Origin of the sequence: Aeromonas popoffii, assembly GCF_037818705.1 — a bacterium.
Lineage (GTDB): Bacteria > Pseudomonadota > Gammaproteobacteria > Enterobacterales > Aeromonadaceae > Aeromonas > Aeromonas popoffii.
Genome location: NZ_CP149129.1, coordinates 3752887 through 3866209 on the forward strand (window position 1 = coordinate 3752887; position 113323 = coordinate 3866209).

General features: G+C 58.3%; 107 protein-coding genes, 12 tRNA genes and 5 pseudogenes (2 of these 124 running past the window's edge). 38 read left to right on the forward strand and 86 right to left on the reverse strand.

The genetic code is table 11. The annotated features are described in order from the left end of the window. The 6 genes from WJM78_RS17155 to WJM78_RS17180 all read left to right on the forward strand — a co-directional run. A protein-coding gene (locus WJM78_RS17155) for an alpha/beta hydrolase family protein (protein ID WP_339010782.1) crosses the window boundary here: on the forward strand, window positions 1-505 show its 3' portion. Its footprint begins 500 nt before the window's first position; only the last 505 of its 1005 coding nucleotides appear in the window; its start codon lies beyond the left edge, outside the window; it ends in the stop codon at window positions 503-505. A gap of 104 nt (window positions 506-609) precedes the next feature. After that, window positions 610-1137 carry a hypothetical protein gene (locus WJM78_RS17160; protein ID WP_339010783.1) on the forward strand — a complete coding sequence of 176 codons (528 nt, stop codon included), beginning with the start codon at window positions 610-612 and terminating at the stop codon, window positions 1135-1137. Window positions 1138-1414: 277 nt separating this feature from the next. Next, complete coding sequence (locus tag WJM78_RS17165; RefSeq protein WP_339010785.1) at window positions 1415-1873, forward strand: hypothetical protein; 459 nt, start codon at window positions 1415-1417, stop codon at window positions 1871-1873. 111 nt (window positions 1874-1984) lie between these two features. After that, a complete protein-coding gene (locus WJM78_RS17170; protein ID WP_339010787.1) occupies window positions 1985-2347 on the forward strand; it encodes a MerR family transcriptional regulator in 363 nt (120 codons plus the stop codon). A gap of 44 nt (window positions 2348-2391) precedes the next feature. Continuing rightward, complete coding sequence (locus tag WJM78_RS17175) at window positions 2392-2682, forward strand: putative quinol monooxygenase (protein WP_339010788.1); 291 nt, start codon at window positions 2392-2394, stop codon at window positions 2680-2682. A 335-nt stretch (window positions 2683-3017) separates the two neighbouring features. After that, window positions 3018-3839 (forward strand): alpha/beta hydrolase, encoded by an 822-nt coding sequence (locus WJM78_RS17180; RefSeq protein WP_339010790.1) that lies wholly within the window; start codon window positions 3018-3020, stop codon window positions 3837-3839. Window positions 3840-3965: 126 nt separating this feature from the next. Here the strand turns inward: WJM78_RS17180 and putP are convergent, their stop codons facing one another. The 10 genes from putP to WJM78_RS17230 all read right to left on the reverse strand — a co-directional run bounded on the left by putP (window position 3966) and on the right by WJM78_RS17230 (window position 15612). Beyond that, window positions 3966-5486 (reverse strand): sodium/proline symporter PutP, encoded by a 1521-nt coding sequence (gene putP, locus WJM78_RS17185; RefSeq protein WP_339010792.1) that lies wholly within the window; start codon window positions 5484-5486, stop codon window positions 3966-3968. A 287-nt stretch (window positions 5487-5773) separates the two neighbouring features. Further along, complete coding sequence (locus WJM78_RS17190; RefSeq protein WP_339010794.1) at window positions 5774-6700, reverse strand: L,D-transpeptidase family protein; 927 nt, start codon at window positions 6698-6700, stop codon at window positions 5774-5776. Between the two features lie 177 nt (window positions 6701-6877). Further along, the gene (locus WJM78_RS17195; RefSeq protein WP_339010795.1) at window positions 6878-8131 is read right to left on the reverse strand and encodes a mechanosensitive ion channel family protein; all 1254 of its coding nucleotides are present in this window, start codon (window positions 8129-8131) and stop codon (window positions 6878-6880) included. Window positions 8132-8266: 135 nt separating this feature from the next. Then, the gene (locus WJM78_RS17200; RefSeq protein ID WP_212512797.1) at window positions 8267-9466 is read right to left on the reverse strand and encodes an acetate kinase; all 1200 of its coding nucleotides are present in this window, start codon (window positions 9464-9466) and stop codon (window positions 8267-8269) included. Window positions 9467-9641: 175 nt separating this feature from the next. Beyond that, window positions 9642-10112, reverse strand: a complete 471-nt coding sequence (locus tag WJM78_RS17205; protein ID WP_108537196.1) for a YhcH/YjgK/YiaL family protein — start codon at window positions 10110-10112, stop codon at window positions 9642-9644. Between the two features lie 303 nt (window positions 10113-10415). Then, window positions 10416-11522, reverse strand: a complete 1107-nt coding sequence (locus tag WJM78_RS17210; RefSeq protein WP_042038528.1) for a 1-acyl-sn-glycerol-3-phosphate acyltransferase — start codon at window positions 11520-11522, stop codon at window positions 10416-10418. Between the two features lie 157 nt (window positions 11523-11679). Then, window positions 11680-13362: a multicopper oxidase CueO gene (gene cueO, locus WJM78_RS17215; RefSeq protein WP_339010796.1), complete on the reverse strand. Its 1683-nt coding sequence runs from the start codon at window positions 13360-13362 to the stop codon at window positions 11680-11682. Window positions 13363-13490: 128 nt separating this feature from the next. Further along, window positions 13491-14183, reverse strand: coding sequence for an aspartate/glutamate racemase family protein (locus WJM78_RS17220; protein WP_042038531.1), 693 nt, complete (start codon window positions 14181-14183; stop codon window positions 13491-13493). Between the two features lie 126 nt (window positions 14184-14309). Then, window positions 14310-14900, reverse strand: coding sequence for a LysE family translocator (locus WJM78_RS17225; RefSeq protein ID WP_042038532.1), 591 nt, complete (start codon window positions 14898-14900; stop codon window positions 14310-14312). 115 nt (window positions 14901-15015) lie between these two features. Then, window positions 15016-15612 carry a LysE family translocator gene (locus WJM78_RS17230; RefSeq protein WP_042038533.1) on the reverse strand — a complete coding sequence of 199 codons (597 nt, stop codon included), beginning with the start codon at window positions 15610-15612 and terminating at the stop codon, window positions 15016-15018. A 115-nt stretch (window positions 15613-15727) separates the two neighbouring features. On the opposite strand from WJM78_RS17230, the gene WJM78_RS17235 reads away from it, so the two are divergent. The 3 genes from WJM78_RS17235 (at window position 15728) to WJM78_RS17245 (ending at window position 19190) form a co-directional block, all read left to right on the forward strand. Continuing rightward, window positions 15728-17104 carry a PLP-dependent aminotransferase family protein gene (locus WJM78_RS17235; protein ID WP_339010797.1) on the forward strand — a complete coding sequence of 459 codons (1377 nt, stop codon included), beginning with the start codon at window positions 15728-15730 and terminating at the stop codon, window positions 17102-17104. A gap of 30 nt (window positions 17105-17134) precedes the next feature. Continuing rightward, window positions 17135-17452 (forward strand): hypothetical protein, encoded by a 318-nt coding sequence (locus WJM78_RS17240; protein ID WP_339010798.1) that lies wholly within the window; start codon window positions 17135-17137, stop codon window positions 17450-17452. A gap of 112 nt (window positions 17453-17564) precedes the next feature. Continuing rightward, the gene (locus WJM78_RS17245; protein WP_339010799.1) at window positions 17565-19190 is read left to right on the forward strand and encodes a hypothetical protein; all 1626 of its coding nucleotides are present in this window, start codon (window positions 17565-17567) and stop codon (window positions 19188-19190) included. Between the two features lie 49 nt (window positions 19191-19239). Here the strand turns inward: WJM78_RS17245 and WJM78_RS17250 are convergent, their stop codons facing one another. After that, window positions 19240-20553 carry a sodium-dependent transporter gene (locus WJM78_RS17250; RefSeq protein ID WP_287146358.1) on the reverse strand — a complete coding sequence of 438 codons (1314 nt, stop codon included), beginning with the start codon at window positions 20551-20553 and terminating at the stop codon, window positions 19240-19242. A 434-nt stretch (window positions 20554-20987) separates the two neighbouring features. Between WJM78_RS17250 and WJM78_RS17255 the strand changes: the two genes are divergently transcribed. Then, entirely contained in the window at window positions 20988-21827 is an 840-nt protein-coding gene (locus WJM78_RS17255; protein WP_339010800.1) for a transporter substrate-binding domain-containing protein, read from the forward strand. On the opposite strand, the gene WJM78_RS17260 is transcribed toward WJM78_RS17255, so the two are convergent. Next, window positions 21713-23026, reverse strand: coding sequence for a sodium-dependent transporter (locus WJM78_RS17260; RefSeq protein WP_339010801.1), 1314 nt, complete (start codon window positions 23024-23026; stop codon window positions 21713-21715). The two genes, WJM78_RS17255 and WJM78_RS17260, sit on opposite strands and share 115 nt — an antisense overlap. A 213-nt stretch (window positions 23027-23239) precedes the next feature. After that, complete coding sequence (locus WJM78_RS17265; protein ID WP_339010802.1) at window positions 23240-24079, reverse strand: isopenicillin N synthase family dioxygenase; 840 nt, start codon at window positions 24077-24079, stop codon at window positions 23240-23242. Between the two features lie 193 nt (window positions 24080-24272). On the opposite strand from WJM78_RS17265, the gene WJM78_RS17270 reads away from it, so the two are divergent. After that, entirely contained in the window at window positions 24273-24836 is a 564-nt protein-coding gene (locus tag WJM78_RS17270) for a DUF2799 domain-containing protein (protein ID WP_042038543.1), read from the forward strand. A 47-nt stretch (window positions 24837-24883) separates the two neighbouring features. Here the strand turns inward: WJM78_RS17270 and WJM78_RS17275 are convergent, their stop codons facing one another. Both WJM78_RS17275 and WJM78_RS17280 read right to left on the reverse strand, forming a co-directional pair. Then, the gene (locus tag WJM78_RS17275) at window positions 24884-25705 is read right to left on the reverse strand and encodes a Cof-type HAD-IIB family hydrolase (RefSeq protein ID WP_287146361.1); all 822 of its coding nucleotides are present in this window, start codon (window positions 25703-25705) and stop codon (window positions 24884-24886) included. A 140-nt stretch (window positions 25706-25845) separates the two neighbouring features. Then, a complete protein-coding gene (locus WJM78_RS17280; RefSeq protein ID WP_339010804.1) occupies window positions 25846-27084 on the reverse strand; it encodes an MFS transporter in 1239 nt (412 codons plus the stop codon). A gap of 183 nt (window positions 27085-27267) precedes the next feature. Between WJM78_RS17280 and WJM78_RS17285 the strand changes: the two genes are divergently transcribed. Further along, entirely contained in the window at window positions 27268-27891 is a 624-nt protein-coding gene (locus tag WJM78_RS17285) for a helix-turn-helix transcriptional regulator (RefSeq protein ID WP_042038547.1), read from the forward strand. A 309-nt stretch (window positions 27892-28200) separates the two neighbouring features. After that, a complete protein-coding gene (locus tag WJM78_RS17290) occupies window positions 28201-28677 on the forward strand; it encodes an Lrp/AsnC family transcriptional regulator (protein WP_005318665.1) in 477 nt (158 codons plus the stop codon). Window positions 28678-28798: 121 nt separating this feature from the next. Here WJM78_RS17290 and WJM78_RS17295 read toward each other — a convergent pair whose 3' ends face one another. From WJM78_RS17295 to WJM78_RS17305, 3 genes are all read right to left on the reverse strand, one after another. Continuing rightward, complete coding sequence (locus WJM78_RS17295) at window positions 28799-29116, reverse strand: hypothetical protein (protein WP_042038548.1); 318 nt, start codon at window positions 29114-29116, stop codon at window positions 28799-28801. Between the two features lie 121 nt (window positions 29117-29237). Beyond that, the gene (locus WJM78_RS17300) at window positions 29238-29486 is read right to left on the reverse strand and encodes a hypothetical protein (protein WP_108535377.1); all 249 of its coding nucleotides are present in this window, start codon (window positions 29484-29486) and stop codon (window positions 29238-29240) included. Window positions 29487-29521: 35 nt separating this feature from the next. Then, a complete protein-coding gene (locus tag WJM78_RS17305; protein ID WP_042038551.1) occupies window positions 29522-29947 on the reverse strand; it encodes a MarR family winged helix-turn-helix transcriptional regulator in 426 nt (141 codons plus the stop codon). Window positions 29948-30051: 104 nt separating this feature from the next. On the opposite strand from WJM78_RS17305, the pseudogene WJM78_RS17310 reads away from it, so the two are divergent. The 3 genes and pseudogenes from WJM78_RS17310 to chrA form a co-directional block, all read left to right on the forward strand. Then, a pseudogene (locus WJM78_RS17310) lies at window positions 30052-30267 on the forward strand (NADP-dependent oxidoreductase); the annotation flags it as partial. 204 nt (window positions 30268-30471) lie between these two features. Beyond that, entirely contained in the window at window positions 30472-30915 is a 444-nt protein-coding gene (locus WJM78_RS17315; RefSeq protein WP_339010807.1) for an NUDIX hydrolase, read from the forward strand. A gap of 121 nt (window positions 30916-31036) precedes the next feature. Further along, window positions 31037-32191, forward strand: a complete 1155-nt coding sequence (chrA, locus tag WJM78_RS17320; protein ID WP_339010808.1) for a chromate efflux transporter — start codon at window positions 31037-31039, stop codon at window positions 32189-32191. Between the two features lie 78 nt (window positions 32192-32269). Here chrA and msrB read toward each other — a convergent pair whose 3' ends face one another. From msrB to malQ, 4 genes are all read right to left on the reverse strand, one after another. Then, entirely contained in the window at window positions 32270-32656 is a 387-nt protein-coding gene (gene msrB, locus WJM78_RS17325) for a peptide-methionine (R)-S-oxide reductase MsrB (RefSeq protein ID WP_339010809.1), read from the reverse strand. 68 nt (window positions 32657-32724) lie between these two features. Then, entirely contained in the window at window positions 32725-34881 is a 2157-nt protein-coding gene (glgX, locus tag WJM78_RS17330; RefSeq protein WP_339010811.1) for a glycogen debranching protein GlgX, read from the reverse strand. Further along, complete coding sequence (gene glgB, locus WJM78_RS17335) at window positions 34881-37058, reverse strand: 1,4-alpha-glucan branching protein GlgB (RefSeq protein WP_339010812.1); 2178 nt, start codon at window positions 37056-37058, stop codon at window positions 34881-34883. The genes glgX and glgB overlap by 1 nt, the downstream gene beginning before the upstream one ends. Before the next feature lie 82 nt (window positions 37059-37140). Further along, window positions 37141-39330 (reverse strand): 4-alpha-glucanotransferase, encoded by a 2190-nt coding sequence (gene malQ / locus WJM78_RS17340; RefSeq protein WP_339010813.1) that lies wholly within the window; start codon window positions 39328-39330, stop codon window positions 37141-37143. A 346-nt stretch (window positions 39331-39676) separates the two neighbouring features. Between malQ and gap the strand changes: the two genes are divergently transcribed. Next, the gene (gene gap, locus WJM78_RS17345; protein WP_042038563.1) at window positions 39677-40672 is read left to right on the forward strand and encodes a type I glyceraldehyde-3-phosphate dehydrogenase; all 996 of its coding nucleotides are present in this window, start codon (window positions 39677-39679) and stop codon (window positions 40670-40672) included. Between the two features lie 115 nt (window positions 40673-40787). Next, window positions 40788-41654, forward strand: coding sequence for a D-hexose-6-phosphate mutarotase (locus WJM78_RS17350; RefSeq protein ID WP_042038564.1), 867 nt, complete (start codon window positions 40788-40790; stop codon window positions 41652-41654). Window positions 41655-41721: 67 nt separating this feature from the next. On the opposite strand, the gene nadA is transcribed toward WJM78_RS17350, so the two are convergent. After that, window positions 41722-42795 (reverse strand): quinolinate synthase NadA, encoded by a 1074-nt coding sequence (nadA, locus tag WJM78_RS17355; RefSeq protein ID WP_212512777.1) that lies wholly within the window; start codon window positions 42793-42795, stop codon window positions 41722-41724. 233 nt (window positions 42796-43028) lie between these two features. On the opposite strand from nadA, the gene WJM78_RS17360 reads away from it, so the two are divergent. After that, window positions 43029-43310, forward strand: a complete 282-nt coding sequence (locus tag WJM78_RS17360; RefSeq protein ID WP_339010816.1) for a hypothetical protein — start codon at window positions 43029-43031, stop codon at window positions 43308-43310. Window positions 43311-43358: 48 nt separating this feature from the next. On the opposite strand, the gene WJM78_RS17365 is transcribed toward WJM78_RS17360, so the two are convergent. From WJM78_RS17365 to ruvA, 25 genes are all read right to left on the reverse strand, one after another. Further along, window positions 43359-43434 (reverse strand) — tRNA-Val (locus tag WJM78_RS17365). 17 nt (window positions 43435-43451) lie between these two features. Continuing rightward, a tRNA-Lys gene (locus WJM78_RS17370) sits at window positions 43452-43527 on the reverse strand. 22 nt (window positions 43528-43549) lie between these two features. Next, window positions 43550-43625: transfer RNA gene (locus WJM78_RS17375), tRNA-Val, on the reverse strand. A 17-nt stretch (window positions 43626-43642) separates the two neighbouring features. After that, a tRNA-Lys gene (locus WJM78_RS17380) sits at window positions 43643-43718 on the reverse strand. A 22-nt stretch (window positions 43719-43740) separates the two neighbouring features. Further along, window positions 43741-43816: transfer RNA gene (locus WJM78_RS17385), tRNA-Val, on the reverse strand. A 17-nt stretch (window positions 43817-43833) separates the two neighbouring features. After that, a tRNA-Lys gene (locus WJM78_RS17390) sits at window positions 43834-43909 on the reverse strand. A 35-nt stretch (window positions 43910-43944) separates the two neighbouring features. Further along, window positions 43945-44020 (reverse strand) — tRNA-Val (locus WJM78_RS17395). Between the two features lie 17 nt (window positions 44021-44037). Then, window positions 44038-44113 (reverse strand) — tRNA-Lys (locus WJM78_RS17400). A 22-nt stretch (window positions 44114-44135) separates the two neighbouring features. Continuing rightward, a tRNA-Val gene (locus WJM78_RS17405) sits at window positions 44136-44211 on the reverse strand. 17 nt (window positions 44212-44228) lie between these two features. Beyond that, window positions 44229-44304: transfer RNA gene (locus WJM78_RS17410), tRNA-Lys, on the reverse strand. A 23-nt stretch (window positions 44305-44327) separates the two neighbouring features. Then, a tRNA-Val gene (locus tag WJM78_RS17415) sits at window positions 44328-44403 on the reverse strand. A 30-nt stretch (window positions 44404-44433) separates the two neighbouring features. Next, window positions 44434-44509: transfer RNA gene (locus tag WJM78_RS17420), tRNA-Lys, on the reverse strand. Between the two features lie 174 nt (window positions 44510-44683). Further along, a complete protein-coding gene (gene ybgF / locus WJM78_RS17425) occupies window positions 44684-45478 on the reverse strand; it encodes a tol-pal system protein YbgF (protein ID WP_339010818.1) in 795 nt (264 codons plus the stop codon). Window positions 45479-45564: 86 nt separating this feature from the next. Next, on the reverse strand, window positions 45565-46089 hold the full coding sequence (gene pal / locus WJM78_RS17430) for a peptidoglycan-associated lipoprotein Pal (RefSeq protein WP_339010820.1): 525 nt from the start codon (window positions 46087-46089) through the stop codon (window positions 45565-45567). A gap of 49 nt (window positions 46090-46138) precedes the next feature. Next, window positions 46139-47464: a Tol-Pal system beta propeller repeat protein TolB gene (gene tolB / locus WJM78_RS17435; protein WP_339010822.1), complete on the reverse strand. Its 1326-nt coding sequence runs from the start codon at window positions 47462-47464 to the stop codon at window positions 46139-46141. An 82-nt stretch (window positions 47465-47546) separates the two neighbouring features. After that, complete coding sequence (tolA, locus tag WJM78_RS17440; protein ID WP_339010823.1) at window positions 47547-48713, reverse strand: cell envelope integrity protein TolA; 1167 nt, start codon at window positions 48711-48713, stop codon at window positions 47547-47549. A gap of 5 nt (window positions 48714-48718) precedes the next feature. Next, entirely contained in the window at window positions 48719-49165 is a 447-nt protein-coding gene (gene tolR, locus WJM78_RS17445; RefSeq protein ID WP_042036135.1) for a protein TolR, read from the reverse strand. Beyond that, the gene (gene tolQ / locus WJM78_RS17450; RefSeq protein WP_212512812.1) at window positions 49165-49842 is read right to left on the reverse strand and encodes a protein TolQ; all 678 of its coding nucleotides are present in this window, start codon (window positions 49840-49842) and stop codon (window positions 49165-49167) included. Before tolQ ends, tolR begins: the two co-directional genes overlap by 1 nt. A 1-nt stretch (window position 49843) precedes the next feature. Beyond that, window positions 49844-50251, reverse strand: a complete 408-nt coding sequence (gene ybgC / locus WJM78_RS17455) for a tol-pal system-associated acyl-CoA thioesterase (protein ID WP_042036138.1) — start codon at window positions 50249-50251, stop codon at window positions 49844-49846. A 105-nt stretch (window positions 50252-50356) separates the two neighbouring features. Continuing rightward, on the reverse strand, window positions 50357-50668 hold the full coding sequence (locus WJM78_RS17460; RefSeq protein ID WP_042036139.1) for a cyd operon YbgE family protein: 312 nt from the start codon (window positions 50666-50668) through the stop codon (window positions 50357-50359). Then, complete coding sequence (gene cydX / locus WJM78_RS17465; protein WP_042036140.1) at window positions 50655-50771, reverse strand: cytochrome bd-I oxidase subunit CydX; 117 nt, start codon at window positions 50769-50771, stop codon at window positions 50655-50657. Before cydX ends, WJM78_RS17460 begins: the two co-directional genes overlap by 14 nt. 14 nt (window positions 50772-50785) lie before the next feature. Then, complete coding sequence (gene cydB / locus WJM78_RS17470) at window positions 50786-51922, reverse strand: cytochrome d ubiquinol oxidase subunit II (protein WP_339010824.1); 1137 nt, start codon at window positions 51920-51922, stop codon at window positions 50786-50788. A gap of 11 nt (window positions 51923-51933) precedes the next feature. Continuing rightward, complete coding sequence (locus tag WJM78_RS17475; protein ID WP_042036142.1) at window positions 51934-53490, reverse strand: cytochrome ubiquinol oxidase subunit I; 1557 nt, start codon at window positions 53488-53490, stop codon at window positions 51934-51936. Between the two features lie 931 nt (window positions 53491-54421). Next, window positions 54422-55432, reverse strand: coding sequence for a Holliday junction branch migration DNA helicase RuvB (ruvB, locus tag WJM78_RS17480; RefSeq protein WP_042036143.1), 1011 nt, complete (start codon window positions 55430-55432; stop codon window positions 54422-54424). Between the two features lie 8 nt (window positions 55433-55440). Further along, a complete protein-coding gene (gene ruvA / locus WJM78_RS17485; protein WP_108536100.1) occupies window positions 55441-56055 on the reverse strand; it encodes a Holliday junction branch migration protein RuvA in 615 nt (204 codons plus the stop codon). Window positions 56056-56294: 239 nt separating this feature from the next. Between ruvA and WJM78_RS17490 the strand changes: the two genes are divergently transcribed. Then, window positions 56295-58304, forward strand: coding sequence for a methyl-accepting chemotaxis protein (locus tag WJM78_RS17490; RefSeq protein WP_339010825.1), 2010 nt, complete (start codon window positions 56295-56297; stop codon window positions 58302-58304). 136 nt (window positions 58305-58440) lie between these two features. Then, entirely contained in the window at window positions 58441-60165 is a 1725-nt protein-coding gene (locus WJM78_RS17495; protein WP_339010826.1) for a proline--tRNA ligase, read from the forward strand. Between the two features lie 83 nt (window positions 60166-60248). On the opposite strand, the gene WJM78_RS17500 is transcribed toward WJM78_RS17495, so the two are convergent. The 3 genes from WJM78_RS17500 to WJM78_RS17510 form a co-directional block, all read right to left on the reverse strand. Next, complete coding sequence (locus tag WJM78_RS17500; RefSeq protein WP_108537593.1) at window positions 60249-60929, reverse strand: SDR family oxidoreductase; 681 nt, start codon at window positions 60927-60929, stop codon at window positions 60249-60251. A gap of 31 nt (window positions 60930-60960) precedes the next feature. After that, window positions 60961-61590: a TIGR04219 family outer membrane beta-barrel protein gene (locus tag WJM78_RS17505; RefSeq protein ID WP_339015906.1), complete on the reverse strand. Its 630-nt coding sequence runs from the start codon at window positions 61588-61590 to the stop codon at window positions 60961-60963. A 92-nt stretch (window positions 61591-61682) separates the two neighbouring features. Continuing rightward, window positions 61683-62123: a copper chaperone PCu(A)C gene (locus WJM78_RS17510; protein ID WP_339010827.1), complete on the reverse strand. Its 441-nt coding sequence runs from the start codon at window positions 62121-62123 to the stop codon at window positions 61683-61685. 89 nt (window positions 62124-62212) lie between these two features. Between WJM78_RS17510 and WJM78_RS17515 the strand changes: the two genes are divergently transcribed. Further along, window positions 62213-62962: an enoyl-CoA hydratase-related protein gene (locus tag WJM78_RS17515; RefSeq protein ID WP_339010828.1), complete on the forward strand. Its 750-nt coding sequence runs from the start codon at window positions 62213-62215 to the stop codon at window positions 62960-62962. Here WJM78_RS17515 and WJM78_RS17520 read toward each other — a convergent pair. After that, window positions 62959-63072 (reverse strand): annotated as a pseudogene (locus WJM78_RS17520) (DUF2753 family protein); the annotation flags it as partial. The gene WJM78_RS17515 and the pseudogene WJM78_RS17520 overlap by 4 nt on opposite strands. A gap of 62 nt (window positions 63073-63134) precedes the next feature. Between WJM78_RS17520 and WJM78_RS22845 the strand changes: the two are divergent. Next, window positions 63135-63264 (forward strand): annotated as a pseudogene (locus WJM78_RS22845) (antibiotic acetyltransferase); the annotation flags it as partial. Between the two features lie 212 nt (window positions 63265-63476). Here WJM78_RS22845 and WJM78_RS17530 read toward each other — a convergent pair. Beyond that, complete coding sequence (locus WJM78_RS17530) at window positions 63477-64184, reverse strand: ParB-like protein (RefSeq protein WP_287145802.1); 708 nt, start codon at window positions 64182-64184, stop codon at window positions 63477-63479. Between the two features lie 173 nt (window positions 64185-64357). Here WJM78_RS17530 and WJM78_RS17535 point away from each other — a divergent pair, with 173 nt between their 5' ends. Both WJM78_RS17535 and WJM78_RS17540 read left to right on the forward strand, forming a co-directional pair. Next, window positions 64358-65962 (forward strand): peptide ABC transporter substrate-binding protein, encoded by a 1605-nt coding sequence (locus tag WJM78_RS17535; protein ID WP_339010829.1) that lies wholly within the window; start codon window positions 64358-64360, stop codon window positions 65960-65962. A gap of 113 nt (window positions 65963-66075) precedes the next feature. Next, window positions 66076-66375: a hypothetical protein gene (locus WJM78_RS17540; RefSeq protein ID WP_042036155.1), complete on the forward strand. Its 300-nt coding sequence runs from the start codon at window positions 66076-66078 to the stop codon at window positions 66373-66375. A gap of 70 nt (window positions 66376-66445) precedes the next feature. On the opposite strand, the gene WJM78_RS17545 is transcribed toward WJM78_RS17540, so the two are convergent. From WJM78_RS17545 to WJM78_RS17565, 5 genes are all read right to left on the reverse strand, one after another. Next, complete coding sequence (locus WJM78_RS17545) at window positions 66446-66865, reverse strand: DUF4426 domain-containing protein (RefSeq protein ID WP_212512767.1); 420 nt, start codon at window positions 66863-66865, stop codon at window positions 66446-66448. A gap of 18 nt (window positions 66866-66883) precedes the next feature. Beyond that, window positions 66884-67183 (reverse strand): DUF167 family protein YggU, encoded by a 300-nt coding sequence (gene yggU, locus WJM78_RS17550; RefSeq protein WP_042036158.1) that lies wholly within the window; start codon window positions 67181-67183, stop codon window positions 66884-66886. After that, entirely contained in the window at window positions 67183-67734 is a 552-nt protein-coding gene (locus tag WJM78_RS17555) for a YggT family protein (RefSeq protein WP_108536333.1), read from the reverse strand. The genes yggU and WJM78_RS17555 overlap by 1 nt, the downstream gene beginning before the upstream one ends. Window positions 67735-67762: 28 nt before the next feature. Then, window positions 67763-68587 (reverse strand): pyrroline-5-carboxylate reductase, encoded by an 825-nt coding sequence (gene proC, locus WJM78_RS17560; protein WP_275930702.1) that lies wholly within the window; start codon window positions 68585-68587, stop codon window positions 67763-67765. Window positions 68588-68677: 90 nt separating this feature from the next. Further along, window positions 68678-69379 carry a YggS family pyridoxal phosphate-dependent enzyme gene (locus WJM78_RS17565; protein WP_275930701.1) on the reverse strand — a complete coding sequence of 234 codons (702 nt, stop codon included), beginning with the start codon at window positions 69377-69379 and terminating at the stop codon, window positions 68678-68680. Between the two features lie 39 nt (window positions 69380-69418). On the opposite strand from WJM78_RS17565, the gene tapT reads away from it, so the two are divergent. The 3 genes from tapT to yaaA are packed head-to-tail and all read left to right on the forward strand — an operon-like array spanning window position 69419 to window position 72396. After that, a complete protein-coding gene (gene tapT / locus WJM78_RS17570; RefSeq protein ID WP_005320466.1) occupies window positions 69419-70453 on the forward strand; it encodes a type IVa pilus ATPase TapT in 1035 nt (344 codons plus the stop codon). A gap of 28 nt (window positions 70454-70481) precedes the next feature. Then, a complete protein-coding gene (gene tapU / locus WJM78_RS17575) occupies window positions 70482-71591 on the forward strand; it encodes a type IVa pilus ATPase TapU (RefSeq protein WP_339015908.1) in 1110 nt (369 codons plus the stop codon). 31 nt (window positions 71592-71622) lie between these two features. Continuing rightward, window positions 71623-72396 (forward strand): peroxide stress protein YaaA, encoded by a 774-nt coding sequence (gene yaaA, locus WJM78_RS17580; protein WP_042036165.1) that lies wholly within the window; start codon window positions 71623-71625, stop codon window positions 72394-72396. Between the two features lie 189 nt (window positions 72397-72585). Here the strand turns inward: yaaA and srmB are convergent, their stop codons facing one another. Beyond that, window positions 72586-73809, reverse strand: a complete 1224-nt coding sequence (srmB, locus tag WJM78_RS17585; RefSeq protein ID WP_339010830.1) for an ATP-dependent RNA helicase SrmB — start codon at window positions 73807-73809, stop codon at window positions 72586-72588. Between the two features lie 128 nt (window positions 73810-73937). On the opposite strand from srmB, the gene WJM78_RS17590 reads away from it, so the two are divergent. Then, window positions 73938-74648: a tRNA1(Val) (adenine(37)-N6)-methyltransferase gene (locus tag WJM78_RS17590; RefSeq protein ID WP_275930699.1), complete on the forward strand. Its 711-nt coding sequence runs from the start codon at window positions 73938-73940 to the stop codon at window positions 74646-74648. A gap of 235 nt (window positions 74649-74883) precedes the next feature. Beyond that, window positions 74884-76146 carry a branched-chain amino acid transport system II carrier protein gene (gene brnQ / locus WJM78_RS17595; RefSeq protein WP_275930698.1) on the forward strand — a complete coding sequence of 421 codons (1263 nt, stop codon included), beginning with the start codon at window positions 74884-74886 and terminating at the stop codon, window positions 76144-76146. 71 nt (window positions 76147-76217) lie between these two features. On the opposite strand, the gene WJM78_RS17600 is transcribed toward brnQ, so the two are convergent. The 3 genes from WJM78_RS17600 to zur are packed head-to-tail and all read right to left on the reverse strand — an operon-like array spanning window position 76218 to window position 77362. After that, window positions 76218-76448, reverse strand: a complete 231-nt coding sequence (locus WJM78_RS17600; RefSeq protein ID WP_042036171.1) for a hypothetical protein — start codon at window positions 76446-76448, stop codon at window positions 76218-76220. 4 nt (window positions 76449-76452) lie between these two features. After that, window positions 76453-76914, reverse strand: a complete 462-nt coding sequence (locus WJM78_RS17605) for a chemotaxis protein CheX (protein ID WP_108537021.1) — start codon at window positions 76912-76914, stop codon at window positions 76453-76455. Continuing rightward, window positions 76904-77362 carry a zinc uptake transcriptional repressor Zur gene (zur, locus tag WJM78_RS17610; protein WP_084204620.1) on the reverse strand — a complete coding sequence of 153 codons (459 nt, stop codon included), beginning with the start codon at window positions 77360-77362 and terminating at the stop codon, window positions 76904-76906. Before zur ends, WJM78_RS17605 begins: the two co-directional genes overlap by 11 nt. 140 nt (window positions 77363-77502) lie before the next feature. Here zur and dusA point away from each other — a divergent pair, with 140 nt between their 5' ends. Then, window positions 77503-78489, forward strand: a complete 987-nt coding sequence (gene dusA / locus WJM78_RS17615; protein ID WP_339010831.1) for a tRNA dihydrouridine(20/20a) synthase DusA — start codon at window positions 77503-77505, stop codon at window positions 78487-78489. 137 nt (window positions 78490-78626) lie between these two features. Here dusA and WJM78_RS17620 read toward each other — a convergent pair whose 3' ends face one another. Together WJM78_RS17620 and hupA are read right to left on the reverse strand one after the other, a co-directional pair. Beyond that, window positions 78627-79052 (reverse strand): hypothetical protein, encoded by a 426-nt coding sequence (locus WJM78_RS17620; protein ID WP_042036178.1) that lies wholly within the window; start codon window positions 79050-79052, stop codon window positions 78627-78629. A gap of 101 nt (window positions 79053-79153) precedes the next feature. Then, window positions 79154-79426, reverse strand: a complete 273-nt coding sequence (gene hupA, locus WJM78_RS17625) for a nucleoid-associated protein HU-alpha (RefSeq protein WP_005305063.1) — start codon at window positions 79424-79426, stop codon at window positions 79154-79156. A gap of 341 nt (window positions 79427-79767) precedes the next feature. Here hupA and rsd point away from each other — a divergent pair, with 341 nt between their 5' ends. Further along, complete coding sequence (gene rsd / locus WJM78_RS17630) at window positions 79768-80250, forward strand: sigma D regulator (protein ID WP_108536200.1); 483 nt, start codon at window positions 79768-79770, stop codon at window positions 80248-80250. Window positions 80251-80349: 99 nt separating this feature from the next. Next, window positions 80350-80730 carry a PilZ domain-containing protein gene (locus WJM78_RS17635; protein ID WP_275930542.1) on the forward strand — a complete coding sequence of 127 codons (381 nt, stop codon included), beginning with the start codon at window positions 80350-80352 and terminating at the stop codon, window positions 80728-80730. Between the two features lie 112 nt (window positions 80731-80842). On the opposite strand, the gene radA is transcribed toward WJM78_RS17635, so the two are convergent. After that, complete coding sequence (gene radA, locus WJM78_RS17640) at window positions 80843-82207, reverse strand: DNA repair protein RadA (protein ID WP_108536201.1); 1365 nt, start codon at window positions 82205-82207, stop codon at window positions 80843-80845. 100 nt (window positions 82208-82307) lie between these two features. Between radA and WJM78_RS17645 the strand changes: the two genes are divergently transcribed. Then, a complete protein-coding gene (locus WJM78_RS17645) occupies window positions 82308-84686 on the forward strand; it encodes a PilZ domain-containing protein (RefSeq protein ID WP_339010832.1) in 2379 nt (792 codons plus the stop codon). Between the two features lie 69 nt (window positions 84687-84755). Here WJM78_RS17645 and WJM78_RS17650 read toward each other — a convergent pair whose 3' ends face one another. Further along, entirely contained in the window at window positions 84756-85661 is a 906-nt protein-coding gene (locus tag WJM78_RS17650; RefSeq protein WP_339015912.1) for an alpha/beta fold hydrolase, read from the reverse strand. 37 nt (window positions 85662-85698) lie between these two features. Beyond that, on the reverse strand, window positions 85699-86715 hold the full coding sequence (gene serB / locus WJM78_RS17655) for a phosphoserine phosphatase SerB (RefSeq protein ID WP_287145810.1): 1017 nt from the start codon (window positions 86713-86715) through the stop codon (window positions 85699-85701). A 120-nt stretch (window positions 86716-86835) separates the two neighbouring features. On the opposite strand from serB, the gene WJM78_RS17660 reads away from it, so the two are divergent. After that, the gene (locus tag WJM78_RS17660; protein ID WP_212512757.1) at window positions 86836-87447 is read left to right on the forward strand and encodes an AhpA/YtjB family protein; all 612 of its coding nucleotides are present in this window, start codon (window positions 86836-86838) and stop codon (window positions 87445-87447) included. A gap of 86 nt (window positions 87448-87533) precedes the next feature. On the opposite strand, the gene deoD is transcribed toward WJM78_RS17660, so the two are convergent. The 7 genes from deoD to WJM78_RS17695 all read right to left on the reverse strand — a co-directional run bounded on the left by deoD (window position 87534) and on the right by WJM78_RS17695 (window position 94726). Further along, window positions 87534-88247 (reverse strand): purine-nucleoside phosphorylase, encoded by a 714-nt coding sequence (gene deoD / locus WJM78_RS17665; protein ID WP_042036191.1) that lies wholly within the window; start codon window positions 88245-88247, stop codon window positions 87534-87536. A gap of 77 nt (window positions 88248-88324) precedes the next feature. Further along, window positions 88325-89533, reverse strand: a complete 1209-nt coding sequence (locus WJM78_RS17670; RefSeq protein WP_339010833.1) for a phosphopentomutase — start codon at window positions 89531-89533, stop codon at window positions 88325-88327. 14 nt (window positions 89534-89547) lie between these two features. Continuing rightward, window positions 89548-90879, reverse strand: coding sequence for a thymidine phosphorylase (gene deoA / locus WJM78_RS17675; RefSeq protein ID WP_339010834.1), 1332 nt, complete (start codon window positions 90877-90879; stop codon window positions 89548-89550). A gap of 109 nt (window positions 90880-90988) precedes the next feature. Continuing rightward, entirely contained in the window at window positions 90989-91762 is a 774-nt protein-coding gene (gene deoC / locus WJM78_RS17680; protein ID WP_042036196.1) for a deoxyribose-phosphate aldolase, read from the reverse strand. Between the two features lie 391 nt (window positions 91763-92153). Further along, complete coding sequence (locus WJM78_RS17685) at window positions 92154-92324, reverse strand: XapX domain-containing protein (protein WP_042036197.1); 171 nt, start codon at window positions 92322-92324, stop codon at window positions 92154-92156. A gap of 125 nt (window positions 92325-92449) precedes the next feature. Next, entirely contained in the window at window positions 92450-93724 is a 1275-nt protein-coding gene (locus WJM78_RS17690; RefSeq protein WP_042036199.1) for a NupC/NupG family nucleoside CNT transporter, read from the reverse strand. A 225-nt stretch (window positions 93725-93949) separates the two neighbouring features. Further along, window positions 93950-94726: a TatD family hydrolase gene (locus WJM78_RS17695; RefSeq protein WP_339010835.1), complete on the reverse strand. Its 777-nt coding sequence runs from the start codon at window positions 94724-94726 to the stop codon at window positions 93950-93952. A gap of 40 nt (window positions 94727-94766) precedes the next feature. On the opposite strand from WJM78_RS17695, the gene tppF reads away from it, so the two are divergent. Beyond that, window positions 94767-95384, forward strand: a complete 618-nt coding sequence (gene tppF, locus WJM78_RS17700) for a type IVa pilus pseudopilin TppF (protein ID WP_339015914.1) — start codon at window positions 94767-94769, stop codon at window positions 95382-95384. Window positions 95385-95611: 227 nt separating this feature from the next. Here the strand turns inward: tppF and WJM78_RS17705 are convergent, their stop codons facing one another. The 5 genes from WJM78_RS17705 to betB all read right to left on the reverse strand — a co-directional run bounded on the left by WJM78_RS17705 (window position 95612) and on the right by betB (window position 103501). Continuing rightward, the gene (locus tag WJM78_RS17705; RefSeq protein ID WP_108536932.1) at window positions 95612-96166 is read right to left on the reverse strand and encodes a GNAT family N-acetyltransferase; all 555 of its coding nucleotides are present in this window, start codon (window positions 96164-96166) and stop codon (window positions 95612-95614) included. Between the two features lie 140 nt (window positions 96167-96306). Continuing rightward, window positions 96307-97659, reverse strand: coding sequence for a 23S rRNA (uracil(1939)-C(5))-methyltransferase RlmD (rlmD, locus tag WJM78_RS17710; RefSeq protein ID WP_339010836.1), 1353 nt, complete (start codon window positions 97657-97659; stop codon window positions 96307-96309). A gap of 190 nt (window positions 97660-97849) precedes the next feature. Further along, window positions 97850-99292, reverse strand: a complete 1443-nt coding sequence (amt, locus tag WJM78_RS17715) for an ammonium transporter (RefSeq protein ID WP_339010837.1) — start codon at window positions 99290-99292, stop codon at window positions 97850-97852. A 922-nt stretch (window positions 99293-100214) separates the two neighbouring features. Next, the gene (betA, locus tag WJM78_RS17720; protein WP_339010838.1) at window positions 100215-101903 is read right to left on the reverse strand and encodes a choline dehydrogenase; all 1689 of its coding nucleotides are present in this window, start codon (window positions 101901-101903) and stop codon (window positions 100215-100217) included. 125 nt (window positions 101904-102028) lie between these two features. Further along, window positions 102029-103501 (reverse strand): betaine-aldehyde dehydrogenase, encoded by a 1473-nt coding sequence (betB, locus tag WJM78_RS17725; RefSeq protein WP_275930530.1) that lies wholly within the window; start codon window positions 103499-103501, stop codon window positions 102029-102031. Between the two features lie 296 nt (window positions 103502-103797). Between betB and WJM78_RS17730 the strand changes: the two are divergent. Then, a pseudogene (locus WJM78_RS17730) lies at window positions 103798-105369 on the forward strand (BCCT family transporter); the annotation flags it as partial. Window positions 105370-105425: 56 nt separating this feature from the next. Here the strand turns inward: WJM78_RS17730 and betI are convergent. Further along, window positions 105426-106016 (reverse strand): transcriptional regulator BetI, encoded by a 591-nt coding sequence (gene betI / locus WJM78_RS17735; protein ID WP_108536936.1) that lies wholly within the window; start codon window positions 106014-106016, stop codon window positions 105426-105428. A gap of 56 nt (window positions 106017-106072) precedes the next feature. Here betI and WJM78_RS17740 point away from each other — a divergent pair. After that, window positions 106073-106438, forward strand: a pseudogene (locus tag WJM78_RS17740) (IS1 family transposase); the annotation flags it as partial. A 991-nt stretch (window positions 106439-107429) separates the two neighbouring features. Here the strand turns inward: WJM78_RS17740 and WJM78_RS17745 are convergent. The 6 genes from WJM78_RS17745 to WJM78_RS17770 all read right to left on the reverse strand — a co-directional run. After that, the gene (locus WJM78_RS17745; RefSeq protein ID WP_287146754.1) at window positions 107430-108212 is read right to left on the reverse strand and encodes a hypothetical protein; all 783 of its coding nucleotides are present in this window, start codon (window positions 108210-108212) and stop codon (window positions 107430-107432) included. Window positions 108213-108262: 50 nt separating this feature from the next. Beyond that, complete coding sequence (locus tag WJM78_RS17750; protein WP_339010839.1) at window positions 108263-110098, reverse strand: hypothetical protein; 1836 nt, start codon at window positions 110096-110098, stop codon at window positions 108263-108265. An 11-nt stretch (window positions 110099-110109) separates the two neighbouring features. Further along, complete coding sequence (locus WJM78_RS17755) at window positions 110110-111657, reverse strand: OmpA family protein (protein WP_339010840.1); 1548 nt, start codon at window positions 111655-111657, stop codon at window positions 110110-110112. Window positions 111658-112356: 699 nt separating this feature from the next. After that, on the reverse strand, window positions 112357-112578 hold the full coding sequence (locus WJM78_RS17760) for a hypothetical protein (protein ID WP_339010841.1): 222 nt from the start codon (window positions 112576-112578) through the stop codon (window positions 112357-112359). Next, complete coding sequence (locus WJM78_RS17765; RefSeq protein ID WP_339010842.1) at window positions 112575-112859, reverse strand: hypothetical protein; 285 nt, start codon at window positions 112857-112859, stop codon at window positions 112575-112577. The genes WJM78_RS17760 and WJM78_RS17765 overlap by 4 nt, the downstream gene beginning before the upstream one ends. Next, window positions 112856-113323: the 3' portion of a type I restriction enzyme subunit R domain-containing protein gene (locus WJM78_RS17770; RefSeq protein ID WP_339010843.1), read on the reverse strand. 1158 nt of this gene lie beyond the right edge of the window; only the last 468 of its 1626 coding nucleotides appear in the window; its start codon lies beyond the right edge, outside the window; it ends in the stop codon at window positions 112856-112858. The genes WJM78_RS17765 and WJM78_RS17770 overlap by 4 nt, the downstream gene beginning before the upstream one ends.

Consider the following 113323-nt stretch of genomic DNA (forward strand, 5'->3'; position numbering starts at 1 on the left):
TGCGCTCGCAGCCGCAGGCGGCATTGCAAACACAGGCGATTTAATCTCATTATGCCGCAGTAAACCATCGTTATCAGACCCATATTGTGGCCCGGTACGTGAGGGCACTATAACGCAAGAAATTATAAACAACACCAAAGACAATCGAATTAAAGCCCTGATATTAATGGCTCCAGTAGGTGCCCTGTTTACGGCTAAAGACTCTCTCACTGAGATCGACATTCCAATCTTATTGCTGAGGGCTGAAAAAGATGAAGAATTGACAGAGCCATATAATTGCAAGCTAATCGAGAAGAACATTGTAGATCAAGGTAAACTAACCAGCATCACAATTGCCAATGCCGGGCATTACTCATTTTTAACACCATTCCCTGAATCTCTTAAATCAGAACTCGGCGCGATAGCACAAGATCCCACAGGATTCGACCGAGAAGAATTTCAAAACACACTTGGCTTGCTCATTATTGATTATCTCAACTCAACACTGGGACAACCAAGGAGATAAGGAGTGGAGAAATTTCTGCTGTGCTCCAAATTTTCCGCAGAGCACGGAGTTATAAGGCCAGACTCTAAACTTACTCTAGATATATAAAAGTACACGAGGTAGTTATGTCTCTATATGATAGTAAGTATGAAGAATTTCTGTTTCAGAAAATTGATAATTCAGATTTGTTGTCCGGCTTTCTAATTGGACATCTTGTCATAGAGCATCTTCTCGAAGAAATAATAGCATCCTATGATCCAAAGCTTAAAATGCACTTTTCATCCTTAAGCCATAGCAGAAAGATTAACCTAATTAACTCACTTGGCCTAATACCAAACGGGGCGTCTAGCTGTCTTCAAGACATCAATAAAATGCGTAACAAATTTGCTCATGAGCTTGGCTACGAGCCAAATAAAGGTGAAATTAAAAATTTAATACAAAAATGCAAAGACAATTTTTCTGATTTCACTGATGGCTTAGAACAGCTCCTTGGGGCTTTGGAAAACTGCGATAATCTCCAAGATACTTATAACGACTATGGTTGTGGGTTAGCTGACCTTTTTATTCAGATAGTTTATGACTTAGAAGATTATGTACATGCTCCATTAGAAAAAAAACTGCCCCCCCCTCTCGATAGCAGACTAGTCTGGTAAGGAGTGTGTCCTCTATCAGTCATGTCAGAAATACGAAGGTCGCATGTCGGAAATTGAGAATGGAACTTCGTGGGATACAGTTAAAGTAATGCATAAAAAGTAACTGGAGCAAGAGCCAATTATTAGCTCGCATATAACCAATGGCTCAAGACAGACTCTCAATACGTCACGTTTCAGTTCTAATATTCCATAGTGACGACTATTTTATATGTATTGGTGATAGCACCTTGTCAGCTTGGTATCTGGGCAGCATACCTCAATCTAGTAGGAAAAAGTCATGAAGTATTCTTTGAACTGGCAATGCCCATTGCTCTCCATGAGCAAGCGGTTCTTTATATTTATTACATTGATGTTTGCAGGGGGCGTTGCGCTCAGCACATACAACACTCAACTAAATATGGAGCTGGGTGTCTGGCTCTTTTACCAATATCTTAAAATACTGCTAGCAGCCTTCGTTGTATTGTTCGTGATGGCTCAAGCGTCCAGATTGCTTTCAGTCGAATTGAAAAGTGAAGACGTTGTAGGTAGAAACCGCTTTTTCTGGAAAGTATCCATACCATATACCGAGATGATCGGTGTGAGTATGGGAAAATTACTCATAGTGGATTGCATGGTCATTCGTACTAACAGTCGCAAGAAGATTTACGTCCCTTTTGACTTGAACGGCTTCTCAGATTTTTCGGATAAAATAGATGTAAAGTTACTGAATAACAAAACATTCAAGAATGATGCGTAACCGGTCCCACTTTTCTATCTACCGTTATTTGTGTTAGAGATGATTTGCAGAGGTATTGGTATTTCGTTCTTCCCCCCTTTAACACTGCGTTAAAAGTTTCATGGAGGTATCGTGAAAATTTCTGAAGTAGCGAATAAAACAAATATATCTATTCATGCGCTGCGATATTATGAGAAAGAGGGATTGTTGCTTGATATCCGCAGAAATGAATCCGGACAACGCATCTTTGATAAAACAGATATTGAATGGTTGACCTGGATTAAACGCTTAAAGTCTACAGGAATGCCGCTAGCGGAAATTAAATTATTTGCCAAGCTACGCCAAGCTGGCTCCAAAACCTTGGCTGAAAGGAAATCGTTGCTTTTAACTCATAAAATTAATCTTGAACAAGAGATAGCTAGACTACATGGTGAGTTGGATATTGTGATCTATAAGGTAGACGCCTATGAGAAAAAAATTCTTGACCTAGAGTGAACTCTAGGGCTTAGCGTACAGACTCCACTAGAAAGGAGTCATTTATGTTTAATTCCGGTTATTACATTACAGCTGAGCTGAAGGTCAAAGAACCTGCAAACATAGGTAAAGCGTGTCAGTACCTGAAAAAACTTTGCGAAGAGACATTAAAGGAACCCGGTTGCTCGATTTTTACACTTCACCAATGTGTCGATGATGAGCGCCGCTTCTTGCTGTGGGAAAGATTTGACAGTGAAGATGATTTCAAATTTCACTTTGAGCAACCTCACACGCAAGAGTATCTGAAACATGATTTGACAGAAGTGGTGCAATATTTTGTCAGTGATGTGTCTTAAATGTTCAACCAACTGTATGTACAGCACTGGTTATCACCAGCCCGCAAACGCTCATTCCACCGCGATCGCCTGATTACACGTCGCTAATCAGGCCTACAAAAGAGAGTGACTCGCCACAGTCAGGGTCGGGCTCCTCTTGGGGAGCCCGTATTGGCAGCTTAAAGGTAGTCACCCACATATTCGGCTCACTATAAGTTTTATTTATGAATTTCCCCAAAATGGCACTTATATCGTGTAGACCCATGCCAATCAGAGTGCAACGGTAGCCTCTCCCCCGCAGTAAGGCGGTTGTAATATACTCCCCCGATCCTATGACACGCCGGGGAGGCGTTGATATGCAGTCACAGACTCACACTTTTCTTATCAATGGCAGCCCGCTGCCCTGCCTGCGAGCCGGTTCCGGTGAGCCGCTGCTGCTGATCCACGGCGCGCTGGCCAACCATACCCTCTGGCTCGAACATATCGAGCAACTCTCACCCCACTACACCGTCTATACCCCGACCCTGCGTCACTTTGGCGAGGCGGGCAAAGAGGGTCCTTTCGGTCTTGAGACCCACGCCAACGATCTGCTGGCGCTCTTGGCACAGCTGGCGTGTGGCCCTGTCCATCTGGTCGGCTGGTCTTATGGCGCGGATGTGGCCCTGACCGCCGCCTTGATGGCACCGGATCGATTCCAAAGCCTCTATCTGGTGGAGCCGGGTTGCCCGGGAACGCTGGATGAGCATGCCATGGCTGCCTTTATGGCCGATGCCGGAGCCATGTTTGGCCCCGTGTTTGGTCAGGTTGGGGAAGGGTTGCTGCAAGAGGCCGTGGCGACCCTGATCGATGGCTCGGGCGGTCATGCAGGCTATTTTGCAGCGCAGCCGCTCAAGTGGCAGCAGGCGCAACTGGCAGAGGCCGCCAGCCTGCCCAAGCAACTGAGCCAGCGCGAGCGGCCGGATTGGTCGCCAGAGCGCCTTGCCGCGCTCAGCGTGCCCACCTGCATCGTGCAGGGCGCAGATACCAGAGCACTGTATGCGCTGGTCTGCGAGGCGCTTGGCAACGCCATTCCCGCCTGCACACGCCTGCTGGTGCCACACGCAGGCCACCTCTACCCTATCGAGCAGCCCACGCTGTTTGTGCAGCATCTGCAACACTGGCTCACTACGCAGCGGTAAGCCGGGATCCTGCCCGCCCAGCCGGGATTATCTGCACGCCAGCCGCGCTGGGTGCAGGCCGAACCAGCCAGGCTGCCATGAAAAAGCCCCGCATCGCGGGGCTGCTTGTTATCGGCAGTAGCCAACTCAGTTGACGGCGACCGGCTCGCTCATGCTGGCGGGTAGCGGAGTCTGAAACTCGCGCTCGGCCTCGTCGAAGCGATCCACCATGGCCTGGGAGGGGGCCTTGTCCAGCAGGCTGAACACCAGGATCGCCAACCCGGAGAAGAAGAAGCCCGGGATGATTTCATACAGCCCCAGCCAGCCAAACTGCTTCCAGATGATGACGGTCAGGGCACCGACCAACATGCCCGCCAGGGCGCCATTGCGGGTCATGCGCGACCAGAGCACGGAGAGCAGCACCACGGGACCGAAGGCGGCACCGAAGCCGGCCCAGGCGTAGCTCACCAGCCCCAGCACCCGGTTCTCCGGGTTCATGGCAACACCGATGGCGACCACGGCGATGGCCAGCACCATCAGGCGGCCGACCCACACCAGCTCTTTCTGGGAGGCATTCTTGCGCAGGAACGGCTTGTAGAGATCTTCGGTGATGGCGCTGGAGCAGACCAGCAGCTGACAGCTGAGGGTGCTCATCACGGCCGCCAGAATGGCGGAGAGCAGCACGCCGGCAATCCAGGGGTTGAACAGGATCTTGGAGAGCTCGATAAAGACCCGCTCCGGGTTGCCGGTGACACCGGCTGCGTGCTCGGTGAAGGTGGCAAAGTAGGAGAGGCCAAAGAAGCCGATGGCCACGGCGCCGCCAAGGCAAAGCACCATCCAGGTCATGCTGATACGACGGGCATTGGCCATGGAGTGGTGAGAGTCCGCCGCCATGAAGCGCGCCAGTATGTGGGGCTGGCCGAAGTAGCCCAGACCCCAGGCCATCAGCGAGATGATGGCGATGAAGTCCAGGTTCTTGAACATGTCGAGGTTGCTGGCGTTCTGCGCCGCCACCTGCACCATGGCGGTGTCGATGCCGCCGACGGCGATAATGACGAATACCGGCGTCAGGATCAGGGCGAAGATCATCAGGGTGGCCTGCACCGTATCGGTCCAGCTCACCGCGAGGAAGCCGCCGAAGAAGGTGTAGGTGATGGTCGCCGCGGCACCGACCCAGAGGGCCGTCTCATAGTTCATGCCGAAGGTGCTCTCGAACAGGCGGGCACCGGCCACCACGCCGGAGGCGCAGTAGATGGTGAAGAACAGCAGGATCACCAGGGCGGAGAGGATGCGCAGCACCCGGCTCTTGTCCTCGAAGCGGTAAGTGAAGTAGTCCGGCAGGGTCAGGGCGTTGCGGTTCTTCTCGGTGTGAACCCGCAGCCGTCCGGCGACCCAGCGCCAGTTGAGATAGGCCCCCAGGGTGAGGCCGATGGCGATCCAGCTCTCGGAGATGCCGCCGATGAAGACGGCGCCAGGCAGGCCCATCAGGAGCCATCCGCTCATGTCGGAGGCCCCGGCAGAGAGGGCGGTGACCCAGCTCCCCATACGGCGGCCGCCGAGAATATAGTCGTCAAAGTTGCGGGTGGCGCGATAGGCGATAAACCCTATCAGGACCATCCCGAGGATATACACCAAAAAGGTGATAAGCATTGGGGTGCTGGCTGTCATTCAAAACTCCATTAGGTAACGTGTGTACCCGTTCTGACGACGGGCTCTTCCTTAAAAAACCGCCCTAGCTTAATCAGCAGATCCCATGACCTCAATCACTTTTAACAAATAAAAAACACAATATAAACGTTTCATCTTTAACTAACGAACCACTCAAGGAGCTGTCAGCCAGATTTTATCCTGATGCAGCAAACGCTTATCGGGTCGCCCTGCCCCATGCTCCTACCGGCATGGCGGTAAAAAAAGCCCCGACCAACGATCGGGGCTTGAGACGATGAACGACAGGATCAGCGATTGATGGCAATCGGCATGCCGCTGCGCTGCTCCAGCGCCTGCTTGACCAGCCGGGAGTCGCTGTCGGCATGGGCGATAAAGCGGGTCGCGACCTGGTTCATGGGCAGCGGAGCAGGCAGGCTGGAGTTGAACTCCTCCTGGCTGCGGGAGAGCGGCTGATGCACTTCCAGATAACGGCGACCATCCGGCTCGACGGTGGCCTTGATGGGCTGGTTGACGAACTGCACCCGCGCGCCAACCGGTATCTTCCTGAACAGGTATTCGATGTCTTCGTTACGCAGACGCACGCAACCGTGGCTCACCCGCAGGCCGATGCCGAACTGGGCATTGGTGCCGTGAATGGCGTACATCTTGCCGATGTAGAGCGCAAACAGCCCCATGGGGTTGTCCGGACCGGCGGGCCAGACTGCCGGCAGGCTCTCGCCACGGGCGGCATACTCGGCGTGCATCTTGGCCGTCGGGGTCCAGGTCGGGCCCGCCTTCTTGCGCTGCACGCTGGTCACCCAGTTTTCCGGGGTGTCGGTGCCGAGCTGGCCGATGCCGATGGGCAGCACTTCCACCACCTTCTTGCCTTTCGGGTAGTAGTAGAGGCGCATCTCGGCCACGTTCAGCACTATGCCCTCGCGCGGGGCATCCGGCAGGATCAGCTGATGCGGTACTATCAGCGTCTCACCGGTCTGCAGCAGCAGGGGATCCACCTTGGGGTTGGCCTCAAGCATGTTGGTCAGACCCAGCTGGAATTTGGCGGCAACGGCTTCCAGCGGCTGGCCATTTTCCTCTGCCAGCACCACGTATTCCAGATTTTCACCCACCAGACGGCTGTTGGCCGCAGGCAGGGCATATTCAACAGCAAGCACTGGCGCGGCGGCCAGAACAAGGCTGCAGCACAGAGCAGCCGCACGATTGCGAAGGAGCTTCATAACTTTCCCATGATGATGACTTGATTGACGTCTCAGGGCTGACAGCTGATTCAAGAGGGATCAGGGGCGCGAAGAGAAGGCCGCCATTTTTCTCCTCTGCACACCAAATTTCAACTGGCAACTGGATACGGGTCGATGATTAATATGGCGTTTCCCCTGCCACCTCGACCCGTTTCCTCACTCCGTTTGTCCCCTCTGCCAGGTGCGCATATCGTAACCTGTGGGAGATTGGTGCAACCGCAGATGAAATTGATCAATGATGGCGAAGATATGGTCGAAAACATCGGACTGGATCCCTTCGTAATCGGCCCAGGCGGTGGTCGCGGTAAAGCAATAGATCTCCAGCGGCAGACCGTCAGGGGTCGGTGCCAGCTGGCGCACTATCAGCGTCATGTCCTTACGAATACAGGTATGGGCCCGCAAGTAGGCATCCAGATAGGCGCGCAGCGTACCCAGGTTGGTGAGGTGACGCCCGTTGATGGGGCAGCTCAAGGCATCGCTCAGCTGCTGGTTATAGGTGCTCAGCTCCTGCTCCTTGCGGCTGAGATAGGGCGCCAGCAGCTGGGCCTGCTTGAGCTGCATCTGCTCATCCACGGTCAGGAAACGCACGCTGGTCATGTCGATATTGACGCTGCGCTTGATGCGACGGCCACCGGATTCTGTCATCCCCTGCCAGTTCTTGAAGGAGTCGGAGATGAGCGCATAGGTAGGAATAGTGGTGATGGTCTTGTCCCAGTTCGACACCTTGACGGTGGTGAGGCCGATATCGGTCACCTCGCCGTCGGCACCGTACTTGTCCATCTGCAGCCAGTCGCCAACGGTCAGCATGCGGTTGGCGGAGAGCTGGATCCCCGCGACCAGGCCGAGGATGGGATCCTTGAACACCAACATCAGCACGGCTGTCATGGCCCCCAGGCCGCTGAACAGGAACAGCGGTGACTTGCCGAGCAACATGGAGATCATCAGGATGCCGACCATGATGCTGCCGACCAGCTTGACCCCCTGGAAGATACCGCGCAGGGGCAGCTCCCGCCCGAGGCGGGGGGTATAGCGGCTCACCAACAGCATGCAGTCGAGCAGGGCAAACAGCGCCAGCAGCAGGAACAAGAGGATCCATAACTGGGCCAGCATCTCGATCCAGTGCAGGCTCTCGGAGTTGCGCGGCAGCCAGATCTCGGCCTGGCCAAGCAGCACGACCCCCTGAAACACCAGGGCGAGCCGGTAAAACAGGCGCTGCTGCAGCTGAGGCGGCAGCCACACCTGCTGGGTCTTGCCGAGGATGCCGACCAGCCGTACCAGCAGCACCCGGTGCAACAGCATGTGCAGTAGCAGCGCAGTAAGGACGATAAAGCCCAGAGCGATCACCAGTGCCATCAGACCGCTGACTTCGATCCCCATGTCGGTCAGCCAGTGAAAAAATATCTCCTTCATCCCTACCTCCAATGCGTGCAACAGTCGTCAGGGTACGTATCTACTATCCCATGTCAAATGACAAGCTGCTCAACCAGAGGCCGGAAACGACAACGCCCGGCATGAGCCGGGCGTTGATTGAGCGCGCAGGTGGTGTTAGCCGACCAGGCTCAGGGCATCGCGTGCGATCACCAGCTCTTCGTTGGTGGGCATCACCAGCGCCAGGCGGCTGCCTTCGGCCGTGATGGGACCCTCGCCACCAAGCACGGCGGCATTGTTCGCTTCTTTATCGACCTTGAAGCCGAACAGGGCCAGACGATCCAGCACCATCTCGCGCACCATGGCGGCGTTTTCACCGATACCACCGGTGAACACCAGGGCGTCCAGACGACCCTCCATGGCGGCGGCATAGGCGCCAACATACTTGGCCACCCGGTAGGTGAAGACATCCAGCGCACGCTTGGCGCCGGCGTCGCTCGCATAGTGGGTGGTGACATAGCGGCAGTCACTGCTCACTTCTGTCAGGCCCAGCAGACCGGACTCACGGGTGAGGGTGTGGTTGATCTCGTCCACGCTGTAACCGAGCTGGTCGTGCATGAAGAAGACGATCGCGGGGTCTATGTCGCCACAACGGGTGCCCATTGCCAGCCCTTCCAGCGGGGTCAGGCCCATGGAGGTGTCGACGGACTCGCCATTCTTGATGGCGCAGACGGAGGCACCGTTGCCCAGGTGGCAGTTGATGATGTTGAGCTCGGCCAACGGCTTGTCCAGCGCCTTGGCGGCCTCTTGTGCGATGAAGCGGTGGGAGGTGCCATGGGCGCCGTAACGACGGATGCCATTCTCTGTATAGAGCTTGTAGGGCAGTGCGTAGAGATAGGCTTCCTGCGGCAGGGTCTGGTGGAAGGCAGTATCGAACACGGCCACGTTCTTCTCGACCAGGGCCGGGAAGACCTTGAGCGCAGCACGGATGCCGATGAGGTGCGCCGGATTGTGCAGGGGAGCGAACGGAATGGCGGCTTCGATGCCGGCGATCACGCCATCATCGATGCGAACGGAGCGGGAGAACTGCTCGCCACCGTGCACGATGCGATGGCCGATGGCCACCAGCTGCTCGGCCAGAGAGGGATCCTGGGGCAGGATATGACCCACTATGTGGTCGAGGGCAGCCTGGTGTGCGGCGCCCGCTCCCAGCATGGCTTCGCCCTTGACCCCGTGGAGTTTCCATTTGATACGTGCATCATCCAGATTGAAGCATTCGGCCAGGCCGGACAGCATGTCCTCACCTGTTTCGGCGTCCATTACGGCAAATTTCAGGGAAGAGCTACCGCAGTTAAGGATCAATACCAACTTGCTCATGTTCTACATCTTCCTGTGCTTCGGCTTTGTGCCAACAGTGTCGTGTCATCCAGAAGTGGATGGGATTCCCCTGCCGGGGGCTTATGGTCGCAGGAAAGTGCGCCCAATTTTTCAATACGTTAAGTGCAGGTTCTGATAATGCCGTGCACTCATCTTCGCCACGCTGCGCCGGCGGTTACAGGCCAGCCAGCAGATCCCTGTGCACCTTGACCACCAGCTTCTTCACCTGAGCCGGCTGGTTGGGGGTGCAGAGGGGGCGATGCAGCTCTCCCGGCCAGAAGATGGCGAAGTCGCCGGGCTGCAACGCCAGATAACTGGTCTGTTCATCGTCGACGAACCAGAGATCGGGATGGGGATGATCGGCGCCTGCATTGACATAGGCATGAGGCCCGACACCTATCCACTCTTCACCGCGCAGCAGCAGCTGGATATCCAGATACTGCTGATGGAACTCGCCACGGCGATCCGCTGCCGACTCGGTCAGCTCTTCACTCACCAGACAGAACAGCGTGAGGCCGTCGATCTCTGTCTTGCCGAGCGGCGCATTCAGCCACTGTTCCACGCTCTTTACCACCTCGACCATGATGCGATCCAGCGGGGCGGGCAGCGGCGTGCGCTGCAGGGTATTCAGACTGCCGGTAATCATGGCGAGCGGATCCTTAGGTGTATTCCGGCAACATCTTTGCCGCAAAATGAAAAAGGACCCTGTTCAGGTCCTTGTGTCACACCGTCTGCAATCCGTGCAGACAAGAGTCGAGCATGTGCTCGTGCCGAGCGTGATGAGGGCACTGTTACACACTCATCCGCAGCTTGCCAAGAGGCGCAAGCGTATTCGCCCAGTGATCGTACCAGCTGAAACAATATTATTCACTACTCCATCGCCGTCGACTTTGACCAGACGCAAAAACGGGAGCATCTGCTCCCGTTTTTTTCGCACAACCGGTGTCATTCAAACCTTGCGGGCGTTTTCCACCGGCTTGGCGTACATGGCGCGCCAGATGCTCTTGTGCTCTTCAGGTACCTCTGACTGACGGGTCAGGAAGGCCGCCTGCTCTATGGTATTGGCCTTGCCGGACACATCTGCAGCCAGGTAGTTGCCCGGGAAGAGGCGATAGTTGCCCCAGATCGCCTTGTCGATCAGCGCCGCCAGTTCGTCCGGATCGCTGAAGCCCTCGGTGATGGGGGCGCCGAAGGAGACGTGTACCCGCCCCTTCTGGCCGACGATGCCGGCGACTATGCTTTCGATGTCCTCGAACTCGCCCTTCTCGTAGCTGCCGTTGACTGACTTCTCGTACAACTCGCGCGCCTTGGCCTTGTCGGTGGGATCCACCTCGTAGCTGATGCTGACCGGCACTATGTTGAGGCTGCGCATGTAGTCGACGAAGTCGATTTTCTGCTTCTTGCCGTCCACATAGAACATCTTGAGGATGGCCGGATCCGTCTTGTCATCGCCATTCTTGGCGCGCCCTTCCTTCTGGGCGATCCAGATGGAGTGACCCTCGTGCACCGACTGGCCGATATAGGCGGACAGCTCGCCGAGCATTTTCATCATCTCCCGCGGCCCCTTGGCGGAGCGCTTGACGATGAAGCTCTTGTTGAGCTTCATCAACTCGGTGGCACAGGGTTTGCGCAGCAGGTTGTCACCGATGGCGATGCGCACCGTATCAAACCCATGGGTGTGCAGCCCCCAGTTGACGAACGCCGGATCCATGGCGATGTCCCTGTGGTTGGAGACTAACAGATAGCCCTGCTCTTTCTTGAGGTGTTCGAGGCCGGAGAAGGTCACGCCCTTGGTGGAGGTGGCTATCATGCGGGACATGTAATGGGTCACCCCCATCTGCACCTGATGGATGGTGGTCACCTTGTACCACTTGTAGCGCAGGAATTGGCGGATCAGCGGGCGAATGGCCCAGCCAAGCCAGCTCATCAGGGAGCCGAAACGATACTTGGCGATGGCGCCGATAAATTCATCATCCTGGATCAGCCGTTCTATGGCTGCCGGCACTTCTTCATCGCGGTAGGGGCGAATGTCCGCGAATCTATCTACTTCAGTCACAATGTCAGCCTTGCGTGTAAGGAGCCGCGGCCAACCGAGTTGGCCGGGAAATTCAGGGCGCAATTTTACACGCTTTTATGCCAAGGGGTATGTGATGTGCGCAGATAGTGAGATCTGACCAGTGAAATGAACAAATGGCCCCGTTCGGGCCATTTTTTCAGGCTTCCACTGTGAACGAGACCATCATACCTGTGTCCTCGTGCTCCAGCAGGTGGCAGTGCGCCATGTAGGCGCGCTCCCTGGGCGCCGGGTGATCGAAACGCACCAGCACCTCACTGCGTCCACCCTCGACATTCACAATGTCCTTCCAGCCGGCACGGTGTGGCGCCACCGGCTGACCATTCTCGCTCAGGATCCGGAAACGAGTGCCATGAATATGGAAGGGGTGCAGCATCATGTCCCCCTCCCCCGAGATGATCCAGCGCTCGGTCTGGCCCAGCTTGACCGCAAACTGCGGGTCATTCATGGCAAAGGGCTGACCGTTGATCCGGTTGCCGCTGTGCAGATCCAGCGGCTTGGCACTGCCCTTGCCACCCTGCATCCCGGCCATGGTGCCTTGCATCCCAGCCATGGTGCCGTGCTGCATCTCCCCCGCTGGCATGACCATGTCACCATGGTCCATCCCCGCCATACCACCGGCGTCGCCTTGCGCTCCCTTCATCGCCCCCATCGCCATGCCCGCCTCGGCACTGCCATGATCCATGCTCATGCCCGCCATGGCAGCGTGACCATAGCGGCTCATCAGCGCCTGCATCCCCTGCCGGTCCAGCTCGGGATCCATCGACAGCGTCAGAGTACGACTCGGCAGCCCCTGCCACTCGGGCAGCGCCGACAGGCGGGCCAGAGTGTCCGGCAGCCGCCCCTTGCCCTCGATGAGAGAGGGCTGGATCCGCAGCACGGGCAAGGCGGCATCGAACGGCGCCAGCGTCATCCCCATCTGGCGCACCGGCAGGGAGATCAGATCGAACAGCTTGCCGTTGCGGGTATCCACCATCACCTCGAACCGCTCCCCCGGCAGCAACGCCAGCTCGCTTAGCACCACAGGCTCCGCCAGCAGACCGCCATCGCTGCCGATCACATAGAGTGCTCGCCCATCGCTGGCCGCCAGCGTGAGGGAGCGGGCATTGCAGCCGTTGAGCAGCCGCAACCTCAGCCAGCCACGGGGAGCGGCATGGCTCGGATACTCAACGCCATTGGTCAGCATCAGATCACCAAACCAGCCGACCGCTGCACTCAACACGTCCAGCTGGTAATCCAGCTGATCCTGGCCGTCCAGCCGCTTGTCCTGCAACACCAGCGGTATGTCGTCCAGCCCCCAACGCTGCGGCAGCGGCAGTCGCAGGCTCTCCTCATCGTCGAGAATGAAGAGCCCCGCCAGCCCCATGGCCACCTGATGACCGGTCTGGCCGTGGGTATGGGGGTGATACCAGCAGGTGGCGGCGGGTTGCTCGATGCGAAATGCCGCTCGCCACTGCTTGCCGGGGGGAATACTGGCCTGGGGGCCGCCATCTGCGGTGCCCGGCACCTCCAGCCCGTGCCAGTGTACCGTGCTGGTCTCGGCCAGCCGGTTGCTGACGCAGATCCGTACCGCCTGCCCCTGCCGGGCTCGCAGCGTGGGGCCGAGCAGGTTGCCGTTATAGCCCCAGCTGTGGGTCGGCTGACGCCGCCAGTGCATCTGACCAGGCTGGGCGATCAGCTGGATCACCCCGCTTTCATCCGGTTCGAGCACGGCGGGAATGGGCAGGGCGGGCCGCTCGGCGGCGAAGGCCCGGCCCCACCAGGGCAAGGCGCTGGCGGCGCCGAGCGCGGTGGAGAGTTTGAGAAAATCGCGACGCTGCATGAGTCAATCCTCGTTGGCAGAAGCTGACCTTAAGCCTAAGCAGCCCCCCTATGGCAAGGTCAAGCCTTATCGGGCAGGATGACGGACAAACGCCAACTTGTCCGCTTGCCAGCAGGGCATCGTGCCCCTCAGGCCAGCGCTAGGCTGACCGCCGCCTCGGCGTGGATGGCCGTGGTGTCATAGAGCGGCACTGCGGCCTCGGCATCCCCCACCAGCAGGGCAATCTCGGTGCAACCGAGGATCACCGCCTGGGCACCCGCCTCGGCCAGCTCGGCGATGATGGCTAGGTACTCGACCCGCGACGATGCACGGATCTCCCCCAGACAGAGCTCGTCATAGATGATGCGGTGCACCCGCTCCCGCTGCGCCTCGCCGGGCACCAGCACCGTCAGCCCGAACTGATCCTGCAACCGCCCCTTGTAGAAATCCTGCTCCATGGTGAAGAGGGTGCCGAGCAGCCCGACCCTTTGTATCCCGCCCGCTTGCAGGCGACGGGCGGTGGCATCGGCGATATGGAGCAGCGGAATATCGATGGCAGCCTCAATCTCGGGCGCCACCTTGTGCATTGTGTTGGTGCCGATCAGCAGAAAATCGGCACCGCCGGCTTGCAGATCCCGCGCGGCCGCCGCCAGCAGGCGGGCAGTGGCGGGCCAGTCGCCAGCGTGTTGCAGACGCTCTATCTCGGCAAAATCGACGCTATTGATCAACACCCGCGCCGAGTGCAGGCCGCCGAGCCGAGCGCGCACGCCCCGGTTGAGCGCCTGATAGTAGCTGACGGTGGACTCCCAGCTCATGCCACCCAACAGACCGATGCATTTCATGTGATCTCCTTGTACAAACCGAGCAGAAGGCGGAGCGCGTCACGTCGCACCGCCCATGGAATAAAAAAGGCCCCGCAGGGCCAACAAGACAGCCGGTAAAGGCCCGGGCTCACAGTCTGGCCCGAACTAAATCCAGATCATCAGCACGCAGGCCGCCGTGGCGAGCCCCATGCCCAGATTGAAACGACGCCAGCCACGGGCGGTGCGGATGATGCGGCGCACCTGGGCACCGAACAGCACCCAGAAGGCACCGGTATAGAGGCCAGTCACGAAAAAGATGCCGAGCACCCAGACCGCGGAGGGCCAGTAGGCCTCTCCCGCCAGGGTGAAGCCGCTGATGGCGGAAAGCGCCATCATCCAGGCCTTGGGATTGAGCAGTTGCAGCATGGCGCCCTGATGGGCCGGGATGAGCGGCCGGTTGCTCTGCGCCGGGCCGCTGGCGGTCGCCACCTTCCAGGCCAGCCAGAGCAGGTAGGCCGAGCCGATGAGCTTGAGGCCGTCGTGCAGCAGCGGCACCTTTTCAAACATGACGCCCAGCCCCAGCGCCGTGGCCAGGATCATCAGGTTGATCCCCCCGACGACCCCTACCAGCAGGGGAATGGTGCGGCGAAAGCCCTGCGCCGCCCCGGCACTGGTGAGCAACATGTTGTTGGGGCCCGGCGTGGCGCAGGTGATGAGGGCAAAGCCCGCCAGGGGAAACACCCAGTTCAGATCCATCTCAACCTCTTGATGATACAAACGCCGGCTCGGCGGCAAGCCTTCTAATATGCAGAGCCAGCCCCGTGGCGACAAGTCAGAAATGGCTCTTTCTTGCCCGCCAGCGCGGCGCGGCTCAATACCAGAGCATGACGACGCAGAGCGCAGTCAGCACACCGAGGGAACCGTTGAGGCGGCGCCAGCCCCGATCCGTGCTGATCCAGTTGCTCAGCTGATGGCCAAACAATACCCAGACAAAGCAGACCGGCAGGGCCACCAGCACAAACATGGTCATCACGGCGAGCTGGCTCGGCCAGTAGCTGGCCCCGGTCAGGCTGAACAGACTGATGGCGGAGATCCCCATCATCCAGGCCTTGGGATTGAGAAACTGAAAACCCAGCCCTTCCAGCAGGGTCAGCGGACGGGCGCGTCGGGCCGGATCACCCGGTGTGCCAGCCACGGCGATGCGCCACGCCAGCAGCAGCAGATAGAGGCTGCCGAAGATCTGCAGCCCCAGCCGCAGCAGGGGCCAACGCTCGAACAGAGGATAGAGCCCCAGCGCCAGCACCAGTTGCAGCACAGGTTGGCCCACCGCCACACCGATCAGGTGTGGCAGGGTGCGACGCACCCCGAAGTTGGCACCGGAGGCGGTCAGCATGAGGTTGTTGGGGCCCGGCGTACCGCAGGTGAGCACGGCAAAGCCAAACAGGGTGGCATACCATTCGATCGTCATCATGACTCCTGAACTGCACACATTGTATCGATACAATGTGCCATTCTTGATTGTTATTGAGTGTTTATTCACGCTATATTGCGAACAAATTTGGATCAATGGATTTATTGTCACCATGACAATCTGGACCCCGGACCTGACCTCCTTCGATGGCCCCCTCTATCTCAAACTGGTGAAAGCCATAGAGCAGGCCATTCAGAATGGCACCCTGTCACCACAGACCCGTTTGCCTACCCACAGGGCCCTGGCGGATCGGCTGGGCGTCACGGTCGGCACCGTCACCCGCGCCTATGGCGAGGCGGAGCGACGCGGCCTGCTGGCCGCCAAGGTGGGACACGGCACCTGGGTCAAGGAAGCGGGCATGGATCCGGCCAACGAGTGGGTGATCCGCAAGGAGGAGGGGCACCGCATCGAGTTGTGGCAGAACCTGCCGGTGCAGCTGGACAGGGCCGCCATCATACGTCCCATGCTGGGGGAGCTGGCCAACGGGGATCTCAATGCCCTGCTCGGCTACGACAAGGAGGCGGGCCAGCCCGGCCAGCGTCAGCTGTTCATCGACTGGCTGGCCGAGCAGGGGGTACACGGCAGCGAGGAGCGCCTGCTGTTCAGCCACGGCGCCCAGCACGGCATCATGCTCTCCCTGCTGGCCACCGGCTGCGTGGGGGAGACCATTTTATGCGAGGGGCTCAGCTATCCCGGCATGTTGGGCAATGCCCGCCAGTTGCAGAATCAGGTAGTGGGACTGGCGATGGACGAGGAGGGGTTGATCCCCGCGGCGCTGGAGGCCGCCTGTCGCACGCGGCGAGCCAAGCTGCTCTACCTCACCCCCACATTGCAAAATCCCACCACCGCCATCATGAGCCAGGCGCGGCGCGAAGCCGTCGTCGCCATCGCCCGCCGCCACGATCTGCTGATCATCGAGGATGACGTCAACGGCCTGCTGCCCCAGATCCCGGTGGCGCCCCTGATCAACCTGGCGCCGGAGCGGATCATCTATCTGGGCAGCCTGGCCAAGATCGCCTGCGGCGGCTTGCGGGTCGGCTTCGTGCTGGCGCCGCCCGCCCTGCGCAACGCCTTCGCCCAGGCGATGCGACTGTCGAGCTGGATGGTGAGCCCACTCTTGATCGAGCTGGCCTGCAAGCTGGTGAGCCAGCGCCAGATCATGCCATTGGTCGAGCAGCAGCGGCAGATCCTGGCACGTCGCGGCGAGCTGCTGGGCCACCTGCTGCCGGGAGCCCACTGGCAGGCGGGATCCATGCACGCCTGGCTGCCGCTGCCGGAGCCCTGGCGCAGCCAGGCGTTCGCCGAGGCCGCCAACGCCCTTGACGTCGGGGTGGCGAGCGGGGAACACTTCGCCGCCGGCCAATTCGCCGCGCCGCAAGGGGTAAGGCTGAGCCTGAGTCAACCGGCCACGGATGCCCGCGTCGCCGAGGGGCTGGAGCGGCTGGCACAGCTGCTGCGGGGCTCCCCGCCCCCCAATCCCCTGCTATAAGCCACTGTTTGGCCCTATACGCCCAGATCTGTGGGGCCCCGCCTGATCCGCCAGAACGACGGCCCCTTCTCCGCCAAAGGTCCAGGCCTGGAGCAGGCCAGCCGCGACTACCTCGCCAAGGACTATGGCGCTGTGGTGGCCTATGCACCCGCACTGGGCACAGGCCCTCTGGATCCGGCCCTGCCCCTGCGTTTTCAGGGGCAGGGCATAGCGCCGAGCAAGCTGCCCGTCGGCCAGCTGGGACTGGCTCAGGGGGGAGAGTGGGATCCCGCCTGGGAAACGAAATTGGCACAGACGCCCGCCTATAGGGGCGCAGTGGTCTTTCTCATCAATCCTCCGCGATCTTGACCGGAGGAGAGATTGAGCCAGGATCGTGGCTGGGCGATAAAAACTAGATCTTTTTGAATCCATCCGCGTACCATACTTCTTCGTACTGTGATCCCGCGAAGGAGTGCCAAAGATGCAGATCCTGTTGATCGAAGACGATGCCATGCTCAGCTCAGTCCTCTACAAGGGGCTGAATGAGCACGGTATTACGCCATCCCAACTGATCCACTGCAAGGAGCTCGCCACCCTGCCCACCCTGCTGCGTCAGCAGTCGTTCGATGCCATCATCTGCCGCCAATATCACCATCAGGCTCATGAAGGGATCCGCTTGCTGCAAGAGGCGCACTATCTGGGCTTGCTCGAACCGGGCTGCGTGCTGCTGTTGCTGGATGAGGATGATGATCTGCTCCAGTATCCCCCCTCGGATCTCTACTTCCCGTTGCACCTGCCCATGCCCTTCACCACAGAGCAGTTGACGCTCTGCCTGCGCGATTTCGTGCTGCTGACCCGGCTGACCCGTCCCCTACCGGCCCCGATGAAGCTGAGAGAGTGGCATATCGGCTGCACCCTGTGTGAAGACCTGCTCTATCAGCAACAGCAGCACAAAGGGCTGGGCCCGCTGCTGGACAGGGTCAAGGGTTACATGTTGCTGCAGCAGCAGAATCACTTCCACGCCACCCAGCACTATGCCATGTGCACCAAGGAATACGACGCCTGGTGGCCGCGCAAGGGACTGATCCACTCACTGCTGGGATTGAACAAGCTGGAGAGCGCGCACAAGGATCTGGCCCGCTATCAGGAGCGGCTGCCGCCTAGCATACAGTTGGAGCTGAAGCTGGCCTGCCTGCTGCACGAGTCAAAGTGGGAATCTGCCTGGGAGGTGCTCAACCAGCTGCTGCACGAGCAACCCAGGCAGCCCGAGTGGCGCCAGGCCGCTATCCTGCTGGCCCTGCTACTCAAAGACGAGGGGAAGGCGCTTGAGCAGGCCAACGCCATCAGTTTGCGCTTCTTTTCTGAACACAAACTCCGGATATCTATCGAGAATTTCATTCTGAACGCCAGCCTGGCCGTGATCTGGCACTACCCCACGGCCGCCCGGATCAGCGCACTGCAGCAGGAGTATCAGTACCTCAGTCATGCCGTGGCCCTGCGCGCCCATGAGAATGCCTTGCTGAAGGCCCTGATGCTGAGCCTGGATTACCGCTTCGACGAAGCCCTGGTGCTGCTGGCCAGACACCCGCCGGAGACAGCACGGGACAACCATCTCAACCAGCTGCTCGGTTTTGCCGTCAGCCAATTCTCAGGCCTGCCCCACCACGCCCAGCGCTACCTGACACAGCTCAGCCAATATGAGGCCAAGGTGGCCCCGGCCCCCCTGATCCAACAGCTGTTCAAGCAGGTGGTCACCGACCAGATGCTGCAACTTGAGCGCCGTGAACAGCGCCTGACCTATCTGCGCCGGGAGCGGCAAAGAGCGATAGTGGCCGACCAGCATCAGCTCGCGGTGCAGTATGCCCTGACCCTGCAGGAGGAGTTTCCGGCGCTGCCCGGCGATGCCTGGCAACTGCTCGAGTTGCTGCAACTGTGCTGGCCCGCCGGCATGCCAGCCCCCAAGGTGGCACTGCTGGTTGATCGGCTGGAGCGGCGTCTGACCCATAGCACCTCCTTCATGGAACACCATGCAGAGTTGTACCAGAAGACGCTGAAGCAGATCAGGTCACACCTGAACCCCCAATTGCCCGCCACTCCCCCCAACTAAGCCCGGCACAGGCTGGGCCTTGCTATCAGACCCCCAGGCAGAGCACGATTTACAGCAGACCCCGTACCAGGATCCCGGCGATCAACAGCGGCGCCACCAGTCGCCAGCACCAGAGCAGACCGAAGCGCAATACGGGCGACAGGCCGGCGGGCAATATGCTGTCCCCCAGTCGCCAGCCCAGCAGCAGGGTCAGCACCAGGCCGAACAGCGGCATCATCAGGTTGGAGGTGAGGTAGTCGAGCAAGTCGAAGAGGGTCTTGCCAAACAGAGTCAGCTCGCTCCAGGGGCCGAACGACAGGCTGACTGGAATGCCGGAGGCCATGATGAGCAAAGTCAGCAGCCGGCTGGCGCCACGGCGGGACCAGCCCCACTCCTCGGTGGTGAAGCGCACCAGATGCTCCAGCATGGAGATGGAGGAAGAGAGCGCCGCCACCAGCAACAACAGGAAGAACACCACCCCCAATCCCTGGCCAAACGGCAGATGGTTGAACACTGCGGGCATGGTCATGAAGGTGAGACCGGGACCTGCGGCAGGATCTATGCCGGTCGAGGCCAGCGCCGGGAAGATCATCAACCCCGCCAGCACAGAGATGAGGCTTGCCAGCGTCACCACCCAGACCCCGGAGCGCAGCACACCTTGGCTGTTGGGCAGGTAGGCGCCATAAGTGGTGTGCACGCCAAGACCGATGGAAAGAGAGAAGAAAGCCAGCCCCAGCGCATCCAGTACACTCTGGCCGGTCAGCATGGAAAAATCAGGCAGCAGCAGTTGGCGTACCCCGACCATGGAGCCGGGCATGGAGAGCCCCACCCCCACCAGCAGCAACATCATGATGAAGAGGGTCGGCATCATCCAGCGCAGCGCACGCTCTATCCCCTTCTGAATGCCACCCTGAACGAACCACCAGGTGAGCCCGGCGAACACCAGATGGGTCAGCACAGGCCACCAGGGATCGCTGACGTAACCGTTGAACAGGGCGGTGAGGGCATCGCCCTCACTCAGGTTGAGCTTGCCCATCACAGCCAGCGCCGCGTAACCCACGGTCCAGCCGCCGACCACACTGTAGAAGCTGTAGATGAAGAAGCCGCACAATATCCCCATGTAGCCCATCCAGCGCCAGTTCGGTCCAACCAGCTTGTTGAAGGCGCCGAGCACCCCGCGCTGGCTACGGCTGCCGAGCAGGGTTTCCCCCACCAGCACGGCCACCCCCAGGGTGAAGCTGAACAACAGGAACACCAGCAGGAAGGCGCCACCGCCATTGGTGGCCGTCACATAGGGAAACTTCCAGATGGCGCCAAGACCGATCGCCGTGCCGGCCGCTGCCAACACATGACCAAGACGGGAAGACCACTGAACCTGGCTCATACAACCTCCGGGGAACGCAACATCAAATCGATACTCCATGGGTAAACATCAAACGGGCAACCACAAAAAAGGCCGCCTGTCGGCGACCCTTGCAATGAACATTCAGACAAACTGCACGTACAAGGTCACCTCTCCTGCGAGCGGAAAAATCGGCCTGACAGCGCGAAAACGGATGACATGAGTAGGATGGCCTGAACGCCAAAAAGGAGCCACAGCCTAAACTATGGAAAGAAAAATTGACACAATGAGAAGTAAAAATTTTCAACTTCCATTGAAAAACCTATATTCATCAATCACGGACTCCCGATTGACCATGATAATGCCCCTGTGACCAGCCCTTTGGTTTAATCTTGATGCGTCAGTGACGTCCCGTCACCGATCAGACAGATCGCCTGGTTCGGCCACTTGATTCAGCCTATGCAACAGGACAGTGCATGAAACGAACGCTGCTCATCGGAACACTCCTCAGCCTCAGCCTGACACTGTCGGCACAACCCTCGCTGACCCTGCTCAGCCATGAACTCGTGCCCTTTACTTACCACCATGATGGCCAACTCGACGGGGTCGCCGTTCGCCTGATCGAGCAAATACAAGATGAACTGGGAGAAACATATCCCATCCGGATTTATCCCTTCAAACGGGCCCTGGCACTGACCAGGCTTGAGCCAGGATATGCGCTGTTTGTCACCCATTGGGCACCCGAGAGAGAGCCCCTCTTTAAATGGGTAGGGCCACTGTTTCTGAATAAAGTGATCATCTATCAACCCCCGTCACCCAGACACAAACTGAAGAGCCTCGACGGCTTGCGTCACTTGCCAAGGGTCGGGGTTGTGCTGGGTAATGCCGATGACGAACGACTCACCCGCGAGGGATATACCAATCTGGTGCGCTACCAAACCGTGGACGAAGCCTTGCAGCGCTTGGTACTGGGCAAAATTGATGCATTTCCAGTCGGTGAAATGGTGCTGGATGCCACCTTGGAACAGCGAGGGTTATCACATCGCATCGTGACAAACTCAGGTGTAGTGCTTCACGAATCATGGCTCTATCTCGCCTTTTCCAGGGATCAGGATGATGCAGTCATCGCCCGTTGGCAGTCCGCGCTCGACAGAGTCAGGTTGAAAAGTGGGAAGGGCTCGCTCCCCATCAAGATCGAACCTCATATCAAGCCGCGCAACAGGATCCCGCCGATCAGTAACGGTGCCAGCCAGCGCCAGCAACCCATCACCAGGATACGCCAGTGTTGTGCCAATCCCCGGGGCAACGCCTGCTGACCCAGTTTCCAGCCCAGCAACAGGGTAAGCGCCAGCCCGAACATGGGCATCATCAGGTTGGAGGTGACAAAATCCAGCAGCTCGAAGATGTTCTTGCCAAACAGGGTCACATCCGCCCAGGGGCCGAACGACAGGCTGACGGGAATACCGTTCACCATCACCAGCGCGATGATCAGGCCGCAGGCCGCACGGCGTGACCAGCCAAAGCTCTCGCAGAGGAAGCACTGCAGATGCTCCAACAGCGAGATGGCAGAGGAGAGCGCAGCCACCACCAGCAGGGAGAAGAAGATCACCGCCAACCCCTGGCCGAATGGCAACTTCTGGAACACCGCCGGCATGGTCATGAAGGTGAGGCCCGGGCCTGCGGCGGGATCTATGCCGGTCGCCGCCAATACGGGGAATATCATCAAGCCCGCCAGCACGGCGATGAGACTCGCCAGCAGCACGACCCAGAGGCTGGAACGGCCAACCCCGTCGCTGGAAGGCAAGTAGGCACCATAGGTGGTGTGAATCCCGAGCCCGATGGAGAGGGAGAAAAAGGCCAACCCCATGGCATCGAGCACCCCGGACATGCCGAGTTTGCTGAAGTCCGGCATCAGGAAGTGGCGCACCCCGGCCATGGCATTGGGCAGGGTGAGGCCGAAGGCCACCAGCAGCAGTATCATGATGAACAGGGCCGGCATCATCCAGCGCAGGGTGCGCTCCACCCCCTGCTGCACGCCGCCCTGCACGAACCACCAGGTGAGGGCGGCAAACAGCAGGTGGGTCAGCACGGGCCAGAGCGGATCACCAACATAGTCGCTGAAGCGGGCAGTCAGTGCCGCGCCGTCTCCGTGCTGCAAACTACCCGCCAGCGCCATGCCGGTGTAACCCAGGGTCCAGCCACCCACCACGCTGTAGAAGCTGAAGATGAGCAGGCTACTGAGCAGCCCCATGGCCCCGACCCAGCGCCAGCGCTTGCCCATCAGCGCACCGAAGGCCCCCACCACACCGCGCCGGCTCAGGCTGCCAAGCAGTGTCTCCCCCATCAGTACGGCCACCCCCAGGGTGAAGCTGAACAGCAAGAAGACCAGCAGGAAGGCACCGCCACCGTTGGCGGCCGTCACGTAGGGAAACTTCCAGATAGCGCCGAGACCGACGGCGGAGCCTGCGGCGGCCAGGATATAACCGAGCCGGGATGACCATTGGGACTGCTTCATAAGAACTCCAATACAGGTGCCCACCACCTGGGCCCGAAATGGCACCCAGAGTACGGTCAGGGCCCCGCAATCACAACGCCGCTTATCGGGCTAAAACACGATTTATTGGCATTAATACCTAATTAAATTCTATTTAACGCGCTATCGTGCCAACAAATAAAAACCGGAGCGTGTTTGCTCCGGTTTTGACTGTCATGAGTGTACGTTTTGGGCCTAGATTACCCCCAGCTCCCGCAGCCGCTCCATCAGGTAGCTGTGGGCGGTGTGACGCTCGGAGAGCACCACGTCCGGCCTCGGGTGAAGGAACAGTGGCAGCGAGATGCGGGACTTGGCTTCGCTGCCGCCGGTGGGGTTGATGACGCGATGGGTCGTGGAGGGGTAGTAGCCACGAGAGGCCTCTTGCAACATGTCACCTATGTTGATGATCAGGGTGCCAAAATCGCACGGTACATCCATCCACTCACCATCAGATCCCTTCACCTGCAGGCCCGGCTCATTGGCGGCGGGCAATATGGTCAGCAGGTTGATGTCTTCGTGGGCGGCGGCGCGGATGGCGCCCGGAGCCTCGGTGCCGTCGAACGGCGGGTAGTGCAGCACCCGCAGCAGGGTCTTCTGACTCTCTTCGATCATGGAGGAGAGCGGGCAGCTGTAGTGGGCGGCGATATCAACCGGTGTGTATTGCTCCACCCAGCCCAGCAGCTCGGCGGCCAGGTTGTTGGCAAGGTGATAGTACTCCATCGCCTGCTCCCTGAGTTCTAACGGCATCTGGCCCCAGGGGTAGAGGTGGAAGTACTCCTTGATGTCCTTCTGGCTATGGCCCTTGGCCACCTCGGAGACCGAGGGTGGGAAGTAGCCATCCTGGGTCTCGCGATTGAACAGGAAATCCTGCTTCTGCTCGCTCATGAAGAAGCGATACCAGTTGTCATAGATGGACTGCACCAGCTCTTTGGGGATAGGGTGATGGGTCAGCACGCCAAAGCCGGTGGTACGCAGGGATTCGGTGAAGCGCTGCGCCGCATCGGGCGAGCGGTAATCGACGGTCAGGACTTTCATTATTTTTGTTACAGGCCAGTTAAAAGGTGGCGCAGTTTACCTTGCCCATGACCACAAGGAAAGTGAGCCCCAGCCCGTCACCAATAGTGACAAAAACATCATAAAACGGCGTCAACCAAGACCCGTCCCCACCCCTTGTCCTGACCCTGCTTCCTCACTAGAATGCCCCCATCATCCATACCGGAGCCCGTTTATGTCCCCCAAAATCCTGTTGCTGACCTTGCCTTTCCTGCTCGCCGGTTGCAGCTCGCTGTCGGAAGAGGAGTGCCGTGCCATGAGCTGGTACAACCTGGGCTATCAGGATGGGGAACAGGGCAAGACCCGTCAGGCGACCCGTGACTATGTGTCGACCTGTGGCGAGTATGGCCTCAAGGTGGATGAAGCCGAGTGGAAGCGGGGTTATGCCAAGGGGCTGGAGCTCTACTGCATTCCCGAGCTCGCTTACAGCAAAGGCAAGTCCGGCGCCGAGTATCTGGGGGTCTGCCCCAACGATGCCAGCTTCCTCACCCAGTACGATCGCGGTCGCAAGGAGTACCAGCTGGAGAAGCAGCTCAGCGAGATCAAGAGCGACATGGAGCGGACAGAGCGGGATATCGAACAGCTGGATCGGCAGATCCGCAATGAGAACGACAGCAAACAGCGTGACTACTACCGGGCCCAGCGCGAACGCGCCATCCGCCATTACGAGGGGCTGCGCCGCGACTATAACCGGATCCGTTTCCCGGATCGGGTGATCCAGTTTTCCTTCGGCAATTAATGCAAGCGGGCTCGGCCACGGTTCGCCGCGCCGGCCCGGCTTGACCTCTACGCCGGCAAGACCCAGCGCTGCAACGCCAGCGCTATGCCGTCCTCGTTGTGATCGGCTGTCACCAGGTCGGCATGGGCCTGGACATGGGGGGCGGCATTGCCCATGGCGACCGCCAGCCCCACCTGCTCGAACATGCTGATGTCGTTGTTGTTATCCCCAAACGCCACCACGTTTTCCATCCTTATCCCCTCGCTCGCCGCCCACTGGGCCAGCCGGTTGCCCTTGCTGCAACCGGGTTGCACCAGCTCCACCGCATAGGGGGCCGCCCAGTCGCGGGTAAAGGGCATCTGCTCGACCACCTCGCCCATAAAGGTGTGCAGGCGGGCAGGATCCTGATTGAACAGCTCCAGCTTCCAGATCGGGTGCGTCAGCCAGCTCGCCAGATCGTCCGCAGGCAGCAGGGAGATCTTGAGATGATCCGGCTGATTGGCCGACCAGTGGCGTATTCGGGTCACGTGATCCTCGCAACCCAAGTAGCCGATCCCGTCGCTCAGGTGAAACAGGGCCCCCATCTGCTGCGCCTCAACCTCTCTCAGCAGTGCGGTGAGCGGCGCGACGGCCAGTGGATCGCCCGCCAGGATCCGATCCTGCGCCGGATCATAGAGATAAGCGCCATTGCTACAGATGATGGGGGTATCGAGGGCCAGCTCGTGGTGGAAGGGGCGTGCCGTCATAAAGTGGCGCCCCGTCACCAGCAGCACCTTGATGCCGTGGGCGCGAGCTTGCGCCAGTGCAGCCCGGGTTGCCGACGAGATCTGGTGATCCCGGGTCAGCAGGGTGCCATCCATATCCAGCGCGATGGCCTTGTACTCACTCATAGCTCCTCCAGCCTCAAACAAATCAGCAAAGAGCCTTACCGTCCCAGACCCGGCGCCCCGATGCAAGCCTTGCCCGATAGCGGATCGCCGAACTGTGATCTGACTGGGGCACACGGCAAGTCCCTCGCGTCCACGGCTCCTCAACCCGGCTCGACACAGCTCGCCAGACGCTGGCGTCGATCAGCCCGTTTGCGCAGACCGTAGAAACCGAGGGCACAGAGCAGGCCAGAGATCGCGGCCAGATAGAAGGGCCACTCTGTCCCTGCCAGCAGCACCAGACTGCCCACCAGCACGGCCAGGATCTCGCTGCCTACCGCCAGACCACGGTAGATCCCCATCGCCTGCCCCTGCTGCTCGGCGTGGCTGCGGTTGGAGACGGCTACCGAGGTCGCCAGTTCCCCCAGGCTCATGCCGATCCCTGCCGGAATGAAGGTGAGTGCCAATCCCCACCAGTGATCCGGCAGCACAAACATCAGCATGCCCGCCGCCATCACCAGATGGCCGACGACCCCCAGGCTGCTGCCACGCCAGTGACGGGCGAGGCGGGATCCCAGCCAGGATCCCAGCATCATGGGCACGCTCACCAGCACGGCCGCCTGCGCCAGCTGGACCGGATCCCAGGCCAGCCGCTCCACCAGCCAGACGTTGAAGTAGGTGAAGTAAAGCTGCACGGCCCCGTAGCTGAGCAGGGTCAGCACGAAATAGGGCAACAGCGCCGGTTGCAGCAAGAGCTGACGGGAAGAGAGCGACGGCGCCTGCTGGCTGGGGGCAACCGGGGCCTTATTGGGCAACAACCAGAGCACCAGCAGCAAGTTGACCAGGGTCATGGCCACCGCCAGCCAGGCGGCCAGACTGTAATCCCCCGATACCACGGCGGCATAACCCCCTATCATGGGGCCAAGCACCCAGCCCAGGTTCATGCCTATGTTGATCCAGGTGAAGCTGCGGGCCTTGGTCTTGGTGGTGCTCATATCAGCCGCCATCGCCTGCACGATGGCGATGTTGCCATTGAAGAATCCCTCTACCGCCCGGCTCAACAACAACAGTGGCAAGGATCGCCAGGCGATCCCCAACGCCATCAGGGCATAACCGACCAGCACGCCAACCAGACAGACTGTCAGGATCGGCTTGCGGCCGTGGCGATCGGAAAGCCGTCCCAGCCAGGGGGATCCCACCAGCTGAAACAGCGGATAAAGCCCCATAATGACACCCAGCCACACCTTGCGACTCCAGTCAGACGCCTCTGGTGTCAGCATACCCTGCGCCGGATCCAGCATCAGTGGCGCCAGCACGGGCGAGGGCAGGCTGAAACCCGCCACCGCCAGCGTCACCGTCATCACCAATACCCAGAGGGTCGCCTGCCCCTTGATCCCATCCATGTCAGCCCCATTAAATAAAGTTTTTGGTTTATTTATATTGAGCAGGGCACGCCATTAAGTAAAGCGAATTATTGATTTAAAAGAGGCAGCTCGCCATAATGGCACCATGAACCTTCGTACTGACAAGATCCTATTGCGATACCCCGGATCCTTGGCGTACCTGTCGATAACGGGAAGCCCTCAATGAACGCCAGCACCGACAAGATCCTGTTCCTGCTCAAGAGTCACGGGCCCCAGAGCGCCGCCACGCTGGGCGAGCAATTACAGATGACCTCCATGGGCGCCCGCCAGCATCTGACCGCGCTGGCATCCGAGGGCTGGGTGGGATTTCGTGATGAGGCGCGCGGCCGTGGCCGCCCGGTGCGCTTGTGGCATCTGACCGAGCAGGCCTGGCAGCGCTTCCCCGATAGCCACAGCGATCTGACCTTGCAGCTTATCGACAATATCCAGCAGCTGTTTGGCGAAGTGGGCATGGAGCGGCTGATCCAGCAGCGGGAGCAGCAACAGCTGGGCCGTTATCAGGCACAGCTGACCCAGCCAGCGCTGGCTGACAGGCTGGCCGCCCTGAAAGAGCAGCGCACGCGAGAGGGCTATATGGCGGACATGCGCCAGGAGGAGGATGGCAGCTGGCTGCTATGGGAGAGCCACTGCCCGATCTGCGCGGCGGCGCGTGCGTGCCGCGGTTTCTGTCGTAGCGAGTTGGCGCTGTTTCGCCAACTGCTGGCACCCGCCGGGGTGGAGCGGGAGCAATACCTGCTGGACGGGGATCACCGCTGTCTCTACCGCATCACGCCGCCGAGCCCTTGATCGCCAAATGCCAGAAACAACAAAGCAGGCGCCGGGATGCCTGCTTTGTTGCCTTCGGGGGAGGGGGTGCTCTCGTTCCAGCCCGTCGTTTCCCGATAAGGTCTGACGGCTGATGGGGTTGGTGACCCGGTAAGGTCCTTCACCACAGAGACCCGGTCAGGTATCTGCTTTGCCACCGGAAGATGTAACCATAGTATCCCTCCCTGCGCGGTGAGTGGTTGCGAAGTAGCATGTCTTTTCAGTTGTTTTTGCAATAGTTCACCCTTAATCTAGGAAAAGTGAATTAGTAATTGCAACGAGGAACGGAGAATGCTGAAACTTGATCGCATAGACAGGCATATTCTGGAGTTGATGCAGGAAAATGGCCGCATCAGCAACCTGGAGCTGGCCGAGCTGGTCGGGCTCTCCCCCTCCCCCTGCTCCCGCCGGGTCAAGGCGCTGGAGGATGCCGGTCTCATCGATACCCACGTTACCCTGCTCAACGCGCGCCAGCTGGGGCTTACCCTCACCGCTTATATCCATATCTCCATGGACAGACACACGCCGGAACGGTTCGAGAATTTCGACAAGGCCATCAAGGAGTTGCCAGAGGTGCTCGAGTGCGACCTCATTACCGGCAACGACGCCGACTACCAGCTCAAGGTGGTGGTGCGGGACATGGAACACTACCAGCACTTCCTGCTGGACAAGCTGACCCACATTCCGGGCGTGACCGGGGTGCGCTCCAGCTTCGTACTGCGTCGCATCAAGCACAAGACGGCGCTGCCGCTCAATCATCTGGGGTAGGGTCGCCAGCGGCCGTGATGGCAGAGCGGTACTCTCTCTGCCATCACGACAAAACCGATAACAAAAAGAGGAGGCTCAGGGCCTCCTCTTTTTCATTTTTGCTTGCTGGATGGCACGTCTGTCAGACCGCAACCTGGCTGACATCCTGCACCTGCAGCAGCCAACCGGCCTGCTCCTGCTGGGGCTCACCGCTCACCCGCAACCGCTCGCCAGTGGGTACCCGCTGCCCCTGGGGCAGAGAGACCAGCAGACTCTCGCTGCCATTGTCGAACAGCCAGCGGTCTTCGCCCAGCGGCTCGATCAGATAACCTTCCATCTCCACTCTGGACTCAGCTTGCCAGGATGGCGCTACGGAATCTCGGCTCTCGATGAAATCCCCCTGAACACCAAAACTGGATAGCCCCCACAGAATGGAGAGCCCGACCAAGGATGTTTGCATCTTGTCTCTCCTCTTTTGGAACTGTGGGGCCAGTATGGGAAGAGAAAACTGAGTGCACCATGAATAAGATGACAAAGTGCAGGCGAGATCGCGAAAAAACCTGGTCAGCTGGCCAATTTTGTCATTTTATGGCGTCTGGATCACACGGATTGGCGGCATCATCTACTATCCGTCCACCTCTTGGCTGATTCGTCCAACTGGCCACTCCGCCATGCTCCGCGCAGATCCCCTCTTCGACCAGGGCCTGGACCTGGGTACCGTCCTTGCAGATCGCCTGCCAGGCATCATCGTCTATCTCCATCAAGGGCGTATCGGGGCCGGAACTACAGGCTGTCAGCAACAGGGTAAACAGGGGCAACAGAATTTTCATGGGGTGGATCCTCAGACTGTATGGGTTGGCCGCACTCAGCGCCCCAGTTGCGCAGAGATACGATCGCAGAGCTGCTTGAGCTGAGCCAGCTCAGCATCGGCTAAATCCACCTGATTGCGCAAGTTGTCCGCCAGACAGCACTCTTTAACCTCCTGCTGCAACTGGCGCCCAGCCTCGGTCAGACCGATGCATTTTTGCCGCTCATCCTCGCAGGAGATGGTGCGGGTCAGCCAGCCCTTGCTCTCCAGCCGCTTGACGATGGGGGTCAGGGTCCCCGCATCCAGCCCAGTCTCCTGGCCAATCTCCTTGAGACTGACCTCATCTCGTGCCCACAGCGACAGCATCACCAGGTACTGGGTATAGGTGAGATCCAGCCGGTCCAGCAGTGGCCGGTAGGCGCGCATCACGGCATTGGAGGCACTGTAGAGGGCAAAACAGACCTGTTTTTTCAATTCACTCATGGGGGCACCTCGCTGACAAGTGGGGCCAGTATACCCCAGTAAAATTGGGGACCGAATAATTTGCACGCAAAACAGTTGCCAGTCTCCACATTCAGGATTGGCCTGAATTTATCCGCCAACGCCTCACCATGCAGGAGCTCATCGTATTCGAACACTGGCAGCGCTACGGCGAGTTTCTGGCCGAGGTGTCCCCGGCCGTCGACACCGGATCACGCCAGGCTGAAGCGACTCTCTATCAGGGGCTAGCCAGCATGCCGCAGGCCTTCCTCGGTCTGTTCGAGGGATGTCACACCGGCAAAATGCGGGTCAAGCGGGACTGAGTCACCGGACTGATCCATCACGCCGCAGACGACTTGCATGACGGGCCCAGCCGCCCTAAAGTGGGCCCGTTTTTATGGTGCAATACGCCGTTTCAGCAAGGATCCTTGCATATGTCCACTCTCTATCCCCGCGTCGGTGGTCGATGATAGTGCCATCTTGACCAACCCGTTTGCCCCGCTTCATCCCAGCAAGGAGCTTTTCTTATGTCTACTCCCTATCCCCGCGTCGGTGTCGGCGTTATCTTGACCAACAGCCAGGGCCAGGTGTTGCTTGGCAAACGCAAGGGCAGTCATGCCCCCTACTGGTCCATCGCTGGCGGCCATCTGGAGCTGGGTGAGAGCTTCGAATCGGCGGCGATCCGGGAAGTGGCCGAGGAGACGGGGTTCAGGATCAGCAATCCCAGCGTCATCGCCGTCACCAACAACCTGGAGACCTGGCGCGAGAGCGGGCTGCACTACATCTCGGTCACCCTGCTGGCCCGGGTGGAAGGGGAGCCGCAACTGCTGGAGCCGGAAAAATGCGAAGGCTGGGTCTGGTGCGATCCCCGCGACCTGCCAGAGCCCCACTTCGATGCCAGCCGCCAATCAATCGCCTGCTGGCTGGCCGACCGTTGCTACCTGCCTCAACCAGGCCAGCCGACAGTGTGACCATTGCCTGCTGACTGGCAGTACGCTGCTCTCTGCCAGCCACCCCGATTTGTCATAAAAAAGTCACCGCTTTGTCATATCATCCCAACCGGGTCTATGAAGACAACGAGGAGGTGAACAGGTGGGGCAGGTATTCATTCAATTTCTGTGGTTGGGCTGTGTCAGCTTCGGCGGGCCCGCCGCCCATATCGGCTATTTCCAGCGCACCTTCGTCGAACGGCTGGGCTGGCTGAGTCAGGCCGAATTCGCCCAGCTGCTGGCGTTGTGTCAGTTGCTGCCGGGCCCAGCCTCCAGCCAGCTCGGCTTCGCCATCGGCCGCCACAAGGCAGGCCTGGGCGGGGCACTGGCCGCCTTCCTCGGCTTTACCCTTCCCTCCTTCCTGCTGTTGATGGCCGCCGCCATCGGGGTGGGACAACTAACGGCCAACCTCTGGCTGGATGCCGCCCTGCACGGCCTCAAGTTGCTGGCGTTAGTGGTGGTCGCGGATGCTGTGCTCACCATGAGCCGTCAGTTCTGCAAGACGGCGCTGGCCCAGGGGATCATGGTGGCAACAGCCGCTGCGCTCTGGTGGCAACCCGGGCTCTTGACCCAGCTCGGCCTCTTGCTCGGCGCCGCCCTGCTCTGTGCCCGCGTCGGGGAGTCGCAAGCCCAAGGCCCACAGCCCTCGCCTGCTCAGCCATTATCGATGCGCCAGCCCCACTGGCCCACCCTGCTGCTGTTTGCCCTGCTGTTTGTCGGCCTGCCGCTGCTGGCCACTGGCCCCGCCAGCCAGCTGGTCGCCGACTTCTACCGGGCGGGTAGCCTGGTGTTTGGCGGCGGCCACGTGGTGCTGCCTTTGCTGCAAGAGAGCGTGGGCCACACCCTCAACGAGCAGCAGTTTCTGACTGGCTACAGTCTGGCCCAGCTGGTGCCCGGCCCCATGTTCACCCTGGCCACCTATCTCGGCGCTCAGCTGCTACCAACCACGCCGCTGGCAGGAGCCCTGCTGGCGACCCTGGCGCTGTTCCTGCCCGGCTTTTTGCTGTTGTGGGCCCTGGGGCCTTGCTGGCAGGGCTGGCTAGCCCGCCCCCGGTTGGCAGGGGCCGTGATCGGCATCAACGCCGCCGTGGTGGGCTTGCTGTTGGCTGCTCTCTATCAACCGGTGTGGCAGAGCGCGGTACAGGTGCCGACCGATCTGGCGCTGGCCGCCGTCGGCTTCTATCTGTTGCGAATATTGAAGCTGCCCATTCTGGCCATTGCCGCACTGCTGGTGGGGGCCGCCATGCTGCTGGCCTGAACCAGATGGTGGGTGATGCACCATAAAAAAACGGCGCCTCCGTGATGGGGCGCCGTTTTTCATGTTCAAACTGGTCGCTCAGGCCTCGGGATCGAAATCCAGACTCAGACTGTTGACGCAGTAACGCTGCCCGGTCTCGGTCGGCCCGTCGGGAAAGACGTGCCCCAGGTGGGATCCGCACTGGCTACAAGTGATCTCCACCCGCTTCATGCCGTGGCTTCTGTCCTCTGTGTAGGTCACTGTGCCCTCGATGGCCCGATCGAACGAAGGCCAGCCACAGCCGGAGTCAAACTTGGCTCCTGAGTGAAACAGCACGCTCTTGCAGCAGACGCAGAGATAGTCACCACTCTTGCGATTGTGGAGCAGGGCGCCGCTGTAGGGGCGCTCTGTGCCCTTCTCCCAGCAGACGTGAAACTGCTCGGCGCTCAGTTTGCTGCGCCACTGTTCCGGATTGTTACTGCTCATACCGACTCCTTGCCATCCATACCAGCGCCCAGCATAGCGGCTCCGTAAAGCTGACTCCAGCATGCGTCTTACGCTTTGCCCGCATCTGTGATCGAGGTGGCAGCCAGCTCCTCACCGGATGCAGGGATAATTTCCTGCAGCGGTGGCTGGGCATCTTCCGCCGTGCTGGCCAGTGCCACCCGCTCCAGCAGCTTGAGGGAGTGGGCGCGGCCGACCGCCACTTGCCGCTTGATGTCATCGGGCAGGAAGGGGAGGCCATCGTTGGTGGCGGTGTCGATGGTCTGGATCCACTCCAGCCCTTCCCCCGGCGGCGGCAGGCGGAACTGGATGTCGTAGTCGCTGGCGTTGAACAGCACGTACCAGCGCTCGCCGACACAGTCGATCATGCCGATATCCATGGCAAACGCCTGCCCCATGGGGGCGTGCCAATCCTGATCGGTGAGCTGGTGGCCATCCGGGTGATACCAGTTGACCTGATGGCAGCTGGTGGCGGCGCCGTTCCAGCTGTCGTCGCTCAGTTGCAGGTTGGAGAAGACGCAGGACTCCGCCCGCAGCGCCATCATCTGCTGGGTGAAGGCGAACAGCCGCTCGTCCTCCGGCCGCCACTGCCAGTTGACCCAGCTGATCTGGTTGTCCTGACAGTAGGCGTTGTTGTTGCCAAGCTGACTGCGCCCCATCTCGTCGCCAGCGAGGAAGTGGGGGGTGCCCTGGGAGAGCAGCAGGGTGGCAATCAGATTGCGTTTCTGTTGCTGGCGCAGGCTGTTGACCCGCGGATCCAGGGTCGGCCCCTCTACCCCGTGGTTATAGGAGAGGTTGTTGCCGTGACCATCCCGATTGTCTTCACCGTTGGCCTGATTGTGGCGCTGGTTGTAGGAGACCAGATCCTCCAGGGTAAAGCCGTCGTGATAGCAGAGGTAGTTGACGCTGGTGTGGGGGGATCGCCAGTTTTTCGGGAAGATATCCCGCGAACCCACCAGACGGGTGGCAAAGTCCCCCATCTTGCCCGCATCGCCCCGCCAGAAGGAGCGCACCGTGTCGCGGTAGCGGTCGTTGATCTCCTGCCACTGGCTCGGGAACTGACCCAGCCGATAGCCGAAGGGGCCGATATCCCAGGGTTCGGCGATGAGCTTGACCTGTGACAGCACGGGGTCGGCCATCACCGCCTTGAAGAAGGCACCCATGGGGTCGAACTCCCCTGCCTCCCGCGCCAGCGTCACCGCCAGATCGAAGCGGAAGCCGTCCACCTGCATCTCGGTGACCCAGTAGCGCAGGGCATCGAGCACCAGCCGCAGGGTGTTGGGGTGATCCAGATTGACGCTGTTGCCACAGCCGGTCACGTTGGCGTGACGGGTGTAGTCCGGGCCGTGGGGGCCCGCTTCGAAGGCGTAGTAACCGGCGTTGTCAAAGCCCTTGAACGAGAGGGTGGGGCCATCGAAGCCAGAGGCGGCGGTGTGGTTGTAGACCACATCCAGAATTACCTCGAGCCCGGCCCGGTGCAGCTCGCGCACCATGGTCTTGAACTCGGTCACCGCCTCGTCTGCCTTGGTGCTGTAGCGCGGCTCCGGGGCGAAGAAGGCGATGGGGTTGTAGCCCCAGTAGTTGGTCAGCCCCAACTGCTCCAGTCGGGGTTCCGACATAAAAGCCGCCACCGGCATCAGCTGCACCGAGGTGATGGCGAGGCTCTTCATGTGCTCGATAACCAGCGGGTGACAGATGCCAAGGTAGGTGCCCTGCAACGCTTTGGGGATCCCTGGGTGCTGCTTGGTAAAGCCCTTGACGTGGGTCTCGTAGAGGATGGTGCGGGCCGGGCTGATCCCGGGTTTGCCAACCCCTTGCCAGTCAAAGCTGTCATCCACCACCACCGACTTGGCAATCATGTCGGCACTGTCACCCTGATAGAGGGCCTCATCCCAGTAGGTGGGACGACTGAGCGCCCTGGCGTAGGGGTCGATCAGCAGTTTTTGCGGATCGAACAGCATCCCCTCCTGCGGGGGGCCATAGACCCGATAGCCATAGCGTTGACCGGCCTGTACGCCGCGCACGTAGCCAAAGCGATACTGGCCACGGCAGCCGGGCAGTTCCAGCCGCATCAACTCCTGCTCCTGCTCGTCGTACAGGCAGAGCTCCACCTTGTCCGACTGGGGGGCCCAGACGCAGAAGTGGCAACCGTTCTCGTCAAGGCGGGCCCCCAGCGGGTGGCCCACCCCTTTTTCCATTACAAGCATCAAGACTCCTGTTTGATGAACAAGGTCGCCAGCGGCGGCAGATCCAGCACTATGCTGTGCGCCATCCCCTGCCAGGGGGTCGGCTCGGCAGCGAACACCAGACCTACATCATAGTTACTGCCCCAGTAATACTCGCTGTCGGTGTTGAGCACCACCCGATAGTGGCCCGCCGCAGGGACACCGACCCGATATTCGAGACGGGGCACCGGGGTGAAGTTGGCCGCTACTACTATGGCCTGCTTGCCCTCTTTGTCGGCCCGCAGCCAGGCAAAGATGCTGTTGTCGGCATCGTTGTGATCCAGCCAGCGGAAGCCGGTCTGCTCATAATCGGCCTGATACAAGGCAGGCTCATGACGATAGAGGTGGTTGAGATCGTGGATCAGGCGCTGCTGACCGGCATGCTTGGGATATTGCAGCAGGTGCCACGGCAGCTGGGCATCGTGGTTCCACTCGTTGCTCTGGGCGATCTCGGTGCCCATGAAGTTGAGCTTCTTGCCCGGGTGGGCATACATGAAGCCCATGTAGGCGCGCAGGTTGGCCGCTTGCTGCCACTCGTCACCGGGCATCTTGTAGAGCATGGAGTGCTTGCCGTGCACAACCTCGTCGTGGGAGAGCGACAGGATGAAGTTCTCGTCATAGTGGTAAACCATCGAGAAGGTCATGTCGTTGTGGTGGTAGCGACGGTGAATAGGCTCTTTCTGCATATAGGTGAGGGTGTCGTGCATCCAGCCCATATTCCACTTGAAGCCAAAACCGAGACCGCCGAGGAAGGTAGGACGGGAGACACCGGCAAAAGCGGTGGACTCTTCGGCTATGGTCATGGCGTGGGGATACTTGCCGTAGACCTCTTCGTTGGTCCATTTCAGCAGGCTTATCGCCTCGTAGTTGTGGTTGCCGCCATCGACGTTCGGTACCCACTCACCGGCGTTGCGCGAATAGTCCAGATAGAGCATGGAGGCGACCGCATCCACCCGCAGGCCGTCGATGTGGAACTTGTCGAGCCAGAACAGGGCGCTCGCCACCAGGAACTGGCGCACGGTGTCGCGGCCGAAGTCGTAGATGTAGGAGTTCCAGTCCGGGTGCCAGCCACGGCGCGGATCTTCATATTCGTAGAGCGGGGTGCCGTCGAAGCGGGCCAGACCGTGGGCATCGGACGGGAAGTGGGCGGGTACCCAGTCCAGAATGATGCCGATGCCTGCCTGGTGGCACTGGTCGACGAAGTATTTGAAATCATCAGCGGTGCCGTAACGGCTGGTGGGGGAGAACATGCCTACCGGCTGGTAGCCCCAGGAGCCGCTGAAGGGGTGCTCGGAGACCGGCAGCAGCTCGATGTGGGTGTACTCCATCTCCTTGACGTAGGCGACCAGCTCCACTGCCAGCTCGCGCCAGCTCAGGCTGTCGCCGTTGGGGTGGCGTTTCCAGGAGCCGACATGCAGCTCATAGATGGAGAGCGGCTGCTCGCGCTTGTCGTTGTGCTGACTGGCGATCCACTCGGCATCCTGCCACTGGTATTGGGCGTGGTCATAGACCACGGAAGCGAACGACGGATACTGTTCGCAGTAGAAGCCGACCGGGTCGCTCTTGTGGGGCAGCCGGTTGCCCATGGGGTCTTTGAGCTCGAACTTGTAGCGATCCCCCGCCTTGAGGCCCGGCACAAACAGTACCCAGTGGCCGCACAGGCTGCGCTGCATCGGGTGGCGACGGCCATCCCAGAAGTTGAAATCGCCGATGAGGCTCACGGCGGTGGCGCTCGGTGCATAGACCGCAAAACGCACCCCTTCTACCTGTTGACCGAGATGCTCCACGGTGCGCAGTTGGGCGCCAAGGGTGTGGTAGAGGTTTTCCGGCTGGGCGGTCAGTTCGGCCAGGCCTGCCCAGGCGGCATCCTGAAACTGATAGGGGTCGATGACCTCGGTGGTGGCATCTTGGTAGCTGGCGAGCAGCTGGTAGGGGAAGGTGTTTTTGCGGCGGGTGAAAACAGTTTCAAAAAGACCCGATTCATCGGTGGGCGCCAGGGTGGCAACAACTTTGCCCGACTTGAGATCCTTGACGCGAACTTCGAGGGCATCAGGCAACCAGGCGGTCAGTTTGAGGCCGGGCCCATCCGGATTGGCCTGCAGGCCTAAATGAGAGAAGGGATCGGAACAGCGGGCAGCAACCAAACGTTCAACGAGCATCGAGATTTCCTTTCATGACAGAGCATCCACTCCGGCCGGGGCCGGAGTGGATTGAGGTGAGTGCGCTGTGGGAGACAGCGTCTCAACGACTGGCCTCATCACGGGCTTGGCTCATCTTGCCAGCCAGTGCCTTGAGTGCCTCATTGGCAAAAATATCTTCCAGGTCAGTGGAGAGCTTGCGGCGCCAGTTGGGGTATTGATAACTGGTACCCGGTACGTTGACCGGTTTGTCCATCTCCAACCAGTCTTCCAGCTGGGTACTGAACAGGGCGCAGCTGCCGCGGGACATGTGGATCTGCAGACCGTGGTTGAGTTCGGTGTTCATGCCGACCCAGTTCACGTCTTGACTGACGCTGTCAGAGATGACGCCATGAGCATGCAGGCTGTCGAGGATCCGCTGTTTTGCCTGATGGCGATCAGCATACAGGGTCTTGAGCACGTCTTCATCCGGATACAATTTCAGCTCGCGGCCCAGCGCCAGATCGTCGCAATGCCAGAAGCCCTTGAGGGTCGGCATGTCGTGAGTGGTCAGGGCCGACATCGCCTGCTCGGTGTAGTGAGCAGGGGAAATGAAGCCCCCATCGGCCTTGGATCGCTCGAAGAAGAACACCTTGTAAGAGTGAACGCCGTTCTCTTTGAGCGTGACGTCTATGCCTTCGGGCACAGTGCCCAAATCTTCACCAATCAGCAGGCACTGATTGCGGTGGGATTCGAGCGCCAGGATCCCCAACAGATCGTTGACCGGATAGTAGATGTAGGCCCCCTTGGCGGCGGACTCTCCGGGCGGCACCCACCACAGGCGCAGCAAGGCCATCACGTGATCGATGCGCAGCGCGCCGCAGGAGCGCATGTTGGCGCGGAACAGATCCACCATGGGCTGATAGCCCGCCTCGAACAGCTGATTCGGGTTCATGGGGGGCAGGCCCCAGTTTTGGCCGAGGGGACCCAGGATATCGGGTGGCGCCCCGACCGAGGCTTTCGGGCAGTAGAGATCCCGGTTGGCCCAGATCTCGGTGGAGCCTTCAGAGACCCCGACCGCCAGATCCCGATAGATCCCCATCACCATACCGGCGGCCTTGGCGCGGGCATCGGCGTGCGCCAACTGCTCATCGGCCAGGAACTGCAGGTAGAGATAGAAGTTCACGTCCTGCTGGTGCGCGGCGACCCAGGTGGCCACCTCGGGGTTGTGGTAATCGCGGTACGCATCGGGCCATACCGGCCAGCCCCAGGCATTTTCGCCCTTGCCATAGAAGTAGGCCTGCAGGGCATCAAAGGCCGCCTGCTGTTGCAGGCTGTCGCCACCGGCAGCCACGAAGGCATCGAAGTTGGCCTGGCGCTCGGCACTGAAACTGGCCTGGTCGAACACCTGACGCAGCATACCGATCTTGGTCTCGATGACGCCGGTGTAATCCACGTTGCTCTTGGCGCGCAGCTCACTTAGGTGCTGCTGGAACGCCGGGTTGGCTACCTCAGCCTTGAGATGATCGTTGGCCAAAAACTCGGGCACTACCTCCACGTTGATGTAGGCCACATTGAGCCAGCGACGGGACGAGGGGCTGTAAGGGCTGGCACTCTCAGGGTTGGCAGGATAGAGGGCATGAATGGGGTTCAGGCCGACGAAGTGGGCTCCCCAGGCTGCGGCTTTCTCGACCAGCTGGCCGAGATCGCTGAAATCGCCTATGCCCCAGTTGTGGCGGCTGCGCAGGCAGTAGAGCTGCACGCTCGGGCCCCACACTTTGCGGCCATCGGCGATGGGAGCCTGCTTGTAACAGGATTTGGGCGCGACGATGAGACGCATGCTGGCGAGCGGCTCATCGTTGCCCTCCTCCAGCAGGGTCAGCTGGTGATAACCCAGTTCAGGCTGCACATTCAACGCCACGCGATAGGCCTGGCACTCCATCTCTTCGAATTCTGCGACGCCTACCAGCTCACCCTCGATGGGGGTGATTTGGCCGGACAACACAGTCCCCTGTTCCAGCGCTAGCTGCCAGCTGAGGGCGTCATTGACGAAATCGATGGGCAAACGTACGTCGAGGGTAATGGGCTCACCGCTGCGAACTACCATCACGGGATCCAGCGCGCGCAGCCAATGCTGACGATGCTCCTGCTCCAGCTGCTGCGTCAGGGCTACTTCGTCATCGACGCGATAACCCATTGCGCCCAGCATGGCGGCCTTGCTCTCTTCGGATACCTGGGCCGAGTGGCCCCAGGCGTCAACATACTCACTGGCAATGCCTTTGGCGGCAGCCAGATGTTCAATCAGGGTGGTCATAGTTTGAGAATTCCCGCTGTGGATTCTATCTATACTATTTTGATTAATTTTTTATGGGTGGTACTTGAACAATGGCTCTTTGGCCATGCTGAACCGCGCACATTTTTACACATCTGCCTAGCTGGTTGTGTGACCGAACAGGCACTATTGTTGATCTCTGTGACGCGAACCAACCGATGACATTTTCGACAAAAGTTGGTAGTCAGTTACATAAACCGAAAATAAATTTCACAGTTTTTCATGATTTAGCGCAATTTCAGACAGAATGTTGGTTGACTCATGGGGGAGTTCTAGTAAATTTACAAACGGAATTTTCTTTGACTACTGAACAGTTAGGTAACCAAATATGACTATCAAAGTAGGTATTAACGGTTTTGGCCGCATCGGCCGTTTCGTCTTCCGTCTGGCCGCTGAGCGTACTGACATCGAAGTGGTTGGTATCAACGACCTGATCGACGTTGACTACATGGCTTACATGCTGAAGTACGACTCCACTCACGGCCGCTTCAAGGGCACCGTTGAAGTCAAAGACGGCAACCTGGTTGTCAACGGCAAAACCGTACGTGTTACCGCTGAACGTGACCCGGCAAACCTGAAGTGGGATGCCATCGGTGTTGACGTTGTTGCCGAAGCCACCGGTCTGTTCCTGGACGACGCGACTGCTCGCAAGCACATCGCTGCCGGCGCCAAGAAAGTTGTTCTGACTGGCCCGTCCAAAGACGCTACCCCTATGTTCGTCATGGGTGTTAACGACGCGACCTACGCTGGTCAGGACATCGTTTCCAACGCTTCCTGCACCACCAACTGCCTGGCCCCGATCGCCAAGGTTCTGAACGATACCTTCGGTATCGAATCCGGCCTGATGACCACTGTCCACGCTACCACTGCTACCCAGAAGACCGTTGATGGTCCGTCTGCCAAAGACTGGCGCGGTGGCCGCGGTGCGGCTCAGAACATCATCCCGTCCTCTACTGGTGCTGCCAAAGCTGTTGGCGTTGTTATCCCGGAACTGAACGGCAAACTGACCGGCATGGCCTTCCGCGTACCGACTCCGGACGTATCCGTTGTTGACCTGACCGTCAACCTGAAGAAAGCGGCTACCTACGCTGAAATCTGCGCAGCCATGAAAGCAGCCTCTGAAGGTTCCATGAAGGGCGTGCTGGGCTACACCGAAGATCAAGTGGTCTCCACTGACTTCCTGGGCGAGCGTCAGACTTCTGTGTTCGATGCCAAAGCCGGTATCGCTCTGAACGACAAGTTCGTTAAAGTTGTATCCTGGTACGACAACGAAATGGGCTACTCCAGCAAGGTTCTGGACCTGATCGCTCACATCTCCAAGTAATTTGGGATGCGCAATCAAGTAGCTTGAAAAAGGCGGCCATTGGCCGCTTTTTTGTATTCTGGACCGTGGATTTTCCGACCCTCTCTTCTGAATGTGCGCGAGCACAGGAGTCCTCATGCAACCGACACGCTCTCTGACTGCCCACTGTATCCTCAGCCATAATGCCGCTGGCCTGCCCCTGCTCTCCATCGACAATGGCGATGCAAAGGCCGAGATCAGCCTATTTGGTGCCCAGGTGCTGCACTACCAGCGCCACGGCGAACCCGCCTCGCTCTGGCTCAGCGACAAGGCCGTGCTGGACGGCAGCAAGCCCATCCGCGGTGGCGTTCCAATCTGCTGGCCCTGGTTCGGCCCGGCCCCCGCCCGTGTCGGCAGCGGCAAACCGTCCCACGGCTTCGCCCGCACTAGCCTCTGGACCCTGGACGGTGTCTCTGATCACGGCGATGGCACGCTCGTCCATCTCTCTCTGCGTGATAACAACGCAACCCGTACCCTCTGGCCCCACCCCTTCGAGTTGGAACTGGACGTCCTGGTCGGCAAGGAGCTCTCGCTGGTGCTGACGACTCGCAACACGGGCAAAGCCCCCATCGCCTACAATGCCGCCCTGCACACCTATCTGCAGATTGGCGCCCCGGAAGCCGTCAGCGTGATCGGACTGGGTGAGCCTTACGCAGACATGCTGACCGGCCAGGATGCGCAGCAGCAGGGTGCGCTGACACTCACAGAGGCCATTGATCGGGTCTACCACCAACCCGAGGCCATGATCCGGGTTGAGGATGGCGATCGCACTACTCAGGTGGTCAGCGGCAACCACGACAGCATTGTGGTCTGGACCCCCTGGCAGGAAGGCGCCACCGCCATGGCTGACATGAGCAACGACGGCTACCGCACCATGCTCTGCGTCGAAGCAGCCATCACGGCCGAGGCAGGCGTAGTCATAGCACCGGATGAGGAGCACAGCCTCTCTACCGTGATCCTCTGATCTTCACGGCACTCATAACAAAAGAGGGCACCCGCGGGTGCCCTCTTTGCATGTCATGCCACTCTTGTCAGGCGTTGCCCTGAGTCTTGAGCCTGAGCTCGGCGGCAAAATCGAGCATGCGATCCAGCGGGAGCAGTGCCTTCACCCGCAGGGCTTCATCCACCAGGATCTCGTGACGCTCGGCGCCATCGGTCAACGCCTCCTTGATCGCCACCAGACCGTTCATTGCCATCCAGGGACAGTGGGCGCAGCTGCGGCAGGTGGCACCATCGCCACCGGTCGGCGCCTCGACCATCTCCTTGTCCGGACAAGCCTGCTGCATCTTGTAGAAGATGCCGCGATCAGTCGCCACGATCAGCTTCTGCTGAGGCAGTTCTTTGGCCGCCTTGATCAGTTGACTGGTGGAGCCCACCGCATCGGCCAACTCAATGACCGAGGCCGGAGATTCCGGATGCACCAACACAGCCGCATCCGGGTTCTGCTCCTTGAGCTCGCGCAGGGCTCGGGCCTTGAACTCGTCATGGACGATGCAGTGGCCCTGCCAGCGCAGCATCTGGGCGCCCGTCTTCTTCTCGATATAGGCGCCGAGGTGCCTGTCCGGGCCCCAGATGATCTTGTGACCCTGGCTGTCGAGGTGTTCGACTATCTCAAGCGCAATGCTGGAGGTCACCACCCAGTCTGCCCGCGCCTTCACCGCAGCCGAGGTATTGGCATAAACCACCACTATGTGGTCGGGGTGGGCATCGCAGAAGGCCGAGAATTTATCGCTGGGGCAGCCCAGATCGAGGGAACACTCGGCCTCCAGGGTCGGCATCAACACCCGCTTGTGCGGGCTCAGGATCTTGGAGGTCTCCCCCATGAAACGCACCCCGGCCACGATCAGGGTCTGGGCGGCGTGATCCCGGCCAAAACGGGCCATCTCGAGGGAATCACCGACGAAACCACCAGTGGCCTCGGCCAGCGCCTGGATCTCGGGATCCGTGTAGTAGTGGGCAACCAGCACAGCCTGGCGCGCTTCAAGCAGTGCCTTGATGTCTGCGATCAGGGTCGTTTTCTGCTCGGCGGTCAGCGGGGCCGGTTTGACCGGGAACGGGTAGTCCATCTCGACCACCGGAGGGATACTGCTCAGTGCATTGCTCATTGCGACTGTTCCATCAAGGCTCGGAAAGGCAAAAATTATAACCAGAAGCTGGCCACAAACCCATCAACAAATCCGGTGATACGCAAGTGTCCAGATACCCTCACGTGATTCGTTGTCATTCTTGCCAAAAGGAGTTTTCGAATGAAACAACGCCCACTCAACACCAAGCGGTTGCTCACCATGGGGCTCTTCCTGATCAGCTGGGCGGCATGGTGCAGGGCAACCAGCAGTAGATGAGCACCGGCATCACCCGCTCGGCCAGTACGGTCGAGGGCACAGAGCACTCCTTCGAAGCACTCAGCCCGGTGGTGGCCCAGATCCAGCGGATCCACGCTCACATCAGCCTGGTCACCACAGCGGCCAAGGAGCCGAGTACCGTCAGCGATACCATCAACCAGAGCCTGCCTGATGCGCATGGGGGATGCCGCCGCCCCTGGGCCAGCCATCGCCTGAGCGAGGAGCTGGCGCAGGCCTCGACCCCCCAGGCAACCCAGCTGGATCGTCTGAGAATCTGATGAGCAACAGCCATAAAAAAAGCCCGCATCGTTGCGGGCTTTTCGATCTGGTGGTCGTTACTGGGATCGAACCAGTGACCCCCTCCTTGTAAGGGAGGTGCTCTCCCAGCTGAGCTAAACGACCTGGGATTCTTGAAATGATGGTGGGTCGTGCTGGATTCGAACCAGCGACCAATTGATTAAAAGTCAACTGCTCTACCGACTGAGCTAACGACCCATCTAAATCATTTTTTACAAACTGGTGGTCGTTACTGGGATCGAACCAGTGACCCCCTCCTTGTAAGGGAGGTGCTCTCCCAGCTGAGCTAAACGACCTGGGATTCTTGAAATGATGGTGGGTCGTGCTGGATTCGAACCAGCGACCAATTGATTAAAAGTCAACTGCTCTACCGACTGAGCTAACGACCCATCTAAATCATTTTTTACAAACTGGTGGTCGTTACTGGGATCGAACCAGTGACCCCCTCCTTGTAAGGGAGGTGCTCTCCCAGCTGAGCTAAACGACCTGGGATTCTTGAAATGATGGTGGGTCGTGCTGGATTCGAACCAGCGACCAATTGATTAAAAGTCAACTGCTCTACCGACTGAGCTAACGACCCATCTAAATCATTTTTTAAACTTTTTACTGCAAATATGGTGGTCGTTACTGGGATCGAACCAGTGACCCCCTCCTTGTAAGGGAGGTGCTCTCCCAGCTGAGCTAAACGACCTGGGATTCTTGAAATGATGGTGGGTCGTGCTGGATTCGAACCAGCGACCAATTGATTAAAAGTCAACTGCTCTACCGACTGAGCTAACGACCCATCTAAATCATTTTTTACAAACTGGTGGTCGTTACTGGGATCGAACCAGTGACCCCCTCCTTGTAAGGGAGGTGCTCTCCCAGCTGAGCTAAACGACCTGGGATTCTTGAAATGATGGTGGGTCGTGCTGGATTCGAACCAGCGACCAATTGATTAAAAGTCAACTGCTCTACCGACTGAGCTAACGACCCATCTAAATCATTTTTTTACAAACTGGTGGTCGTTACTGGGATCGAACCAGTGACCCCCTCCTTGTAAGGGAGGTGCTCTCCCAGCTGAGCTAAACGACCTGGGAATTCTGTCTCCACCTGGTGGAGAAATGGTGGGTCGTGCTGGATTCGAACCAGCGACCAATTGATTAAAAGTCAACTGCTCTACCGACTGAGCTAACGACCCTCACCACGACCAGAACCGGCTGCAATACTGCACCTGCCCTGACGGCGGCCTATATTACGGATTTATCATCCTGGCGCAATAGAAAATTCTTAAATTAAATCTGATTGTTCACTGCGCATACAAAGCAGGGCCGTATTTACAAGACTGTTACGAAAACAGTGACATACGGCAATGCTACAACTTGCTCAGACTCTGCTTGGCCAATTGGGCCGGCGAGGTGTTGGGGTAGCCCTTGATCACCTGCTCGTAGAACGCTTTCGCCTCGGCCTTCTTGCCATCCAGCTGCGCCAGCATCCCCAGCTTCAGCAGGGCATCTGCCCGCTTGGGGGACTTGCTGAACTTGTTCGCTACGGTAGAGAACTGGGCCGCAGCACCTGTCCTGTCACCCTTGTTGAACAACAGCTGGCCGAGCCAGTAGTGGGCATTCGGGACATAGCCCGAGCTTGGGTACTGCTTGATGAACCCTTCAAAGGCGGGAATGGCCTTGTCGTAGTTCTTGTCCTTCAGCACCATGTTCACGGCCGCATCATAGGCCTGGTTCTCATCCAGATTGGCGGAGTAGTTGGCCACTGCCGCCGGGGCCGCACCGGCCGCCGGTGTGGCGGGGGCAGCGGCAGGCTGACTGTTGGCTACCTTGTCGAGCTCCTGGTAGAGCTGGCGCTGACGCTCTTGCGACTGCTCCATCTGGTAGGTTTGCTGTTCCAGCTGGCCGCGCAGCTCGGAGACCTCCCCTTGCAGGGAATCCACCTGTTGCTGCAACTCGGCCTGCAGGCGCAGGCGGGCATTCAGGGTGCGCTCCAGCAAGGCGACCCTGTCTTCCAGGCTGCCTGTGGGCATAATGGCGCCATTGTTGCCGCTAAGGGCCACGCCACCACCGCCACTGAGATCGCTCACGGGCGCAGCCGCCTGAGCGCTCAGTGCAAATAAAACGGCCATCACAATAGTCGCTTGCTTATACACGAGCTTCATTCGGAATAAACCTTAGTGTTTAGTGCAAATAAAACGGCCATCGAAATGGCCGCTTGCTTAGACACGAATGTCATTCAGATCAAACCTTAGTAAACCAGAACCGCACGGCGGTTTTTGGCAAAGGCTTCCTCGGTATGAGACAGATCCAGCGGCTTCTCTTCGCCATAGCTGACGATGGACAGCTGCTCGGCCTGCACACCCAGGGTTTGCAGATACTTGGCGACAGCCTTGGCACGACGCTCACCCAGCGCGATGTTGTATTCCGGAGTACCGCGCTCATCGGCGTGGCCTTCGATCAACACCTTGACGGACGGACGCTCACGCAGGTAGCTGGCGTGTGCATCCAGCAGATCAGCGTACTGACCCTGAATGTCATAACCATCAAACGGGAAGTGGATCACGTTGTCGCGTTGCAGTGCTTCGAACTTCTGACGCATCTGCTCTTCCGGGGACAACATGCCATTTGCGCCACCGGTTTGTACACCGCCCATGCTGTCGGTCATGCCTGACTCGGCGCCAGCTGCGTCGGAATCAGAAGAGGAACTACAAGCGGCCAGGGTGAACAGTGGCAGTGCGATGGCCAAACCCTTGAGCAGTTTATTGAGTTGCATGCTATTTCCTTAAACCTTTATAACAAAACAAAAAACAATCGAATTTTTATCAATTCAAGAAGGGCGACCAAGCTGGTGCACGAATTTCACCGCTACTGGTCGGAAGCACAGCCTTGAAGCGACCATCAGTCGACACCAACGCGAGACTCTTACGACCTTGATAGATGGTGGCATAGATGATCATGCTGCCATTGGGAGCCACACTTGGCGACTCATCCAGAGCACTCTGAGTCAATACCAACATTGCTCCGCTTTCCATATCTTGACGAGCGATGCGATATTGTCCCTGAACCCGGGTCACCATCACCATGGACTTGCCGTCCGGTGTGACAGAGGCACCCTGGTTGGATTCTCCTTCCCAGGTCATCCGGCGAGTGACGCCAGTCGCCAAATTTACGCTATAAATCTGGGGTTTGCCACCACGTTCAGAGGTGAAAATCAAAGTTTGCCCGTCCGGCATCCAGGCCGGTTCAGTGTCGATCACACGGGTATTTGTCACTCTTGTCAGCTGCTTGCTTGCAACATCAATGACATAGATATCAGGCTGACCCTCTTTGGACAACACAATAGCCAATCGACGACCGTCAGGAGACCACTTTGGTGCCCCATTGATGCCGCGAAAACTGGAGATCAGGCTGCGCTGCTGGGTGTAGATATCCTGCACATAGATTTCAGACCTCTGGTTCTCAAAGCTCACATACGCCAGCTTGCTACCGTCCGGCGACCAGGATGGCGACATTAGCGGCTCGCGAGAACGCAACAGTGTCTTCTCGTTGTAACCGTCGTAATCGGCAATACGCAGCTGATACGGGAATTGAGTACCGCGCTCGATGGAGACATAGGCGATCCGGGTCAGGAAAGCACCCCGCTCCCCCGTCAGACGCTCATAGACGATGTCAGAGATACGGTGGGCAAACTGGCGCATCTGGGCACCTGGAATGGTCGCCATGCGGCTATCCAGGATGTAACCGTTGCTCTCGCCGCCCTGGGTCTTGGCCAACTGTCCCTTCAGCACGTCGACCAGCTCGAAGTTGATCTTGTAGGTACCGTCACCCACAGCAGCAATGGAACCGACCACCACAGCCTCAACCCCTTGGGACGCCCAGGGCGCGAAGTTGATCTCGCCACTGGAGCTCGGGGTCTGCGGCATCTGGCTACGAGCCAGCGGTTTGAACTTGCCACTGCGCATCAGATCGTTGGAAACCACTTCCGCGATGTCCTGCGGCAGTTGCCCGTTCCCTTCCCACTTGAAGGGGGCGACGGCGATAGGACGTGCGCTATCTATACCGCCGGTGATGACGATGTCCAGGGCCGCCTGGGCACTCTGGCCCAGCAACAAACAGCCAACCAAAGCAAAAAATACTTTTCTGATCATGGCTTAAATACTCGGTTCCAATAAAAATGAGAGGTTAAATTCCTTTCTCAGCAAGACGCTGCCTGACCCCGTTTTATCATGCTTAGATGCTAGGTTCTAACTTGAGGTTGAACTCCTTCAACCTCTCGAATGCCGCAGGATCCTTCGGCACTGGCAGTTGACTGGCCTTCAATACCGCCGCTTTGCCGGAACGGCAGACCGCCGGGTCACCCTGGCCGTTATCTACCGATATGACAAAGCCGGTGCTGGCAAGACGTACGCCGATAGTACATGTTTTACCCCGCATGGTGGGATCCAAAATCATGTAACGCTCGACCGTTGCCTTGATCAAGGCGACATATTTATCAACCTCGCCCTGCGCCTGCGCAGATGCAGCCTGACTGCGGGCATTGGCCTCAGCCGACAGCTGCTGCTGCATCATGTCTTCCATCTCTTTTTGCAGTTTGGCCTCTTCAGCCGCCTTGCGCTTGCGCTCCGCCGCGATCTTGGCTTGCTTGTCAGCCTCGGCCTTGGCCTTCTTCTCTGCGTCAGCTTTTGCCTTCTTGGCGGCCTCTTCCTTGACCTCCTTGGCTTTCTTGTCCGCTTCAGCCTTGGCCTGTTTCTCGGCCTCTGCCTTGGCTTTTTTGTCCGCCTCGGCTTTGGCTTTCTTCTCAGCCTCCTGCTTGGCCTTCTTGTCGGCTTCCGCTTTCTTGGCTGCCTCCGCCTTGGCCTGCTTCTGTTCGGCCTCTTGCTTCTCTTCCTGTTCCTTTTTCTTCTTCAGCGCCAGCGCCTTGCTCTCGGCTTCTGCCGCCTTACGCTCAGATTCCGCCTTCTTGGTTTTCTGCTCTTCCAGCTTGCGGGCTTCCTCAGCTTTCTGGGCCTTCTCTTTCGCCTGCTTCTGCTCGGCGACCTGCTTCTGTTTTTCGGCCTCTGCCTTGCGGGTTGCCTCTTCGGCTTCCTTGCGCTTGGTTTCGGCGATGCGCTGCCGCTCCTGCTGCTGGGCCAGCTCGCGCTTGGCGATATCCGTGTCTTCCTTGTCCTTCTCTTTCTCTACCTTCTGAGGCTTGGGCTGAGATTTCTGCTGCTGGATCTGCTTGGCCTGCTCGTTGAGGAAGTTCTCGTCGAGCATGACGGCATTGACGATCTGTCCCTTCGACTCGGGCCGCTTCGGTTTGCTGAAGTCGACCCCGACCAGCAAAATGATGCCGATGATCAGGTGCAGCAGTAACGACGCGATGAGATAACCGGAAATACCACGCTTCACGTCCATCTCCGTCAGTTCACCGGATCTGTCATCAGGCCAACCTGAGGCACGCCCGCATTTTTGAGGGCGACCATCAGCAGGATCACTTCTTCGTAGCGCACGGACTTGTCACCGGCCACCACCACAGGGGCATTCTGGTTGATGGCCAGATACCCCATGGCTTTCTCGGTGATGTATTGCTGCATCGCCTCGGGCGTACCGCTCGGCACCGGCTCATCGTCGGCCTCACCGGCCTTGATGACGTACTCGCCTTCGGTATTGACGCTGACGATGAAGGGGGGCTTGGCATCTTCCGGCAACTGCTCGGATTCCGCCTGCGGCAGGTCAACCTTGACCCCTTGCGTGATCACGGGCGTCACCGCCATGAAGATGATAAGCAGCACCAGCATGACGTCGATATAGGGAACCACGTTGATCTCGCACACCTTCTTGCGCCGGATCCGCTGATAGGTTTGCATTACTGATCACCCTGCTGCTGTGCAATTTGACGGTTCAGTATGGTGGTGAACTCGTCCATGAAGTTGGCGTAGGCGTTCTCCAGCTTCTCTACTTTGTTGGTAAACCGGTTATAGAAAATAACCGCAGGAATGGCCGCGAACAGGCCCATGGCGGTGGCGATCAGCGCCTCTGCGATACCCGGGGCCACCATCTGCAGGGTAGCCTGCTGCACCTGACCCAAGGCGATAAAGGCGTTCATGATGCCCCATACGGTACCAAACAGACCTATGTAAGGGCTGATGGAGCCGACGGTCGCCAGCACTGGCAAGTTGGACTCCAACTCGTCCACCGCGCGGGAAAGAGATACCCGCATAGCACGGTAGGTACCATCCATCACCGCATCCTGACCACGAGCGCCGGCCTTGAGCAGGCGAGCATACTCCTTGAAGCCGGAATAGAAGATGTCCTCCATGCCTTCGATGTCATCGCGGCGAGAAGAGGACTCCTGATAGAGACGGTTAAGGTCGACCCCGGACCAGAATCTATCCTCAAACTGCTCCGATGCGATATTGGCCGCCTTGATGACCTTGGAGCGTTGGAAGATCAGCGCCCAAGAGACAACCGACATCCCCATCAGGGTCATCATGACCAGTTTTACCAACAGGCTGGCTTGCCAAAACAGGCCAATAAACGAAATTTCAGCGTGCACTTAACAGCACTCCCTTCACATTTTCAGGTATTGCAACAGGTTTCATATGCGGATGACTGACACAGGCTATCTGTACCATGGCCTGGGTGATCAGTCGTCCATCAGCCGCCAGTATCCGTTGTGAGAAGCGCAGGGATGCACGTTTCACTTCAGTCACTTGCGTTAACACAGTCAAAAGCTCATTAAAACGGGCCGCCGAGCGGAAATCGATCTCTGTTCGACTCACCACAAACGCGTGTCCGTCACGCAGCAGAACATCCTGTTCGATGCCACCGGCGCGCAGAAACTCGGTGCGAGCACGTTCCATAAACTTGAGATAATTGGCGTTGTAGACGATGCCTCCGGCATCGGTGTCTTCGTAGTAGACACGCACCGGAAACTCAGAGACTTCACCCATAGCAATCTGTGATCCATTCGACAGTCAGATGGGGGGCTATCATAGCGCAGGGCTGAATAGGAAAGAAGCAGGGGGAGACAGGGAAATCCTGCCTCCCCCCGTTTTTTATGAAAGGAAATAGCCTTGAGTCAACCAGAGCCCATATAACAAACTGGGCCAGGCGAGCCAAGGGCAAAACAGTACGCGGCCTATGAGGCTGTGGGGATGAAATCCCAGCCCGTGCATCACGCCGCAACAGACCGCCCACATCAGCCAGGGAGCAAGCCAGAGGCCGTGTTCACTGGTGTTGGCAGCGACCAAGTCAGGGGCCTGTAAAATGGCGACCGCCAACAGGGCTGCCGCAACCAGCATCAACCCCTGCCAGGGTTGGCGCTCTAGCGGAGCGGCCAACCGGGCGAGTCGATCACTTGTGTTCATCGATCTGACGATCCATGTTCTCGGTGTGTTCCAGCCAGAGCGCATTGATGATGCCAAACGCACAAGCCAGCAGCAGACCCAGGAACCAGGTGAAATACCACATATCAGGACTCCTTCTTAGTAGAGCGATTGTTGGTTGTCTTCGATGTGCTTGCTGGTCACCCGGCCAAACATCTTGATGTAAGTCCAGATGGTATAGGCCAGCACAATCGGTACCAAGATAACTGCCACTACGGTCATCACTTGCAAGGTGTTGAACGATGCAGTGGCATCCCACATGGTCAGGCTCAGTGAGGGCTCAAGACTGGAGGGCATCACGAACGGGAACATGGAGAAACCTGCGGTCAGGATCACACCGGTAACCGCCAGAGATGAACTGGTAAATGCTACCCAGCCTTTATTCAGCTTGGCAAACAATGCAGTCAACAGGCTCATGGAGAGACCCAGTACTGGCGCGACTATCATCCAGGGGTAAAGGGTGTAGTTGTTCATCCAGGCACCAGCCTCACGCACCACTTCCTTGTTCATGGGATTGGAAACTGCATCGGTTGCAGCAGCCTTGACCACCACATAGCCCTCCATACCACTTACCCAGAAACCGGCCAGACCAAACAGGACCAGAGTCAGCAGGGAGCAGACCATGGCAGCGGTGCGGGAGCGAGCCAGCACTTCACCGTCGGTCTTCATCATCAACCAGGTAGCGCCTTGGGTAAGCAACATGAACAAGCTCACCAGACCGGCTAGAATGCCAAACGGATTAAGCAGGCCAAAGAAGTTGCCATGATAGGTCAACATCATGAACTGATTGAACTCGAACGGAACACCTTGCAGCAGATTGCCAAATGCCACACCAAAGATGATAGGCGGCACGGCGCTACCGACGAATAAGGCCCGATCCCAGTTGTCGCGCCATCTGGCATCAGCACGCAGAGAACGGTACTTCAAGCCGACCGGACGCAAAAACAACGCCATCAGGGTCAACATCATGGCGATGTAGAAGCCGGAGAAGGTCGCGGCATACACCATTGGCCAGGCTGCGAACAAGGCACCACCGGCAGTGACCAGCCAAACCTGATTGCCTTCCCAGTGCGGGCCCATGGTATTGAGCATCACGCGACGCTCTACATCCTTCTTGCCGACGAAGGGGAGCAGTGCGCCTACCCCCATGTCGAAGCCATCGGTGATGGCGAAACCAATCAGCAAGACGCCGACCAGAGCCCACCAGATGACACGCAGTGTTTCGTAATCAAACATGGTCGCTCTCCTTATGCCTTGAGTTGTTCAAAGTGATACTTGCCAGTCTTCAGGCTGCTGGGGCCTAGGCGGGCATACTTGAACATCAAGTACATCTCGATAACCAGAAGTACGGTATAGAACAGGAAGATCCCGATCAGGGAGAACCAGATCTCGGACGCAGGCACGTTGGATGCGGAGAGGGACGTTGGCAGTATCTCAGCAATGGTCCACGGTTGACGACCATACTCGGCGACAAACCAGCCCGCCTCGCTGGCGATCCAGGGTAAAGGTATGCCCCACAACAGGGCTTTGAGCAGCCACTTGCGCTCACCGATACGGTGACGGGCACTGTCATAGAAGGCCAAACCGATCAACACCAGCAGCACCATGCCGCAGGCAACCATAATGCGGAAAGCGAAGAACAGCGGCAGCACCCGTGGGATGGAGTCATCCACAGCGGCCTGGATCTGTTCGTCAGTCGCGTCGATCACATTACTGGTGTGGAGCTTGAGCAGCAGACCGTAGCCCAGATCCTGCTTCACTTCATCGAAGCGAGCGCGGGTGTCTTCAGACTTGTCACCTGATTGCAGCTTGGTCAACAGATCGTAAGCAGTCATACCATTGCGTATACGCAACTCATGCTCGTTTTTCAGATCTCTCAGACCCGTTACCTGACCATCCAGCGAACGAGTAGCAATAATACCCAGCGCAAAAGGGATCTTGATGGCGAAGTCGGTACGCATCTTTTCCTGATTCGGAATACCGAACAGGGTAAATGCGGCCGGAGCCGGCTCAGTATCCCACTCAGCTTCGATAGCAGCCAGTTTCACCCTCTGTACTTCACCGGTCTGGTAACCGGATTCATCACCCAGGATCACCACTGACACGATGGAAGCCATGCCAAAGGCAGCTGCAATGGCAAAGGAGCGACGGGCAAACGCCACATCACGATTCTTGAGCAGGTAGTAGGAAGAGATACCCAGCACAAACATGGCACCCGTGGTATAGCCCGCCGCGACCGTGTGGACAAACTTGACCTGAGCGACCGGGTTGAACACCACGTCGGCGAAGCTCACCATCTCCATCCGCATGGATTCGAAGTTGAACTCGGCACCGACCGGGTTCTGCATCCAACCGTTGGCAACCAGGATCCAGAGAGCGGAGAGGTTGGTCCCCAGCGCCATCAACCAAGTTGCAGCCAGATGCTGATGCTTGCTCAGACGATCCCAGCCAAAGAAGAACATACCGACGAAGGTGGACTCCAGGAAGAAGGCCATCAGCCCTTCGATAGCCAGCGGGGCCCCGAAGATATCGCCGACATAATGGGAGTAATAAGCCCAGTTAGTCCCGAACTGGAACTCCATGGCCAGGCCTGTGGTTACCCCCAAGGCAAAGTTGATACCAAACAACTTACCCCAGAATTTGGTCATATCCCGGTAGATGGTGTTGTTGGTCATCACATAGACAGATTCCATGATCGCCAGGATAAAGGCCAATCCCAGCGTCAGGGGTACAAACAAAAAGTGATAAAGGGCCGTCGCAGCGAACTGGAACCGCGATAGGTCTACCACATGCTCAGCAATCATGATGTTTCCTCACCGATTATTGGCACGGCTATTTTAAGTATAAGGACAAAGCTTCCGTTGGAAGTCCACGAATTATCGGTCACGCTCCAGTTTGCACTGAAGACCGGTTTCGATCGCCACCCACATTAACAACAAGGCAATAAACAGGAACGAAAAAAGCTAATGATTAACAATTGCAAAACAATCAGGCTTGCTTTATTCCCGCTCACAATGACCGGTGTTTTATATCACCTTTATTTGATTGAAATCAATGTAAAACCATCATCAATACATGCCTTTCAAAGGAACTTTTACGTCACGCTTCATTTAATTTGGAGAGCTGCGTCACAAAAAACACCAAATCGCAAATCATTGATTTAAATCAAATTTAATATCAACTTCAATAAGTGAAGCTTCTGTTAAAAAACAGCACTCAAGCAGATTTTCATAATGTTTACCTACTCTTGGATACTCGCCGCGAAACCCAATTAAAATTCAGTAAATCAATATGTTTATGCAAGCAAAACACCCCAGCAATTGATTAGTTAATCTAATCCATACTTGGTAATTTTTCTTGTTTGTCCGAGTCCGATATACCTCCTACAATGCGTCTCGCAGTGAGGGCATACCTTGGGTACAGGCCGGTCAATCTGGGTTTTTGGTACGTATACGACGCTCATTTCGAACCTGTCTATTGGAATGTAAGATGAAAAAGTTTGTTGCTACAACCATCCGTTACTACAAGCTTTCGTTCGTTCAGCTCTATCAAATGAATCGACTCTGAGGCCTCGCGACGGCTCCTCTGTTTCTTCCGGTCTGCGTCCAGACGCACTCACTGTCTGTGAACATCCATCCTGAATTGTCTTTGCCCACCGCCTGTGCCGTGGGCTTTTTTATGCCCAGATAACAAAAAACCGCCCTTGATGGCGGTTTTTTGTTCAAACAGCTATTTTCACCTTTCATCTGGCCGTTGCAGGCCAAAATGTGCATAAGCTCTTGGTGTCGCCATCCGCCCTCTAGGTGTACGTTGCAGGTAACCCTGCTGGATCAAATAAGGCTCCAGCACATCCTCGATGGTATCTTTTTCTTCACCGATAGCCGCCGCCAGGTTATCGAGCCCCACAGGGCCCCCCATAAACTTGTCTATGAGAGCCAACAATAGCTTGCGGTCCATGAAGTCGAAGCCTTCATTGTCCACGTCCAACATATCCATGGCTCGGGCCGCTATGGGTCCGTCAATCCGGCCATCAGACTTAACCTGGGCAAAGTCGCGCACGCGACGCAACAGACGGTTGGCAATTCGCGGCGTACCGCGAGAGCGTCGAGCCAATTCCAGGGCGCCGTCATTGGTCATCTCCAGCCCCAGGCAACGGGCGCTGCGAGAAACGATATCGGTCAGATCCTTGACGTTATAGAACTCCAGCCGCTGCACTATGCCGAAACGATCCCGCAGCGGGCTAGTCAGGGAGCCGGCCCGGGTCGTGGCACCGATCAGGGTAAAGGGAGGCAAATCGAGCTTGATGGAGCGGGCGGCAGGGCCTTCCCCTATCATGATGTCGAGCTGGTAATCTTCCATCGCCGGATAGAGCACCTCCTCCACCACCGGACTCAGCCGGTGAATTTCATCGATAAACAAAACGTCGTTTGGTTCTAGGTTGGTTAGCAGCGCCGCCAGATCGCCTGCTTTTTCCAGCACTGGGCCTGAGGTGGTCTTGATGTTGACCCCCATCTCGTTGGCGACGATGTTCGCGAGCGTGGTCTTGCCCAGACCTGGCGGGCCGAAGATCAGCAGGTGATCAAGTGCCTCACCACGCTGGCGCGCCGCCTCGATGAAGATCTCCATCTGCTCACAGACGGGATCCTGACCGGTATAATCGGCCAGCATCTTTGGCCGTATGGCCCGATCAATGACCTCATCCTCACGCACACCAGTGGCAGAGATGAGACGGTCCGCTTCAATCATTGCCTACCTCACACCAGACTACGCAGGGATTCACGGATGATATCCTCAACCGACATCCCATCGATGGCTATCTTGCTGACGATCTGGCTGGCCTGCTGCGGCTTGTAGCCCAGAGCCACCAGCGCGCTGGCCGCCTCTTCGCTCGCATCGGGCGCCCGCAGCTGGCTCTCCTTGGCTGGCAGGCTGATCTCGGCCGGCGAGAAGAGATCGTGGCTAACCCAGCCCTTGAGCCTGTCCTTCATCTCCACCACCAGCCGCTCGGCAGTCTTCTTGCCCACACCAGGCAATTTGACTAGCGAGCTTATCTCCTCGCGCTCGACACTCAGCACGAACTGGGTGGCTGTCATGCCGGAGAGGATAGCCAACGCCAGCTTGGGGCCGACGCCGTTGGTCTTGATCAGCTCGCGAAACAACGCCCGCTCCTGCTTGTGATTGAAGCCATACAGCAGCTGGGCATCTTCACGCACCACAAAGTGGATGTGAATGGTCGCTTCCTTGCCGATCTCGGGCAGATCATAGAAGCAGCTCATGGGCATCTGTACCTCATAGCCCACGCCCCCGACTTCCAGCAGCACCTCGGGGGGTTGTTTCTCAATGACTACGCCTCTCAAGCGACCAATCACGACTCTCTCCTCGCCAAACCATCTATCTGTAAATTGGGTCATAGCATAAAGAATAACTGGATAAGTATCCAGCATAGGGCGGCGATGGATGAGAGAGGATTCTCGGCATTCTGACACTTTCGGAGCCATGCTTGGATCGGATCTGGGCAGTAACTTTATTTTCCACCGGGAATGGCGAACATTGGCCATTGATGGAACACTCAATTGGGTTTGTTCGGAACCAAGGAAGGTCTTGCATCATGAAAATTGTCACTACATCAAATCTGGGGCTGACTATCCTGCTCGGTTGCACACTGGGCATGGGAGCAATCGGCTGGTATGGCAGCCAACGGCTGGCTGATCTGCTCTCCTATGTATTGGGCGCCGCCTGGCAGACTGCCGATGGCGCCATGGAGGGATCCATAGATCTGGGCAACCAGTCCCTTTATATCCAGAAAATGCTCAGAGGCATGCCGCTCGACGAACCCGAGCTGCAACGAGCCAGAGAGGCCGCCACAGATGCCCTGCGCCGGGTGGGTGAAGGCAGGCTCATTGATGAGACGGCGATCAGCACCATGAACCAGCGCCAGCAGGATTATCAACAACAGCAGGACAAGCTGCTGACGCTCTATAGCACCTATACCAGCGTCGACAAGGCGCTGCGTGCCAGCTCGGAGCGCATGTCCCGCCTCTCCACCCAGCTGGAAGTGGTCGGCGATGGCGCAATCGAGAGCCTCACTCAGGCGCCGGATCAGGCCATCAGCTGGAATGGTGGTCTCGCCACGCGCTGGCATGCGGCCGACGGCGGCATGGAGGCCAACATCGGCTTCCTGCGCCAGCTCTATGCGCTGGAGAAGATGCAAAGCGAAGGCCCGACCCCTGCCATCCAGGCCGAGTTGAAGGAGGCGACCAGCTTCTATCAGGAGGCGGTTGACGGCATGCTGGCCACAGGGCTGTTCGATATCCCCGGCGAGGGGGAATTTGCCGGCCAGTCGCTAGCGGTGCAATACCGGGCTCTGCAGGCTGACAATCAGCAGCTGATGAGCCAGTGGATTGCAGCCCTGAGCGATTACCAGCGCCAGCTGGTGCAATACGAGAGCAGTGCCGAACAGCTCAAGCAGGTGCTGGTCGAGGTCGAGGCCAAGGGGGATGCCACTGTCGAGGATCAAGTAAATCAGCTCAATACCATCATCGGCCATACCAGGACCCTTATCCTGGGGGGTATGGTACTGAGCCTGCTGATCGTCGCCCTTTGCGGTTTTTGGCTGGTTCGCGCCATAGTCAGGCCCCTGTTGCAAGTCAATCAGCGGATGCAAGACATAGCTGCTGGCGAGGGTGATCTCAACGCGCGGATCAATCTCAAGCGGGACGATGAGATAGGCTCGCTGGCAGGCAGTGTGGACCGCTTCATCGAGAAGCTGCAGAAGATGATCAGCTCCACTATGGACAACAACCAGCACATCAGCGACCACGTGCACACCTCGGTCAACCGGGTCGAGGCCATCAGCCAGAGCAGCCGCCAGACCGCCGAGCATGCTCAGGCGCTGCACCACGACAGCGAGCAGATGGTGCAGGTCGCCACCTCCATTTCGGATAATTGCAGAGTGGCGGCGCAAAACGCCAATGAAGTACGCCAGCTCACCGCCGAGAGCAGTCAATACGTCACCTCCGCCAGCAACGGCATGCAACGTGTCGTGGTGGAGGTGGGCGAGTGCGCCAACGCCATCAACGCCCTCAAAGAACAGGCGAGCCAGATTGGCCAGATCATCTCCACCATCAGCAGCATCTCGGAGCAGACCAACCTGCTGGCACTCAACGCCGCCATCGAGGCAGCCCGGGCCGGCGAGATGGGCCGGGGCTTTGCCGTGGTGGCCGACGAGGTGCGCACTCTGGCCAACCGTACCGCTTCCTCCAGTGCCGAGATCACCGAGGTGATCAACAGCATTCAACAGCAGACCGAGAAAGCCTACCTGATGATGCAACGCAACCTGAAAACCGTGAAGTCGGGCATGCAGGATTCTGACAACACCAAGCAGATCCTGTTCAAGGTAGAAGAGGCCATCGACCATCTGGCTGACATGGTCCAGCAGGTGGCAGATGCCACGGGTCAGCTCTCCCACACCCTGAGCAATACCTCGGGCAAGGTCTCCGGCATCAGCCTGCAAGCCCAGACAGGTGAGCAGGAGGCGCAGGAGTGCCTGCAACTCGCCTCCTCCCTGCATCAGGCCAGCCTGCTGCAACAGCGACTGCTGTCGCAATTTAGGGTCTGACACGGGCGGGGGCACGGCCCCCGCTTTCTCCCGCTGCGCTAAATTTAGCCCTTGGGCCGCAGGGCCCTCCCTGTTAAAATTCCGCTCTTGAATTTATCCAGGGCCCCGCGGCCCGTTTTATCTAAGGTCACGAGCGATGCGTACCAGCCAATATCTGCTTTCCACTCTCAAGGAAACCCCGTCCGACGCCGAAGTCGTCAGCCATCAGCTGATGCTGCGCGCTGGCATGATCCGTAAACTGGCCTCCGGCATGTATGCCTGGCTGCCGTCCGGTCTGCGGGTACTGAAAAAGATCGAGAACATTGTTCGCGAAGAGATGAACAATGCTGGTGCCATCGAAGTCTCCATGCCGGTGGTACAACCCGCCGAGCTGTGGCAAGAGTCCGGCCGCTGGGATGACTACGGTCCCGAGCTGTGCCGTCTGACCGACCGCCACAACCGCCCCTTCGTGCTGGGCCCGACCCACGAAGAGGTGATCACCTCGCTGGTTCGCTACGAAGTGAACAGCTACAAGCAGCTGCCGCTCAACCTCTACCAGATCCAGACCAAGTTCCGCGATGAAGTGCGCCCCCGTTTCGGCGTGATGCGCGGTCGCGAATTCCTGATGAAGGATGCCTACTCCTTCCATATCGACAAGGAATCCCTGGTCGATACCTACGAGAAGATGCACGCCGCCTACTGCAAGGCCTTCACCCGCATGGGTCTGAACTTCCGTCCGGTGCAGGCCGATACCGGCTCCATCGGTGGCACAGGCTCCCACGAATTCCAGGTGCTGGCCGAGAGCGGTGAAGATCTGATCGCCTTCTCCGATACATCAGATTACGCCGCCAACATCGAGATGGCCGAAGCGCTGGCACCGGCTGGCGAGCGCTCTGCCGCCACCGCAGCCCTGACCAAGGTCGCCACCCCGGCGGTTCACACCATCGACGAAGTGGCCGCCTTCCTGAGCGTGGCACCGACCGCCATCGCCAAGACCCTGCTGGTTCTGGCCGAAGAGGACGAGCACGGCAAGCAGGCGGTCATCGCGCTGGTATTGCGTGGCGACCACGAGCTGAACGAGCTCAAGGCCGAGAAACTGGCTGGCGTCGCCAACCCGCTGACCTTCGCCAACGATGAGCAGATTAAAGCTGCCGCCGGTTGCGATGCTGGCTCCATCGGTCCGGTCGGCTTCAATGGTCGTGTTATTGCCGATCGCAGCGCCGCTCATCTGGCGGACTTCGTCTGCGGCGCCAACGAGACCGGCTTCCACCTGACCGGTGCCAACTGGTATCGCGACATCGCTACCTATGAGGTTGCCGACCTGCGCAACGTGGTGGAAGGCGACCCGAGCCCGTGCGGCCAGGGCAAGCTGCTGCTCAAACGCGGTATCGAAGTGGGCCACATCTTCCAGCTGGGTACCAAGTACTCCGAAGCCATGAAGGCGAGCGTGCTGAACGAAGGCGGCAAGTCCGTCACCATGGAGATGGGTTGCTACGGTATCGGGGTTTCCCGTCTGGTAGCCGCGGCCATCGAGCAGAACAACGACCAGTACGGCATCATCTGGCCGGACGCCATCGCTCCGTTCGAAGTGGCCATAGTGCCGATGAACATGCACAAATCCGAGCGCGTGGCCGAGCAGGCACAGCAGTTCTACGCCGAGCTGAAAGCCGCCGGTGTCGATGTGCTGTTCGACGACCGTAAAGAGCGCCCGGGCGTGATGTTCGCCGACATGGAGCTGCTGGGTGTGCCGCACGCCATCGTCATCGGCGATCGGGGCCTCGACAACGGCGTGGTGGAATATAAGTGCCGCCGCTCCGGCGAGAAGCAGGAAGTGGCCATTGGCGAGATTATCGCCATGCTCAAGGCCAAGCTGGGCCGTTAATCCCCCCCTTGCCACCATAAAAAAGCGCGCCATTTGGCGCGCTTTTTGTTGCTGCGACGGCAACCGGATGACGGGGCATCACCTCAGGGATTGCGACCGATAAAGAGGTCGGTCACGTGGCAACTGCTTCTCGCCTCCAGCGCATCGAGCATATAGGCCGCCGCATCTTCCGGGGTCATGAAACCACTGGGATCCACGTGATCCGAGTTGTCCCAAAATTCGCTGCGGACCCCGCTCGGGTAGAGGTTGACCAGCCGCAGCGGCGAGCCTTTCAGCTCGGTGCGCAACGACTCCAGAAAGCCGCGCATCCCCCATTTTGAGGCGCAATAGAGGCTCTCGTTGGCCTTGCCCACCTGAGCGGCGGAGGAGAGCACATTGGCCAGCACCCCGCCTTTCTCGCCGATGAGCCGCACCGTCTGTTGTGCCACCAAAATGGTGGAGATGAGATTGCTCTCCACCACCCTACGGATCTGCTCGGCGGTGTAGACACCAACCGGGCCAAACTCGCCGACCCCGGCGCAGTGGATCACCATGTCGGGCAGGCCGCCCCACTCCACCGCAGCGGCGAAGGCGACGTCGACCTCTTCATGGTGCGCCAGATCGGCGACGATGCCGATCACCGCGCTGCCGAGCCGTTGCTCCTGCTCCTGCAGTCGCTGATAACGGCGCCCCATCATGGATACCTGATGGCCCCGCTCAACCAGCCCGATGGTCAGCGCCCGGCCGAGACCGGAACCGGCACCTGTCACTATGATGTGGCCCATTATCGCTCCTCGTCGTCAGCTGACGGCCAGATTAGAAAGTGAATTCGCAGCCCATGAACCAGCCATCAATCCGCTGATCAACGCGATCGAAGTCCATGCTCGCCTCACGCCAACCGGCCTGTACCTTAAGGGGGGCGGAAGCGAACTTGTAGGAGCCACCCAGACGGTAGTCATAGTTGTCGGCATCCTGCACACGGGCATCGCCGAAGGCGGCAAAGCCGGTACCTGGGATGCGCACTTCGGCACCCGTGTAAGCCATCAACACATCCTTGTCATAGGAGTAGTGCTGAGTGTTGAAATCGCCATCGTAACGACGGCCGGTCAGACCCAGGTCGATCTGGAACAGGTCGTTGTTGAACAGGCGATAGTAGAGGCTCAGGTCATAGGCTATCAGATCATTGTTGAGAGCGCCGCCGCTGGTACCGAAATCGGACATCTCGAACTTGGCGTTGGGCAGCAGAATGATGCCGTGCTCCAGTTGCAGGTAGCCGCTCCAGTTGTAGTTCTCGTCATAGCTGCCGTTGGCCCCGACACCGTTGATCTGGCCGCTGCCCTGCGCGTTCCATACATCGATACCGGCAGCAATACGCCAGTCATCAGCAGCCATGGCAGCCTGGCTGAACAGGGCCAGCACACAACCGGCAATCAAGGTCTTCTTCATCATGTCACTCTCTTATGGACTGGAAAGGCCATCATTTTACCCAGTGCGACGGGAATACACAGTGTAAAAAACTGAACACGCGTCCATTAATGTCAGTGCTGCATGCCTGCCATGGGTTCAATCGGCTTCACTGGCAGGCTCAATTCCAGCTTCTGACCGTCATCCATGGTCAGGGTCAACGGGAAGGGCGTGCCCTGAAACAGCTCGCGCACCTCGAACAGCATGATGTGAAAGCTGCCGGGTTTGAGCGCCACTTCCCCTTTTGCTGGCACCTCTATGCTCTCGACCTGACGCATCTTCATGACCCCGTTCTCGTGCAGATGGGTATGCAACTCGGCTCGGCCCACCTCGGACGAAGTGGCGGCGACCAGCTTCACCGGCTTGTCAGCGTCATTTTTGAGCATCAGAAAGGCGGCGGTATTGGGAGATCCGGGTGGCAGCAGACGCACATAGCCATCGACGGCCTCGACCTTGGCCAGAGCAGGCGCAGCCAGACCCAGGGCGATCAGGGAATAAAACGCACGTTTAAACATGGTTGAAATCCTTTTATGATGTTGTTACACGTCGTGAAGATTACCGCAGCGGTAAGCTTTTGACAGCCTGTGATAACAAGGATTTAGACATGGACCTCATTATCGTTGCCGAGCAGCAGGATGGCTTGCTCACCCTGACCCTCAATCGCCCCGCCAAGCGCAACGCCCTCAATACCGAGATGTATCTCGCCCTCACCGCGGCATTACGCCAAGCGACACAAAATGACACCGTGCATGTGCTACTGATACAAGGGCAGTGCGATTGCTTCACCGCAGGCAATGATCTGGCCGACTTTATGGGCAAATCCAGCCTAGATGCCGACGATCCCATTTTGCAGTTCCTGCACACCCTGGCGGATTTCCCCAAACCTGTGATCGCGGCGGTCGGCGGCCCGGCGGTGGGGATTGGCACCACCCTGCTGCTGCACTGCGATCTTGTCTATCTGGCGGATAATGCCCGCTTGCAGCTCCCCTTTGTCGAGCTGGGACTGGTGCCGGAATTTGCCTCCAGCCTGCTGCTGCCGCGTCTGGTGGGACACCTCAAAGCGGCCGAGCTGTTGCTGCTGGCCGAGGCCATCGATGCCGAAGAGGCGCTGCGACTCGGGCTGGTCAACAAGGTGGTCGCCGCCGATACGTTGCTCACTTTTGCCTGCGAGCAGGGATTAAAGCTGGCAGCCAAACCGCCCAAGGCCCTGCAGAAGAGTAAGGCACTGCTGAAACAGGAGCTCAAACAGGCGGTGCACTTCGTCATCGATCTGGAGGCGCGCGCCTTCTCCCTCGCCCTGCAGGGGGAAGAGGCGCAACAGCGGATCGCGCAGAGGCTCAAACCCAGAGGTTAACCCTCAGTTGAGGCGAAAACGGCCGCGCAGCCCTGCCGCTGGATCAAGGTGGCTATCTCGGGATTGGAGTGACGCTTGAGGAAGAAGGTGAGCGCAGCCCGGCAGCAACCCGGCCTTCATCAGCACCTGTCCGTTTGCTGACCTGGATGCCCTCAAGCGCAGCTAACGCCCCGCCGGTGATCACCAAATCGGCAATGATGTCTGGATAGGAATGGAAGCCATGATAATGCCAGGCGTCACTATCGGAGATGGCGCCATTATCGCCGCCCGTAGCCTGGTCGCGCGGGACGTACCGCCCTACCGCATGGTGACAGGCACGCCAGCGCTTTGGCTCGAACGGCATAGCCCGGCCACCTGGTGGGACTGGCCCGATGAACAGGTACAAGCCCTGCTGCCGCAGATCCAGCAAAGAGAGGTGGCCTTGCTGGACGTTGGCAAACAACCGAGCAGACGTTACAGCACCAGAACGGGGGATTTGGCCCCCCCCTGCTCTGGCTACTGGCTTGGCGCTGGCTCAGCTGCCACTGCGCGACTGATTGACCCGGCACTGCTTGCCGGGATAGCCGGGTAGATCCTCCGCCTTGCTGCTGCACGCCAGCCGCTTGGCCTGATGGAGACGATCCGCCAGATTGGCGTCATCGACCGGCAACCAGTCCATCTGCTGGCCGAGCCAGCTGGCCCAGGCGAACTCGACGAAATAGACCTGATCCCGCTTGTCGACATAGCCCGCATCCTGCAGCAAGCCCGCCACGGTCCGGTAGGGGTAATCCGGCAGATCGCCGATATGGGCGGGCAGCTGCTCGGGGGTCAGCGGCAACCCCTTCTCATCCTTGAGCCAGGCCCAGTGATTGCCCTGCATCTGGCTCCAGAAGCTGGACGTGTCCTGCAGGCGGGCGATCACCTTGACCCTGGCCTGTTTCACACCCGACTGCCACAACGCCTTGGTGAGGTGATGCCTGTCCACCAGCCAGTAGCCACCATCGGGGGCGATGACGATGGGGATCTCTTTCTTTTTCATCAACTTGTCGAGTTGCTTCGCGCTCTTGCCTGCAAGCTCTGCCTGGGTATTGTCGACCTGGATCTGGCCAACGCCGCCCTGGGTCGGGTGCAGCTGATCAATGTTTACCTCACACCAGCTGCCGACCGGACTCTCACGCTCACAAGGCGCCAGCGCCCAGGCGCCCTGACTGATGGCCAGGGCCAGCAGGATCCATGTTCTCATCGTTCACTCCTCTCCCCCTGACAGCGGGTCAATTAAGGTTCCACACCGCCCCTGAAATAATGGGACTCATACTGGTAGTCTGACCAGCAAACGGGATATCATGATTTCCCATCTGTCGGCGATCATTTCTCGCCAAGTTTTCTCCCCGCTTCACACTATTTGAAGGATTAGCCATGAAAGGATGGAGTCCCTTGTTGGCCCTGCTGGGCTGTGCCTGTATCCAGGCAGCCGATGTTCCACCCAGCACTCAACTCGCAGCCGAGCAGGCCGTCGTGCGTCATCTGAAGGATGAACCGGCGAGCCTGAGCCCGCTCAAACTGGTCGGCCTGCCCGAACTGCAGGTATTGCGGGATCTCTACGAGGGGCTGTTGACCCAGGGGCCGGACGGCAAGGTGCTGCCTGGCGTAGCAGCGAGCTGGGACAACAAGGACAATCAGCAGTTTACCTTCCATCTGCGACCGGATGCACACTGGTCCAACGGTGACAAGGTCAAGGCCGCCGACTTCGTCTACGGCTGGCGCAAACTGGTTGATCCGAAAGAGGCCGCGACCTTCGCCTGGTTTGCCCAGCTGGCCCGCTTCGACAAGGTGGACGAGATAGTGGCCGGCAAGCTGGCCCCCAGTGAGCTTGGGGTCAAGGCCCTCGATGAGCACACACTGCAGGTGACCCTCTCCCAGCCTGTACCCTATTTCCTGAGCCTGCTGACCCACCCCAGTCTGTCGCCACTGCATCAGGCCAGCATGGAGCAATATGGCAACCAGTGGACCCAGCCAGGCAAGCTGGTCGGCAACGGCGCCTTCGTGCTGAGCCACCGGGTGGTGAACGAGAGGCTGGAGCTGACCCCCAATCCCCATTACTGGGACAGGGCCCATACAGTGCTGACCCGGGTTACCTTCGTGCCCATCAACCAGGAAACCGCCGCCACCAACCGCTACCTGGCCGGGGATCTGCACATCACGGAATCCTTCCCCAAGGAGCAATATCACAAGCTGATGCAGCAGATCCCGGGTGAGGTCTATACCCCGGATCAACTCGGCACCTACTACTACGCCTTCAACACCCAGCTGCCACCGCTGAACGATGTGAGGGTGCGCAAAGCGCTCTCCTACACCATCGACCGCGACCTCATCGCCGCCAAGGTGCTGGGCACCGGCGAGAAACCGGCCTATCGCTTCACCCCGGACGTGGTGGCCGGTTTCGAGCCCAAGGCCAACCTGCTCTCCAGCAGCAACCAGCAGACGCTGGATGAGAAGGCCAAAGCGCTGCTCAAGGAGGCTGGCTATGGCCCAGACAAGCCGCTCAAGCTGACACTGCTCTACAACACGGCGGAAATTCACAAGAAGATGGCGCTGGCCATCGCCAACCTCTGGAAACAGAAACTGGGTGCCCAGGTCGAGCTCACCAATCAGGAGTGGAAAACTTATCTCGACAGCCGCCAGAGCGGCCAGTTCGAGGTGATCCGCTCTTCCTGGGTGGCCGATTATAACGACCCCTCCGCCTTCCTAGGTCTGTGGGGCTCCCACCACAGCGGCAACATGGCTCGCTTCGCCAACGCCGGCTACGATGCCCTGCTGACCAGGGCGGCAAGCAGCCAGGATCCCCGCGAGCGGGCCCAGCTGTTTGACCAGGCCGAAACCATATTGCAGGATGAAGCGCCGATCACGCCCATCTATCAGTACACCAATGCCCGGCTCATCAAGCCCTGGCTCAAGGGCTACCCCATCAACAACCCGGAGGACGTGGCCTACAGCCGCCAACTCTACCTCATCAAGCACTGATCCTGCCCGGGGCTGACCACTCGTCGGCCCCGCTTCCCCTCTGTTCATGCTCACGTTTTCGGCATAAAATACTGCCCTTCACCCTCTCCCCACCCTCTTGTCGTCGGTTTGTTATGCGCTATGTATTGATGATCACCCTGTTGATGACACTGCCCGCCCAAGCGGCCAGCGAGTCACAATGCCGTCAGGCCTTCATCGACTGGATGCTGGCCCAGCAAAAACAGTTCAGTGATCGCAAGGCTAGCAAGATGGAGCGGCGCAGCGCCGAGCGGGCCATCGATCAGGTGCGTGACGAGCTTGCCAGGCAGGAGAGCTTCTGCCAGGCCATGGAGTGGGTGAAGCACAACCGGGATCAGGATCCTCGCTTCACCCCGCGAACGGGCGAGATCCACGACTTTGCACCGGCCAGCTGACGCCACATCATGAAAAAAGCCCCGAACCTGAGTTCGGGGCTTCTTCTATTCGGTAATCAGGGCAACAGCCTCAGTCGACGTAGAAGGTCTGCTGGAAGGTGAGCGTCTGTTGCTGCCCCTCCCCCATGATCTTCAGGGTGAACTGGTAGGTATCCTCATTGCGATAGGGCAGCACCGCCAGATAGTAGATGGCGTCCCCCTCCTTGACCTCCTGGAAGGTCAGAGTACGTAGGGTACCGGTGAGGTTCTTGGCCTCACCCGTGATACCCACCGCCTGCGCCACGCCCTGCTTGTTTTGCACAGCGATATTGATGATGCCGTTGTAGCGACTGCGTTCCAGACCGTAGGCCTTGGCCACGTCCGGAGTGAGGAAGCTGGAGTTGAAGGCACTGTAGTGTACCCGCCAGGGGCCCAGCTCCTTCATCTGCTCCGCCCGCAGCGGCAAGGTCATCAGCAGTGCCAGCAGGCAGCTTATCCAGGCTGTTTTCATGGTGTCATCCTTCTCGTGTTAACCCTGAGTCTCCAGCAGGGTACTGATCTCGGCGGGGATCTGCTTCGGCGCCTCGATGGCAACCGTCTTGTGCCGTCCCAACTCCCCGCGCACTATGCGAACCTGCCCCTTGGCCACCTTGAACTGCTTGGCCAGATACTTGATCAAGTGGCTGTTAGCCTGGCCATCCACCGGCGGCGCCGTGATGGCCACTTTCACCTCGTCGCCATGCAGTCCGACGATCTGATCCCGACTCGCCTTGGGCTGGATCATCAGATGCAATATCAGCTCGTCCCCTTCCCGCAGGACGGCTGGCATCAAATCATCCACCACAGCTGGCCGAACAGATCACCCAACACATAGTTTATGGCCTGCAGCCCGATAAAAGCGACCAGCACGGAGAGGTCCAGCCCGCCCAGCGCCGGCAGGATGCGACGAATCGGGGCCAGGAAGGGCTCGGTCAGCTGGTGCATCACGTATTCGATGGGATTGCGACCCTGGCTGACCCAGCTCAGGATGGCACGGATCAGCAGCACCCAGAAGATCATGGAGCCCGCCTTCTTCAGCACGGTCAGGGCGGCAAACAGGCTGATGGTGAGCCAGTCGGCCACCAGCACGTTCATGCTCTTGAGCAGTGCCAACTTGGCGAAGGCGATGATCAGCGCCAACAGCACCGAGGCCATATCCAGCCCACCGAAGCCCGGAATGACCCGGCGCAACGGTATCACCAGCGGATTGGTCACCTTGATCACCATCTGGCTCATGGGGTTATAGAAGTCGGCGCGGGCCCACTGCAACCAGATGCGCAGCAGCAGCACCATGAGGTAGATATCAAAAATCGTGTTAATCAGAAAATAAGCTGTGTTCATCTGAGCTCCAGCGGTAAGAGAAGAGTGTTCAGAAAAGCGTTTCCATCTCGGCGGCACGTGCGACGGCCGCCTGCATGGCGTGAGCGGTCAGCGGCATCAGCCCCTGCGCCTGGAATGTCTTGATGGCCTCGGCGGTCGTGCCCCCCTTGCTGGTCACCTGCTCACGCAGGGTTTGCAGCGACAAATCGGGATTTTGCTCTACCATGGCAGCGGCGCCAAGCGCGGTCTGCTGCACCAGCAGGCGCGCCTGCTCGGGCGAAAAGCCCATGGCTTGCGCTTCCTCTGCTATCGCTTGCATGAACAGGAAGAAGTAAGCCGGGGCACTGCCCGCCGCGGCGATGACGCCGTTGATGCCAGACTCCTGCGCCACCCAGAGGGTCTTGCCCACGGCTTGCATCATCTGCTCGGCAACGTCGCGATCGGCCTGTTCAACCCCGGGGGGGGCATAGAGGCCTGTCATGCCCAATCCCAGCAAGGAGGGGGTATTGGGCATGGTGCGGATGATGCGAGCGTGACCGCCCGCCATCTCGCCAAGGCGTGCCACCTTGATGCCGGCGGCGATGGAAATGAGCAGCTTGCCCGCCAGCGACCCCAGCTCATCAACCAGCGCACTCAGCATGCCGGCCATCAGCTGGGGTTTGACCGCCAACACTATGACGTCAGCCTCGCGGGCCGCCTCGGCATTATGCTGGGTGACGCGGATGCCATAGTCGCTCGCCAGCGCATCCAGTTTGGGACGGCTGGGATTGGCGGCGATGATACGCTCGGCCGGATAACCCGCCTGGATCAGGCCGGCAATGATACTGCGGCTCATGTTGCCTGCACCGATAAAGGCGAGGATTCTTTGCTGCATCAAACACTCCTGTTGCTGAAATAGCTGCGGACACCTGCACTGCCTGCGCCGATAAAGGCGAGGGTTCCATATTGCATCAGGTGCTCTTGCTTAGGAATAGTCACGAGCACCGAAGATGGCTGTGCCGACCCGCACCATGGTGCTGCCATGGACGATCGCCAGCTCAAGATCCTCTGTCATGCCCATCGAGAGGGTATCGACGCTCGGGTATTGCCGCGCAAGCTCGGTGAACAGAGTCTGCATGCGTACCATCTGGGCAGCCAATACCACCTCGTCACTGGTATGCTCCGGGATGGCCATCAGCCCCCTTAATACCAGCCGCTCGCTGCGTGAGACCAGCTCGGCCAGCCGGAAAATCTCTTGCTCAGACGTTCCGGATTTGCTGCTCTCTCCGCTAATATTGATTTGCAGACAGACATTTAGCGGCGCCAACCCGTCAGGACGCTGGTTGTCGAGGCGCTCGATCAGCTTGTCTCTGTCCACACTCTGTACCCAATCGAACCGTTCGGCCACCAGCCGGGACTTGTTCGATTGCAGCGGGCCGATAAAGTGCCACTCGATGTCGCTATATTCCGGCTGCTGGCGCAAGGTATCTATCTTGGTGGCCGCCTCCTGGGCATAGGACTCACCGAAGCGGCGCTGGCCGGCGGCATAGGCCTCGCAAATGGCCTCAAGTGGCTTGGTTTTACTGACCGCAAGCAGGTGGATGTGATCGACACAACGACCCGACTGGCTCGCGGCTTGTACAATACGCTCCTTTACCTGAAGCAGGTGCTGGGCAATTTGGCTCATATTTCGTTAGTGATCTTGTGATGGGAGAATGACAAATCTATGGATATCACAGAGTTATTGGCTTTCAGTGTAAAGCATAAAGCCTCGGATCTACACCTCTCGGCTGGGGTTCCCCCGATGATCCGGGTTGATGGTGAGGTTCGCAAGATCAATTTGCCCGCCCTGGAACACAGGGAAGTGCATGCCCTCATTTACGACATCATGAACGACCACCAGCGCAAGGAACTGGAGGAGAACTTCGAGGTCGACTTCTCGTTCGAGGTGCCCAATCTGGCCCGCTTCCGGGTCAACGCCTTCCAGCAATCGCGCGGTTCGGGGGCCGTGTTTCGTACCATCCCCAGCACGGTACTGAGTCTGGAGGATCTCGATGCCCCCGAGATCTTTCGCAAGATCTCCGAATACCCCCGCGGCCTGGTGCTGGTGACAGGCCCGACCGGCTCGGGCAAGTCCACCACACTGGCGGCCATGGTCAACTACATCAACGAGAACTTCCACCACCACATACTCACTATCGAAGACCCCATCGAATTCGTACACGAGAACAAACGCTGTCTGGTGAACCAGCGGGAAGTACACCGCGATACCAAGAGCTTCAGCAACGCCCTGCGCTCGGCACTGCGGGAAGACCCGGACATCATACTGGTGGGCGAGATGCGCGATCTCGAGACAATACGTCTGGCCATGACGGCGGCCGAGACGGGCCACCTGGTGTTTGGCACCCTGCACACCTCGTCAGCGGCCAAGACCATAGACCGTATCATCGACGTCTTCCCCGGCGCGGAAAAAGACATGGTGCGATCCATGCTCTCTGAATCCCTGCGCGCCGTCATCTCCCAGACCCTGCTCAAGCGGATCGGCGGTGGCCGGGTGGCGGCCCACGAGATCATGATGGGCATACCCGCGGTGCGCAACCTCATCCGGGAAGACAAGATCGCCCAGCTCTACTCGGTGATCCAGACCGGGATGACCCACGGCATGCAGACCATGGATCAGAGCCTCAAGCAACTGGTCAGTCGTGGCGTGGTGGCCTCCCTGGATGCCAAGGCCAAGGCGGTCGACCCCAACAGCGTTTAAGAGCCTCAAACCCAGGGAGGGATAAATGATGAATCTGGATGATCTACTGACCGAGCTGGTCAAGCGAAAGGGGTCGGATCTGTTTGTGACGGTGGGCTCGCCGCCCACCCTCAAGGTGAATGGCCATCTGGTGTCGCTGGGGGACGAGGCGCTCGACAAGAAGGGGGCGCTGGCGCTGGTCAGAGATACCCTCAGTAGCGATCACTTCGAGCGCTACATCCGCACCAAGGAAGCTAACTACGCCATCCACCGCGAGGATCTTGGCCGTTTTCGGGTCAGCGCCTTCTGGCAGCAGGAGTTGCCTGGCATGGTACTGCGCCGCATCGAGACCCGGATCCCGACCTTCGACGAGCTGACCCTGCCCCCCATCTTGCAGGAGGTGGCCATGGCCAAGCGCGGGCTGGTGCTGTTTGTCGGCGCCACCGGTGCGGGCAAGTCCACCACCCAGGCCGCCATGATAGGGTTTCGCAACCAGCATGCCGATGGCCATATACTGACGGTGGAAGACCCGGTGGAGTTCGTGCACCAGCACGGTCGCAGCCTGATCACCCAGCGGGAGGTGGGGATAGACACAGAGTCGTTCGACGTGGCACTGAAGAGTTCGCTGCGCCAGGCGCCGGACGTGATCCTCATCGGCGAGATCCGAAGCTCTGAGACCATGGAGTTTGCGCTGCAATTTGCCGAGACGGGTCACCTCTGTCTCGCCACCCTGCACGCCAACAATGCCAACCAGGCACTGGATCGCATCCTCCACCTAGTGCCACAGGAGAAACACCGACAGTTTCTGTTTGATCTCTCCTTCAACCTGCGCGCCATCGTGGCCCAGCAACTGCTTCCGAGCGTGGACGGTCGCCGCCGTTTTGCGGCCTTCGAAGTACTGCTCAACACCCCGCTCATTACCGACATCATCCGCAAGGGGGAGATGCATCGCCTCAAGGAGGTGATGACCAAGTCCACCGAGCTCGGCATGCAGACCTTCGATCAGGCGCTGTTCACTCTGTTCTGTGCTGGCCAAATTGGCTACAGTGAGGCCCTTGCCCATGCCGACTCGGCCAACGACCTGCGACTGCTGATCAAGCTGTCCGGCCGTGAGCAGCTGGGTGCAGGCACACTCGACAACGTCACCCTGGATGAATGAGGGGCGTGTGTCACCGCTATAAAGGATCGTTATGCTGATTGTGGTTTCCCCGGCCAAAACGCTGGATTACGAGTCGCCTCTGGTGAGCTCCCGTTTCACCCAACCCGAATTGCTGGATCACTCAGCCGAGCTGATCACCCGGGCCCGCCAGCTAACACCGGATCAGATCGCCAGTCTGATGAAAATCAGCGACAAGCTGGCCGGCCTCAACGCCGCCCGCTTCGCCCAATGGCAACCTGACTTCCACCCAGGCAATGCCCGCCAGGCACTGCTGGCGTTCAAGGGAGATGTCTACACGGGGCTGGCGGTGGAGGATTTCAGCGACGCGGATCTCGATTTTGCCCAAGGGCACCTGCGCATGCTGTCAGGTCTCTATGGCGTGCTGCGTCCGCTCGATCTCATGATGCCGTATCGGCTGGAGATGGGGACCCGGCTCGATAACAGTCGCGGCAAGGACCTCTACCAGTTTTGGGGGGATGTGATTACCCAGCACATCAATGCAGCGCTGGCGGCGCAAGGGGACGAGGTGCTGATCAACCTGGCCTCTGACGAGTATTTCAAGTCGGTACGAGCGAAAGCCCTGAAGGGCAGGATCGTCACCCCTGTTTTCAAGGACGAGAAGAACGGCCAGTTCAAAATCATCAGCTTTTACGCCAAGAAGGCGCGTGGCATGATGGCCCGTCACATCATCAAGCACCGGCTGACCGAGGTGGAACAATTGACCGGCTTCAACAGCGATGGTTACTACTTCGTGCCAGAAGAGTCTGACGCTCAGACCCTGATGTTTAAACGCGCCGAAAATTAATTACAGAAAGAGGGAACCAAATTCAGGATCCCCGGGTCTGAATACATGAATCCTCTGTTGTAAGCACTTTTTATCAGCCGACGTTTATACGTCGGCTTTTTTCTGCGCGCGATCCGCGAACACAGGCACACTCACCGCAGGCAGCAAGCAAAACGGCCATCCGAGGATGACCGTTGCTGCAGGCATGGCTTATTTCTTTTTCTTCTTGGCACTCTTCTTCTTGCCATCCTTCGGCTTTTTCTTCTTCACCGGTACCCGCGCCTCTTTGTGCTTGGGACGCAGCTCGTCGATCACCCGGCGCTTGAGACGCTCTTCGGTGTAACGCTCAATCTTGGCGACCATGGCCATGTCGTGCGCCTCCACCAGGCTGATGGCGCAACCACGGTTGCCGGCACGGCCAGTCCGACCGATACGGTGCACATACACGTCGGTGCCATAAGGCATGTCGTAGTTAATGACATGGCTGACGTTGGGCAGGTCGATGCCACGGGCAGCGACGTCGGTGGCGATGAGGAAAGGCACTTCTCCCGCATGGAACTTGCGGATCGATTCGATGCGCTTGCTCTGCTCCATCTCGCCACGGATCCAGGCGCAGGAGACGCCGGCAGCCTGCAACTGGCCGGAGAGCTCCGCCAGCCGTTCACGGGTTCTGACAAAGACGATGGCTTTCTGGGTTTCAGGATCCTTGAGGATATGCACCAGCAGGGCCAGCTTGTGGGCGGCATCATCGGCCAGATGCACCCACTGGGTGATGGGGCGACGCTCACTGCGGGGCGGCTCGGCGTGCAGCTCCACCGGCTCGTTGAGGATCTCGTTGGCAAACTTCTCAAGACCAGCCCCTTCCAGGGTGGCGGAGAACAGCATGGTGTGCTTGCGATAGCGCGCCTCGGCCACGATACGGTTCACGTCTTTGATGAAGCCCATGTCCAGCATGCGATCCGCTTCATCCAGCACCAGCACCTCGATGTCGTGGCTCTCGAACTCCTCTTTCTCTATGTACTCAAGCAGACGACCCGGGGTCGCCACTACGATGTCGGTGGTCTTGGTCAGGGCCGGCAGCTGCTCGTCGTGGCTGACGCCGCCGATGATGGTCTCGATGCTGAGGTTGGTGTGCACCGCCAACGCCTTGGCGTGGGCGGTGACCTGCAGGGCCAGCTCGCGGGTCGGGGTCAGGATCAGCATGCGGCACGGACCCGGCTTGCGGCGCGGGAAGTCCAGCAGATGCTGCAGGGCGGGCAGCAGGAAGGCGGCCGTCTTGCCGGTACCGGTCGGAGCGGATGCCAGAATATCGCGGCCGTCCAGGGCTGGCTCCAGCACCATCTGCTGGATGGTGGTGGGGCGGGTGAATCCCATCTCGGCCAAGGCCCGGTTGAGGGCTGGATTCAGGTCGAAATCATCAAAGGACTGGCTCATGGCAATACTCGGTCATTAAGGAAACGGCAGATTATAGGCGATTATGTCGTCGGCTCCTATGGGGACTGTGGCTTAGTCGCTATAATCGCCGACCATTTTCTGTGTAGCCGGCATATGGTGGGGGTCAGATGGGACGAAATAGTGGTTTTACCTTCAAACAGTTTCATATCGAGCACGACCGCTGCGCCATGAAGGTAGGCACGGATGGCATACTGCTAGGCGCCTGGGCACCGGTTGCCAACGCCCACCGGGTGCTTGACATTGGCACAGGCAGCGGCCTGATTGCACTGATGCTGGCCCAGCGCAGCCGATCCGACTGCCTCATCGACGGGGTGGAACTGGATAGGGATGCAGCGACACAGGCGCGCGCGAATGTGGCCGCCTCCCCCTGGACCTCACGGGTCAACATAGTGGAAAACGCCATTCAAGATTATCAGGCCACTCGCTACGATCTCATCGTCTCCAACCCGCCCTATTTCTCGGCAGGCCAGTCATTTAGCGATCCGGCCAGAGCGCTGGCCCGCCATACAGGGGCGCTCGGCAGCCGGGATCTACTGGCTGCGTGCCACCGTTTACTGAGCGCTGCCGGGCAGGTGGCGCTGGTGCTACCGACCGCCATGGCCGATGAAATTTTATGCATCTCGGCGGATTATGATCTGTATGGTGTTTGTTATACAGCTGTTATCACCAGAGTAGGTAAAGAGGCAAATCGTGTTTTATTGCTACTTGGCAGAGGATTAAGCAGGTGTGAGCAGGGTGAGATTGTGATCCATTCTGCTGATGGCGCCTATTCCGACAGATACATCCAACTGACCCACCCCTTCTATTTGAAGATGTAAATTTCGTCTTGAACTATTTTTTCACGCCATTATGCTGACTCTCAAACGAGCGCCCGCTCCAGACCAGCTCAAACCACTGGTTGTGATGAAAAAACACGCGGGGCTCTTTTTTTTACCCCCGAACAACGCCGGTCACTGACCAATAAAAAACTATAACAAGCAATAGTTTACAAGACAGACGAGGTTGAACTTGACGAAATCACTCACATTATCCGATGTACTCGGATTGGGCTTCATGACCTTTGCCTTCTATCTGGGCGCCGGTAACATCATTTTCCCGCCGCTGGCTGGCTACATGGCAGGCGAACACCTCTCCCTGGCCATGCTGGGCTTTTTGGTGACCGCCGTGGGCCTGCCCCTCATCACCATCCTCGCCGTCGCCAAGGCGGGTAATGGCTGGGCTGGCATGACCAAGCTGCTGCCTGCCGGTGTTGCTACCGCGCTGGCCGTTGCCATCTATATCATCATCGGCCCCGCCTTTGCTGCGCCCCGTACCGGTTTGGTTGCCTACGAGATGGGAATCAAGCCTTTCATCGGTGATATGGGTCAAGCCGGTCTGGCAGTCTATACCGTGATCTTCTTCGGTATCGCCATGTTGGTCTCCATGAACCGGGGCAAGCTGATGGATGCCGTCGGCAAGTACCTGACCCCGCTGTTGATGCTGCTGCTGCTGACCCTGGCCGTGGGTGTGTTCATCGCGCCACAAGGTACAATGCCAGCTGCGTCCGGTGACTACCAGAACGGCCCCTTCGTGAAAGGGATTCTGGAAGGCTACAACACCATGGACACCCTCGCGTCCCTGATGTTTGGCGCCCTGATCGTTGATCTACTGCGTCAGAAAGGCATCCACGACTACAAGAGCCAGTTCAAATATCTGGCCATCGCCGGCGTCATCTCAGCCATCGGTCTGTCCGTGGTCTATATCTCCCTGTTCCAGCTGGGTAACACAGCTGCCGGGGTAGCCACCGATGTCAGCAATGGCGGCGCCATCGTCAACGCCTATGTGTTGAGCCTGTTTGGCCAGCCGGGTCAGTTCATCCTGGCGGCCATCATCACTCTGGCCTGCTTCACCACAGCCGTGGGCCTCATCTCCGCCTGCTCCGACTTCTTCCATAACCTCACCGGTGTGGCTTACAAGAAGCTGGTTGTGCTGCTGGGCACCATCTGCGCCATCGTCGCCAACGTGGGCCTGAGCCAACTCATCAGCCTCTCCATTCCCGTGCTGGTTGCCATCTATCCGGTCGCCGTAGCCCTGGTGCTGGTCACCTTCCTGAAGGGTTACTTCGGTCGTCCTCGTCTGGTGTTCCGCTCCGTCTTGATGGTGGCATTCCTGTTCGGTTGCCTGGATGGTCTGGGCGCTGCCGGTATGAAGATGGATGCCTTCGCCTTCCTGCCGCTGTTTGACAAAGGGCTAGCCTGGTTGCTGCCAACCCTGCTTGCCTGTGGCCTTGGCATTGTGATGCGTTCCAATGATAAGCTGGCTGCCGAAGCCGCCTGACCACTCTCAAATCAGTAAAAAAGAGGCCAGCATATGCTGGCCTCTTTCATTTCTCTGATTTGTCATCGATTTCAAAGCAGGGGCTCTACCGGTTTGGGCCTGCCTTCCAGGCCATACCAGTGGGTCTCAATCCGACCGGCATGCCATTGTAAGGTGCCCCAGGGACTCTCTGCCTGCCAGCGTGGAAAGCTTACCACCACCTTGTTGTCATCGTACTTGTACAGCGAGGTGTTGATCTGGATATCAGACAGGATGAGCAACAGTGCCCAACCGATGAAGAACCACTTCAGCGCTTTCCACATAAGGTTACTCGAAGCAGATTTCGATGGTGGCCCGGCCGTAATCTGACTCGAACGGCATCATAATCTTGGTGCCATCGGCTCTATGGGTGATGGTGTGGTTGGGACCGGAGACTATGATAGGGGTCGCCATGTCGAACTCGTAACCTTTCTCTCCCAGCATGCGCTTGGCACCACCGGTAACCATGTTGGTGATCTCACCCACCATGTCGGTCACTTCTTCATTGATGGTGGCGGGGGCCTCCCCCAGCATGCGACGCATGATCTCCAACGCCAACCCCTTCTCGAAGCTGATGGAAAGCGAGCCACGGGTCTGCGGACCCACCATGCCGATGAGGCCGGAGACATCGCCTCGCGCCAACTCATCCATCTTGCGCTTGGGCTTACCCGGTTTAAGATCCAACTGCGCCATGGTGGAGAGCACATTGAGCAGGGAAAGCAGGAACGGGTTTACAAAATCAGCCTTCATGTTGATGTCCTACGGTGGTCGTACAGCGAGCACATTGGCCATGTGCCTCTATTGTCTTATTGGTAATAGTAAAACCATGCTGATGGGCCTGCTCGGAAAACGCGCTGTCGATCGCCGTGTCATGGAGTTCGACCACCTCGCCACATCGGTCGCAGATCAGCAGTTGCATGGGATGAGCATGGTCAAAGTGACAACAGAATATGAAGGCGTTGAGCGACTCCACCTTGTGGGCAAAGCCCTGTTCGAGCAGAAAATCGAGTGCCCGATAGACTGTAGGCGGCTTGGCGTGAGCCTCTGTTTGCTGCAGCTGGGCTAACAAATCATAGGCGCTGATAGCATTGCCGTGGGCAGCCAGCAAAGTGAACACCTGACGCCGGGTAGGGGTGAAGCGGATCCCGCGTTGTTCGCAGAGTCGTTCGGCTCGTTGTAAAAGTTGGTCTTGATTCATGATCACGCAAATACCCTTTACTTATTAGTCGGATACTATCACAGGGCCCCCGGTGGCGCGGCGACAAAATTCATTTTCTGGGGCTGCCTCACGTTGTGATAAAATCCGCCCCCTTTGTTTAGCCAACCCGGATGATTTTTATGCAGGCGCAGCGTTTTTCCATCGCCCCCATGCTGGACTGGACCGATCGGCATTGCCGTTATTTCCACCGTCTGATGACCCGCCAGACCTTACTCTATACCGAGATGGTGACCACGGGCGCTATCATCCATGGCAAAGGGGATTATCTGGGCTATAGCGAGCAGGAGCATCCGATCTCGCTGCAACTGGGTGGCAGCAACCCGGCGGATCTTGCCCACTGCGCCAGACTGGCACAGGAGCGCGGCTATGACGAGATCAACCTCAACGTGGGTTGCCCGTCGGATCGGGTCCAGAATGGCCGCTTCGGTGCCTGCCTGATGGGCGAACCCGCGCTGGTGGCCGACTGCGTCAAGGCGATGCGCGATGTGGTCGATATCCCGGTGACGGTCAAGACCCGCATCGGTATCGACGATCAGGACTCTTACGAATTTTTGCAGGCCTTTATCGAGCAAGTTCGCGACGCCGGTTGCGATACCTTTATCGTGCACGCCCGCAAGGCGTGGCTGAGCGGCCTGAGCCCGCGTGAGAACCGCGAGATCCCGCCGCTCGATTACCCGCGCGTCTACCGGGTCAAGCAGGATTACCCTGAGCTGACCATCGCCCTCAACGGTGGCGTCACCTCCATGGAGCAGACCCTCGAGCATCTGCAGCATGTCGATGGCGTGATGATGGGGCGCGAAGCGTATCAGAATCCCTATATCCTGGCGCAGGTGGACAGCCAGCTGTTCGGCCTAGCGGGCGACGTTCCTAGCCGTCATGAGGTGGTACGGATGATGCTGCCCTACATGGAGCAGGAGCTGGCCAAGGGCAACTACCTCTCCCACATGACCCGCCACATGCTGGGACTGTTCCAGAACATGCAGGGTGCCCGTGCCTGGCGTCGCCACCTGAGCGAAAACGCCTGCAAACCGGGTGCCGGCATCCAGGTCGTACTGGATGCCATGGCCAAGGTGCCGGAATTCGCCAGCGCCGACTCGGTGGAATAATCCTGTTCGCTTCACAGGTTTATGGCTGCACAGGGAGCCGCAGCTGGGCTGACCCTTAACCCGTTCCCGCCCACCAATGAAAAAGCCGGTAACACCTGGTGTTACCGGCTTTTCTATGCGTGGCCATCGCGCTGACGCTACGACCCCTTGTCCACAAACTGCAGTTCGGGTGCAAATGACGTCAGCACATCGGCACAGTAGTCCCAAGTCGAGATGCGATAGTGCTGCAGATCCTCGTCCAGATGAAGCCCCTCCGATTCCTGATGGAACCAGCTGGCAAAACGGGACGGGGTGATGAGCTGGATCTGCTCCTCGATGGCATGGCTCTCCTTGCCTTCCGACAGATCGCAATCCTCCATGACCCGCACCGCGAAGATATGACGAAAGTAGACCCGGCACAGGATCTGGGGCGGCAGATCTATGCTGCGCGCCCGACCCAGCATGACGGTCAGAGAGTCACTCCAGATATCCTGGTGAAGTTCGGCCACAACCAGGCCTGGGGGGAGTTGGCGGGACGGAGCCCAAGGTACGGCAACCTGCCGAATGGCATTTTTCTGTTCCATCATCCACCTCACTACGGCGCACGCCATATCTTGAGTGTATCTGAAACAAATTCCGCTGACGATGGCAATAAAAAACCCGGCTGGCGCCGGGTTTTACACGATTACTTGACGGCGTCTTTGAGCGCCTTGCCTGCCACAAAGGACGGCACATTCGCGGCTGCAATCTGGATTTCTTTACCAGTTTGCGGGTTACGGCCAGTACGGCCCGCGCGATGGTTCACCTTGAAGGTACCAAAACCCACCAACTGCACAGCATCGCCTTCTTTCAGGCTCTGGGTAATACCATTGATGATCTCTTCCAGAGCAACTTTGGCCTGAGCTTTGCTCAGATCGGCTTTGGCGGCAATTGCATCGACAAGTTGAGCTTTGTTCATAACATTTCCTTTATGATCGGGCATTTAGCACCGAGTCACTCTATTCAAAAAAAAACACTCAGGCAAAGGCTTTATCAGCCAGGTTGGCTTGAATGCTGGGGTTTTCATCAAGATCTGCGGAAATAGTCACAAATCTCACCCCTTCGTTATCGCGATGGATTGGAAGAGGAGAGCAAGTGATGGCGTCTTGTAGCCAAAACACCATCAGATGTAACAATATCCCCATACACCTATTGACGGTCAACAGGATTTTCCCTAGTTATAGGGAGTGTCGTCAGTCAATAAGAAAGGCCGGAGGCCTGTAGCGATAGCACTCCATGCCTATGCCCCACGGAGGGATTATGTTAACTGAACTGGAACAAACCAAACGCGCATTGGCAGGAAAGCATCGGGCTATCGATGACTGGCTGGATGCCAGGCAGGCTCTGCTGGTTGAATACATGCGGCTCGCCGGGCTGACGCCCGCCCGCACCAAACAGCGCTCACTCCCCGGCCATGTCGAACTGCAGCGTTTCTGCGAGCAACTGGTCGATTACGTCAGCGCCGGCCACTTCGAGATCTACAACCATGTGGTCACCGCCTTCGAAAAAGCCAGCGGCGACAAACTGGAGCTGGCCAAGCGCATCTATCCCAATATTCGGGCATGCACCGAATTCGCACTGGAATTCAACGACAAGTACAGCAACGCAGATGAGGCTCAGTTGCTGCTGCTGGATGAAGATCTGAATCAACTCGGCCCGGTACTGGAGGATCGCTTCAAACAGGAGGATCGGCTGGTCAAGGCGTTGCAAGTGGTGGAATCACTCAGCACCCGACAGGTTTGATATCCAATTTCGGAGCCAGTTCAAGATCCTGATGCGCAAGGTACATTACACTCTGTTATGACCTTTAGCACCAAACCCTATTGCTGACAGGAGATGAGAATGTCCGAGCGTCGCCGTTTTTCACGAATCCTCTACTTGACCATGGCCGACCTCGTCCAGGGCGATAAGATATGGCGTACCCAGCTGGTGGATATATCCCTCCAGGGGGCGCTCTTGATCCGGCCCGATGGCTGGGAGAGCAACGACAACAAAGAGTATGAACTGGGCTTCGTCCTGAGCGGCAGCGACATCGAGATCAAGATGCAGGTCGAACTGACCCATGAGGCCAGCAAGAAGCTGGGATTCTACTGCCACCATATCGACATCGACAGTGCGACCCACCTCAAGCGGATGGTAGAGCTCAACGTCGGAGATGAAGAGCTGCTCCATCGTGAATTGGAACAACTGCTGAACGAGCATCTGGAACACCCTCATCCCTGAGGATCCCTCCAGATGCAATAGAAAGGAGCGCCGATGGCGCTCTTTCTTTATTGCCTGGATTTATTGCCGAGATCGGCTAAATCTACGTTTTAGAACGCGGCTGCATCAATGGTCACAAGGCTTCCAGCGCATCTGCCAGTTTTTTCACCGGCACCACTTCCATTCCCTCTATGGGATGCTTGGGCGCATTGGCATGAGGCACTATGGCACGGCGGAAGCCGTGCTTGGCGGCCTCTTGCAGCCGTTCCTGACCGGATGGTACTGGCCGGATCTCGCCGGACAGGCCCACCTCACCAAACACCACCAGATCCTTGGGCAAGGCCTGATCTCTAAAGCTGGAAACCATGGCCAGCAACAGAGCCAGATCCGCACTGGTCTCTTCAACCTTGACGCCCCCCACCACGTTGATAAAGACATCCTGATCCGCCATCTGCAGCCCGCCATGACGATGCAGTACAGCCAGCAGCATGGCGAGACGGTTGTGATCCATCCCCACGGCCACCCGGCGCGGGTTGGATAGCTGGGAGTAGTCCACCAGTGCCTGCAGCTCCACCAGCAGCGGTCGGGTACCCTCCCAGATCACCATGACGATGGAGCCGGGGGCCTGCTCCTCACCCCGGCTGAGGAAGATAGCGGAAGGGTTGCTCACCTCGCGCATGCCCTGCCCCGTCATGGCAAACACACCGAGTTCGTTGACGGCACCGAAGCGGTTCTTGTGGGAACGCAGAGTGCGAAAGCGCGAATCGTTGGCGCCATCCAGCAATACAGAACAGTCGACGCAGTGCTCCAGCACCTTGGGACCCGCCAGGGTGCCATCCTTGGTCACATGGCCCACCATGAAGATGGCAACGTGATTCTGCTTGGCGTAACGGGTCAACAGGGCCGCGGCCTCCCGCACCTGGGAAACGGAGCCGGGAGATGACTGAACATCGGCCACATGCATCACCTGGATGGAGTCGATGACCATGATCTGCGGCTGCTCCTGCTGAGCTATGATGCAAATCTGCTCGACACTGGTCTCGGACAGCATGCGCAGCTTGTCGGTAGGCAGCCCCAGCCGGCTGGCACGCATCGCCACCTGCTGCAGCGACTCTTCCCCAGTCACATAGAGGGTCTTCATCCGCTCAGCCAGACCGCACATGGTCTGCAACAGCAGGGTAGACTTGCCCGCCCCCGGATTGCCGCCAATCAGAATGGCCGAACCTGGCACAACGCCGCCACCGAGCACCCGATCCAGCTCCTTGAAACCGGAGGAAAAACGGGGGATCTCTGTGGTGGCGATCTCCGCCAGCGTCTGAACCTGACTGCCGATGGCGCCGGCGTAGCCTGTGTAGCGGGCATGTTTGCCCGGCGTCACTGAGCCAAGACGCACCTCAGTGATGGTGTTCCACTCCTTGCATTCGCCGCACTGGCCTTGCCAGCGTGTGAAGTCGGCACCACATTCGGTACAAACATAGGCAGTTTTATTTTTGGCCATGGATAACTCGGAGACAGGATGAATTCCTGCTTGATATACTTGTTTGCGACCGACAGATCAAACCCAGAATCGGAAAAGTGACTTTCCGTGGCAGGAACACATGGATTCAGAACAACAACAGCACCTGATTGAACAGCTCATTCCTCTGCTCAGAGAAAAAGATTTCGATGACATCTTCAATCGCCTGACGCAGGACGAAAACAGCAACCGCCGTTTCCTGCTCAAGATGGAGATAAAGCGCAAATGCACCCCCTGCCGGCGTGTCATCGACATGCGCGACGAGCTGGGCGAAGAGTGCCTGGTCCATGAGTTTGAAGGGATCACCCACTTCATGCCGGCTGAGGCCATAGGCCTGTTTCAGTCCCAGTGCTATCTCTACCGGGATACCTACACCCTGGGTGTCAACGAGGCGCTGCAACATTGGCAGAAACACCCCCAGAGCAAGGGTGACGGTTCCTTGCCCCCCCCTGCCAGCCCGTTTCGCCAATACGATGTCAATCCCATCCCCTTCGCCAGCTACTACGGCCGACGTCAGGAGCGGATGCACTTCAGCTCGCCGGTGCTGATCAAGTTTCAGGATGGGGAGAAGCTGTTCGCCAAGAGCTCCGATCTCTCGCTGGGTGGGATGCGGGTATCGGTACCCTATCTGCCCAGCTATCACACCGGCGCGCAGGTCGAGGTCTTCTTCACCGGGCTGGAGCGGGATACCCCCAATCCGGTGCTGCACCAGCCGGTCGGCTACCAGATCCTCGGCGAAGAGAGCAAAGAGGGAAAATATTGGCTGCGGCTGGTGCGATCGGGTGAACAGCCAGCATTCGATGCCTTCCTCAGCGACTTTATCGACGCCAACAAGATCCGTTATCGAGTCAGCGTCGACTATCTGCTTTCCGCCGCCATCATCAAGGGATATGAGCAGTTTTACCTGCCACGGATGACTGGCATGCCGCTCTTCTTCGGCACTGGTGACAACCCCAACCTCGAGATTGCCCTGCGTACCGAGAACAACCAGCATCTACTAGAGTACTGGCGAGACGAGAAGAACCGTGACGCCCTGGCAGGGCTCTTCAGTGCCGAGCGAATGAAGCAGCTCTGCCCGGCCCCCGGCACTACTGTAGAGACGCTCATCTACTGCTTTACCCATACGGTGCGCAGCCATATCTACTTCTTCTCGGCCACCGCCGAGGAGCTGCGCCAGAGCGGCCTCACTGCGCTCTTTTTCCAGGTAGGCTCCCGCCGCCCCAGCTGGCGTGTCTACAAATTCTCGCTGGAGGCATGCGAGTTACGGGAAGCTGACGTCGGCCAGTTGCAAGGGCTCGAGAATCCACAGCTGCAAGACATCCTGCTGCTCGAACGGCTCAAGCAGATTGGCTACTGCGGCCTGCTGCAAGACATCAGTCAGGAATCCCTGCGCGAGGAGTTCCGCCAGGAGGGGGAGTTCAGCAATAATGCCAACGAACTGCAGCGCTTCGGCCATGATCTTGGGGCCGCCCCCTTCGAGATCGAGACGCTGCATTATGTGCAGTTGCGCAAAGAGGCACGCTACATCCACAAGACAGCCGTCGCCATCAAGCACAACGGGCGGGCCTGGCTTGGTTGGACCCGCGACATCTCGGCCCACGGCATGCAAATAGAGCTGGAAGAGGCGTTCGAGGGCGAAAAAGATGACATAGTCACCCTCGCCTTGCCCCGCCTGCAGGAGCTCTCCAAGAGCATGGATTTGCAACGCCTCCCCTACCGACTGGTCAGCATCAACCTGACCCGGACCATGCTGCATCTGTGTATCGAGGGGGACCCTGAGCGCCACATCGGTCGCCAATTCTTCAGCCTGTTGATCGAGAGCAACCAGAACAAACTCAAGGCAGCGCAGGAGCAGCGTCGTTACCGCGGCATGGCCAGGGCGCTGCGCAACATCTACACCCATCATATCTTCAGCACCCCCGTCTACATCAACAAACTGAAGGGCGCACCCAAGCCGGCCTCGGTAGGCCATGCCCCGCAGGATCGCAGCCTGTCACGTCTGTTGCGGGCCTGTGCCGAGAAGGGGGATCAGGACAACCTCTATCCCCTGTTCCACGGGGATCTGCTCAAGCAGCTGATCATGAACCCGCTACGCGCCATCGAACGGGAAGACAAGCCACAGGAGGAAGAGGTCTACATCGCCAGTCTGCGCACGCCGGCCGGCTTGCCCGTCTTCTCCAGCCGGCTGGCCAGCAGTTTTCAGGACATGGCGGAAAAACGCAGCTTCATCGAGCTGGCACTGCGTCAGGGGGAGTTTTATTCGGTGCTGGTTGGCATTTCTCGCACCGGCCGACCCGATACCAACTTCATCGCCAACGAGCTGGATTACATCGCCAAGTTCGCCATCCACAAGGCCAGGAAGCTGGAGGAGGAGCTGTGGAGCGTGGTGGGTGTGGGTGAACTAACCGATACCAGCCAGGCCACCCTGTTCCGGCTCGGCATCACCCCGCCCATCAATTGAGCGGCAACTCATGCCAATGAACCGGCCCAAGCGCGGATATCGACCAGGTAAACCAGCCTTGTCTCGCCATCACGCCGTCTGCGGGTTAAGCAGCCACGCGAGGATCTGCGGGAAGTGATCCTCCTGTGCCTGTGGCGCAGTCAGCATGTTGATGTGATCGTAATCGAGCCGGTTGCCGTTGTCCTTGCCAAGCCGAGTATGGCGTGTGACAGCCCCCATCTCGGCACTGAAGCGACGCACGTCGGTCGGGTGCCCCAATACCTTGTCAGCCTTGGCTGAAATCATCCAGAGCGGCGGCCAGTTGACCCTGGCCGCCGCTTCGTCATAGGCAAAGCCGTCGTGCGGATCCTGCCAGGGGCCGCACTTGATCCAGGGGATAGTCTCCTGCAGGTAGCGCAGTGGCTCGTCATCGGCCCCCATCTTCAGGCTGCGGGCAGCCAGAAAACCGCTGCGCCGCGCCAGCCAGGGCGCCAGCCGATTCCAGATGATATCCACCTTCAACCAGCGTTCCGGGTTCTGCACCGAGATGCCACGCTTGGTACCAAAGAACACCAGGCTGGCGATCTGCACGGCCAACTCAGGCAAACGCACCAGGGTCGAGGCCATGATGACGCCCCCCCAGGAGTGAGCCATCCAGTGCAGCCTGAAGCCGGCATGGCGCGCCGCAATCCAGCGGTGCAGGGCCGGCAGATCCTCGGTGATCAGCTCGTGCTGGCCATGCCCGGCTTGCACGGCAATAGCCGGGGTGCTCAGACCCCGGCCGCGCAGGTCGGCCACATAGACCTGATAACCGTGGCGCGCCAGGAAACAAGCAAGCCCCTTGCCCGATTCGGTATAGAAGATACGGCCATTCTCGATGGCACCATGCACCATCAGGATCGGCTCAGCATGCACGGCGACCCGTGGCTGAATGTGGCGCACGTGCAGCTGGTGCTCACCACAGGGAATAAACAGGGACTGCTGTAACAGTTCCATCACTATGCCAGGACCTCCTTGACATGGGACAGGTAACTCAAGATCCGTGACGATCCCAACGGCGATCGCGACAGGCAAGGGCACCGAGCAGACAGATGACCCCTTCCAAATCATGATGGTTGAGGGTGGCGGCCGCCTGGGCCCGTACCAGCGGCTTGGCGTGGATGGCAATGCCAAGAGCGGCCACCGCCATCATCTTGAGATCGTTAGCACCATCGCCGATGGCCACGGTTTGACCTGCGGAAATATCAAAGTCGCTCGCCAACTGTTGCAGCACCTCGGCCTTGACGCTGGCGTCCACTATGCGCCCGCTCACCTTGCCAGTCAGTCGCCCCTCCTCAACCGCCAGCTCGTTGGCGAAGATGGCGTCCAGCCCCAGCACCTGCTGCAGCTCGCCGGCGAAGCGGGTGAAGCCCCCCGAGGCGATCGCCACCTTCCAGCCCGCCTGCTTGAGGGTATCGACCATCAGTTGCAGGCCCGGCATCCAGGGCATTTGGGCCGCCACCTCGTCGAGGATGGTGACCGGCGCCCCTGCCAGCAGGGCGACCCGATTGCGCAGGCTGTCGGAGAACTCCAGCTTGCCCTGCATGGCGGCGGCCGTCACGGCGGCCACCTGCTCACCCACTCCCGCCAGACGGGCGATCTCGTCGATGCACTCGATCTGGATGGCAGTGGAGTCCATGTCCATCACCAGCAAGCCGGGCTCACTCAGAGTCGGCAGCACCGGCAAATGGCAGATGTCGATGTCCCACTCCCCGGTCTTGAGCAACTGCACCAGCTCGGGGGAAAACCTGTCCGTCCCCAACAGCAGCAAGGGCACCCCGGCCGGAGTGCTCGGCGGATAGAGCTGAGCCTGCATATCCTGCGCGGCCAGCAACTCGGCCAGGCGTGCCAGATGGCGGGCGGCAAGGTGCTTGCCAAACAGCACCAGCCAGGCGCCATCCAGCGGTTTGGCGACGGGCAGCAGCGCCTGCGGCGTCAATTGCCACCAGGGGGCACTGGGCAGGCACTCTGGCCACTCGGACAAGGCAGCAGGTAATTGGGACAACAGCATAGAGATAGAGCCTTCCTTGATGATCATGGGGTTAACAACGCGGGCCCAGAGTAGCGTATTGCTTTTTATACAGGCAAGCGCCAAGATCCCGCCACCGCTCGTCGTCAGGAGGCTCAACGCTTGCGTCATCTTCCCATCAAACGTGTTCTCAGTCTGGGTGCCGGCATTTTGCTCGGCCTCTGGGTGCTCGGTGTGCTCATTCATATGCAGGGCGAGAGCCAGGCCTCGCTGCACAGCGAGGCGCGCAACCGTGCCCAGGCGCTGGTCGCCTATGCCGCCCGTGACATGAAGCGCTGGATCAAGGAAGACAAGAACAGCGAGCTGGAACGGCTGGCCCAGGATCTGGCCGCCGAGCCCGAGATCCTCGATGCCACCCTCTATGACGCCCGTGGCATCCCCCTCGCCCAATCGGACGCCGCCGTGCCACTGGACAGCCTGTTGCCCATCGGCGACAACAACAAATCGGTGCCGGAACAGGGCAAGGGCCGCATCCAGTTTGTGCAGGAGATCCTGGATGGGGAGCAGACCATAGGCTACCTGCGCATCACACTGGAAGAGCAGAAACTGCTGGCGGACAAGGACACCCGACTCAAGGTGGTGCAAGAAAAACAGCGGCTGATGCTGCTGGTGGCGCTGCTGGCCGGCCTGCTCATCTCCTACGGCGTGCGCCGCAACTACATGCGGGTACGCAAGCACAAGAAGAAGAGCCCGCCCCAGACGCCCAGTCCCTGAAAAACCGAGCCCCCCCCCAAAAAACTGCACATATAAAAACGGCGACCCTGAGGTCGCCGTTTTGCGTGGAGCCAAAGGCTGCGGGATCAGTCACCCAGCAGCACAGAGTCCAGTGCAATTTCGATCATGTCGTTGAAGGTCAGCTGACGCTCTTCGGAGGTGGTCTGCTCACCGGTACGGATATGGTCGGAGACTGTGCAGATGGTCAGTGCCTTGGCGCCGTACTCTGCGGCCACGCCGTAGATACCGGCGGCTTCCATCTCGACACCCAGGATGCCGTACTTTTCCATGACATCGAACATAGAAGGGTCTGGGCTGTAGAACAGGTCGGCAGAGAAGATGTTACCAACGCGCACGGCAACACCCTTGTTTTTGGCCGCTTGCACAGCATTGGCAACCAGGCCGAAGTCGGCGATGGCGGCGAAGTCGTGATCCTTGAAGCGCAGACGGTTGACCTTGGAATCGGTACATGCACCCATGCCGATCACTACGTCACGCAGCTTCACGTCTTCACGCACTGCGCCACAGGAGCCCACGCGGATCAGGGTCTTCACACCGTAGTCGGTGATCAGCTCTTTGGCGTAGATGGAGCAGGACGGAATACCCATGCCGTGGCCCATGACGGAGATACGACGACCCTTGTAGGTGCCGGTGAAGCCGAGCATGCTGCGCACGTCGCACACCTGCTCGACGTTCTCCAGGAAGGTTTCGGCGATGTACTTGGCGCGCAGGGGGTCGCCCGGCATCAGTACGGTATCAGCAAAGGCGCCATCTTTCGCATTGATATGAGGAGTTGCCATTCTCTTGATTCCTTCACACTAGGTTGAGTTTTATTGTCTTTATTGGTTGCCCGCCACCGAAGTGACGGGCGGGTAAATTACAGGAAGCTGGTACCGTATTCCAATTTCGGCAAACCGTGGTAGGCCGCTATGCTCTGGCCGATATCGGCAAAGGTCTCACGACGACCGATTGAGCCAGCCTTGACCGGCTTGCCGAAGAAGAGCACGGGAATGTATTCACGGGTGTGATCCGTGCCGCCCCAGGTCGGATCACAGCCGTGATCAGCGGTCAGCACCACCACATCGCCATCTTGCAACATCGCGAACAGCTCCGGCAGACGGGAGTCGAAATACTCCAGTGCATCGGCGTAGCCTTTCACGTCACGACGGTGACCATAGGAGGAGTCGAAATCGACGAAGTTGGTGAAGACGATGGTATTGTCACCGGCCGCTTTCACCTCTTCCAGAGTGCGATCCCACAGCTCGGTCAGACCGGTACCCTTTACCTGCTTGGTGATACCCTGGTTGGCATAGATGTCGGCGATCTTGCCGATGGAGACCACCTGGCCACCCGCGTCTTTCATGTAATCCAGCACAGTGGGTGCCGGTGGCAGCACCGAGTAGTCGTGACGATTGCCGGTGCGCTTGAAGTTGCCCTTGCCGCTGCCCACGAACGGACGCGCGATGACGCGACCTATGTTGTAAGGCTCCAGCAGCTCGCGCACTATGTGGCACAGCTCATAGAGCTTCTCAAGACCATAGGTCTCTTCATGACAGGCGATCTGGAACACAGAGTCGGCAGAGGTATAGAGGATCGGCTTGCCGGTACGCATGTGCTCTTCGCCGAGATCGTCCAGCACCTGGGTGCCAGAGGCATGGCAGTTGCCCAGATATCCAGGCAGACCCGCCTTCTCGACGATGGCGTCCAGCAGCGCCTGCGGGAAGCTGTTGTGGTGATCCTTGAAGTAACCCCACTCGAACAGCACGGGCACGCCAGCGATCTCCCAGTGGCCGGAGGGCGTGTCCTTGCCGGAGGAGAGCTCCTGGGCGAAACCGTAGGCACCGACCACCTCGATATCCTTCTTCAAGCCTGCCGGGAAGTAGCCGGAGGCCAGCTCCCCCGCATGGCCCAGACCCAGCTTGTTCAGGTTCGGCAGATTGAGGGCGCCACGGCCTTCAATTTCACCGGCTGCACAGGCCTTGGCAATGTGGCCAAGGGTGTTGGCGCCCACATCTCCGAACTTGTCGGCATCGGCAGCAGCGCCAATACCGAAAGAGTCCATCATCAGAATAAAGGTACGTTTCATGGGTTTTCCCCTTGTTACAAATCAGCCAGACCGATGCGACGGTAAACCTCAGGCAACGCCTGGGGCTGAGTGTCACCGATCTTGACAGCCGCCTGCACCATGCTGGCAGCCTGAGCAAATTGATCGTCAGTTTGAGCGTGGATCAGGGCAATCGGCTTGTCAGCATCGACGCTCTGGCCCAGGCGGATAACGTCGGTCAGACCGACGGCGTAATCGAGTTTGTCACCGGCAGCACGACGACCGCCGCCCATGGCGACCACGGCCAGACCCAGCTCCCGGGTATCCATGGCGGTCACGAAGCCGGCATTGGCGGCATACACAGGGCGCACAATGGCAGCCTTGGGCAGGTGACTGTCATAACGTTCCATGAAGTCGGACGGACCACCGAGCCCGGTCACCATGCGCCCGAAGATCTCGGCAGCCTTGCCGTTGTCGAGCACGGCCTGCAGCTTGCGACGGGCATCGCTGTCGTCGCAGGCCAGATGGGCGGAGATCAGCATCTCGGCGCACAGGCTCATGGTGACTTCGTGAATGCGCGGGTTGCGGTATTCACCGGTCAGGTAACGCACCGCCTCGCGCACTTCAACCCCGTTACCGGCGCTGGAGGCCAGCACCTGGTTCATGTCGGTCAGCAGGGCCGAGGTACGACAACCAGCACCGTTGGCCACCGCCACTATGCTCTTGGCCAGCTCTTCGGAGGCTTCGAAGGTCGGCATAAAGGCGCCTGAGCCCACTTTCACATCCATCACCAGCGCTTCCAGCCCGGAGGCGAGCTTCTTGGAGAGGATGGAGCCGGTGATCATGGCGATGGATTCGACGGTGGCGGTGATGTCACGTACTGCATAGATACGCTTGTCAGCGGGGGCGAGATCGCCGGTCTGGCCTATGATGGCGACACCGGCCTCTTTCACCACGTTCAGGAAACGATCGTTATCGACCGAGGTCTGGTAGCCGGGGATGGCATCCAGCTTGTCCAGAGTACCGCCGGTATGACCCAGACCACGACCGGAGATCATGGGCACGAAGCCACCGCAAGCGGCGACCATGGGGCCCAGCATCAGGGAAACCACATCCCCCACACCACCGGTGGAGTGCTTGTCAACAATCGGGCCGCCCAGGTTCAGGTGATCCCAGTTCAATACCATGCCGGAGTCACGCATGGCGCAGGTCAGGGCAACCCGCTCATCCATGCTCATGTCTTTGAAGTAAACCGCCATGGCGAGCGCCGCAATCTGGCCCTCGCCGATGGTGTTGTTGGTAATGCCCTGCACGAAGAATTGAATCTCTTGGGTACTGAGCGCTTCACCATTGCGCTTCTTTCGAATAATTTCTTGAGGCAAAAACATCCTTCATTCCCTCCGCCGTTGCTAGCGTCACATAAGCCGTTATCCCTGCCCGCGCACCATATGGCGTAGGCATAACAGGGCAAGCCACGCTCGCCCTCTCATCAACTTATTAGTAACCGCTGGTGTTGGCAGGCTTGTCGCCGTGTCCCAGCGTGGCCAGCAAGCTGGCGAGCAGGCTGGAGGCGCCGAAGCGGAAGGTACGGGCACAGACCCAATCTTTGCCGAGGATCTCTTCGGCCATGGCCAGGTACTGATCGGCAACGGCTGCATCTTTCACACCACCAGCCGGCTTAAAGCCGACTTTCGGGTTCTTGGCCTTGATCACTTCCATCATGATGCGGGCCGCTTCCGGGGTTGCGTTGACGGGCACTTTGCCGGTGGAGGTTTTGATGAAATCGGCACCGGCATCGATACAAATTTCGGAAGCGCGACGGATCAGTGCTGCTTCTTTCAGTTCACCGGTCTCGATGATCACTTTCAACAGCACCTTGGTGCCACAGGCTTCCTTACATGCTTTGACCAGATCAGAACCGATCTGTTCATTGCCCGCCATGAAGGCACGGTACGGGAACACCACGTCCACTTCATCGGCACCGTAAGCCACGGCGGCGCGGGTCTCGGCCACGGCGATCTCGATGTCGTCGTTGCCATGGGGGAAGTTGGTCACGGTGGCGATGCGCACGTCGGCGGCACCGAGCTCACGCAAGGTCTTGCGAGCGATAGGGATAAAACGGGGGTAGATGCAGACGGCGGCAGTCAGGCCAGCCGGAGACTTGGCCTTGCGGCACAGGTCGATGACCTTCTGATCGGTGTCATCATCGTTCAGAGTGGTCAGGTCCATCAGGTTCAGGGCGCGTTGGGCGGCCAGTTTCAGATCAGTCATTCTGTTCTCCAAAGTCTCGATTTAATCCTGATTCCAGGGGCGAGCGCCTGCGTGTCGCAGCGCAACCAGCAAGACACGACTCCCAAGGATACGGGAATGGAATTACAGCGCGCCGCACAGGCAATGTAGCTGTAAATAAGGCAAGAGCCCTGTCACTTTCTTACAAAAGTACGGACTTGGTTCCATGAAGACTTGAGAAGGGCCGACAACTGATGACCCGACTTCCCAATCAATTCCATTTGACCGCCAACACCCGATTTGATCGGATATTAGTCATTGCCAGCACCCTGCTGGCAATGCCTATTTCAGCCGAGATACCCCGTGTTTGCAAGCCGGATTTGCCAATTTCAGAGGTACCTCACATCTGGCAAATCCGTTACTGGAACGTGCGTTAAGAGAAGAAACGCGTGAGTATCCAGGAGTAAGCCATGCCCCCCAGATAGACTCCTACGATCCCCATCACCCCTGACAGGACGGGGGGGGCCGGGATCGGCAATTTGAGGAAAGAAAACAACAAGCCAACGATAAAGCCGGCCGCTATCGCCAGTAGCACTTCATGCATATAACCTCCGATTTGACTCAATTTTTATTATTAGTTTAGGAAGGAAAACGGTTGTCACCGCCCCAAACGCGAACGCCACAGCATTTCGCTGTGGCGTTCGTCTTTACCTGAATATCAGGCAAACATTACATGGCTGTCAGTGCCAGGAAGAAGCCTGCGATAGTGGCAGACATCAGGTTGGACAGTGACCCCGCCAATACGGCTTTCAGACCAAAGCGAGCAATGGTACCGCGACGATTCGGTGCCATTGAGCCCAGACCACCCAGCAGGATAGCAACAGAGGAGAGGTTGGCAAAACCGCACAGGGCGAAGGAGATGATGGCCTTGGTGTGGTCAGACATGGGCACGCCATTGATCAGCAGCTCATCCTTCAGATAGGGGGCAAAGTTCAGGTAAGCCACGAATTCGTTCACCACCAGCTTCTGGCCGATGAAGGAACCGGCAACCACGGCTTCGCTCCAGGGTACCCCGATCAGGAAAGCCAGCGGGGAGAACAACCAGCCCAGCAGCAGTTCCAGAGAAAGCTCAGGCATGCCGAACCAACCACCCACACCGGAGAAAATACCGTTGATCATGGCGATGAGGCCGATGAACGCCAGCAGCATGGCACCCACGTTCAGGGCCAGTTGCAGGCCGGCGGAGGCACCGGCGGCGGCGGCATCGATCACGTTGGCAGGCTTGTCTTCCAGATCGCCGTCGGCATTGCTTTCGTCATAGTTGGGAGTCTCGGTTTCCGGTACCAGCAACTTGGCGAACAGCAGACCACCCGGGGCAGCCATGAAGGAGGCAGCGATCAGGTATTCCATCTTGACGCCCATGGAGGCGTAACCAGCCAGCACGGAACCGGCAACGGAGGCCAGACCACCACACATGACGGCGAACAGCTCGGAGTCTGTCATCTTGGAGATGTAGGGACGAACCACCAGCGGCGCTTCAGTCTGACCGACGAAGATGTTGGCAGTGGCAGACAGGGACTCGGTACGGGAAGTGCCCAGTACTTTTTGCAGGGCACCGCCCAGCAGCTTGATCACCCACTGCATGATGCCCAGATAATAGAGAACCGCGATCAGCGAGGAGAAGAAGATGATGACGGGCAGAACGCGGAAGGCAAAGATAAAGCCGCCGCCACCGAACACTTCAAACATCTTGTTGCTGACCAGGCCACCGAACAGGAAGTCGATGCCACTCTGGCCATAACCGATGACGCTGGAAACGGCATTGGATACACCGACCAGAATATCTCGGCCAACCGGGACGTACAGCACGAATGCACCCAGGCCAGCTTGAATTGCGAAGGCACCGCCTACGGTGCGAATTTTTATTGCTTTGCGATTACTGGAGAACAGCACCGCGATAAGGATGAGCGTTGCCATCCCCACCAGACCCATAATCAAATTCATTATTAACACTTCCTCTTTAGTAGCACCTTCCAGCTTGTTAACAGCTTGTATCTCAACGCCATCAATCAAGGGTGCGCATTATACTAATTACGGTGCGACAAAGTAGAATGCTGGTCACATTTTATGAGCATGAAATACGCTAGAGGTCGCCAAATTAGACCGCAAACGATTTTTAGTCGCTCCGTTTTTTATCATGATGCTATCAAGAGTTAATCAGGTGTTAATTTAAGTGTGCCTGAGCGGAAAAGTGTGCAAAGTGGATTCATGTAACACCGCGACAACATGGCCCAAGGGCTGTTGCCGCAATTCGGCCAAGAGTTGTGCAATCTTAGGCAAGTTGGCGGGGGTATTAGGGAGACCCTGCTGACCCTGTAACGGCATATCGGGCGCATCCGTCTCCAGCAACAGGGCCTCCAGCGGCATGTCGCGGATCGCCTCCCGGGTCTTGTTGGCCCGCTCATAGCTGATGACGCCACCTATTCCAAGCCTGAACCCAAGCTGCCAGAACGCCTGTCCCTGTTGCAGTGAACCGCTGAAGGCGTGAATGACGCCACCCCGGGCCGGTTTGAAACGCCTGAGTATTTTTGCGACCGTATCGTTGGCCCGCACCGAGTGGACGATCAGCGGCAACTCATGATCCATGGCCAGCCTGATTTGTGCCTCAAACAACTCGACCTGCCCTTCCTGCGGTACATGGGATCGCAGATCCAGTCCACATTCGCCGACCGCCACCAATCCACGGGGTCTGGCAGCCAATAACGCTTGCAATCGCGTCAGTGCTCCCTGGGCCTGGGTGCCCACATACCAGGGGTGAATGCCCAGCCCGTAAGTGATCTCCGGGTACTGCTCCGCCAGCGCCATCACGCGAGTCCAGTTTTCCTCTCCCACTGCGGGGATGATATACTCGCCCACCCCCAACTGCCGACACTCTGCCAGCAACGCCGCCCTGTCTGGATCGAAGACGGGAAAATCGAGATGGCAATGGGTGTCGATCAGTTGCATGTCGTCCTCACCTGTTTGTCGTACTTGATGGCTCTACTCAATAATGAAACGCTCGAACCATGGCTTTACCCTGATAGAACTGGTGATGGCTATCATAGTGCTGGGGGTCCTGGCCGTAACGGCAATGCCCCGCTTCATCACTATCAAGGATGATGCCCTCAAGAGCACGGTTGCCGCCACTGCCAGCAGCGTCGCCAGCGCGGTGCAGCTGGCCCATGCTGGCTGGGCTGTCCAGACGCAGGATCAGGCACTCTACAATCTGGGCAGCATGGGTCAACGCAACCTCGACATCAACCGTTATGGCTGGCCCGCTGGCACGGATGAGGATCAGGGCCGCAAGGGGATCAATGAGCCTTACGTCCCAGGTCAGGAAGACTACATCTCGGTCAGCAACCAGGCAGACTGCCGCCTGCTGTTTCAGGGGCTGCTGGACAGCAGCTATACCGTCGCCTCGGTCGATCAGGATCCCGAGATCCAGCTCAGGGCCGACTACCTTTCCAGCGAGCAACCCGGCAACCATATAGATGAAGACGGCGAGCCTCACAGCAACTGCCGCTATACCCTGCGCGACTCCATCGCCCGCTTCCCGGCTTACCCGGATGGGTTGAGCTTCGACTACAACAGCATTAACGGGGCCGTGACACGCCATTTTGATTGAATGACGAGGCGTCGGGCTCAGGCTCTTGCTGGTCATCTTCGTCATAACGCACCGGCGTGCAGCAACGCCGGTTCTCTGGGGTGAGTCCCCACTCCTGACACCACGCATCGTAGCGAGCCAACCAGCGTAGCAAGATACCTTTCATGTTCCTTTTCCTCTTTCCATCACGCCATCCGATACTCTGCCCCATTCCCTCTCGCCAACCCAGCGAGATCGGGCCAACGGCATTATGGCGCTCCGGACGGCAACAGCAGCCCCATGCTGATCTCGTCGACATAGCCCTCGTCCAGCCGATACGCCTGCCGCCGTAACCCCTCATCCATGAAACCGCACTTGCGGTAGAGTGAATGGGCCACTTCGTTATGCGCCATCACGCCCAGCTCCAGCCGGCTGACACCCAGCTCGCTGGCAGCCGTGATGAGTGTGCGCAGTAACCGCTCACCCCAACCCAGACCGCGCGCACCAGGACGCAACCCCATCACCACCAGTGCACAGTGGCGATTGCGATGCATATTCCCTCCCAGCAGGAGTGCAAAGCCCTGGACCTCACCGGCCAGACTCAGCAGCCACATCCGCTGATTGCGGCTGGCCTGCATGGCAGCCAGACGCTGGCGCTGCCCCTCGATGTCGGATGGTCTCTCCCCCGCTTCATACAGCATGAAGCGGGTCTCCCGATCCAGTTGCTGAAAGAAGTGATCCAGCGCTGCTGCATCCTCCACGCTGGCCAGACGAATCGTCATGCTTACCCTCCCTGTTTGGCTGCCGCGCCGGATCACGGGCATAAAAAAAAGACTCCATTTGGAGTCGTTTTTTTATCAGAGCCATCTGGCCAATGCAATGGATGGCTGCCTGTAACATCAGACCAGTGACTGCGTCCACGCAGCTGGATAGATCCACTGGCCGCGCCCAGTCCAGCCTTCTGTCAGCCCTTGGCTGGCAGGCTCAGACGGGCAACAGCCTCCACATGCATGGAGTGCGGGAACATGTCCACCGGCTGCACTTCGTCCAGCACGAAGCCCTGCTTGACCAACCAGGCGAGATCGCGGGCCAGGGTCTGCGGGTTGCAGGAAACATAGACCAGACGGCGCGGTGCCATGGCAACCAGCGTCTGCAGCACCGCCTTGTCACAACCCTTGCGGGGCGGATCCAGCACCACCACATCGGCGGTCACGCCCTGAGCGTGCAGCTCGGGCATCAGCTGCTCGGCCTTGCCCACGTGGAATTCGGTATGCTCGATGCCGTTGAGGGCGGCGTTGCGACGGGCATCGCTAATGGCGCTCTCCACCGACTCTATTCCCACTACCTTGGCGGCCTTGCCTGCCAGGAACAGGGAGATGGTGCCGATACCACAATAGATGTCGAATACCGTCTCGTTGCCGGTCAGCTCGGCATACTCGAGGGCGCTGGAGTAGAGCACATCGGTCTGGGTCGGGTTGTTCTGGAAGAAAGAGAGCGGCGAGATCTCGAACTCGAGTTCATGGATCTTGTCGCGGATCACCCCTTCTCCCAGCAGCACCCGGTTGCTCGCGCCCAGAATGCGGTTAGTGCGCTCATCGTTGATATTCTGCACCAAGGTAGTGACTGGCAGATCGCTCAGGGCCGCCAGCAGCTCGGCTTCGAACGGCAGCGCTTCACCCAGGGTCACTAGCACCACCATCAGCTCGCCACTCTTGAAGCCCTTGCGGGTCATCAGGTTGCGCACGCAGCCGGTGTGGTTCACTTCGTCATAGGCGGCAATGTCGTGCTCGCGCATCCAGTTGCGCACCCGGGCATTGAGCACCACGTGCAGCGGGTCCTGCACGGCGCAATCGTCCGCCGTGATGAGATCGTGGGAGTGCTTGCGATAGAAGCCAATCTCGGCACCGACCTCGCAGCCACGCACCGCATATTGCGCCTTGTTGCGATAGGCGAACGGACTCTCCATGCCGAGGATCGGGTTAACCTTGCTGTCACCCAGGCCGACCTGTTCCAGTGCGCTCTGCACCAGTGCCTGCTTGAGCTTGAGCTGGGCCGGGTAGGCCAGCGGGCGCACCTGACAGCCGCCGCACTCTGTGTTGGGGCAAAAATCGGCGACCCGATCGGCGGACGGCTGGAGCAGCTCGGTCACCTTGCCATGCAGATAGTTTGGCTTGACCTCGGTCAGCTCCACCAACGCCTGCTCACCGGGCAGCAGACCTTCGACAAACAGGGGGCGATCGAACAGGCGTCCCTTGCCATCCCCTTTGTCGGTCAGTTCCTGGATCTCGATCTGGTGTTGATGTCCCACTAACGGCATGAGCGGCTCCAAAGGCGTAGAAATAATGATGGGGAAAATGGGGCAAGCCCATTAAGGGTGGCAGAGTTTAGCGGAGATCCTGTCAAATTGCAGGCATAAAAGGTGGGGCAAGGCGCACTCCACTTTTGCAGACATCAAAAAGCCGCCGGCATAACCGGCGGCGATCCTGTCAGCAAGTAACCCGACGCTGTTACAGGCTATAGGCTTTTTCACCGTGGGTGGTGACATCCAGCCCCTCCCGCTCTGCATCTTCCTTCACTCGCAGGCCGATGAGCAGATCCACCAGCTTGTAAGCCACGACCGAGACGGCGCCGGACCAGAGGATGGTGATCCCGACCCCGATGGCCTGGATCTTGACCTGGGCCAGGATGGAGTAGCCTTCCGCGACCTGGTTGGTGACATAGTCCCACACTCCGGTGCCGCCCAGATCCGGACTGGCAAAGACGCCGGTCAGCAGGGCACCGAGAATGCCGCACACCCCATGCACGCCAAACACATCCAGGCTATCATCGGCTCCCAGCAGGCGCTTGAGTCCATGAACCCCCCACAAACCGGCCACGCCGCTGATGAGGCCCATCATCAGGCCACCGCCAACCCCGACGAAACCGGCCGCCGGCGTGATCACCACCAGACCGGAGACGGCGCCGGAGGCTGCACCCAGCAGGGAGGGACGACCCTTCATCATCCACTCGGCCAAGGTCCAGGAGAGCGCAGCCGCCGCCGGTGCCACCCAAGTGTTAATAAAGGCCAGTGCCGCAATACCGTTGGCTTCCAGCGCGGATCCGGCGTTGAAACCAAACCAGCCGAACCAGAGCAGGGAGGCCCCTATCATGGTCATGGTGAGGCTGTGCGGTGTCATGGGATCACGTCCGTAACCCAGACGCTTACCCACCAGATAGGCCCCCACCAGACCGGCCACGGCAGCGTTGATGTGCACCACTGTGCCGCCCGCAAAATCCAGTGCACCATGCCGGAACAGATACCCGGCCGTCGCTGTCGCGGTTGCCGCTGCCTCGGCCGTGGTATAGGCATCCGGACCCGCCCAATACCACACCATGTGGGCCAGCGGTATGTAGGCGAAGGTGAACCAGATCACCGAGAACAGCAGCACGGCGGCAAACTTGATACGTTCGGCGAAGGCGCCCACTATCAGACCGCAGGTGATGGCCGCAAAAGCCCCCTGGAACACCACGTAGATGAACTCGCTGATACCGACCCCCTTGCTGAAGGTCGCTGCAATGGAGTCTGGCGTAACCCCCTTGAGCAGCACCTTGCTAAAGGATCCGTAGACACTGTTGCCCTCGGTAAAAGCCAGCGAATAACCGTAGAGGATCCACAGCACGCTGATGAGCGAGAACAAGGTGAACACCTGCATCAACACGCTCAGCATGTTCTTGCTGCGCACCAGGCCGCCATAGAATAGGGCCAATCCCGGAATGGACATCAGGATCACCAGTGCCGCCGACAGCAGCATCCAGCTATTATCCCCCTTGTTGATGGTCACTCCGGCAGCGACTGGCACCGCAGCCAGCACGATGTCGGCCGACGCGGCCACCACCTCTTCAGCCCAACTGGGGGCGGCCAGCAAGGCGGCAAGCGCCAACAAACCAGTCATCACGAGTCTTTTGAGCATACAGCCATCTCCTTCCCTGTCGTCCCGGCACCTGTCCGGGCTCATTTCCTGATATGAACATCGAATCCGAGAATCCCCACAAACTCACACTCAACACACACACTTGCCACAGCCCTGGTCATGCTTCCTTCATCGGGCAGCGTCATGGCGACATGATTGCTTTAAAGCATAAAACAGGCCAACTCACTAAATTGATTTAAATCAATGCCTTAATGTCCAGCAGGCGGGCCAGCGCACCAAGTTGGAGCATAAGGCTCGCTAACCTGAGCAAGCGCGCACTTCTGCTGTGCAGCGCAACCAGCACGCACCGAAATAGAGCAGATCATAGGCCGGGATGACCGCTGAGCGGCGACTGACACACAGCCAAATGCGGCAAAAACAAGCCATCAAGCCTACACGCGATGAGGATTACCCAAGCAAAAGGGGTACAGAAAAACAAAAGGCCACCCGCAGGGCGGCCTTAAGCCATTGAAATATAAATAGTGCCAGGGTCTCTATCGAAACGAGAAATGACAAAACTGATTGCAAAGGGAAACGTTAGATGTGGATTTTACTTACTACCCGCACCAGTGACGCTGGCTTCAGTACCTTCGTATCAGAGTGGGTATCTCCAACCCCAAGGGGCCGCTACTCCCGGGGCGTTCTTACAGGGGAACCGAAGGTATTGAGTTTGTTTATCGCGCTCACATACGCCATCGCGGCTCCAATCTGACCATTATATTTTGCAGGCTGGTAAAGCAACTCATTAGCCCAAGGCTGAGCATGAGACATTACAACCCGCATGTGGGGAGGTGCCCCATGAACAAGATGACATGCCTGGGTATGCTCGTTTGGTAACAGGTCGGTTCAGTGAGGAAAACGGCCTGTGTGCTGGCCGCTTTACCCTCGGAATTGTTCAGCAAGGCTTTGTGGCGGTTGTGTATCACATAGCCCTTTGTTTTGTGAGGCGTGGCATAGTATCACCCGCCGTGAAGTATTTTACTGTGCTGCGCGGCAGTGGGGCGCGGCCACGGATGTTGTCGGCAATCTTCTCGGCCATCATGATGGTCGGGGCATTGAGATTGCCGGTGACGATCAACGGCATGATCGAGGCATCGACCACACGCAGCCCTTCGATGCCATGCACCCGTCCCTGACCATCGACCACGGCCATGTCGTCTTCGCCCATTTTGCAGGAGCACGAGGGGTGGTAAGCCGTTTCCGCATGCTCACGGATAAAGGCATCCAGTTCGGCATCGCTCTGCACGTCCTTGCCGGGGCTGATTTCGCGCCCGCGATACGGGTCCAGCGCCGCTTGCGCCATGATTTCGCGGGTGATGCGGATGCCATCGCGGAACTCACGCCAATCCTGCTCGGTGGCCATGTAATTGAACAGAATGCTCGGGTGCTGGCGCGGGTCTTTGGATTTGATCTGGATGCGCCCGCGACTGGGGGAGCGCATGGAGCCCATGTGCGCCTGGAAGCCATGTTCTTTCACCGCATTACTGCCGTTGTAGTTAATCGCCACCGGCAGGAAGTGGTACTGAATGTTCGGCCATTCGAACTCGGCGCTGGAACGGATAAACCCGCCAGCCTCGAACTGGTTGCTGGCACCTATGCCCGTGCCCTGAAACAGCCACTGCGCGCCGATGGCGGGCTGGTTCCACCATTGCAGCGCCGGGAACAGCGACACAGGTTCTTTGCAGGCGTATTGCAGATACAACTCGAGGTGATCCTGCAGGTTCTGGCCAACGCCCGGCAAATCGTGGACCACGGGGATCTGCAGTTCATTCAGCAGAGCTGCCGGGCCGACGCCGGAACGTTGAAGGATTTGAGGGGAAGCAATTGCGCCGCTGCACAGCAACACTTCGCGACGGGCGTTAGCGATGTGCGGGGTGTTGCTGTCACCCACCAGGTAGGTCGCACCAATGGCACGCTTAGCGCTAAATAGGATGCGATCGGTCAAGGCGTGGGTGACGATAGTCAGGTTGGGACGGGCACGGGCCTGGTCCAGATAGCCGCGTGCGGTGCTGGAGCGCCGGCCTTTGGGCGTGACGGTACGATCCATCGGGCCAAAGCCTTCTTGCTGATAGCCGTTGAGGTCGTCGGTACGCGGATAACCGGCTTGCACGCCGGCTTCGACCATGGCGTGGAACAGCGGGTTGTTGCCATGCTTCGGCGTGGTCACGCTCACCGGGCCTTCGCCGCCGTGGTAATCATTTGCTCCGATGTCACGGGTTTCAGCTTTGCGAAAATACGGCAGGCAATCCAGGTAGCTCCACTCTTCCAGGCCTTTTTCCTTGGCCCAGCCGTCGTAGTCCATGGCGTTGCCACGGATGTAGCACATGCCGTTGATCAGCGATGAGCCGCCCAAACCTTTGCCACGCCCGCATTCCATGCGCCGGTTGTTCATGTGCGGTTCGGGGTCGGTCAGGTACGCCCAGTTATACCGCCGACCTTGCAGGGGGTAGGCCAGGGCGGCGGGCATTTGCGTGCGAAAGTCCAGGCGATGGTCTGGACCGCCCGCTTCGATCAGCAGCACGCTGACGTCCGCGTCTTCGGTCAGGCGGGTGGCCAATACGTTACCAGCTGAGCCAGCACCGATGATGATGTAATCGAATTCTTGGGGCATAGAAGCTCCTGTAGCCGGATGCACTCCGGAGAAAATGCGATGACGGTTCCCGGATGGCATCCGGGCTACGGGGCGGAGATCACTGTGTAGGGCGAATGACGCTGTTTCCCGCCTATGACAGGGCTTTAGAACACCGAGGTGTAGGCGCCCATTTCCAGCTGCACCGATTTGATCCGCGTGTAGTGCGCCAGCGTGGTCAAACCGTTTTCGCGACCAACGCCGGATTGCTTGTAACCGCCCACCGGCATTTCCGCTGGCGATTCTCCCCAGGTGTTGATCCAGCAAATACCGGCTTCCAGCTTGTGGATTACCCGGTGCGCGCGGTTCAGATCGCGGGTGACCACGCCAGCGGCCAGGCCGTATTCGGTGGCGTTGGCGCGGCGGATGACTTCTTCTTCCGTGTCGTAAACCAGAATGCTCATCACCGGGCCGAAGATCTCTTCACGCACTATGGTCATGTCGTCCTTGCAGTCGGTGAATACCGTGGGGGCCACGTAGGCACCGTTGGCGTATTCGCCCTCGGTCACGCGCTGACCACCGATCAGCAGGCGGGCACCTTCGCGGCGGCCTTTTTCGATGTAGCCGAGCACGCTGTCCATGTGCGCGAAGCTGACCAGCGGGCCGAAGTTGGTGGCGTCATCTTGCGGGTTGCCCAGGCGAATACGTTTGACCCGCTCCAACACCTTGGCTTCGAAGCTCGCCTGCAGCCTGCGCGGCACAAACACACGGGTACCGTTAGTACAGACCTGCCCGGAGCTATAAAAATTAGCCATCACTGCGATATCAGCGGCTCGGTCGAGATCGGCGTCTTCGAAGATGATCAGTGGCGATTTGCCTCCCAGCTCCATTGTCACATCCTTGAGTGATGAACTGGAGGCGCTTGCCATGACCTTTTTGCCGGTCACAGTGCCGCCGGTGAAGGATATCTTTGCGATACCCGGATGCTCGGTCAGCCACTGACCGACTTCACGACCGCTGCCGGTGAGCACGTTAAATACGCCATCCGGCAGGCCGGCGGCGGTGTAGATTTCTGCCAGTTTCAGCGCGCTGAGCGAGGTCACTTCGCTGGGTTTGAAGATCATCGCATTGCCGGCGGCCAAGGCCGGAGCGGATTTCCACAGAGCAATCTGGATCGGGTAGTTCCACGCGCCTATACCTGCGACCACGCCCAGCGGCTCACGGCGGGTGTAGACGAAGCTGGTATCGCGCAACGGGATCTGTTCACCTTCGATGGCGGGGATCAAACCGGCGTAGTACTCCAATACGTCCGCACCGGTGACGATATCGACATAGCGCGTTTCCGAGAGCGGCTTGCCGGTGTCGAGGGTTTCCAGCTCGGCGAGTTCATCGTTGCGCTCGCGCAGAATGTCCACGGCCTTGCGCAGAATGCGTGAGCGTTGCATGGCCGTCATCGCCGCCCAGACCTTTTGCCCTTCGGTAGCGCTCGCTACGGCGCGCTCTACGTCCACCTGGTTGGCGCACTGCACTTTGGCCAGCACCTCCCCAGTGGCCGGATTGATGCTGTCAAAGGTCTCACCACTGCTGGCCGCCACATAACGACCTCCGATATAGAGCTGTTGTTCATTAAATCGGGGCATCTTCGAGTCCTTTTTTGTTGGTTTATGTGGTATCCGGCTACTGAAAATTGTTCGCACTGGTAGTAGTCCGGTCAGAGACTAGCTTATTTTTATTGAACATCCAAGTAACAATAAATTGACATTTATGCATCAAGTAATAAGCTCAGCGCCGTGACTCTCACTGCCATACATCGCCGTAGCCGTTAAGCTGGCTGCAAGAACCTGATCGCGAGTCTGCTGTGGTCTATGTCATTGATTCGCATCGTTTGAGACCCTTCGGTGCGTTCGTTTCCATTGCCTTGGAGCTCACCTCCACCATGACGACTGCCTCTCTCATCACAACAACACCTGAAAAAGTGCGCTTGAATCCGACCGTGTTTTACGGATCGACGGCGCTGATCCTGCTGTTGACCTTGGCGTTAATCGCCTTCCCCGATGCGGCCGGAGTTTGGCTGGGCAAAGCCCAAGTGTGGCTGTCACGCAGTTTTGGCTGGTATTACATGCTGGCGATTGGGGCTTATCTGTTATTTGTGCTGTACGTGGCCTGTTCGCGCTACGGCAACCTGCGCCTGGGGACTGACCACGAACGTCCAGAGTTCAGTTACGGGGCCTGGGCAGGAATGCTGTTCTCCTCGGGGATCGGTATTTCGTTGCTGTATTTCGCAGCATCAGAACCGATTGACCACCTCTACAACCCGCCCGAAGGCGAGCCAGGCACGACCTCGGCGGCGCGTCAGGCGCTGCAACTGACCTTTCTGCATTGGGGTTTACATGGCTGGGCGATCTACGCACTGGTCGGTCTTGCCGTGGGCTACTTTGCCTATCGCCACCAGCAACCGCTGGCCTTGCGCTCGGCGTTGTACCCGCTGTTCGGCGAGCGCCTGACCCGTGGCTGGGTCGGTAATGCCGTGGACTGCTTCGGCATTTTTGTCACCTTGCTGGGGCTGGTGACCAACCTTGGTATTGGCTCGCTGCAAGTGGCGTCTGGTTTTGAATACCTTTTTGGTATGTCCAACAGCCAGGGGGCGCTGCTTACGGTGATTCTGGTGATGAGTGCGGTAGCCACCCTGGCCGCCGTTTCCGGGGTGGAGAAGGGCATTCGCCGCTTGTCCAACCTCAACATCATTCTGTTTAGCAGTTTGCTGGTGTTCGTGTTGCTGGCCGGCGACACCTTGCATTTGCTCAACAGCCTGGTGCAAAACCTCGGTGACTACCTCAACGGTTTGGTACTGAAAACCTTTGACCTCTATGTGTACACCGGCCAGTCCGGCAAGAGTGAAGCGTGGATGGGCTTGTGGACCCTGTTCTACTGGGCGTGGTGGATTTCCTGGGCACCGTTTGTCGGCATGTTTATCGCGCGAATTTCCCGTGGTCGTACCGTGCGGGAATTGGTCTGCGGCGTATTACTGATCCCGCTGGGCTTCACCCTGGCCTGGCTGTCGATCTTCGGCAACAGCGCGCTGGAGCTGGTGATGAACCATAACGCCACCGATCTAGGCAAAGCTGCGCTGGAGCAGCCCGCCATGTCCATCTACCTGCTGCTGGAGCATTACCCCTGGTCCAAGGTGGTGATTGGCATGTCGATTTGCGTCGGCTTTGTGCTGTTCCTCACACCGGCGGACTCCGGCTCGGTGATGCTGGCCAACCTCTCACGCCAGGGGAGTGAACTGGACGAAGATGCCCCGTACTGGCTGCGGATCTTCTGGAGCATGGTCATCACTCTGGTGACCATTGGGTTGCTGTTCGCCGGTAATTTCACCGCCATGCAAACCGTGGTGGTACTGGCGGGATTGCCCTTCTCGGTGGTGCTGCTGCTGTACATGTTCGCCCTGCTCAAGGCGATGAAGTCGGATTTGGCCGCCAGTGAGCAGCCAACGGCGCTGCCAGCCCTGCCGACATAAGGCTGAACCTGTCTCGGGTGACGCAGTGTGCGTCACCCTGACTCTTAGCCGGCTTTTTCCAGCTGCATGTCCAGGTAGTCATAGGCGATCTGCATCGCCTGGCGGGTGTCGAAGCTTTCACCAGACAAGGCCCCGCGCAGCCACAACCCGTCAATCAGTGCGGCAAGTCCACGTGCTGCGGCGCGTGCCTGTGCCTGCGGCAACACCCGGCTGAACTGCCCGCAGAGATTGGAATAGAGGCGGTGATCATTAACCCGTTGCAAGCGGCGCAGGGTGGGTTGATGCATGCTGGTGGCCCAGAACGCCAGCCAAGTCTTCATCGCCGGTCCGTTGACTTGGCTGTCATCGAAGTTGCCTTCAATCATGGCCCGCAAATGCGCGCGCGGTTGATCTGGCGGTAGACTAGCGCGGCGTTCGCGCACGGCATTGCTTAGCGCCTGCATCAGGTGGCGCATGGTGGCGTCGAGTAACCCGTTCTTGTCGCGAAAGTAATGGCTGATGATGCCATTAGAGACTCCAGCGATCCGTGCGATGAAGGCAATGCTGGCATCGTTCATGCCGACTTGATCGACCGCTTCAAGGGTGGCAGCAATCAATTGTGATCGACGGATGGGTTGCATTCCGACCTTAGGCATCTGTTTCTCCGTCTATTGGGGGCCCAGTAATGCGCGCAGTCTAGGCCGGTTAAAATAATGTGGTCAATGTGCGCGTTAAAAACGCGCACCAAGGTAAGTAACCACCGAACAGGTTGTGCTGGATGAGGTCACGCTTATCTGTGAGCTCGATGAGCTCTGGGTCTATGTTGGCAACAACAATAATCGACATTTTTGTATGCCTTTGATACTAAAAGAAAATAAGCTATTTCCTACACCTTAGGTCCGCGCAACGATGAAACATGCCGTCGATTGCTGAACCTGCTTGCCCCCTGCCTGGCGTTATCACCAGTAATGAGTGGAGAGGCTATGCCAGGGAAGTCCCGCGCGAGATAGACCTGACCGGGGAAATATTCACACAACGTATCGAGCGTAACAACCTGACGCTCAGAGTGCGCATAAAGCACCATCAGGTGCTGCATCATACGTGACGCCTGAGCACGCTCACAGCCTCCCGGCGCCCACCGCTGCGTCACTGAATCCGCGCTCTTCTGCTCCCGCCTGCGCGCCTCATCAATAAAATTTTTTGCAAAAGTGGATTACCGCAACTCCATAGGCCCAGACCGCGCCAGATAAAGGATCCGCAGCTTGACGAGGATCTGAAAGGATCGAAAGAAATTGCAGGGTTTTACAGTTTGAAAGGGGGCTGACTAGCGGCGTCGAAAACGTAAGTCGTTGAATGTATTGGGATGGTCGTACTTTCCGTGGGAATTTGAACTATCGGGAAGGATCCGGTTTGCTGCGAGGGAACAGCTAGAAGGCGTTTTGTTTCAGCCAGTTAGGTGTGATGAGGGCCGATTTGATAACTGAAATTTTGAAAGGGTGCAGCGGCCTGGGTGCGCTGGCTGGCCTGCCCCACGGAAAATAGGTTGTCTGTGAAATGTGTCCGGTCACACAGTGGGCCAACAACCAGCATTTAAGTAGAGACCAAATCGATCACCGAAATCTCTGTCGCCACTCTGCCGCCACTTGGTCGCAGAAAAACGTAAGGCCACCCGCTTGGGGGGGCCTTAAGTCATTGAATTCTAAATGGTGCCCGGGGTCGGACTCGAACCGACACGATTATTCATCGGCGGATTTTGAATCCAGAAACTGCGGTTTCACAAGGATAGTACGACTCGTAATACCTTGAATCAATAGGGTTTGAGTTATCTCCAGTTTGCTGTGAGTGAGGCGGGTTTGCACACTTTGCACATTTTTACCCACCGACTAAATGCATTCCTTGTCTGATATAACAGCCGAAATCAGATGGCATAGGTGAGGGCTGACCGTGTGTCCGCTAGTTTTTTGTACTTGTCATGAGAACAGACAAAATCATGAAAAATAAAAGCACCACCATAACGGCGGTGCTTTTTATCTCTACTCACTTGGCTGTTTAAAATCGTTGTAAGACCTTTACTGGACCGAGACAGTGAGCTCAGGATGACCAAATGCAACCAACTGCCCGTTGGACTTGCTGAAATACTGGCCCCAGAAGGTTTCAAGATGTTGGATCATCTTGCCACTGCGGTAGCCGTTCTTGGCATCGGTAGGCACAAAGGCCGCCCCATGCACATAGACCCGCGCACCATTGAAGTCAGCGACCAGATTGGCCTTCTCAACCTTGCTCATCTCGATATCAGGCTGAATGTCACGGATCCCTCGAGACTGATAGAAGCTGCCAAAGTCGCTGTGCTCAAGCATGTCAGACATCAGTAAAACAACATTATCCTTCACTCCCTCCGCAGCCCGGATATCGTCGCCTACCGCCTTGAGGCTAAACAGGATCTCGCTGCGCGGGATATCGGTGGAGGATTTGCCCATGGTCTGCGCGAACCGCTGGCCAAACTGCTGCAACATCTGCTTCGGCTGGGCAGCGAGGCATTGGTCGAGCTTCTTGGCGCTCATCATAGGCACATCACCCACTGTCGATTGGTCGAGTCCTTTCTCCAGCAGTCCTGCATATTTGAGCTGCATGTAGTGGCCTTCCAGATAGGCGGAGAAGGAGTACAGCCGCAACTGATCGCCTGGCTGCAGGAATCGCTTGATATGCTCCCAGGCGGTGCGCTGCAGATCCGGCGTGAGCGGAGTGGTCTGATCCACCACCACCGACAACATGCGACCCGAGGGCTCGGGCTTGAACTCGGTGATCCGGGCCTGTTGATAGCAACTGGTCAGGTCGTTGCGGTCTGCTGCCATAACGGCAGCAGGCAGCAACATTGCCAAAGTTAGGAGTTGTTTCAGAGTTATCACGCTTCCACCTTGTCCAATTGCTGCAGACGACGAGCCCGTTTAAGATCTTCCACTAACGCCCCCTTCTTGTTGGCGACGTATTCCATATCGTCCTCATCGAACTGGGTGAGATCACCCCATGCATGCGGATTAAAACTAGCTACCCTCACCTCCTCGCTGTGAGGCTGTTGAAGGTCAACGTCATGGGCTATCTGTGCCATTTCAACCACTGGAACTACCGTTGCCACTGATGAGACAGATGCGACAGCAACCGTGGCGGGCTGATAGGGCTGTGGGACCGCTTGGGGCTGTGGCGCGTTGGGTCTCGCGCCAAAGACGGTCACCAATTCGTTGAACTGAGCCTTTTGAGCCATCAGTGCAGGATTATTGATCGCGGCGAACCGAGGCCCTGCAACATCAGTGATCGCCAAGATCTTCTCGTTATCCTCAGCATTTATCGCGCCCCTCAAATCATCGATGGTCTTAGTGACGTAATCGACGAGCAGTTTGGTACTGTCCTGGCCGATCGCACGGTTTTTCTGGTTATGCACAATGATCGTCTGCTCTTCCACATAGCGCAGGAAGGTGCGACTGTCTTTGTTATGACTCAGGTCGTCCTTCGTCTTACCGTTCACCCTGAACACCTTGTCCTGCAACGACTGCAACTTCACCAAAGAAGATTGGGCATCTTGAGCAATGCTGGCAGCTTTGGCCTTGTGGCGACGGGCAAACTCGTCAGCACTGTTGTACTTGTGGGTCAACTCCCAGGCACGGCGCGAGTAGGTGCCAGCGAAGCCATGACGGAATGCAAGGAAGGTCGAAGTAAATTGAATAAAGACGAACAACCCAGATAGCACAGCAAAGGTCACCAGCGAAGCCCGATGGATGGCATCAATCTGGTCTTGTGCGGACTTCTGACTGGAACTGGCGGACAACTCTGCCATATCTGATGGCAAAGGAATCTCGTCCTCACCAGACGCAACCGGGAAATCATCAGCATTCTGGATGACTGCGGTCGGATTCTCGACCAGCATTGCTTCCTGCTGGTTCAGGGTTTCGGTTCTAACCCAGAACGCGGCGACGGCCAACCCTATGATAAAGATCCCGTACCCGGCAATGATCGAGAATCGACGCTGCGGCTGACCGTATTTATCGATTGGCACATTGATCCGGTTCAGCAATTGCTGGAAGGGTTTAGCGCCATTGTCGTCATAAGTATTATCGATGGTGGCGTTGAGGGTCTTGGTCATGTCTGCACCATCACGGATCGACTCGTAGGAGAGGATCTTGTTCACTACCCCGTTACGGTAAAGCTGACGGCCTGCAAGCTCGGACAGAGCCAGGGCGATGATTGAGATGACTAACCCTAGGAAAAAAGCGCCAACAATGGCTGTATTGGGGGTCGCCATGGTGAGGGCAAACGGCGCCAACGCATAACCAAAAGCGGATGCTTCAATCACCATCAAGACGATCATCAGCAGCCAGATCCCTAAACCTTTCTCAGACCGATCCGCCTCATCCGCTTTCCCCAGATAATCCATGTTGCGCTTGAAATTCTCTTCTGACGGCTGATGCTCTGAGTAATAGGTTTGATACTCACCGCACACCCCTTTCTCACCAGCATTGAAGCCGACTGCATTGGGGTTATCCTCGGACGCCTTCTCGTTTTCGCCCGGATTCTTGACCCAGGCAGCAATTCGGCCAAACCACGGCATGCGGAGTCGCATCTCCATGTGCCAGTATTTTACTTCGTACCAGTAGACGATGGCAGTCACTACCGCGACCATCAGACCGATCACCAACATGATGATTTGCCAGATCCCAGACAGGGTATGAACAATGTCTTGTATCATTTTTGGAGTCCTTAACGACGCTTGGGCAGGTATTGGGCCACGTAGGCATCACTCTGCTTCGGATAGTAGATTTCGCCTGCAACCGCAGAACCAGATCGTTTGTCGAACACAACGTCCATGCACGACACGGGTGAGGTGGCCTGATTGACGGCAAACACCCGATAGAGGATTTGGGTCTCCCCTTCATAGGTGTTGGCGACCGATTCAATCTTGGCGGTCTGCTTTTTGGATTTCTTGTAGTCCGGGATGAACTGCATCGCGGGCTGCTTAACCACTTTCGCCTCGTCACGCAGTACCGCAACAGGCCCCACCGAGGCAACATGACCATTCACGGCGGCAACCCATGGCTTGCCATTGAGGCCAGGGAAGTATTCTTCAGTCGAATGTTCCACCAGCGGTTGGTCGTTCTCCAGATTCTTAACCTGGCCCTCTACACGGGGCAGATCCCCTATGCAAGAACTGATAGGTGCACTGGCGTAAGCCGGACTGATAATGGAGAAGGTGGGGGTCTTGGGCGCAATGCTACCGGTCAGTGGTGAGGAACTGTCGGTAACCAGATGGCCACCAAAGTCGATGGTTCCCTTGCCCGCCAATTTGATCGCTACAGATTCACTGGCTGGGAGAGCATTATCCAAGTGAGGCTGATTGGCCTGTTTGTCCTTGATGAGCGCCGCAGCCGTGGTTGTCGACTCGGCAACGCTGGCAGACTTAGCGGGTGCGGTCTCAGCCTTCGCCACCTTTTTGGTCACTGAACTGGTAGTGGTAGCCCGTGCGGCCTTGCTCGCAGTGCCGGTACCATGAGCCAAATATTTGGGACTGGCACGTTCCTCACTCACACGCTTGACCAGCAAGGCCTCATTTTGCACCTCGACCAACTCGACCCGGCGGTTCTGTGCCCTACCATCTTCGCTGTCGTTGTTGGCAATCGGTCGGGAAGAGCCTGCCCCCTGGTAGTAGATATCGCTACGAGGCACCCCGGCTGCGGCCAATATCTGGCCCATGGCCCGGGCTCGTTCCTCAGAGAGGCGCTGATTGAACTGAGCAGCCCCGGCAGAATCGGTATGGCCGACCACCAACACCTTCCTGCGTTGATTCTCGGGGAGCTTGGACTGATCTTCCCGCTTGCTGGCGAACTCTTGCGCCACACGGGTCATTTTCCGGTAGCCCTCAGTGGTCAGGTTGGCAGAACCTACCGGGAACATCTGGGCGTACTCTACTGACGCTTCAAGTCCAACGGCGGCAGATTCCTCCCTCTGTTTCTGCTGGTCCTGAGCGGTGGCCAATTGCAGCTCTCTCACCTGCATTTTCAAGCCTTCTTCCTTGGCTATTTTTTGCAACCGATCAACTCGGTTTTTGTACAACAGGCCTCCACCACAACCCACAGCGGCACCGGCAATGGTCCCGAGGAGCACCTTGTCGCTACCACCTTGGGTTGCACCAATTGCAGCGCCAGCAACAGCCCCTAGCAGGCCACCGCCAACACAGCTGACCCAACTATCACTCTCGGCCACTTTCTTGTCGATGGTTGCACACCCTGTCACCGACACGGTTATGGCCATCGCCAGCGCAGTTGGCCTCGCTATAGGCATCCTAATCATTACTTATCCTTTTTTGTTATGTTTACCTGAATAGCAAGATTTCTTGCCAACCCCTCAATTCACCGTGAGTCAGTGGACAGAACTCGGAGTAAAACGCTGATACACGATTCGATGATGGATTCCTGCACATCGGGAATCGTATCGGGACTGGTATTAATATTGAATTGAACAATAAATCACCCGCACTCCATGCCGGTGGTAATATGCTCAAGCAGTGCAACAGATAACTCATTATTTTAATTTTTCAACCAGCCCCCTAGGTAATAGGGTTTCTCCTTGGGAATGAGGGTTTCTCCTTGGGAATGTTTCAGCAAAAGACAGGCTCTCTTATCCAGATCCCCATCGCCTTACCACTGATAAAAACCTTCACAAACAAAGAGACACCAAATGGTGTCCGACGATTAATATCGCGGCCCACATTGTGCCTCATACGAGAACGTAATGCAGCCTCATTATGTTGGTTGCGAAAAGAAATGATCCACAGTAAAACTGAAAGCTTAATCCTTTTAGTTCAGACAATTACAGATAAGTACGCTGGTTATCAGTTAGGTTGCCTTATGGCGTAGTCAACTAGATCCGGACTCTTGATTAGGCCGAACCTCGGGTTTCATGAAACATAAAAATGGGTTCAATCTCCTCGGAGGCTGAACCCATTTCTTACTAAATTAGTAGAAGCTCATACCCCTGCTCCTCAACCTCTTGATAAAACCATGACTGGAGAGCATGGATTTCTTCACGCGTACGCTCCATAGGAATGCGAGCCAGATAGGCCATCCAGAGATCTTCAACTGAGGGGGTCTGGCTCCATTGCTTGGCTTGAAACACTAAAGAACCGATATCATGGATTCGGTTTGGTAAGCGAAAGCCCTCTTGTCCCTTCACACCCTCACCTCTTTGAGTGGCAACAGCCAACCTTCTTCCTTCAGCTGATCCGCCTGTCCGTTTACATCAACGACGCTCCCATCAGCCCCTACCACTCGGTTGGTCCAAATCGCATGACGAACATCTGCAGCCACGGCAGCCTTCAGCATGGAGGCAATAGCTTGAGTGCCATTGTCATGGCCATAAAAATGCCGCGAGAGCACCTTATAGCTGGTCACGCTGCCTGCTGGCACCACCACCTTGAGGTGGGCCAACAGGTCTTTCCAGTTCACGCTACTCATAGCTTCCCTTGCAATGGCTTACCAAATCCCTTGAACAGCAGGTCCAGGATCAAACCCTGGATGACATTGGCCGCTTCGGGCCGAGAGAGGTAGTCCAGCGACATGCCGTTCTGGATATCCATTCGCTCGATCACGGCAGCATCGACTGCCTTGGGATAGTCACCCAGCATGATGGCGTCTCGGGGGTTATTTCGAACCTGATCCATCAAGGGCTGGTTTTCCGCAATCTTGCTGGCCATCCCCTGTAGCCAATCCAGCTTGTCCCCATCGGTCACCTCTGTGCCGAACAGATCGTTCAACTGCTCCAGGATGTGAGAGAGGAAGTCTTTCTTCTCCTCTTTTGCTTTGGCACTGCCGAGCGCCGAAATGCCCTGCAAGCCATAACCGGCAGCATCCTCTTTGAGCTTGAGATCCTGAGTTCGCTTGGCCTTGAGGTTGTAATGGCTCAGCAATACTTGGGAGAG

What these genes read in the sequence shown, in the direction of transcription:
- tapU (WP_339015908.1), top strand. Translation starts at nt 70,482, where the DNA reads ATGAATCTGGATGATCTACTGACCGAGCTGGTCAAGCGAAAGGGGTCG.
- hupA (WP_005305063.1), bottom strand. Translation starts at nt 79,426, where the DNA reads ATGAACAAAGCTCAACTTGTCGATGCAATTGCCGCCAAAGCCGATCTG.
- radA (WP_108536201.1), bottom strand. Translation starts at nt 82,207, where the DNA reads ATGGCCAAAAATAAAACTGCCTATGTTTGTACCGAATGTGGTGCCGAC.
- msrB (WP_339010809.1), bottom strand. Translation starts at nt 32,656, where the DNA reads ATGAGCAGTAACAATCCGGAACAGTGGCGCAGCAAACTGAGCGCCGAG.
- cydX (WP_042036140.1), bottom strand. Translation starts at nt 50,771, where the DNA reads ATGTGGTATTTCACCTGGTTCCTGGGTCTGCTGCTGGCTTGTGCGTTT.
- ybgC (WP_042036138.1), bottom strand. Translation starts at nt 50,251, where the DNA reads ATGGGTGAAGTCTCTGAGTTTCCGGTGCGTGTCTACTACGAAGACACC.
- WJM78_RS17460 (WP_042036139.1), bottom strand. Translation starts at nt 50,668, where the DNA reads ATGAACACAAGTGATCGACTCGCCCGGTTGGCCGCTCCGCTAGAGCGC.
- WJM78_RS17285 (WP_042038547.1), top strand. Translation starts at nt 27,268, where the DNA reads ATGAACGCCAGCACCGACAAGATCCTGTTCCTGCTCAAGAGTCACGGG.
- WJM78_RS17540 (WP_042036155.1), top strand. Translation starts at nt 66,076, where the DNA reads ATGCGCTATGTATTGATGATCACCCTGTTGATGACACTGCCCGCCCAA.
- deoC (WP_042036196.1), bottom strand. Translation starts at nt 91,762, where the DNA reads ATGACTGATCTGAAACTGGCCGCCCAACGCGCCCTGAACCTGATGGAC.
- rlmD (WP_339010836.1), bottom strand. Translation starts at nt 97,659, where the DNA reads ATGCCGTTAGTGGGACATCAACACCAGATCGAGATCCAGGAACTGACC.
- WJM78_RS17180 (WP_339010790.1), top strand. Translation starts at nt 3,018, where the DNA reads ATGCAGTCACAGACTCACACTTTTCTTATCAATGGCAGCCCGCTGCCC.
- WJM78_RS17495 (WP_339010826.1), top strand. Translation starts at nt 58,441, where the DNA reads ATGCGTACCAGCCAATATCTGCTTTCCACTCTCAAGGAAACCCCGTCC.
- nadA (WP_212512777.1), bottom strand. Translation starts at nt 42,795, where the DNA reads ATGAGCAATGCACTGAGCAGTATCCCTCCGGTGGTCGAGATGGACTAC.
- WJM78_RS17545 (WP_212512767.1), bottom strand. Translation starts at nt 66,865, where the DNA reads ATGAAAACAGCCTGGATAAGCTGCCTGCTGGCACTGCTGATGACCTTG.
- WJM78_RS17705 (WP_108536932.1), bottom strand. Translation starts at nt 96,166, where the DNA reads ATGCCCGTGATCCGGCGCGGCAGCCAAACAGGGAGGGTAAGCATGACG.
- WJM78_RS17650 (WP_339015912.1), bottom strand. Translation starts at nt 85,661, where the DNA reads ATGGAACTGTTACAGCAGTCCCTGTTTATTCCCTGTGGTGAGCACCAG.
- serB (WP_287145810.1), bottom strand. Translation starts at nt 86,715, where the DNA reads ATGCTGTTGTCCCAATTACCTGCTGCCTTGTCCGAGTGGCCAGAGTGC.
- WJM78_RS17475 (WP_042036142.1), bottom strand. Translation starts at nt 53,490, where the DNA reads ATGATTGCTGAGCATGTGGTAGACCTATCGCGGTTCCAGTTCGCTGCG.
- betB (WP_275930530.1), bottom strand. Translation starts at nt 103,501, where the DNA reads ATGCCCCGATTTAATGAACAACAGCTCTATATCGGAGGTCGTTATGTG.
- deoD (WP_042036191.1), bottom strand. Translation starts at nt 88,247, where the DNA reads ATGGCAACTCCTCATATCAATGCGAAAGATGGCGCCTTTGCTGATACC.
- WJM78_RS17745 (WP_287146754.1), bottom strand. Translation starts at nt 108,212, where the DNA reads ATGGCAGCAGACCGCAACGACCTGACCAGTTGCTATCAACAGGCCCGG.
- WJM78_RS17300 (WP_108535377.1), bottom strand. Translation starts at nt 29,486, where the DNA reads ATGAAAATTCTGTTGCCCCTGTTTACCCTGTTGCTGACAGCCTGTAGT.
- WJM78_RS17265 (WP_339010802.1), bottom strand. Translation starts at nt 24,079, where the DNA reads ATGAAAGTCCTGACCGTCGATTACCGCTCGCCCGATGCGGCGCAGCGC.
- WJM78_RS17245 (WP_339010799.1), top strand. Translation starts at nt 17,565, where the DNA reads ATGCAGATCCTGTTGATCGAAGACGATGCCATGCTCAGCTCAGTCCTC.
- WJM78_RS17190 (WP_339010794.1), bottom strand. Translation starts at nt 6,700, where the DNA reads ATGAAGCTCCTTCGCAATCGTGCGGCTGCTCTGTGCTGCAGCCTTGTT.
- WJM78_RS17230 (WP_042038533.1), bottom strand. Translation starts at nt 15,612, where the DNA reads ATGACGATCGAATGGTATGCCACCCTGTTTGGCTTTGCCGTGCTCACC.
- WJM78_RS17685 (WP_042036197.1), bottom strand. Translation starts at nt 92,324, where the DNA reads ATGCATGAAGTGCTACTGGCGATAGCGGCCGGCTTTATCGTTGGCTTG.
- tolR (WP_042036135.1), bottom strand. Translation starts at nt 49,165, where the DNA reads ATGCAAACCTATCAGCGGATCCGGCGCAAGAAGGTGTGCGAGATCAAC.
- WJM78_RS17765 (WP_339010842.1), bottom strand. Translation starts at nt 112,859, where the DNA reads ATGAGTAGCGTGAACTGGAAAGACCTGTTGGCCCACCTCAAGGTGGTG.
- ruvB (WP_042036143.1), bottom strand. Translation starts at nt 55,432, where the DNA reads ATGATTGAAGCGGACCGTCTCATCTCTGCCACTGGTGTGCGTGAGGAT.
- WJM78_RS17600 (WP_042036171.1), bottom strand. Translation starts at nt 76,448, where the DNA reads ATGTGGAAAGCGCTGAAGTGGTTCTTCATCGGTTGGGCACTGTTGCTC.
- glgB (WP_339010812.1), bottom strand. Translation starts at nt 37,058, where the DNA reads ATGCTCGTTGAACGTTTGGTTGCTGCCCGCTGTTCCGATCCCTTCTCT.
- WJM78_RS17565 (WP_275930701.1), bottom strand. Translation starts at nt 69,379, where the DNA reads ATGAGCCAAATTGCCCAGCACCTGCTTCAGGTAAAGGAGCGTATTGTA.
- WJM78_RS17290 (WP_005318665.1), top strand. Translation starts at nt 28,201, where the DNA reads ATGCTGAAACTTGATCGCATAGACAGGCATATTCTGGAGTTGATGCAG.
- WJM78_RS17165 (WP_339010785.1), top strand. Translation starts at nt 1,415, where the DNA reads ATGAAGTATTCTTTGAACTGGCAATGCCCATTGCTCTCCATGAGCAAG.
- betI (WP_108536936.1), bottom strand. Translation starts at nt 106,016, where the DNA reads ATGCCTAAGGTCGGAATGCAACCCATCCGTCGATCACAATTGATTGCT.
- cueO (WP_339010796.1), bottom strand. Translation starts at nt 13,362, where the DNA reads ATGCAGCGTCGCGATTTTCTCAAACTCTCCACCGCGCTCGGCGCCGCC.
- WJM78_RS17305 (WP_042038551.1), bottom strand. Translation starts at nt 29,947, where the DNA reads ATGAGTGAATTGAAAAAACAGGTCTGTTTTGCCCTCTACAGTGCCTCC.
- WJM78_RS17645 (WP_339010832.1), top strand. Translation starts at nt 82,308, where the DNA reads ATGGATTCAGAACAACAACAGCACCTGATTGAACAGCTCATTCCTCTG.
- cydB (WP_339010824.1), bottom strand. Translation starts at nt 51,922, where the DNA reads ATGTTTGATTACGAAACACTGCGTGTCATCTGGTGGGCTCTGGTCGGC.
- WJM78_RS17280 (WP_339010804.1), bottom strand. Translation starts at nt 27,084, where the DNA reads ATGGATGGGATCAAGGGGCAGGCGACCCTCTGGGTATTGGTGATGACG.
- WJM78_RS17500 (WP_108537593.1), bottom strand. Translation starts at nt 60,929, where the DNA reads ATGGGCCACATCATAGTGACAGGTGCCGGTTCCGGTCTCGGCCGGGCG.
- tolB (WP_339010822.1), bottom strand. Translation starts at nt 47,464, where the DNA reads ATGATCAGAAAAGTATTTTTTGCTTTGGTTGGCTGTTTGTTGCTGGGC.
- WJM78_RS17605 (WP_108537021.1), bottom strand. Translation starts at nt 76,914, where the DNA reads ATGAAGGCTGATTTTGTAAACCCGTTCCTGCTTTCCCTGCTCAATGTG.
- yaaA (WP_042036165.1), top strand. Translation starts at nt 71,623, where the DNA reads ATGCTGATTGTGGTTTCCCCGGCCAAAACGCTGGATTACGAGTCGCCT.
- brnQ (WP_275930698.1), top strand. Translation starts at nt 74,884, where the DNA reads ATGACCTTTGCCTTCTATCTGGGCGCCGGTAACATCATTTTCCCGCCG.
- WJM78_RS17205 (WP_108537196.1), bottom strand. Translation starts at nt 10,112, where the DNA reads ATGATTACCGGCAGTCTGAATACCCTGCAGCGCACGCCGCTGCCCGCC.
- srmB (WP_339010830.1), bottom strand. Translation starts at nt 73,809, where the DNA reads ATGAGCCAGTCCTTTGATGATTTCGACCTGAATCCAGCCCTCAACCGG.
- tapT (WP_005320466.1), top strand. Translation starts at nt 69,419, where the DNA reads ATGGATATCACAGAGTTATTGGCTTTCAGTGTAAAGCATAAAGCCTCG.
- tolA (WP_339010823.1), bottom strand. Translation starts at nt 48,713, where the DNA reads ATGGACGTGAAGCGTGGTATTTCCGGTTATCTCATCGCGTCGTTACTG.
- WJM78_RS17670 (WP_339010833.1), bottom strand. Translation starts at nt 89,533, where the DNA reads ATGAAACGTACCTTTATTCTGATGATGGACTCTTTCGGTATTGGCGCT.
- WJM78_RS17695 (WP_339010835.1), bottom strand. Translation starts at nt 94,726, where the DNA reads ATGCAACTGATCGACACCCATTGCCATCTCGATTTTCCCGTCTTCGAT.
- WJM78_RS17515 (WP_339010828.1), top strand. Translation starts at nt 62,213, where the DNA reads ATGGACCTCATTATCGTTGCCGAGCAGCAGGATGGCTTGCTCACCCTG.
- proC (WP_275930702.1), bottom strand. Translation starts at nt 68,587, where the DNA reads ATGCAGCAAAGAATCCTCGCCTTTATCGGTGCAGGCAACATGAGCCGC.
- ybgF (WP_339010818.1), bottom strand. Translation starts at nt 45,478, where the DNA reads ATGAAGCTCGTGTATAAGCAAGCGACTATTGTGATGGCCGTTTTATTT.
- WJM78_RS17530 (WP_287145802.1), bottom strand. Translation starts at nt 64,184, where the DNA reads ATGAGAACATGGATCCTGCTGGCCCTGGCCATCAGTCAGGGCGCCTGG.
- WJM78_RS17555 (WP_108536333.1), bottom strand. Translation starts at nt 67,734, where the DNA reads ATGAACACAGCTTATTTTCTGATTAACACGATTTTTGATATCTACCTC.
- WJM78_RS17255 (WP_339010800.1), top strand. Translation starts at nt 20,988, where the DNA reads ATGAAACGAACGCTGCTCATCGGAACACTCCTCAGCCTCAGCCTGACA.
- WJM78_RS17250 (WP_287146358.1), bottom strand. Translation starts at nt 20,553, where the DNA reads ATGAGCCAGGTTCAGTGGTCTTCCCGTCTTGGTCATGTGTTGGCAGCG.
- putP (WP_339010792.1), bottom strand. Translation starts at nt 5,486, where the DNA reads ATGACAGCCAGCACCCCAATGCTTATCACCTTTTTGGTGTATATCCTC.
- WJM78_RS17315 (WP_339010807.1), top strand. Translation starts at nt 30,472, where the DNA reads ATGTCTACTCCCTATCCCCGCGTCGGTGTCGGCGTTATCTTGACCAAC.
- rsd (WP_108536200.1), top strand. Translation starts at nt 79,768, where the DNA reads ATGTTAACTGAACTGGAACAAACCAAACGCGCATTGGCAGGAAAGCAT.
- yggU (WP_042036158.1), bottom strand. Translation starts at nt 67,183, where the DNA reads ATGCCAGCCGTCCTGCGGGAAGGGGACGAGCTGATATTGCATCTGATG.
- WJM78_RS17490 (WP_339010825.1), top strand. Translation starts at nt 56,295, where the DNA reads ATGAAAATTGTCACTACATCAAATCTGGGGCTGACTATCCTGCTCGGT.
- pal (WP_339010820.1), bottom strand. Translation starts at nt 46,089, where the DNA reads ATGCAACTCAATAAACTGCTCAAGGGTTTGGCCATCGCACTGCCACTG.
- deoA (WP_339010834.1), bottom strand. Translation starts at nt 90,879, where the DNA reads ATGTTTTTGCCTCAAGAAATTATTCGAAAGAAGCGCAATGGTGAAGCG.
- WJM78_RS17270 (WP_042038543.1), top strand. Translation starts at nt 24,273, where the DNA reads ATGTCCCCCAAAATCCTGTTGCTGACCTTGCCTTTCCTGCTCGCCGGT.
- WJM78_RS17755 (WP_339010840.1), bottom strand. Translation starts at nt 111,657, where the DNA reads ATGGCCATAACCGTGTCGGTGACAGGGTGTGCAACCATCGACAAGAAA.
- WJM78_RS17220 (WP_042038531.1), bottom strand. Translation starts at nt 14,183, where the DNA reads ATGAAATGCATCGGTCTGTTGGGTGGCATGAGCTGGGAGTCCACCGTC.
- WJM78_RS17275 (WP_287146361.1), bottom strand. Translation starts at nt 25,705, where the DNA reads ATGAGTGAGTACAAGGCCATCGCGCTGGATATGGATGGCACCCTGCTG.
- WJM78_RS17635 (WP_275930542.1), top strand. Translation starts at nt 80,350, where the DNA reads ATGTCCGAGCGTCGCCGTTTTTCACGAATCCTCTACTTGACCATGGCC.
- WJM78_RS17535 (WP_339010829.1), top strand. Translation starts at nt 64,358, where the DNA reads ATGAAAGGATGGAGTCCCTTGTTGGCCCTGCTGGGCTGTGCCTGTATC.
- WJM78_RS17590 (WP_275930699.1), top strand. Translation starts at nt 73,938, where the DNA reads ATGGGACGAAATAGTGGTTTTACCTTCAAACAGTTTCATATCGAGCAC.
- WJM78_RS17160 (WP_339010783.1), top strand. Translation starts at nt 610, where the DNA reads ATGTCTCTATATGATAGTAAGTATGAAGAATTTCTGTTTCAGAAAATT.
- WJM78_RS17620 (WP_042036178.1), bottom strand. Translation starts at nt 79,052, where the DNA reads ATGGAACAGAAAAATGCCATTCGGCAGGTTGCCGTACCTTGGGCTCCG.
- dusA (WP_339010831.1), top strand. Translation starts at nt 77,503, where the DNA reads ATGCAGGCGCAGCGTTTTTCCATCGCCCCCATGCTGGACTGGACCGAT.
- betA (WP_339010838.1), bottom strand. Translation starts at nt 101,903, where the DNA reads ATGCCCCAAGAATTCGATTACATCATCATCGGTGCTGGCTCAGCTGGT.
- WJM78_RS17505 (WP_339015906.1), bottom strand. Translation starts at nt 61,590, where the DNA reads ATGAAGAAGACCTTGATTGCCGGTTGTGTGCTGGCCCTGTTCAGCCAG.
- WJM78_RS17350 (WP_042038564.1), top strand. Translation starts at nt 40,788, where the DNA reads ATGCAACCGACACGCTCTCTGACTGCCCACTGTATCCTCAGCCATAAT.
- WJM78_RS17750 (WP_339010839.1), bottom strand. Translation starts at nt 110,098, where the DNA reads ATGATACAAGACATTGTTCATACCCTGTCTGGGATCTGGCAAATCATC.
- WJM78_RS17195 (WP_339010795.1), bottom strand. Translation starts at nt 8,131, where the DNA reads ATGAAGGAGATATTTTTTCACTGGCTGACCGACATGGGGATCGAAGTC.
- gap (WP_042038563.1), top strand. Translation starts at nt 39,677, where the DNA reads ATGACTATCAAAGTAGGTATTAACGGTTTTGGCCGCATCGGCCGTTTC.
- WJM78_RS17295 (WP_042038548.1), bottom strand. Translation starts at nt 29,116, where the DNA reads ATGCAAACATCCTTGGTCGGGCTCTCCATTCTGTGGGGGCTATCCAGT.
- WJM78_RS17175 (WP_339010788.1), top strand. Translation starts at nt 2,392, where the DNA reads ATGTTTAATTCCGGTTATTACATTACAGCTGAGCTGAAGGTCAAAGAA.
- amt (WP_339010837.1), bottom strand. Translation starts at nt 99,292, where the DNA reads ATGCTCAAAAGACTCGTGATGACTGGTTTGTTGGCGCTTGCCGCCTTG.
- glgX (WP_339010811.1), bottom strand. Translation starts at nt 34,881, where the DNA reads ATGCTTGTAATGGAAAAAGGGGTGGGCCACCCGCTGGGGGCCCGCCTT.
- WJM78_RS17225 (WP_042038532.1), bottom strand. Translation starts at nt 14,900, where the DNA reads ATGGATCTGAACTGGGTGTTTCCCCTGGCGGGCTTTGCCCTCATCACC.
- WJM78_RS17200 (WP_212512797.1), bottom strand. Translation starts at nt 9,466, where the DNA reads ATGAGCAAGTTGGTATTGATCCTTAACTGCGGTAGCTCTTCCCTGAAA.
- malQ (WP_339010813.1), bottom strand. Translation starts at nt 39,330, where the DNA reads ATGACCACCCTGATTGAACATCTGGCTGCCGCCAAAGGCATTGCCAGT.
- WJM78_RS17510 (WP_339010827.1), bottom strand. Translation starts at nt 62,123, where the DNA reads ATGTTTAAACGTGCGTTTTATTCCCTGATCGCCCTGGGTCTGGCTGCG.
- WJM78_RS17235 (WP_339010797.1), top strand. Translation starts at nt 15,728, where the DNA reads ATGACAATCTGGACCCCGGACCTGACCTCCTTCGATGGCCCCCTCTAT.
- WJM78_RS17260 (WP_339010801.1), bottom strand. Translation starts at nt 23,026, where the DNA reads ATGAAGCAGTCCCAATGGTCATCCCGGCTCGGTTATATCCTGGCCGCC.
- zur (WP_084204620.1), bottom strand. Translation starts at nt 77,362, where the DNA reads ATGAATCAAGACCAACTTTTACAACGAGCCGAACGACTCTGCGAACAA.
- WJM78_RS17690 (WP_042036199.1), bottom strand. Translation starts at nt 93,724, where the DNA reads ATGAATTTGATTATGGGTCTGGTGGGGATGGCAACGCTCATCCTTATC.
- WJM78_RS17360 (WP_339010816.1), top strand. Translation starts at nt 43,029, where the DNA reads ATGAGCACCGGCATCACCCGCTCGGCCAGTACGGTCGAGGGCACAGAG.